This window comes from Glutamicibacter sp. FBE19 (assembly GCF_015524875.1).
GTDB classification, from domain to species: Bacteria; Actinomycetota; Actinomycetes; order Actinomycetales; family Micrococcaceae; genus Glutamicibacter; species Glutamicibacter halophytocola.
In genome coordinates this window covers 483,344-598,686 of record NZ_JACKQN010000001.1, presented here as the reverse complement: position 1 = coordinate 598,686, position 115,343 = coordinate 483,344, and the positions used below count along the sequence as shown (strand labels likewise).

Sequence of the window (115,343 nt, the reverse complement as noted above, 5' to 3'; positions counted from 1 at the left end):
AAGTGCCAACAGGATGAGTAGAACTGCGGGCGCTCCACAACAAATAGCTTGGTGGGATCGGCTGCTCATTCGGTTCCCCGGCTATTCGCTGATCGCTTGGGCAGGGTGCTACGGGCTTCATCAGCAGGGGCTGCCCCTGAAATCAGCGGTGCTGATTTTCTTCCTGCTCGCCATACCGCTGTTGGCTGCATGGCAAATTTTCCACGTTTGGCAAAGCCGCAAACGCCTGCGCGCTTGGCGCAAGGAACAAGTGCTGTCCCAGCGGGAGCTGGGTGTTCCCAATATTCCGCAGATCCGCGGACAACTCGCTCAAATTGCCGCGGAGAAGACGCTGAACCCGGAGCCGAAGAAGCCCCGCTTTGGAGCATGGGGCATCTTCCTCCTGGCAATGCTCGTCGCTGCCATAGCCATCGCTGCCGGAATTCTCCTTGCCAAGGCGGGGGCGCCGAAGATCGCGGCCTTCGCCATCATTACGCTGCTCTTGGGTGGACTGGGCCCCTTGCAGGTCATGGGCGTGCACAACCGCGCCTACCGCGCCATAGCCAGGATGCCAAAGAAACTATCGGAGATTCAGGATTTGGTGACTGCTGAGCGGTATATGCCCAGTTCCCAGCGCTCCACGCAATCCACCGACAGCACCTTGGAGGCCGCGGTGCTGATCATCAATGAAGCGCTCGGCCACGCTCAAGATGGTTGCCAACGGGCCGCCGTCGATTGCGTGGATCTCTTGGCAGTGCTCGCAAGGGACAGCTGGCCGGCATCTAGCAAACCCCGGACCTTGGCCGAGAACCTGCATCGGCGGATCAATGGCGCACTGGCCCAGCTCAGTGTTGAAGAGCGTAAATCGAGGAAACGGGGCATGAGGTTCTGAGGCTGGGAACATTGGTTCTTGCCAAGCACTGGATTTCCTGTTGGAATACCAAAGTATTCTATTTGAAAACATGCCTTCACGCGGAGCCAGAACGCGAGGAGCACGCTCCGGCAACGCCTGGAGCCTTGGCCAAGGAGGACCATGACCACCGCACCGCAATCCCTCGCCACCGCCCATGAGGCGCTGCTCTCCGACCGCGCGTCCGGCATCAAGCAGTCCGCCGTCCGCGATGTCTTCGAGCTCTCCTTGGATCCGTCGCTGGTCTCCTTGGCCGGCGGCAACCCGTACTTGCAATTGCTTCCCCTGGAAAAAATCGGTGAAATCAGCCGGCGCATCATTACCGAGCATGGGCCCGAGGCCTTGCAATACGGTTCCGGCCTGGGCACCGTGGAATTGCGCGAGCAAATCATCGATGTCATGGCAGCCGAGGGAATCAACAACGTCAAGGTAGAAGATGTCGTGGTCACCAACGGATCCCAATCCGCGCAGGACATGGCCTGCAAGGTGTTCTGCAACCCCGGCGATACCGTGCTGTGCGAAGACCCCACCTATGTGGGCGCGCTGAACACTTTCGAAGCCTACCAAGTCACTGCACAGCCAGTGGGCACCGATGAAAACGGGCTTATTCCCGGAGCCTTGCGCGAGCGCATCAGGCAGCTTCGCGCGGCCGGAGAGCGCATCAAATTCCTCTACACCATCCCGAACTTCAATAATCCGTCGGGCATCACGCTGGCGGCGCAGCGACGCCAGGAAATCGTGGATATCTGCCGCGAAGAAGGCATCCTGATCCTGGAAGACAATCCCTACGGAATGCTCCGCTATGAGGGCCAGGCAGCACCGACCCTGCGCAGCCTGGATCCGGAAAATGTCATCTACATGGGCTCCTTCTCCAAGATCTTCGCCCCTGGATTGCGCATCGGCTGGGCGGCTGTACCCACGCATCTCTTCCGCCGTTTCTATTTGGCCGGCGAAGCGGTAGCACTGTGCCCGCCCACCCTGAACCAGATGATCATCAGCGCCTACCTTAACGAGCATGATTGGAAGGGGCAGATCGCCAAGTACAACGACCTCTACCGCTCTCGCCGCGACGCGATGCTCGAAGCGCTGGCGGCGTACCTGCCCGCTGAGGTCAGCTACACGCGGCCCGAAGGCGGCTTCTTCATCTGGCTGACGCTGCCGGCGGGAATCGACACCTACAAGCTGCTGCAGCTCGGGGTGAAGGCTGGGGTCATTTTCATCCCCGGCGCGGCTTTCAGCCCCGGCGGACAGGCCGATAACAAGCTCCGGTTGGCCTTCTGCTCCGTCGACGAGGCAACCGTCGGCGAAGGCGTCCAGCGCCTGTCGGGATTGCTGGCGACCGCAATCGAGTCCAACGGCGCCTAGGTTGCTGCTGGCTGCTTAGCCCAGGCGTCCGCCAAAGTCATCGGCGATGGCTTTGGCGGCGCCTTGGAGCTTGGGCAGGAGCTGATCCTGGATATATGCGGGATTATTCCGGCTGGTCTGCACCGAGATGTTCAAGGCGCCCAGCAGCTTGCCGCCACGGATCACCGGAACTGCCAAGCCGCGCAGCCCTTCGTCCAGTTCCTGGTTGACCAGGGACCATTCCTGCTGGCGCACCGTCGCCAATTCCTTTTTCAGTTCTTCGATGCTCGATACCGTGTGCTCGGTGTACTTCTGCAGTTCAACGCGCTGCAGGAAGGCCTCCTGCTCGGCGGGCTCCAGGTAGGCGATGAGCACACGGCCCATAGAGGTCACCCAGGCCGGAAGCCTGTTGCCAATGGACACATTCAACGCATGCAGTCGTGGGGCGGCGACACGTTCCACGTACAAAATGTCCTGGCCTTCGAGCACGCACAAGGACGCAGTCTCTTCCAGCTCGCGGGCCAATGACTGCAAGTGGCCCACGGCCGCCTGCGGAAGGGTCAGCCCCGACAGGTAGGCAGCACCGACATCTAGGACCCGTGGAGTCATCCGGTAGGCATTGCCATGGGCCTGCAGATACCCGAGGTCAACGAGGGTGAGCAGGAATCGGCGCGCCGAGGCCCTGGTTTGATCCGTCGCCGCAGCAACCTGGGACACCGTCAGCTCGGAATTGCCTGCCGAAAATGCCAGCAGCACGGCCAAGGTCTTTTCCGCTGACTTAACGAAATAATCCGGCCGCTCTGCCACTGTTTGCTCTCCCAGCTTTACAAGTTTCTGCTCCAGCGATTGCTCTCGAATTGAGAGGCAAGCCTGACCGGCGCATTGGGCGCCCCATACCCATCGTAGCCAGAACGCCGTTCAACTACCTCCAAGAACATGTTGCCGAGGGTCTTGGTGTAGAAATGCAAGAACTCTCCGGCCTCATCGCGGTCATACAACAGGTGCAGCTCCTTGAGGGTATCGAGCAATTGCGCGTCAAGGTCGAAGCGGGCCGCCAGGTCCTCGTAATAGTTGTCGGGAACCTGCAGGAACTCCATGCCGCGTGCGCGGGCATTGCGTGCCACCTCGATGATGTCATCGGCCCGCAGCGCCACATGTTCCGGGTACTCGTGATTGCGCTCGATGATGCTTTCCAGTCCCTGCGGCACAATGTTCAGCGCCAGCCGGACAGCGGAATCCGCCGTGGACAGAACCTGTGAACGCACGAGCCCCATCGGGCTGGGGACTTCTGTTCCAGGACGTGCCTTGAGGTTCAGGACGCTGCTGTAGAACAGCACTGATTCGTCGAAGCATTGCCATGGCTGGGCGATGTTGATGTGGTCGATGCCCAGGATTGGCCCGCTGGGCACCGCGGACGCCGCAGGCCCGGCATCTTCGAATTCCAAAACCCAATTCCGGGTATTGGCCGGCGAGCTGAAGAATACTTCGGTGCTATCTGGCGCCACGAAGCCAGGCAGGTCTTGTTCATTGTTGGTTTGCTGGCGGGGCACTCGCGTAGCGAGCAGGGCCCCTCCGCGTTCGCCGCTGGCCACCGGGTCCGGCACCAGCACGCCGAAGCCGGAGACGGCGGCTTCCACTCCTCGGCTTCGCTGCGAATTGATGATGATCTTCGCCTCGCCCGAGCTCCACAGCTGCACCGGCTTGCGGCGGTGCTGCCCGCTGAAGCTGAAACCGAGTTGTGCCAGCATCCCGGCCACGCGCTCTGGGTCCTCGGTCCGGATCTCGGCAAAGTCGAACCCGGTGGCGTCTTGCTCTCCGGGCAGGACCTTGAGGTCCAAGGCGTAGTGCTCCCCTGTCGAGCTCAACAGCTGGGCCGTCGTGGACTGCAGCCACTGCAAGGACCGCAGCCCGTCGATGGCGGTGCGTTCCACGTTGGATTGGCGGAAAACATCATTGAAGATTTCCAAGGAAATGATGCCGTCATAGCCTGAGCGCACGAGTTCTGCCAGGAACTGGTCCAGCGCGAAGCCGCCCTGTCCCGGGAAGAGCCGATAGTGGCGGGACCAGGAAAGGATGTCCATGGAGAGCACCGGCGCATCGGCCAGCTGGACAAAGAAGATCTTCTCTCCGGGAATGGCGGCAATCTCCGAGGGATCATCGCCGCGCGAGAGGATGTGGAAGCTGTCGATGCACAATCCCACGTTGGCGCGGTCTACCCGCTTCACGATCTCCCACGAATGCTGGTAGGTATCAACATACTTGCCCCAAGCCAACGCTTCATAGGCAATGCGCACATCGTACCGGGCGGCAAGATCTGAAAGCTGCCGGATTTGATCCACAAACAGGCCATCGTCGTTGATGGTGGCGGTGCCGACATTGGAGCACAGCAGCATCAGGTCCATGCCCAGCCGCTGCATGAGCTGGAACTTGGCTTCAGCGCGATGCAGATTGGCCTGCAGCTGTTCTTCGGTGACCCCTTCAAAATCGCGGAAGGGCTGGAACAAATCCAGGGTCAGCCCCAGCCGGTGCGCCATGGCCTTGACTTCCTCGGGCGACATCGGGCTCACCAACAGATCCTGCTCAAAGATCTCGATGCCGTCAAAGCCGGCTTTGGCGCAGGCCAGAAGTTTTTCTTCCAGGGTTCCCGACAGGCATACCGTAGCGATAGAGGTGCGCATTACAGTCCTTTTTCCAGCAGTTCCAGCAAGTGGCCACGCACCTGCTGTGTTTCCGGCCTGATGCCGGTGATGATTTCGAAGGCGTCCACCGCTTGGCCAACGGCCATGTATCCGCCGTCCAGGACTTGACATCCGAGGTTGCGGGCGGCAACGATCAGTTCGGTGTCCACCGGGCGGTAGATGCAATCCGCGACCCAGTGCCGCGATTCCAGTGCTGCGATATCCAGCGGAAGACCGGGATGGTGGTGCATGCCGATCGGGGTGGCATTCAATAATCCATCGACCTCGCCCAGAAGCTGCGGAACCTGGGCAGGCGTTGCGGCATGGACCAGTGCTTGCGGGAAGTTCTTGCGCAGCTCTTGGACCCGGTGGTTGACCCGATCCTCGTCGAGATCAACGATGTGCAGCTGCTCGGTCCCGGAAGCCAGCAAGGCGTAGGCCACCGCGGCGCCGGCGCCGCCAGCGCCCAGCTGGAGCACTTTCTGCTTCTTGGCTCCGGGGAGCCCCTCGGCCAGGCCGCGGGAGAATCCGGAAGCGTCGGTGTTGTGCCCGATGAATTTCCCGTCCTGGATCACCACGGTGTTCACCGCGCCAATGGCCCTCGCCGTTGGCGAGATGTCATCCAGATGGCCCAGAACAAGTTGTTTGCAAGGATGGGTTACATTGAAGGCGTTAAATCCCAGCTTGGCTCCTGCTTGGAGCAATTCCCCGATGCCGCTTGCCGGAAGTTCCAGTTCGGTGAGGTCAATCGGCCGATACAGGTAGCGCAGCCCGTGCACCTCGGCGGCGCGTTCGTGCATCGGCGGGGTCAGCGATGGCATGACGCCGTCACCGATCAGGCCGACCAGATAAGACTCAGCACGTGTACTCATGTTCTCCCGCAGCTCTTCTTGATGACGTCAGGTATTGCCTGAGTTGTGATTTACATCTACTGTAATCCAATGAACACATTCCGAACAAGTGTACGCATAGCGAACATCTAGAGCGGATCGTCACCCTCAAAACACTCGACGAGGAGTCACCCGATGCCATCGCCACACCACTCCGACGCATCTGCCGGCACCGGCAGCGCAGGACGAACACCGGTCAAGGCGGCCGTCGCCAGCTTCATGGGCAGCGCTGTTGAATACTACGATTTCTTCATCTTCGGCTCAGCCGCGGCCCTGATCTTTCCGCATATCTTCTTCCCCGACACCGACACCAACGCCGCGGTCATGTCGCTGGCCACCTTCGGCTTCGCCTACGTGGCCCGCCCGGTGGGAGCCATCTTCGTGGGGCACTTTGGCGACCGCATCGGCCGGCAAAAGGTCCTGATGTTCACCCTGATCCTGATGGGCGCATCCACCTTCCTCATCGGCTGCCTGCCGACCTTCGAGCAGGTAGGCTGGCTGGCCCCGATCCTGCTGGTCCTCGCCCGGCTATGCCAGGGACTCTCGGCGGCCGGCGAGCAGGCCGGAGCCTCATCGATGTCGCTGGAGCACGCCCCGGATCACCGCCGCAGCTTCTTCACCTCGTGGACGCTCACCGGCACCCAAGGCGGCCAGATTCTTGCCGCGATGATCTTCATTCCAGTGGTTGCCCTTCCGGATGAGATCAAGTTCGGCATCGGCTGGCGCATCCCGTTCTGGCTCTCGGCAGTCGTCGTGGTTGTCACCTTCTTCATCCGCCGTTCGCTGCACGAAACCCCGGAGTTCGAAGAAGCCAAGAAGAACAATGAGATTGCCAAGCTGCCGCTGGCAGTCCTGCTGCGCTTCCACTGGAAGGACGTGCTGCGCGTAGTGCTGTGCGCATTCATCGCCGCCGTCTCCACGGTGTACGGAACCCTGGCCATCTCCTACGGCAAGGTCATTGGAAACATGGATGAGTCGATCACCCTGTGGCTTGTTGTTGCCGGCAACATCGGCGCATTGATCTCGCAGCCGCTCTTCGGCATGCTGGCTGACAAGATCGGCCGCAAGCCGGTCTTCATCTACGGCGCCCTGGGCTCGGCGGCCATCATGCCGTTCTATCTGCGGTCCATGGAATCGAGCAACGCGCTGCTGCAGTTCACCCTGTCGGTCCTGGTCTTCTCCTGCGCCTACGCCGCGGCGAACGCCGTGTGGCCCAGCTTCTACGCGGAAATGTTCTCCTCGCAGGTGCGCTTCTCCGGCTTGGCCATCGGCACCCAGCTTGGCTTCCTCATGGCCGGTTTTGCCCCGTCCATCGTAGCCGCCCTGGGCGGGCTTGAAGCCAACGGCTGGGTCCAGATCAGCCTGTTCACCGCGGTGATCGCTGTCATTGCTTCGCTCTCGGCACTGACCGCACGCGAAACCTATCGTGTTCCGACCAAGCAGCTGGGCCACGCCGTCGAGAAGGTCTCCTAGCCGCCATCGCAAGCATCCCGGAACGTTTGGCCTGACTTTTTTCAGGGAAAGCCAAACGTGCCGGGATATTGCTTTTAAGTGGACGCAATAGCGCCGCCCGGGACCGCCTGGAGCTCAAGCGCTGGGCGACTGGATGATGGCGATGCCAAGGAGCATCCGCTCATTGGCATTCAGCGCACGCTCTTCACGCCAAATGGCGCGCAGCTCGCGCATTAGCGCCGGGCCGGCAAACGGAACTTCAACCAACGCCCCTTGCTTGAGCTGGTTCTCCACCGCCAGCTGGCTGAGAACTGCCGGTCCCATGCCTCCGGCGACCAGCTGGCAGATGGTCGCATTGCTATTGAATTCCGCAATCGGCTTGGCCCGCTCAACGGTGGACAAGGAGTTCAAAAAGGCCCTGGTCCCCGAGCCTTCCTCGCGCTCGATGAGCGCAGTTTGCTGCAGTTCATCCAAGGTCACCGGGTCCTTCCGACCGGCCCAAGGGTGGGCAGGCGAAACCACGACCAGCATTTCATCGCGGAACACTTCACGGCTCCTGAGAGACGGGGGCAGTTGTGGCGTTTCAACAAATCCAAAGCCGATCTGCTCCTGTTCCACCGCCTGGATCACGTCGTGGGAATTCATGATTCTCATCCGCGGAATGACGCTGGGCAGCTTCTCGTGCAGCTGCCCGATCCATGACGGGGCCAGGTATTCTGCCACCGTCATGCTGGCCCCGAATTCCAGCTCCTTGTTGCCATGCTCGGCCAGCGAGCGCACTCCGGCGGAAAATGCGTTCAACCCGGCGAGCGCCTCGCGTGCCCACTGGACGGTCAAGACTCCTTCTGCGGTCAGGGTTGATCCGCTGGTTTTCCTGGTCACCAGCGCATATCCCAATCGGCGCTCGAGGGTTTTCAGCGCCCGCGAGGCGTTGGATTGCGCCATGCCGGCCGCCCTGGCACCTGCGCTGAGGCTCCCGTGATCGGCAATGCCAACCAGCAACTCCAATGATGAGAATTGCAGCCAATGAGACATGCTCTGCCCTGCTGGCGAATCGCTATCCATATCATGATCATATGCCCGCGATAGCCAGGAGGTGAATACCGCTGGATAGCGCATCGGCGAAGAATGGTGAGCATGAACCACCACTCGGGATCCACCAGCACGGCTTCTGCTTCCGATGCCGGCTTGGCCAGCAGAACGCCGCGGGCCATCCGGCTGCTCTCCGGCCCGGTCCCTGGCGTGCTGTTGTGCCTGGCCGTCGGCGCGCTGTGCATGCTCGCCAGCCATTTCACCCGTTCCGTGAGCGCGTTGCTCATCGCCATTGTGCTTGGCGCCCTGTGGCGCAACCTGGCGCCAGTGCCTCATGTTGTTGATTCCGGAGTAGCCCTTTCGGCAAAGAAGCTGCTGCGGTGGGGAATCGTCTTTCTGGGATTCCAATTGTCCTTGGAATCCATCCTTGCTCTTGGCCCCGGCGTGCTGCTGGTGGTGGTTTCATCGGTGGCCATCACGTTCCTGCTCACCGCCTGGATCGGCAAGCTGATGGGCCTGGACCTTGAACAACGGCTGCTGATCGCCATCGGCTTTTCCATCTGCGGCGCGGCAGCTGTGGCTGGGGCTGAAGGAACAATCAAGGCCAAGGAGCATCAAGTAGCCACAGCAGTTGGCCTGGTGGTGCTTTTCGGAACCCTGATGATTCCGGCCATGCCCGCGCTGGGCCTGCTTTTGGGTTTGGATGAACGCGGCATCGGCATGCTCGTGGGCGCTTCAACCCATGAGGTGGCACAGGTTGTGGCCGGCGCTGGCTCGGTGTCGGCAGCCGCTTTGGCCGTGGCCGTCACCGTGAAACTGGCCAGGGTTCTCCTGCTCGCTCCGGTGGTTGCCGGAGTCGGAATCTATATGCGGCGCAAGCACAGCGTTCGCGGCGACAAGAATCCGCCGCTGGTGCCCTTGTTCATCATTGGTTTCCTGGCCACCATGCTGGTGCGCACCACCATGGATCTCCCCGAGGTGTTCATCGACGGCGCTTCCACCGTGCAAACCCTGCTCTTGTCTGCGGCCATGTTTGCCCTGGGGCTCGGGGTCCACCTGCGCAGCATCTTCACCTCCGGGATCAAGGCATTGCTCTTGGGACTGGTTGCAACGCTGATCATCGCAGCCGTGGCCGCCAGCGGAACAGTTCTTTTCCCTCCTGCATAGTGCCCGGCGGTGGCTACCGCGCGCTCCAGCCTCCATCCATGGTGTACGAGGCACCGGTGACCATGCCCGCCGATGATGAGCTGAGCCAGGCCACGAGGGAGGCGACTTCTTCTGGCTCAACCAGCCGCTTGATAGCAGCCTCGGTCAGCAGGATCTTCTGCACTACCTGCGATTCGGGGATCTGGTGCAGCTTGGCCTGATCGGCAATCTGCTGTTCCACCAATGCCGTACGGACATATCCCGGGTTGATGCAATTGCTTGTGATTCCGTGCTCGGCACCCTCCAGCGCGGTGACCTTGGACAGGCCTTCCAGCCCGTGCTTGGCCGAAACGTAGGCGCTCTTGAAGGCGCTGGCGCGCAAGCCGTGGATCGAGGAGATATTGATGATCCGGCCGAAGCCGCGTTCGCGCATGCCGGGAAGGGCGGCACGGATGAGCAGAAATGGCGCTTCCAGCATGAGCCGGTGGATCAGCCGCCACGCCCCGGGATCAAATTCATCGATGGCTGCCACCCTCTGGATGCCAGCGTTGTTGACCAGGATGTCGGTCTCGACGCTGCACTGCTCAAGGGACTCGGTCTGCGAAAGATCCACCGCCCAGGCGCTCCCTCCCAAACGGGCCGCAGCCTCGCGGGCCGCCTGCTCATCCCTGTCCGCGATGGTGACTGCGGCACCTGCCTGGGCCAGTGCTTGCGCGCAGGCGAATCCAATTCCGCTGGCACCCCCGGTGACCAATGCGCGCCGGCCTCGCAAGCCGTCATTGCTGGTGGCCGGCCGTTCTGTTTCCTGGGTCATGGCCCGTGATATCCCTTCGTGCGCACCGTTGCGGCAAGGGCCCGATTCTCGGAAGCCCACTGCCAAGCTATGGCCAATTTCCAACTCGGGTCAACGATTCGCGCTGTGCAGATTCCGCAGGTCAATGTGCACTAATGCACGGCTTGGCGATCCCAGCCCGTGCCAATCGCGCAAATATTCAAAGACAGTTGCTACAAATGGCAGGGCATGGTCAAAGAATGCCTTGGGACTATCAAATTGCAGATACCCATCGAAATGTGAAAAGGCCACCATGAACCCCCTCAACCAGCAACGTCGAGCGTCCAGACGAATCGCTGCCGCCGTCGCCGCCTCGAGCGTCGCGGTGATCGGCATTGGCGCAGTCCTCACCACGACGCAGGATGAGGCGTCGACGCAATCACCAACGACTGTGTCAACGACGCAAAGCCAGGAGACGACGCAAACTCCGGAAACCGACACGGATTCAAACGCCGGTTCCGGGTCAAGTTCCGAGTCCACTACGGATTCCCTGGACTCAAGCGCCAATGGCTCCTCACCGGTCTCCCCGGGCACCCGTGGCTCAATCAGTGCAAGATCCTCGGGGTCATAGCCATGAGTGGCAAAACTACCTGGAAAATCTGGGGTTTGAGCGCGGCGATGACGGTAGAAACTGCTCATCTGCTCAAGCCCGCCAAGGCAATTGTTGATTCGGTCCTTGCCGAGGTCGAATTGGCCTGCAGCAGGTTCCGTCCCGATTCCGAGGTGATGCAGCTGGCTCGAACTGGCGCCAACAACACCAGCATCTCCCCCACGCTGGCTCTGCTCATTGACGGCGCCCTGGAAGCAGCGCGCGACAGCGACGGAGACGTTGATCCGCTGTTGGGCGGCGAATTGGCCAATCTGGGCTACGATCGCGATTTCGCCCGGCTGCCTTCAATAACCGCCAAGGGCGTGAGCATCACCCAAGGCCCACTGCGCCCGATCTTGTGGCCCCTGATCCAGCTGAACGGCACGAAGCTCACGCTGCCCGCCGGCACCGCGCTGGACTTGGGGGCCACGGCCAAAGCCATGGCCGCTGATCTGGCTGCTGCACGGGTGGCAGAGGAATTGGATACCGCGGCGCTGGTCAGCCTCGGCGGAGACATTGCTACCGCCGGCAACGCCAAGGAACCCTGGCAGGTGCTCGTTCGGGACACCGATGCCGATCCATGGCAACAGGTCTCTTTGCATTCCGGTTTTGCCATGGCCACCTCCAGTACGCGCAAGCGCCGCTGGAGCCACCGGGGACTGGCCATGCACCACATTCTTGATCCGGCCTTCGGGCTGCCAGCGCACCGGGTTCATTCCAGCATCACTGTCGCCGCGTCAACCTGCCTGCAAGCCAATACCTATACGACCGCGGGCATCGTGCGCGGAGCCAAAGCACTGCAATGGCTGGAATCCATGAACCTTCCGGCCCGCCTGGTCGGCCTTGATGGCACGGTGCAGGGCACCTCCCGCTGGCCTGCACCGGCCCGCAAGCCAGGGAGCGTGAGCGAGAATGGATGAGTTATTCTGGTCCATCGCGCGCACCAGCGGCATCATCAGCCTGTGCCTATTGACCGGTTCGCTGCTGCTGGGGATCATGGCCCGTTCGGGAAGGTCCTTCGGTGCCCTATCCCGCTACACCCAAAGCCTGCTCCACCGAAGTTTTTCGCTTCTGTCAGTGCTCTTTGTCGCGCTGCACGTCATTGCCCTTCTCGCTGATTCCTATGCCCGGGTACACCTGATCGACCTGCTCATCCCGTTCTTCGGCGAATACCGGCCATTCTGGCAAGGACTAGGAACTGTCGGGCTGTTGCTGATGCTTGCGGTGTCGCTGACCGGGTTACTGCGCCAGCGCCTGAGCCTGCCGGTGTTTCGAGGCATCCACCTCGCTTCCTACCTGTTGTGGCCGATTGCCGTGGCCCACGGGCTGGGCAACGGTTCAGACGCCGGCGCCGTTTGGTACCGCGTCATCACCGTCGTTTCGATCGCGCTTGTCGCCGCCGCCGGCATCTGGCGGCTGACAGGTAACTATGCGGATCATGCATCCGCCCGCCGACTGGCCCGTGAAGGAGCAAAGCCATGACCACCACCATCCCCACCATGCACAGCGGTGTCCTTGAAGAACCGCGGTTGCTCGCGGCAGGTCCCGACGCGCGGTGGACTGAGCATCTTGAGTGCTTTGGCCCGCTGCCCCCGACCACTTCAGACCAGCAGATCTTGGCCGAATGGGACGCCTCCGGCTTGGCTGGCCGCGGTGGCGGCGCTTTCCCCACCGCGCGCAAGATTGCTGCGGTACAGCGCTCCGCCGCTCGCACCCGGCGAGCGCCCGTTGTCATCGGCAATGGTTCAGAAGGCGAACCGCTGAGCTGCAAGGACCAGCTGCTGCTGGTCCATGCGCCCCATCTGGTGCTCGACGGGCTGCTTCTCACTGCACGAATCCTAGGGGCCAGTCACAGCTGGCTCGCGGCGAAATCCGGCGTGCATCCCCGCTTGCTTGAAGCACTGGCCGAACGCGGCGAGAACTCTGTGGCATTGCACGCCACGGATTCGCATTTCCTGGCAGGGCAAGCCACCGCCGTGATTTCTTCGCTCGAAGGCGGCCCTTCGCTGCCGCGGCATCCTGCAGGGCATTTGAGCGACGCCGGTTTAGCTGGAGCGCCGACCTTGCTGGTCAACGTGGAAACGTTGGCCCATTTGGCTCTGATCGCCAGATATTCCGCGACATGGTTCCAGACTGCGGGCACCGCTGCGGATCCGGGCAGCCGCTTGCTGACTATTCATGACCAGGGCCGCTACCAGGTTCACGAGGTCCACGGTTCGAGCGATATTTCGCTGGTTCTTGAACAACTGCAGATCTCCGCGGCGAATATCCAGGCTGTTCTTGTCGGTGGCTATCACGGTCAATGGGCCAAGGATCCAAGGATCCAACTAGCCGCCGCCAACGATGTTCACCGCCGCCCGGTGGCCCTGGCGGCCGGGGCCGGAGTCATCGAAGTGTTGCGCCACGATGCCTGCCCCTTGGAGCGGACCTCGCAGATCATTGATTATCTGGCACGCTCTTCGGCCCGCCAGTGCGGGCCTTGCCTTCATGGGCTGCCGACCTTGGCCCGCGATTTTCAAGCGCTCGCGCAGCGCCGCGCCAATGCGCAACTGCCCGAACAGATTCGCCGGCTCGGTGCACTCGTGACCGGCCGGGGCTCGTGCCATCATCCAGATGCCTCGGCGCGCTTGGCCATCAGCACATTGCAGGTTTTTGGCGACGAGGTCGCAGCGCACCGCTCTGGCACCTGCCTTCACACCACCCAGGAGCAGCGATGAGCGCAGAACTGAACATCAATTGGACTCGGTGCCAGGGACGGGGGCTGTGCCTTGAGCTGATGGCCGATTCCCTGGACAGCGACCCGTGGGGTTATCCTCTGCCGCGGGAAGGCCAGGGCACCGATCATGGCAAGGTCCGGGTGCAGGCCGACCAGCTGGAGGCTGCTCGCGAGGCGGTGAAAATGTGCCCGCTGTCGGCACTGTCCTTGCAAGAGGCCGACAGCGCCTTGGACGGCCAACGCTGATCACGCCATACTGGTGGACATGAGCGAATCAAGTCCCCAGACCGTGCCCGAGGTTCCCATCCGCCGTGCGGCCAGCGTGCTGATGCTGCGCGAAAACAATGGCGGCTTCGAGGTCTTTATCCAGCATCGGGTGTCCACCATGGACTTCGCGGCGGGCATGGTCGTTTATCCCGGGGGCCGCGTTGACCCCAAGGACAGCGCAACGGCAGCCAGCGGGCATCTTGGCGAGACGATCATCAGCGCACACTGCAAGCAGTGGGCCGGCACTGCCGTGTGGGACGAAGGCGAAGCGTCAGCCCCGCAGAAAGCCGGGGAAATCCTGGCAGCCGCCCTGCGCGAGGTGCATGAGGAAACCGGGCTGTCCCTTGAGCCCGGGCAGCTTTTCCCGTGGGCCAACTGGGTTACTCCCACCGGCTTCCCGCGCCGCTTTGACACCTACTTTTTTGTCGCGGCACTGGCCGCCGGCCAGGAGCCGGCGCACCAAACCACCGAAGCTGTGCGATCCCACTGGGCCAAGCCCGAGGAGCTTTTCGCGGCACTGGAACGCGGCGAGCTGAAGATGATGCGGCCAACCCAGCGCACCTTGCTTGATGCCATGGCGCTGGGCACCATCGAGCAGATAGCCTCCAGCCGACCGGTCATCAAGGCGGTGCACCCCGATCCGCGCGATTCGCACTCGTCGCACCCGGTGCGCTCCACCGAAATCAGCGCTCCGCGATCCTGATCGCCGCTCAGTCTTCCAGCAGGATCCGTCCCACGATCAGCGACATGATCTCGTTGGTTCCTTCCAGGATCTGATGCACCCGCAGGTCGCGGAAGATCTTCTCCATGCCGTAGTCCGCCAGGTAGCCGTAGCCTCCGTGCAGCTGGATGGCGCTGTTGGCGACGTTGAACCCGGCATCGGTGGCGACCTTTTTGGCCATGGCACAAAGCCGCACCGTATCCGGGCTCTTTGCATCCAGGGCACTGGCCGCGCGGCGCAGCAAAGAACGGGCCGCTTCCAGCTCCATATCCATGTCGGCCAGCTTGAACACCAGGGCTTCCTGCTTGGCCAGGGGCCCGCCGAAGGCCTGGCGCTCCTTGAGGTAGGCGGCCGATTTGTCCAAAGCCAGCTGGCCGCCGCCCAGCGAGCAGGCGGCAATATTCAGACGTCCGCCATTGAGCGCTTTCATGGCCATGGAGAATCCCTGGCCTTCCTCGCCCAGCAGGTTTTCGGCAGGAATGCGCACGCCTTCCATGATGACCTGGCGGGTGGGCTGGGCTTTCCACCCCATCTTCTTTTCATTAGCGCCAAAGCCCAGTCCCGGCAGATCGGCGGGGACCAGGAATGCGCTGATCCCCCGGGCTCCGGTATCCGCGGTGCGGGCCATGACGATATACAGTCCCGAGCTTCCGGCCCCGGAGATGAATTGCTTGACGCCGCTGAGCACATATTCGTCGCCATCCCTGCGGGCGCGGGTGCTCAGTGCCGCGGCGTCGGAGCCGATGCCTGGTTCGGTCAGGCAATAGGAGCCCAGCTGTTCCATGCTGATCAATTCCGGCAGCCAGGCGGCCCGCTGCTTTTCATTTCCGAAGCTGTCCACCATCCACACCACCATGTTGTGAATGGATATGTAGGCGGCCAGCGTGGGGTCCGCCTTGGCCAGCTCTTCAAAGACGAGTACCGCGTCGCTGCGGGTGAGCGCCGAGCCGCCGTGCTCCTCCGAGGCGTAGATGCCGCCCATGCCCAGCTGGCCGGCTTGGGCGAGCACATCAATGGGGAAATGCTGTTCTTCATCCCATTTTTGGGCCATCGGTGCGATCTTCGTTTCCGCGAAATCGTGGACCATGCCGATCAGCGACTTCTGGTCTTCGCTTATTTCAAACACCACCGGCTCCTTTGCCCGTTATTGCTCCATGTGAGCACAGTCTATGTGACCCGCGCTACAACACAAGTTCCGCCGCTTGCCCCGCATCATCACCGCCAGCAACTAGGCTGGCCGGTATGCAGATCCGAACAGCCACCGCCGACGATTGGCCGGCCATCTACGCGTTCTACCGCGAAATCATGGCCGATGGGCAGAGCTATGCCTTCCCCGAGGACCAGAGCATGGACGAGGCCGAACCCTGGTGGATGGAATGCCCGCCGGGGCAGAGCGTGGTCGCGGTGGATGGCGGGAGAATTATCGGTTCGGCCAAGATGGGGCCCAATAGGCCCGGGCGTGGGGCGCATCTTGCCACGGCGTCCTTCCTGGTGGACCCTGGCTACCGGAACCTCGGCGCCGGTCGGCTGCTGGGCGAGCATGTGATCGCCTGGGCCAGGGAACAGCAGTATCGCGGCATCCAGTTCAACGCCGTGGTTGAAACGAATTACGCCGCGGTGCACCTGTGGCAATCGCTGGGATTCAGGATCCTGGGCACCGTGCCCGGTGCCTATAACCACCGGGTGCACGGCATGGTGGGCCTGCACTTCATGTTCAAGGAGCTGGGCTAGCCGGCCTCGTGGGTGATGACCTGCCCGGTGGCCGTGGTGTCCGCCCGCAGCATCCATCCCATGCGCTTATGCGTGCGCACCCCCACATCGGAATCGATGATCTGCATCCCCGGTGCCACCTGCTGCAGGACGCGCTCCACCTCGGCGATCTCCCCCGGGTTGCGCAGCCACAGGGCGAAGGTGAAATTCGAATCCCCGGTGATCGTCGCGCACAGCCGCAGGGTGCGCATGGAACGCAGCTGCCGCACCGCGGCCTCAAGCTGCGTCGGGGGAATGCGCGCATGCCAATGGCAGAAGACCGGATGCCCCGAGTAGTTCTGGGCCAGCTCGCAGCGCAGCAGCACCGCCCTGGAGTCCAGCAGCTGGCGCAGGTGGCGGGCCGCGGTGCTCGGGTGGATGCCCAGCTCCGCGGCGATCTGCGCGGCGGGCATCCGCCCGTCCACGGAGAGCAGCCGGCGCAGCTGGTTCTGCTGGGGCACCGGGGAGCCGGCCGGGGCCGCGTTGACCGGATTCAGTTCGCGCAGCCGCTGCTGCTGGGCCGGGGAGAGGACATCGAGGCGCCAGTTGCTGCCGGTGGCGTAGAGCCCGGTCATCACCGAGACATGGAGCCGGGCGATCCCCGGGTCTTCGCGGACCAGCGGCAGGATCTGCCCGGTCAGCTGCGCCCAGTCCCCGGTCAGCACGGTCAGCCGGGCATCCCATGAGCGCGTCGATTCCTCCACATTGCCCACCTCCGGGATGGCGCACATGCGGGCCAAAACCTCGTTGCGGGCCTGCGGATAGCACTGGATGCTGACAAAGGCGACGGTCCCGCTGGCCGCGATGGACCCCTGGTGCCCGGTGACCCAGACCTTGCCTTCGCTGTGCAGGCGCTCCCACCGCGCGGCCAGCGTGGTGGGGTGCTGATCCAGGATGGGGCCGAGCTGGGCCCAGGAAACGCGCGGGAAGATCTGCAGCGCGTGCACCATCTCCAGGTCCGCCTGGGGCAGTTCCATGCACGATCCTTCGGTTTTTGCATGCCAATTAACTATTTTCTAAGTTTACGGCATGCGGTGAATTGGATCACATCACGCTGGGTAGACCACCTCAGCAACGAAGGGACCACGATGACAGGCACCGCCTCATCCGCAGATCTGACCATATCGCTTCGCGATGACGCGAGCGCCTTGGCCCCGGACATCACCGACCTGCGCCACCGCCTCCACCAGGAACCGGAGATCGGGCTCGACCTGCCGCGCACCCAGGAAAAGGTGCTGGCCGCCCTGGAAGGCCTGGGCCTGGAAATCACCACCGGCACCGACACCACCTCGGTGACCGCAGTGCTGCGCGGCACCGCCGCGCAGGGTTCAGGCCCGCGGCCCACCGTGCTGCTGCGCGGGGACATGGATGGCCTGCCGGTGCAGGAGAAGACCGGCGTACCCTTCGCTTCGCAGATCGACGGGGCCATGCATGCCTGTGGCCACGACCTGCACACCGCAATGCTGGTCGGCGGCGCCCAGCTGCTCGCCGCCCGCCGCGACCAGCTGCCCGGCGACGTGCTGTTCATGTTCCAGCCCGGCGAGGAAGGCTTCGACGGAGCCGGCGTGATGCTGCGCGAAGGGGTGCTCCAGGCCTCCGGAAGCCACCCGCAGGCCGCCTACGGACTGCACGTCATGAGCGCCATGGCCCAGGGCGGCACCTTCCTTTCGAGAGCCGGGGCCACCATGAGCTCCTCGGATGCCCTGGTCGTGACCATCCACGGCGCAGGCGGCCACGGCTCGGCCCCCTACGCGGCCAAGGACCCGGTGCCGGTGGCCGCAGAGATCGTCACGGCACTGCAGGCCATGGTGACCCGCCAATTCGATGTCTTCGACCCGGTGGTGCTCACCGTCGGGGTGCTGCGGGCGGGCACCAAGCGCAATGTGATCCCGGAGAGCGCCCATCTGGAGGCCACCATCCGCTCCTTCTCGGCGGCCGCCAAGCGGAAGCTCAAGGCCTCGATCCCCACCCTGGTCGAATCCATCGCCGCCGCCCACGGGCTGTGGGCCACCGCCGAATACATCGAGGAATACCCGCTGACCGTTTCAGATGCCGCCGAGACCTCCTTCGCCCAGTCCAGCGTGCAGGAGCTTTTCGGGCAGCAGCGCCACCAGGTGCTGGCCAACCCGCTGGCCGGTTCCGAGGACTTCTCCCGGGTGCTGGAGCAGGTGCCCGGCTCCTTCCTGTTCCTCTCCGCGGTGCCCGAAGGCTCCGACCACGAGCAGGCCGCCTACAACCACTCCCCCTACGCCATCTTCGACGATGCCGTGCTGCCCGACGGCGCCGCCACCTACGCGCGGCTGGCCATCGACCGCCTGGCCCTCGCCGCTTCGAACTAAGGATCCGCCATGACAACCACCACCAATGCCGCCAAGCCCGCGGCCGGGCGTCGCAGCGTGGCCCGCACCCTCTTCGGCACCGGTGCCGGCAACGCCGTCGAATGGTATGACTGGGCGGTCTATGCGACCTTCGCCTCGTTCATCTCCACGCAGCTATTCAGCCCGGCCGATCCCTCCAGCGCCTTCTTGATGACCCTGGCCATCTTCGCCGTTGGATTCGTCGCCCGCCCGGTCGGCGGTTTCCTCTTCGGCATGATCGGCGACAAGTTCGGACGCAAGGCCTCGATGACCCTGTCGGTGGCACTGGCTTCGCTCGGCTCCCTGGCCATCGCCCTGACCCCGAGCTACGCCACCATCGGCGCCGGCGCCTCGGCCCTGCTGGTGACCGCCCGCCTGGTGCAGGGCCTGGCCCACGGCGGCGAGCTGCCCAGCGCGCAGACCTACCTTTCGGAAATGGCTCCGGCCGAGCGCCGCGGCCTGTGGTCCTCGCTGATCTACGTTTCGGGCACCACCGGCATCCTGTTCGGAACGCTGCTCGGCGCGGTGCTCTCCACCGTGCTCACGGTGGAGCAGATGCAGGGCTTCGGCTGGCGCATCCCCTTCGCCCTCGGCGCGCTGTTCGGCTTTGTCGCCCTGCTCATGCGCTCGCGCATGGAGGAATCGGCCGTCTTTGAAAGCGGCCAGAAGAACCCGGGAAGCACGCAGGCCGGCAAGCCGCGGCTGCTGGCGGACATGGCCCGGCATTGGCGCCAGGCATTGCAGGTTATCGGCCTGACCGTGGGCCTGACCGTGGTCTACTACGTCTGGGGCGTCTCCACCCCGGCCTATGCCATCAACGTGCTGGGAGTGGATGCCAAGGGCGCCCTGTGGGCCGGTGTGGCCGCAAATATCGTCTTCCTGCTGGTGTTGCCGCTGTGGGGCCGGCTCTCGGATAAGATCGGGCGGCGCCCGGTGCTGCTGATCAGCTCCGCCGGTGCGATCGCCTGCTACTTCCCGGCCAGCGCCCTGCTGCAGGATTCGGCCCTCCAGCTGGCGGTGTCCATGTCGCTGATGCTGGTGTTCATCGGCGGATTCGCTTCCATCGGCCCGGCGGTCTACGCCGAGCTCTTCCCCACCTCGGTGCGCACCATTGGCGTCGCGGTGCCGTACGCGATCTGCGTTGCGGCCTTCGGCGGCACGGCGGCCTACCTGCAGGCCGGGTTCGAAACCTGGTTCGGCGATGCCGGCCGCAGCTACTTCGGGTTCTACGCCATCGCCATGCTGCTGTTCACGGTGATCACCATCCTGACCCTGAAGGAAACCCGCGGCAAGGACCTGTCCAGCTAGGAAAATCCCCGCAGCTGGCTCACCAGCGCTGAACCAGCCGCGCAACGGCCGAGCGGAACCGCATCCGCTCGGCCGTTGCGCTGCGTTCCCCGCCCGTGCAGCTGGCCGCTAGTCGCGGGCGTCGAACTCGTCGCGGGCTTTGAGCACCTTGGATGCATGGTTCTCGGACCACTTGCGCAGCGTTTCCATGGGGCCCAGCAGGCTGTGGCCAACCTCGGTGAGCTCATAGTCCACGCGGACCGGGACCTGGGCGAAGACGGTGCGCTGCACCAGCCCGTCGCGCTCAAGTGTGCGCAGGGTGCTGGTAAGCACTTTTGGAGTGACGCTGCCGATGCGCTGGCGTAACTCGGAGAAACGTTGCGGCCCGCCAGCTAGGCCAAGCAGGACCAGCGGTGTCCATTTATCCCCGAGGCGCTGCATAATTTCACGTGAAGGACAGTTCTGCACGAAGACATTGAATGACTCATGGCTATCCATTAGGAAACCTAGTTTCGTTGTAGTAGTCAGTATCTAAAGGATATCATCATGTTGTACGACAACCAATCAACAGGAGAATCACCATGAAGATCGCAGTCTACGGAGCCACCGGCATGGTCGGCACTGAAGTTGTTGCCGAAGCCATTTACCGCGGCCACGAAGTCACCGCGGTAACCCGCTCCGGCACCGAAGTCGCCGGCACCACCGCCGTCGCAGCCGAACTGGACGACGCCGCAACCTACCGCGAGCTCGGCAAGAACAATGACGTCATCGTCATCTCCGTTCCGCCATCGCGCACCGGCGGAGACCACCAGGAATACCTGGACGCTTTCGAGGAAATCACCGAAACCCTCACCCCAGCGCGCCTGATCGTCGTTGGCGGCGCAGGCGCCACCGAAATCAACGGTGTCCGCCTGGTCGACAGCCCGGATTTCCCCGAGGCGTACAAAGCCGAAGCGCTTACCGCAGCTGCCGTCTACGACATGTTCACCTCCGTCTCCGGAATCACCTGGACCGTCGTTGCACCAGCTCCGGTCATCGCACCGGGCCGCCGCACCGGAAGCTACGCCAAGGGCACCGATTCGCCAGCCGGCGACTTCGTTTCCAGCCAGGACTTCGCGGTGGCAATCCTCGACGAAATCGAAACCCCGGCACACGAAAACCGCCGGCTGACCGTAGCCAGCGAAAAGTAGATACCCGACGCCCGAAGCCGTGCCGTGCATTCGTCGGATCCGCGCCGCAGGGCGCCGATCTGACGAATGCAACGTACATGGCTAAAGTTGGAGTGGTCATTCCACTAGCACCCCGAGGTAAGTTACTTCCCATGCAACGCAACTCGCGCTCTTCGCGTATTCTGGCCGGCGCCTTCGCACTGCCATTAATCGGCGCCCTCTTGGCCGGCTGCTCTTCAACGGGCAGCTCCGATTCCACGGCACAAGGCAAAGAACCGGTCACCGGCGGCACCATGGTCTATGCCTCGGGCGACGCAGAGCCAAGCTGCCTGGACCCGCACGTTGGCGGCAACTACCCGCAGGCGCTGGTGGCCAGCCAATATCTGGAATCCCTGTTCACCAAGGATGCCAACGGCGAGATCATCCCATGGCTGGCCGAGAGCACGGAAGTCTCCAAGGACGGATTGACCCGCACCATCAAGCTGCGCGAGGGCATCAAGTTCACCGATGGGACCAAGCTCACCGCGAACGCCATCAAGGCCAACGTCAAGCACCTCAAGGACCCCAATACCGCTTCCTCCACCGGATACCTCGCCGTGGGCAAAGTGGTCAGTGTTGAGGTCAAAGATGAGCTGACCGCAGTCCTCAAGCTGTCCGCTCCCGATAACGCGCTGCTCGAATCCCTGGCGATGCCGTGGACCGCCATCGAATCCCCCAAGGCCCTGGAACGCGACCAGGCCACGAACTGCGCTGCCCCGGTGGGCACCGGACCGTTCAAGGTCGAATCCTGGGAGCATCAGAAGGCCGTGAACCTGGTCCGCAACGATGGCTATGTCCTGCCGGTCGCTGATGAAAAGCGCACCAGCAGCACCGCCTACCTGGATGGCATTACCTGGCGTTTCATCCCGGAAGCCGCCACCCGCTATGCGGCGTTGCAATCCGGCGAAGTCGACGTGATCGATAACGCCCAGCCTGACACCATTGCCTCGGCCTCCGATGCCGGATTGGGCCACCTCGATGCGCCGCGCCCCGGTGCCTCGAACCGCATCGAGCTCAACAGCTCCAAGGCGCCATTTGACGACCAGCGAGTCCGCGAAGCCTTCATCCGCGCGGTCGATGCGAACACCGGGGTCTCCGCGTTGTTCTTCGGCACCGCCCAGCGCAGCAATTCGCTGCTATCCTCCGTGGAGCCACTGGGATACTCGGACGAATCGCTGTTCACCACCGATACCGCCAAGGCCAACCAGCTGCTCGATGATGCCGGCTGGAGCGAACGCGATGCCCAGGGCTACCGCGTGAAGAATGGAAAGCGCTTGAGCTTGGCCTTCCCGGTCTCCACTAACCAGTCGGTCCCGGCCGAGCAGTCCCTCTTCGAGCAGTTCCAGGCCCAGGCCAAGGCCGTGGGCTTCGAGGTGAAGATCGACCTGCTGGATCTGTCCAGCTGGTATGGAGCGCTAGCCAAGCACGAGTACAACCTGGTCTCCGCTCCATACACCAAGGTCGGCCCCTCGGTGCTGCGCGTGCTCTACCACTCCGACTCCACGGTTCCTGCCCCTTCGGGCTACTTCGCCAATAACGCCCAGGTGAAGAACAAGAAGCTCGACCAGCTGCTGAACAAGGCCGAAGAGACCGAGGATGGCGCGCAGCGCGCCTCGCTCTACGAGCAGGCGCAGAAGATCGTGTTCGAGGGCTACTACGTGCTGCCGCTGTATGACCAGCAGAATCATTTCCTCTACGGCAAGAACGTGCACGGCGTCGGAACCACCACGGCGGTGTCCTCCCCGATCTACTTCGACACCTTCCTGGACCAGTAGCCCCTGATGGGCACGGTTGCTTGGGCTGGGCGCAAGATCGGCGGCACCCTGGTGGTGCTATGGCTGGTGGCCACGGCCATCTTCATCGCCATCCGGCTGATCCCCGGCGACCCGGCCGAAGCAATCATGGGCGGACCGGGCTCCCAGGCTTCGGCCGAAGCCCTGGCCGCTGCCCGGGCAGAGTACGCGTTGGACCAGCCGCTCTTCGCGCAATACCTGCTGTATCTGGGCAAGCTGCTGGTGCTGGACTTCGGCACCTCCTACTCCCTGAAACAGCCGGTCGCCCAGGTCATGGGCGAGGTTCTGCCCAATACCCTGTGGCTCTCGCTGCTGGCCCTGGCCGCCGCCTGGCTGATGGCCCTGTGCTTCGCCGCGGCAGCCACCCGGTCCAGCCGCTTTGCCAGCCAGCTGGGCAGCCTGATGGAAATCATCGCCGCCGCCGTCCCGCATTTCTGGCTCGGCGCGGTGCTGATCATGCTCTTCTCTTCCGCATTGGGCTGGCTGCCTGCCGTGGACAACGGCTCCGCCCAAGGCCTGGTGCTCCCGGTGCTGACCCTGGCGCTGCCGCTGGCTGGATTCCTCACCCAATTGATGCGCGATTCCCTGGGCGAGGCGATGGGCAGCCAGTTCGCCCTGGCCGCCCGGGCCCGCGGCGAAAGCCGGCTCAAGCTCTTCTGGCGCCATGGCCTGCGCCATGCGGCCCTGCCTGCGCTGGGCCTGACCGGCTGGGCGTTTTCTTCGCTGCTCTCCGGAGCCGTGGTGGTCGAAGCAATTTTCGCCCGCCCGGGCCTTGGCCGCTCCCTGCTCTCCGCGGTCTTGGCCCGCGATATTCCGATGGTTACCGGCATCGCCTTGTTCTCCGCGCTGGTCTACATCGTGGTCATGGCCTTGGCCGAAGGGCTCGAACGGCTGATCAACCCGGCGGGTGATCAGCGATGAGCCGCACCGCAAAAATCCTCTCCGCCATCGTCATCGGCCTCTGGCTGCTGATGGCCCTGGCGCCCTCGGTCCTGGCTCCCGGGGATCCGCTGGCCATCAACCCGGTGCAAGCCTTCCAGAAACCAGGGGCGGCGCACTTCTTCGGCACCGACGAATCGGGCCGCGATATCTACACCCGCGTCATCCATGGCGCCTCGGACTCGCTATCCATCGGCCTGGCCGCCACGGCCCTGGGCATGGGGCTGGCCATCATCCTGGGCACCGTTGCCGCGCTCTCCCCGCGCTGGATCGATGACATCATCCTGCGCGTGCTCGAAGCGCTCTATGCCATTCCCTCCTTGCTGATGGCACTGCTGATCATTGCCTTCACCGGTCCGGGCGTGGGCCCGGCCATCGTGGCCGTCGGCCTATCCACGGCTCCCGGCTATGCCCGGCTGGTGCGCAGCCAAATCCGCAGCCTGAAGAACTCCGAAATGCTGGAGGCCGCCACCGTGCTCGGCCGCAGCAGCTGGCTCAAGGTCCGCAACCATCTGGTGCCCAATGCGCTCAAGCCGCTGCTGGCGCTGGTGACCCTGGGCATCGGCCAGGCCGTCATTTGGGCCGCGGCCCTCTCCTTCCTCGGCCTGGGCGCCGCCCCGCCCGCTCCGGAATGGGGTGCCATGCTCTCGGCCGGCCGCACCTACCTGCACCTTGCCTGGTGGATGAGCCTCTTCCCAGGCCTTGCCATCGTGGCCGTCGCGGTGTCCGCAACCCTGATCGGCCGCGCCCTGGGCGGAAAGGTGAAGTCGCTATGAGTGAACAGGAGCTCATCACCGTCAAGGACCTGTCGGTCAGCTTCAACGGAGCACCCGCGGTGAAGAACATCTCCCTGGCTATCCGCGCTGGCCGGGTGCTGGCGCTGGTCGGCGAATCCGGATCCGGCAAATCCGTGACAGCGCGCAGCCTTTTGGGCCTTTCCGGCGGGAGTGTCAGCGCCGGCGAGCTTACCATTTGCGGGCGGGACGCGCTGGGCCTGGATGACCGGGCGTGGCAGAAGATCCGCGGCAATTCGATTTCGATGATTCTGCAAGATGCGCTGATGGCCTTGGACCCGCTGCGACCCGTGGGCCGGGAAATCGCTGACGGGCTCAAGGATCATGGCTCGCTGTCCAAGCCAGAGCGTGAGCAGCGGGTGCACGAGGTGCTCACGTCGGTAGGCATGCCCGAGCCCGGGCTGCGCGCCAAGCAGCGCTCCCCCGAGCTTTCCGGCGGCATGCGCCAGCGCGCCCTCATTGCCCAGGCGCTGGCCGGCAACCCGCAGGTGGTGATCGCCGATGAGGCAACCACCGCGCTGGATTCGGCACTGACGGCACTGGTCCTTTCGCAGCTGCGCAAGCTCAAGGAGCAGGGCCGCGGCGTGCTGATGATCAGCCACGATCTGGCGCAGGTGGCCCACCTGGCCGATGACATCGCGGTGATGCGCCACGGCGAAATCGTCGAAGCTGGACCGGCCGAACGGGTCTTGAATCACCCACAGCACGACTACACCCGCAAGCTCCTGCAAGCGGTGCCCTCGGGAGTCCCGCGCTTCGCGCCGCTTTCGGCAGCTGGCGCTGTGCCGTTGCCTGCCCCTGCCCCTACCCCGAGAATTGTTGCTGGCCCGCCGGCCCTTTCGGCCAATAACCTGTCGAAGAGCTTTGGAAAGCACGCGGCTGTGGACGCGGTGAGCTTCGAATTGCCGCGGGGGAAAACCCTAGGCATAGTGGGTGAATCCGGGTCCGGGAAAACCACCACCGCGCGCATGGTGCTGGGTTTGCAGAAACCGGATTCCGGCACCGTTGACCTGCTCGGCGAGCGCTTCGCGCCCCTGGCCGAGGGGCAACGCCGAAAGCTGCGCGAGCAGATGGGCGCGATCTACCAGAATCCCTTGGGCTCCTTTGATCCGCGCTATTCCGTCGGCCAGCTGCTGGCCGATGCGCTCAGCGGCGGCAAGACCAAGCGGACCGCTGGCTACCGCAACGAGGTGGCTGGATTGCTGGAACAAGTGGAACTTTCCACCAGCCTGCTCCCGCGCTCTCCTCGCGAGCTCTCCGGCGGACAGCGCCAGCGCCTGGCCATCGCGCGCGCCCTCGCGCCAAGGCCCTCGGTGCTGGTTTTGGACGAGCCAGTGTCGGCATTGGATGTTTCCATCCAGGCCACCGTTTTGGATCTGCTGGATCGGATCCAGCGCGAGACCGGAACCAGCTACCTGTTCATCAGCCACGATCTGTCGGTCATCGAGCATATGAGCGATACCGTGGCGGTCATGCACCAGGGCAAAATCATCGAGCAGGGCGACACTGCGTCGATCTTCGCCTCGCCGCAGCAGGAATACACCTGGATGCTGCTCTCGGCGATGCCCCGGCTGCGCTGAGTCCTAAAGTTCCCGCTGGCACAGTTGACAAAATTTATGAGTTTCGCGGGGCTGGATCATCAACGATGTCAGCCGGCAATTTTGGCGCCATGCTGGTTTTCATGCGATTCATCAATGGTCACCCTGGATTCGATTCGCGCGCCGACTGCATTGGCGTATCGCCTGATCGTTTCCAGGCGCGGATTTGAATCGTACTGTTCCATTCTCGATACCCTTTGGCGTGTCACTCCAAGTATTATGGCGACTTCATCCTGCGTCATGCCACGCTCAACACGGATGTCAACGAGATCAGAAATCATCTGCCGATGAGACTGGGACAAGCTCTTCGCACGTTGTCGTATTGCTTCGGAATTCGACAAATGGGGCCAGCTGGTTTTATTTGCCATGGCCGAAATGATAATTCCGCTCCTAACGCTGCGCAACTTTTAAGTTGCTTCTTCAGGTGAACCGGTACCTTGAGACCGCAAAGCCCACTTGCTCTTCCTGATCCCGCCGCGAGACCGCCAGCGATGCCTGCCCGTCGTGCCAGGTCCGCTTGATGTGCTTGTGCAATCTAACTAGAACTGAGGGGTAGCTTGAAGGTTCACCGTGATAGAAACGTAGATTTCTTTGCAGAACCTGCAACCGAAGTTCATATAGATCAGGGTCCATCCGCACCGGCTTCAGTGGTGTTTTAGCATTTCCAACATGTAGTAATTTCCCAGCTGCTGCGTCCTCGAATAGCCCATCAATTTCTCCGAGACAATGGTTTCGGGCGAAGAAATCGAGGCTATTGAGCCAGCCATCCAGCTCCATGACGCGTTTATTTGCGGCGTCGTAACTGAAGACCCACCTGTATGGCGCATTTTCTGGGTGGCTGCATCGCGAGTCCGCACCGCTTCGAGATTTCATGAAACCGAAGCTAGCTAATAGTTTCCCCTACGAGCAGCTCCCCTACGCGAGTTCTGGAAATCCCTCTTGGCGCACGTCAAAAGTCGACGACTGAAAACGGCAAATGCCCCGACGCCCAGCACGAATTGCGCGGACGCCGGGGCATGACACCGGAGTCGACTGAACCCTAGATCTTTTCGATCAGCTCGTCCTTGACCTGCTTGCGCAGGATCTTGCCGAGCAATGAACGCGGCAGCTCTTCGACCTGGACCACGCGCTTGGGCACCTTGTAGGCGGCGAGCAGCTCGCGGCAATGGGCACGCAGCCCGTCCTCGTTGAGTTCAACGCCCGGTTCCAGCTGCACCGCGGCAACCACCATCTCTCCGCCGCGGGCCAGCGGCTTGCCGAAGGCCGCGGCGTCAACCACGTCGGCGTGCTGGCGCAACGCGATTTCCACTTCGGTCGGCGAGACGTTGAAACCGCCGGTGATGATCAGTTCCTTGGCCCGGTCCACGACCTGGGTGAATCCGTCCTCGTCAACGGTGACCACATCGCCCGAACGCAACCAGCCATCGCCGGTTTTCACCTTGGCGGTCTCTTCGGGGTTGTTCCAATAGCCCTGGAACACCTGGGGACCCTTGATCAGCAGTTCACCGGCCTCGCCTTGGGCTACCTCCTTGGACGGATCATCCACCTCGACAACCTTCATCAAGGTCGAGGGGAAAGGCACGCCGATGGTTCCGGTGCGCCGGCTGGGGTGGAAGGGATTGCCCAGCGCCACCGGGGAGGATTCGGTCATGCCATACCCTTCGACCAGCAGCCCGCCGGACATGGATTCCCACAGTTCCACGACATGCTCTGGCAGGTTCATGGCCCCGGAAATGCAGTACTTGGCGCTCTTGAGCGACATGCCGCGTTCCTTGGCGGCCAGCGCGGTGCGTTCGTAGATCGGCGGGACGGCGCAGTACACCGTGGCGGGCGACTTTCTCCACGCGTCCAGGATCATCTGGGCATCGAACTTCGGGAACAGCACCAGCAGGCCCTGCTTCTTCACGCCGAAGGTCAGGTAAAGGGTCATGCCGAAGGCATGGAACATCGGCAGGATCGCGTAGAGGATTTCCTCGCGTTCCTTGGCCCCGAGCATCCAGGCCTCGCCCTGCAGGGCATTGGAATACAGGTTGAAGTGGGTGAGCATGGCGCCCTTGGGGTGGCCCGTGGTGCCGGAGGTGTACTGGATGACGGCCAAGTCATCCACACCCGGATGCGGGTGGTTGGCATCAAGCCGGCCGCCGGAAAGCAGTTCCTTCCACGAAGTGGTTCCCGAGGTGCGGGCGGTCAACGAGGCCTTGGTTTCGCGCAGCTTCTTCACCGGAAGGTTCAGCGCCATCTTCTTCAGTGGCGGGAAGGCATCCAGCAGGTTGACTGCTATGACTGCGTCCAGCTGCACGTCCTTGGGGAATTCCTGCAAGGTGCCCACGACCTTGTCCCAGGCAATGGCCACGCGCGCTTGGTGGTCTTCGAATTGGTGGCGCAGCTCTCGGGCGGTGTACAGCGGATTGTGCTCCACCACCACAGCCCCCAGCCGCAGGACAGCGTAGAAAGCCACCACATGCTGCGGGCAGTTGGGCAGGATCAGGGCCACCCGGTCCCCGGCACGCACCCCGAGCTTGCGCAGCCCTTCGGCCGCCTGCTCCACCTGTTCGCCGAGCTGCGCATAGCTGGTGCGCCGCCCAAAGAATTCTGTAGCCGGGCTCTGGCCTGCTTCAGCCACCGAGCGTTCGAACATGCGGCTGAGCGCTTCGGTAGGCAGGTCAATACTTGCAGGGACGCCGGGCTGGTAATTGGCCACCCAGGCGGGCGCAGCGCTGTTCTCCATAGCTCCCATCATGCCCTACGCGCCGGTAGCAAAGCGATTCTACTGGGCGCCAAGGACATGCCCCCGGCCAAGGACAGCAAAATTGTCCGGTGCACCAACTAGACTGCGAGCCAAGTAGAGTAGCACCCGCGCTCACGCCCCGGAGGCATCCATGGCACGCTGTTATCCGCAAGACCCTGAATTTACCGAGAAGACTGCAGCAGAACAGAAAGTCTTCGAAATCCTTCGCCACGCCTTGCCCGATCAGGTGCTGCTCTTCCATTCAGTACAGTTGCGCAATCAGCGTGCGGAACATGAGATTGACCTTCTGGTGTTGTGGCCGCACGTTGGCATTGCGGTCATCGAAGTCAAGGGCGGGCGGCTCACGGTGGAAGAGGGCACCTGGTACCAATCCGATGGCAAGGGCAAGCATCGCATCCAAAGCCCCATGGCCCAGGTGCAAAGCGCCGCCCATGCGTTCAAGCAGGCCCTCGCCCCCTTGATGGGAACCCCGATCACCAGCAAGATGGCCGATGTGGTGTGCTTTCCCTATACCGATTGGCCGAGCCATTACAGCTCTGTAGGCGTGCCGCGTGAACTCATCATCGACCGTGCCCAGCTGGCGGATCTGGATTCATTGCTGCGCCGCGCCATCGAGGACCACGGCGGCGGTCTAGCTGGGCTGAGTCCCGAGTTTGCCCAGCGCATGGTCAAGCACCTCACAGGGGACACCGGCCCATTGGGCGAGACCAATGATTCCTTCGGTCATGGCGATGCACTGAGCAACGAAGACCTGCAAGAAACCCTCACCAGCAGGCAAGCGATCTTGCTCTCTTCAACCCGCTCCTTGAATCGCGTGAGTTTTATCGGCGGTGCAGGCAGCGGAAAAACGTGGATGGCCCTGGAGAAGGCACGGCAGCTGGCTAAAGAGGGGCTGCGCGTCGGCTTGTTCTGCTACAACAAGGGCCTGGGCCATTATCTCAAGTCGCAGGTGGATCTGTGGCGGCAGAACAAGCCCTCGCATACCGGCGAATTCCATGAGTACGCCCGCTCGGTCGGGGTCCCGGACGGCACCGGCCAGGAGTATTTCGATGTCGCCATGCCCCAGCTGCTCAGGGAGCTGGGACCATCATTGCCGCAGTCGCAGAAGTTTGACGCCGTGATCGTTGATGAAGCCCAGGATTTTGCTCCGGGCTGGTGGGAAGCGCTGCTTTCCTGCACCAAGGATCCGCTTAACGGCCAGGTCTATGCGTTCATGGACAACCGGCAAGACGTTTATCAGCGGTGGAGTGGTGAAAACATCGGCGATGGCACTCCGCTGGTGCCCATCCATGTCGATGACAACCTGCGCAACACCCGGAGCATCGCCCGGACATTCAAGGAAATCATCGGCAGCAACGTCAAGCTGCGCGGCGGCGAAGGACTGCCCGTTCGGTTTGTGCACTGCCCAACCCAAGACGCCGTGGACATCGCATCGGATTGTGTTGACCGGTTGATCGATGAAGGCTGGGCCAACAACCAGATTGCCTTGCTGACCACCAATCGGCGGCACCCCATCCACCAGGACCACTATGAGAACGGAACGATCGATACGGAGTATTGGCCAGCGTTCCATGCTCGCGAGGAGGAATTCTACGGCCATGTGCTCGGGTTCAAGGGGCTGGAGAGAAGCGTGGTCATTCTTTGCGTTAATGGCTTCAAGGACATGAACCGGGCCACCGAGCAGCTATATGTCGGATTCTCCCGGGCGCGCAGCCTCCTAGTGGTGGTTGGCGACCGCCAGCTGGTGGACGAAGCTAGCGGAGCGAACCTGCAGATTTCCCTGAAGGATGCCACCGACTGGACCGCGCCAGAAGCCCTGGCAGGCTAGAAATTCAGCCCGCGAGCAGCCACATCCCACAGCTCAGAACTTCCATCGGGATGCACCGCTAGCACCGAATCAACCAGGTTCACCGCCTGGCACACGTGATTCGGGATCACCTGCAGCTGCGTGCCGTGCGCTGGCAGCTCGAGGTTTTCAGGCCACAGCACCGTGGCGTGATGTTCCGAGAGCGCGCTGATCCGCGCGTCAAGGCACTGGGCAATGCGGCCATAGCCGGTAGCCCATACGGGACGATCGCTGCCAAGTATTTTGCTTCCGGCATCCAGCACAACGCGGCGCGGAATCTGCTCATTGCCTTCATGGCGGCTGACCACGGTCGCGGCCACGGTCAAGGCGATCTCGTCGAAGCCGGTGCGGCCGAGCTCATACTGCTGCGCGTCGCCGAAAACATAGACCCCCGGGCGCACCTCGGTCAGCACCGAATTATCACTGAGCGCCGCGGTGGGAGTTGATCCGCCGCTGATCCGCTTGATGGTGAACCCGGCCTCGCGCAGAATCCTGGTCGCTTCGGCCAGCGCCTTGTGCTCGTCGTTGACGGCGCAGTCGATGCCGTCAGGGTTGTAGCTGTGCCCCGGGAAGGTGAAGACTCCATGCACGCGCATGCCGGCGGCCCGCGCGGCCTCGGCGATAGCCAGCGCATCGTGCGGGCTGACGCCACTGCGATGATGGCCGCTGTCGATTTCGATCATGAGGCGGATCTTTGCTGCTTGCGGCCCGAGCATCCGCGCCATTTGTTCCACGGCCTGCACCGAATCGGTGCCAATGCTGAGCTTGGCGCGCTTCATCAATTCCTGGATCCGTTGCGCCTGGGACTCATCGACCCATAGCGGATAGGCGATGAAGATCTTGGCCACGCCTTGCAGGGCAAAACTCAGTGCTTCGCCCACGGTGGCCACGGTGAGCCCGACCGCCCCTGCCTCCAGCTGGCGTCCGGCGACTTCGAGCATCTTGTGCGTTTTAGCATGAGGACGCAATTTCAGGCCTTGGCTGGCGACCCGATGGGCCATTTTTTCGATGTTCTTCTCCAGCTGCTCCACATCGATCATGATGTGCGGCGTACTGGTTCCAGCCGGGATTGTGGCCACGTCTACCGTTCCTTAGTGCTTGTTGTGCATCGCGGTGACGGTCCTGCCCGAAGTTGAATCCGCCGAACAGAGAGATTACCGCAGGTACCTATCAACACGCCAAGTGCTCACTGGCGCTGGGCTGGACCGGTACGCGCAGCCAGCTTGGTGGACAGCTCATGGGCATGATGCAGCAACAGCTCACCGAGTTCTTTTCTCCGTTCGGCCTCGAATCGCGTATGGATGCCGGTCAGGCTCAAGGCCCAGGCCGGCTGCCCTGAGCTGTCGAAGACCGCCGCGCCCATTCCCCAGCTTCCCTCGACGATCAGTCCCGGATTGACCGAATAGCCGAGTTTCCTGGTTTCAGCGATCTTCTTGCGCAGTTCCCTGGCGCTGTGGGCTGGCCCGTATTCGGCTTCCAGGCTGCTGCCGGCCAGGTAGCGCTTCATGCTTTCTTCGGGCAGGAAAGCCAAAATTGCCATCCCCGCTGAAGCCACTCCCAGCGGGAAGCGCCGGCCTTCATAGAGCACAAAGGACCGGATCGGGAAGGCTCCGTCCTGGCGGAGCAGGCAGACGGTTTCATCGGAGCGCCGCGCGGAGAGGAAGGCGCTCTCTCCGGTCTGTTCGGCCAGCGCCGTGACGTGCTCGCGCGCCAGCTCGCTGATGTCGTAGCGTTCGGCGGCTACGGCTCCCATGAGGTACAGCTCCGGTCCCAGCAGCCATTTGCCGGTGCGATGATCGTGATCGCAGAATCCTTCGGTAACCAATGCCGAGAGCAGCCGGTGCACGGTGGGCCGGGCCAATGAGGTGGCGCGGGCCGCCTCGGTGGTCGTAATGCCAGCGGGCATCGAGGTGCTCACGGTTCGCAGCACGGCAGCCAGCCGGCCGACAACCTGCGCACCTGCCGGTAAATTGCTCATGGCCATATTATGGACGATGTTTGTCCATTGCCCTGTATTTGCCGGAGCAGGGGCGCATACTGTGGGGCATGGAGAATTCATGGCAACTAGTCATTGACTGCACCGACCCGCGGACCATGGTGGAATTCTGGTCCCAGGCAATGCGCTACATTCCCGAGGCGCCTCCGGAGCCCCACGCAACCTGGCGCGAGCATTGGCAAGCCATGGGCGTTCCGGACGATGAATTGGGCCCCGGGGTTGGCGACCTGCCCGAGTCGCTGGTCGACCCGCAAGGCAACGGTCCGCGCTGGTGGTTCCAGCAGGTGCCCGAGGCCAAAAGCATCAAGAACCGGCTGCATGTTGATCTCCTCGTCGGCGGCGGACGCAGCGTCGAATTCGAGACGCGCAAGGAGCGGGTAACCCACGAGGCGCAGCGGTTGGCGGACCTCGGCGCCACCATCCGAGAGGTGATGGACCTGCCCGAAATGGACCATTTTGCAGTGTGCATGGCTGATCCCGAAGGCAACGAATTCGATGTCGTCTAGCTCCCAGCACAAGCGTTCATATTATGGACAGAGAATCCATTTTTCCTCACCATCCGATCAATAAGCAGGCAATGTCCTGATCGCTATTGAATGCTCATCTGGGACTACGTAACTTTGGAAGTAGACACAACCGCACTCCACATAGTGGACGCAGGGAGATATCGATGACAACGAAGTTTCGAGAAGACGCGGCCGCTGAACTAGCCGCCGTCGTCAAGGATGGCATGACCATCGCCGTGGGAGGCTTCGGCCTCTCGGGAATACCCAACAGGCTGATCACCGCCTTGCGGGACTCCAAAGCCACCAACTTGACCATCGTGTCCAACAATATGGGCGTGGATGGAAAGGGCCTGGGCATCCTCTTGGAAAACCGGCAGGTCTCCAAGGTCCTAGCCTCCTACGTGGGCGAAAACAAGCTATTCGCCCAGCAGTTCCTCGACGGGGATCTTGACGTGGAATTCTGCCCCCAAGGCACCCTCGCGGAACGCTTGCGAGCTGGCGGTGTAGGCATTCCAGCCTTCTTCACGCCCACCGGCGTGGGCACTCCAGTGGCCGAAGGCAAGGAAGTCATGGAGTTCAATGGCAAGCCAGCGATCCTGGAACGCGGAATCTTCGCGGACATCGCGCTGGTCAAGGCCTACCAATCCGACTCCGAGGGCAACCTGCGCTATCGGATGACCTCCAGGAACTTCAACCCATTGGTTGCCATGTCCGGACGCCACACCTTCGCCGAAGCCGAGCACATCCTCGATGACTATCTTGATCCATCCCTGGTCGAGACCCCGGGCATTTTCGTGCAGACCCTGGTGCAGGCCGATCAGGTCAAGGACATTGAACAGCGCACCGTGCGCAGCAGGCAGGAGGCCTAGGCATGTGGACTCGTGATGAAATGGCGGCGATTGCCGCCAGCGAACTGACCGACGGGCAATACGTCAACCTCGGCATCGGCATCCCCACCCTGGTGGCCAATCACCTTCCCGAGGGCGTCTCGGTGAAGCTCCAAAGCGAGAACGGCCTGCTTGGCATGGGCCCCTTCCCCTATGAGGGCGAAGAAGATGCCGACCTGATCAACGCCGGCAAGCAGACAGTCACCATCCTGCCCGGTGGAAGCTTCTTCGACTCGGCAACATCCTTCGGCATGATTCGAGGCGGCCACGTGCAAACAGCCATCCTCGGTGCATTGCAGGTAGCCGCAAACGGCGACCTCGCCAACTGGACCATCCCGGGCAAGCTCGTCAAGGGCATGGGCGGTGCCATGGACCTGGTTGCCGGCACGCCCCGTGTCATTGTCTTGACCGACCACACCGCCAAAGATGGAACGAGCAAGATTGTGGAATCCTGCGACTTGCCCCTGACCGGTGTTGGCGTGGTAGACCGCATCATCACCGACCGCGCGGTTTTCGACATCGAGCAAGGGCGAATGACCTTGCGCGCCGTAGCCCCGGGCGAAAGCCCAGAAACCATTAAAGAGATCACGGCAGCAGAATTTGCCGTCGGCATCCTGGAGGACCCGAAAGCATGAGCGTCAAAATCGTGGGCTACGCCCGCACCCCCTTTGTGAAATTCAATGGCGTCTTCGCCAGCGTTCCAGCCACCGAGCTGGGCGCCCACGCCGCCAAGTCGGCGCTGGAGCGTGCCGGTGTTGACCCCAGCGAAGTCGAGCAGGTCATCGTTGGACAGGTGCTTCAAGGCGGAGCAGGCCAGAACCCCGCTCGCCAGTCGGCCGTCGGCGCGGGCATTCCGCTGAATGTTCCGGCCATCGCGGTCAACGCAGTCTGCCTTTCCGGAGCCGAAGCTGTGGTTGCCGGCACTCGCCTCATCAACAATGGCGAAGCCGATATCGTTCTGGCCATCGGCCAGGAATCCATGTCCCTGGCACCTCACGTTCAGCGAGCCCGTGCAGGAACCAAGTACGGTGCCATTGAATTGATCGACACCCTGGAATACGACGGCTTGACCGATGCCGCAGAAAAGCGCTCGATGGGCGCTTCCACCGAAGAGCACAACGCCAACCTGTCATTAACCCGTGAAGAGCAGGACAAGGTGGCCGCCGCGTCGCATCAGCGCGCCGCCGCCTCCCGGGACTTCGCCGCCGGGGAGATCGCCCCGTTCACCATCACTACGCGCAAGGGCGAAACCACCTATTCCGAGGATGACGGCATTCGCGAATCAACCACAGTTGAAACGCTGTCCACCTTGCGCCCGGCGTTCTCGAAAGACGGCAGCATTACCGCAGGCAACTCCTCGCAAATCACCGACGGCGCGGCGGCCGTGGTGCTGGCCAGCGACGCTGCCATTGCGCGGCTGGGCCTGAGCCCGATGGCTGAAGTCGTTTCGCACGCTTTTGTCGCCGGACCGGACCGCACCTTGCACGAACAGCCATCAAACGCCATCGCCGCCGCGCTGCAGAAGGCTGGCGCCCAAGCTGCAGACTTGAAGGCCGTTGAAATCAACGAGGCTTTCGCCGCGGTGGTAGTCCAGTCGGCCAAGGTTCTGGGCTTGGACGAAAAGATCGTGAACCAGCATGGCGGGGCCACCGCCTTGGGCCACCCTATCGGCGCTTCAGGCGCACGCATTATCGGAACGCTGGCCCGCCAACTGCAGGAATTGCCGGCAGGCTCGCTGGGCGCCATCGGCATCTGCGGTGGCGGCGGACAGGGCACCGCCGTGGTGCTTCGCTCGCTGTAGCTCGAACAACCCAGAAGGCTGCCGGCGAATTATCGCCGGCAGCCTTCTGTTCGCAGCTGGGCTTCTAGTGCCAGAGCGGTTCGCGGGACACGTAGGTGGTCAGCAACCGCGCGTCCAGTTCACGGCAGGTCCCGTTGGCCACCCGCGGATCGGCTTCCGAGGTCAATGCGCTGAGCACCGAGCTGATCAGCGCTCCATGGCTCACCACCAGCACGTTTTCCCCTGGGTGCTGCTGGCTGATCTTGAACAGGGCGTTGATCGCGCGTTCAACGAGGTGCTGCTCGGTTTCGCCAGATCCAATGTGCACTTGGCGCTGTTCATCGGCCGGGTGTCCTACCAGCTTGCCTTCCCAATCGCCGAAGTCCTGTTCCATGAGCTCCGGGTTTTCGTGCAGGGCACGGGTGCCGACGCCGTTGGCGATAATTTGCGCAGTCTGCAGCGCCCGGAACAGCGGGGAGGAATAGACCGCAGCCCACGGCCCCTGCATCGCGAGGTCGGCTGCCAGCTGCCGCGCTTGGCGCACTCCGGTGTCGTTCATCGGCAGGTCGCTGCGTCCGTGCAGCCTCCCTGCCTTGTTCCACTCGGTCTGGCCATGGCGGATCAATACAATTTTCTGTTCACTCATCGTCTTCTTCTTTCTTGCGTGCACTTCCAGATCCTGATCTTGAGTGCGAAGTTCTTGCCAATATCAGTTGGCGGCCCGCTGGCCGCCCGCCGACGGGGTTGGCGCCGCGTCCTGCGGCCCGGTCATAAGGTGGTCGCTGTAGGCAACGAACCAATTCACTGCTTCTTGTCCTATTTGAAGTACCCCAAATCCTGATCCGGATTCCGCGAGAATTTCATCTGGGGCAAAAGGATTCATGTTGTAGGAAACTGCTGGCGCCATGAACACCGGGGTATTGATCAGCTGGCTCGTTGCCGCCTGGTGGTAATGCCCGCAGAGGATGGCCTTGATATCGGTGCCGGCGGTGATCGCGGCCAAAGCCATCGGATCCTTTAATCCACGCCCGGCTCTCGCTGGACTCGTGGCTGCCACCGGCGGGTGGTGCAATAGCAGCACCGAACCAAGTGGTGCCGGCGCGGTGAGCAATGACTGCAACCACGACAGCTGGGCCTGGTCCACTTCGCCTTGCGCCAGCTGGAATCCGCCGCTGTCCAACCCGATAATCCGCAATCCCAGCACTTCATGCACGGTATTGGCCGGGTAGGGGCCGGTCGATAACCGCTGGGTATTGAATTCCGTGCCGACGCTTCCTAGTGGATCGTGATTGCCCGGAACACTGATCACCGGGCAGCCAAGCTCCTCTTGGATGTCATTGAGCATCGCCGCGGCCGCCGGGTGGATCGGAGCGCCTCGGTCGGCGATGTCTCCGGTCACGACGATTGCGTCTGGCGAAAAGTGCTGCGTGGCCCGCAGGGCATGGCGAGTTCGCCGCCAGGAATCAATGTTTCCATGAAGCAACCGGCCTTCAGGGCACAGATGGGTGTCGCTCATATGAATGATTGTCAGTGGCTTCATCGATCCCTCCCCCGCGTCCTGCTGCCGTTCACTCCATTGAACTTTTCGGTTCTGACGATTAGGTGAACAAGGAACCGACGAGATGTGAAGTCCTAGCGAATCCCTGTTTTTCGATTACCGAACGAAAATTGCCGAAATCATGGGATATTGCCCGCAATACATGCGATCTGCGGTATATGAACAGCGAGTAGCACCCAAAACGACTACCCTTAGAAGAGCAGATTTGAATCCACCTAGGAGCTACATCCATGACGGGCAGCAAAGTCGTCGCCTTTGGCCACTTCCAGCCAGAGCGCATCGTCCCAAACACCGAGCTGGAAAAGCTGGTGGAAACCAGCGACGAATGGATTACTCGCCGCGTCGGCATCGAGGAACGCCGCTGGGGCACCGGTGTTGAGACCGTGGACTCCATGGCCATCAAAGCCGCAGAGATGGCTTTGGGCAATTCGGCGGACATCGAGGCAGCAGATATCGATCTGATTGTTGTTGCTACCTGCACCGCAACTGACCGCTCGCCTAATATGGCTGCCCGCGTTGCCAGCGCACTGAATATGGAGCAGGGTCCTGCCACCATGGATGTCAACGTGGCTTGCTCGGGCTTCGCCCATGCAGTCGGCATCGCCCAGGGAGCCATCGCCGCAGGCTCCGCGAAGACTGCACTGGTCATCGGCTCGGAAATGCTCACCGATTACACCGACTTCAGCGATCGCACCACGTGCGTTTTGACCGCTGATGGGGCTGGAGCGTTTGTCATCACCGCTTCGGAGGATAACGGAATCTCGCCGGTCGTGTGGGGCTCGGTTCCATCGCTGTCAGACGCTGTTCGCATTGAAACTGAAAACAACATGAAGTTCGCGCAGAATGGCCAAAGCGTTTACCGCTGGACCGTTACGCAGCTTCCAAAGATTGCTTCGCAAATTATCGACCGCGCAGGCATGAAGCCAGAAGAGCTGGACGCGATTGTCCTGCACCAGGCCAACCTTCGCATCATCGAGCCGCTGGCTGAGAAGATCGGCGCTCCGAACGCACGCGTGGCCACCGACGTGGTCTATTCGGGCAACACCTCGGCAGCATCGGTTCCGCTGGCCCTGTCGAAGATGATGGCCTCGGATGAGCCACTGCCTTCAGGTTCCAAGGCGTTGCTCTTTGCCTTCGGTGGCGGCCTGGCTTACGCTGGCCAGATCATCACCATCCCGTAAGCATTGACCACCATTAGTGGGCGCCCCGGCATTCTTGCCAGGGCGCCCACTAGTGCTTTAACAGCGTTTCGCGGGAGATCCAAAATCATTCCCGCAACCCCCTTGCCCAAATGCGTTAGTCACTGCTAACGTATCTTTTATGCTTGATCTGCTGGAAGTCGCTTCCGAACCAACGCGAAGGCGCTTGATTCAGTTGCTGGGTTCCGGAGAACGCACGGTGACGGAACTGGCGGCAAATTTCACGGTCTCCCGTTCCGCCATCTCACAACACCTGCTGCTTTTGATTGACGTGGGACTGCTGCAAGCGCGCAAGGATGGACGCAGCCGCTACTACTCGCTGAACCCGGCAGGCATCGCGAAGCTCAAGGTCCACCTTGACTCGTTTTGGAACACCGAACTTGATCTGCTTGTCGCCGAAGCCGCCGATTTGGCAGCGCTCGGCACACTGCCGAATTCGCCACAGAACCCACCAGGAGAAACGCCATGAGCTTTGAACGAACCGTCCTCCTCCCCGTTGACGCCGACACCGCCTTTGACCTTGTCACCAACCCCGAACGCCTTCGCCGCTGGCAAACCGTGGCCAACCGCGTTGATCTTCGAATGGGCGGGAGCTTCCGCTTCACCATGGGACCAGGCCATCAGGCCACGGGCACCTTCACCGAAATCGAGCCTGGCAAGCGCCTGGTGTTCACATGGGGCTGGGAAGGCTCCGACGCCGTTCCGCCGGGCGACTCAACGGTCTTCATCACCTTGGAACCCTGGGAGAATGGCACCGCAGTCACCTTGCGCCATGAAGGCCTGAACGCAGAACAGTCTTCGGGCCATGCAGAGGGATGGAACCACTTCCTGGATCGCCTCACGAGCTTTGCCCAGTCCGGCGAGGCAGTGATCGACGAGTGGAACGCCGTTCCCGAACCCCAGGACCCGTTCATTTCTGCCGAGGGATCATTGGCGGCATTGCAATTTGCCCTGAACAGCATTTCAGAAGCAGACCTTGGCAACCCCACCCCCTGCGCCGAGTTCTCAGTGAGCAAGCTGCTGGATCACCTTGCAGGTTCGATCTCCTCGATCGGCAAGGGCCTGGGCGCAACGATTTCTGACGACCCTGCGCTCGCTGCCGAAGTTCGCATCGCCAACTTGGCACAGCCGACCCTGGAAGCCTTCGCGGCTCATGGCCTGGAAGGCGAAATCGATCTCGGTTTCGCTGCAATGCCGGCAAAAGTTGTCGCCAGCATCCTGAATCTCGAATTGATGGTTCACGGGTGGGACTTCGCCCAGGCCACGGGGCAGGGCTTTGAGATCCATCCGGGCCATGCCGAGTACGTTCTCGGCCTGGCCCGCAAGACCATCGGTCCAGAACAGCGTGCTTCAGGCTCCTTCGCGGAAGAAGCCGTCATTGCCGAATCCGCCAGCAGCCTGGATCGCTTGATCGCCTTCACCGGCCGCGTTCCAGCAGGGGCCTGAGGACCACTGATGGTTGATGTCTCCACCAGCATCGTGATCGACCGGCCGCCGGCCATGGTGGCCGGCTACACGATGAATCCGTTGTACGCACCGGCGTGGTATCGGAATATCCGCTCGGTGCGCCGGCTGGACCAGATCGATTTTGGGGTCGGTTCCCGCACCGCCTTTGAAGCCCGCTTCCTCGGCCGGGACCTTTCTTACACCTATGAAGTCACGTCGATGCTGGAGGACGAGGAACTGGTCATGGCCACCGCCCAGGGCCCGTTCCCCATGCGCACCACTTATCGATTCGAAGCAATGGGCCCAACGGCAACCCGGGTCCAGCTGCGCAATGATGGACAACCCGCGGGTTTCAGCAAGCTCGTCGCCCCGCTGATGCAACCCATGATGCGCCGTGCCACTATGGCTGATCTGCGATCCCTGAAGAAGATCCTGGAGCAGGCCTAGCAAAGATGTTCAGGTGCAGTGGAAGCGATGCAGCCAGCATGGCGTCCACGGCACCCGTGCGCCACTGACCTGAGTGTTCCCACTCACTAGGATTTTCGACTTGACGTTGGGTGCATCACACCCGCACACTTGTACTCGTGAACCTGTCAGACAGCTGGACACCCGGACAGCAGCCGATCGAGCGACGCTCCGCTGCCGAAGCCGTATTCCACGCACTCCGCCTTGCCATTGAAGCCCAGGAAATCCCGGTCGGGAGCAAGCTGGGCTCCGAAGCGGCCCTCGCCGCCGACTACCAGGTCAGCCGCTCGGTGGTCCGCGAAGCATTGCGCTCCTGTGCAGCGCTGGGGTTGACCCGCACCGAAACCGGGCGCGGCACCTTTGTCATTTCGCACCGCCCCACCCGCGAATTGAAGCTGGGCATCTTCTCCTCCGACGACCTGCTCGAAGCCCGCCCGCATATCGAGATTCCGGCCGCCACGCTCGCGGCCACCCGGCGCACCGCCGAGGATCTGGAACGCATCAGCGGGCTGATCGAGCAGATGGACCAGGAAGACGATGCTGCCGCCTGGGTGGAATTGGATGCCGCCTTCCACGCCGCCATCGCCCAAGCCAGCGGCAACTCGGTGTTCACCAAGGTGGTCTCCGATATCCGCGAGGCCATGGCCCGCCAATCCGAAACCGTGAACCTCGTCGCCGGGCGGCGCAGCCCTTCCAGGGACGAGCACCTGGCCATCTACCGGGCCATCCAAGCACAAGATCCCCAGGCCGCCAACCAGGCAATGGGCGATCACCTAGCAGCCGTACAACATGCAGTGTCCACCATCGTCAGGAGCAATAAGTGATCCCCGCCCACCCGCAGTCGCAGACCGACCCGCTGGCCAACCCGGTTTTGCCACAGCACGCGCCATTGGTAGCCGCCACCCGCGGCCACGCAGTGGAATCCATCCACTACGGCTCGGCCGTGCTGCTGGATGCGCAGGGGGAAGTGCTCGCCGCCGTGGGCGAGCCGCAGGCAGCCTACTACCCCCGCTCGGCGCTCAAGCCGCTGTTCGCCGTGGGCATGCTCCGCGCCGGCCTGCAGCTGGACGACCAGCAGCTGGCCCTGGCCTCGGCCAGCCACTCCGGCGCCCCGATCCACCAGCAGGTAGCCAGCTCCACCCTGGCAGCGGCCAAGCTGGATGAAACCGCGCTGCGCAACTCCACCGACCTGCCCTACGGCGTGGCCGAGCAGCAGGAGTACCTGGCCGCTGGCGGCACCGCCACCCAGCTGGCGCAGAACTGCTCGGGCAAGCACGCGGCCCTGGCCGCGCTGAGCGAGCTGAAGGGCTGGGACACCGCCGACTACCTCCACGACGAGCGCCTGCTGCAGATGCTGCAGGAGACCGTCGAAGAGCTCACCGGCGAGAAGATCAGCGGCGAAAGCACCGATGGCTGCGGCACCCCGGTCTACCTGATCAGCCTCATCGGCCTGGCCCGCGGATTCGCCCGCCTGGCCTCCGCCGAAGCAGGCACCCCCGAGGCCCGGGTGGCCGCGGCGATGTCCAAATACCCGGAACTGGTGGCCGGCGATGGCCGCGATGTCACCGAGCTGATGCGCGCCATCCCCGGTGCGGTAGCCAAGGACGGCTTCGAGGGCATCCAGGCCGTGGCCTTGCCCGATGGCACCGCCCTGGCCGTGAAGATCGCCGATGGCTCGGACCGCGCGCGCATGCCGATCACCGTCAAGCTCCTGGCCGGGCACCTCGGTGATGCCGCTCCTGCGGCCCTGGCCGAGCTGGCCAGCTCCCCTGCCATGGGCGGCGGTGCGCCGGTGGGCGTACTGGCTGCCCTCTAGATCCTTCTTTACTCGAACCACTACCTTTTTGGAGATACATCCACCATGTCTGAAACCTTGCTCAGCGGCGAAACGCGTAGCGAGCATGATCTGATTGGCGACCTCGACATCCCAGTGGAAGCCTACTGGGGCGTGCACACCCTGCGCGCAAAAAATAACTTCAACATCACCGGCACTACCCTGGCTGGCAACCCGCACCTGATCCGCGCACTGGCGCGCGTGAAGCAGGCCGCGGCCCGTGCCAACCACGAGCTGGGGCTGCTGGATGCGGACCGCGCCCGCGCCATCGACCAGGCCTGCGAGTCCATCGCGCACGGCTCGCTGCACGACCAGTTCATCCTGGATCCGATCCAGGGCGGGGCCGGCACCAGCACCAACATGAACGCCAACGAGGTCATCGCCAACCTGGCGCTGGAAATCCTGGGCCACCAAAAGGGCGAGTACCAGTACCTGCACCCGAACGACCACGTGAACCTGTCGCAGTCCACCAACGACGCGTACCCGACCGCGGTCAACATCGCCACCCACTTCGCGACCCAGCCGCTGCTGTCAGCCATCGAGGTGCTCCAGGGTTCCTGCAATGCCAAGGCCGCTGAATTCCGCACCGTGGTGAAGATGGGCCGCACCCAGCTGCAGGACGCCGTGCCGATGACCGTGGGCCAGGAGTTCCGCGGCTGGGCTGTGACCCTGGGCGAGGACCGGGCCCGCTTGGCCGAGTCGCTGTCGCTGGTCACCGAGATCAACCTCGGCGCCACCGCCATCGGAACCGGCCTGAATGCCCCGGCCGGCTACGCCGAAGCCGCCTGCCGCCACCTGCGCGAGCTGACCGGGCTGCCGCTGACCACCAGCCCGGATCTGATCGAAGCCACCAGCGATGTGGGCGCCTTTGTGCACCTCTCCGGCGTGCTCAAGCGCGTGGCCCTGAAGATTTCGAAGATCTGCAATGACTTGCGCCTGCTCTCCTCCGGTCCGCGGGCGGGGCTGAACGACATCCAGCTGCCTGCCGTGCAGTCCGGTTCCTCGATCATGCCTGGCAAGGTCAACCCGGTGATCCCGGAAGTTGTCAACCAGATCGCCTACCAGGTGGTCGGCCACGATTTGACCGTCACCATGGCGGCCGAAGGCGGCCAGCTGCAGCTGAACGCCTTCGAGCCGGTGATCGCCCACTCCATCGGCCTGTCCCTGAAGCACCTGACCAATGGCTGCTTGACCCTGGCCGAAAAGTGCATCGACGGCATCACCGTTGACGAGCAAGCGCTGCGCCGCGAGGTGGAGAACTCCATCGGCTTGGTGACCGCGCTGAACCCGCGCTTGGGCTACTCCGCCTCCACCTCGGTGGCCCTCGAAGCGCTGCACACCGGACGCGGCGTGGCCGAGCTGGTGCTCGAACGCGGCCTGCTCTCCGCCGATGACCTCAATGAGCTGCTCTCCCCCGAGCGCCTCGCCAACCTCTCCGACTAAAACAAGGATCCCGATGGACAATTCCACCCCGCACGCCACTGCGGCGCACGTGCCTGACGCCGCGCTGACCGTCGGCGACAACGATTACCACAAGGGCCTTTCCTCCCGGCAGATGCAGATGATCGCCATTGGCGGCGCCATCGGCACCGGCCTGTTCATGGGCGCCGGAGGCCGACTGGCTGATGCCGGCCCCGGCATTGTCATCAGTTACGCAGTCTGCGGCTTCTTCGCCTTCCTGATCCTGCGTGCGCTGGGCGAACTGGTCATGCACCGCCCATCCACCGGCTCGTTCGTCTCCTACGCCCGCGAGTTCTACGGCGAGAAGGCCGCTTTCGCCACCGGCTGGCTGTACTGGCTGAACTGGGTGATGACTGCGATTGTGGACATCACCGCGGTGGCCCTGTACATGGGCTTCTTCGGCAAGTACGTCGCCTGGATCGGTTCGGTGCCACAGTGGGTCTGGGCGCTGCTGGCCCTGGCCGTAGTGCTGACCATGAACCTGATCTCGGTCAAGGCCTTTGGCGAGATGGAATTCTGGTTCGCACTGATCAAGGTAATCGCACTGGTCGCCTTCCTGATTATCGGCTGCTACTTCGTCATCTTCGGCACCCCGGTAGAAGGCCACGATGTCGGCTTCTCGCTAATCACCGATAACGGCGGGCTATTGCCCAACGGCTTCATGCCGGTGCTGGTACTCATGCAGGGCGTGGTCTTCTCCTACGCTTCCATCGAGCTGATCGGCACCGCTGCAGGCGAGGCCAAGAACCCTGAAAAGGTCATGCCCAAGGCCATCAACACCGTGATCATCCGCATCGCCGTGTTCTATGTCGGCTCCTTGGTCCTGCTTTCTCTGCTGCTGCCCTACACCGCCTACAGCTCCGGGGAATCGCCCTTCGTGACCTTCTTCGGTTCCATCGGCATCAAGGGCATGGACGTGATCATGAACCTGGTGGTTCTCACCGCTGCGCTATCTTCGCTGAATGCCGGCCTGTACTCCACCGGCCGCATCATGCGCTCGATGTCCCTGAACGGCTCGGCTCCGCGCTTCGCCGGACGCATGAACAAGGCCGGCGTCCCGTACGGCGGCATCGTGATCACCGCTGTGGTGGCCGTGCTCGGTGTTGTCCTGAACGCCATCGTTCCTGCTGCAGCGTTCGAGATCGTGCTGAACTTTGCCGCCATCGGCATCATCGCTTCGTGGGCCATGATCGTGCTGTGCCAGATGGCCTTGGTGAAGTCGGCCAAGCGCGGCGAGCAGGATCGCCCGAGCTTCCGCATGCCTCTGGCGCCGATTTCCGGTTGGGTCACCTTGGCCTTCCTGGTCATGGTGCTGATCATGATGGCCTTTGACAACCCGGTAGGCACCTGGACCATCGCCTCGCTGGTCATCATCATTCCGATGATCATTGGCGGCTGGTACCTGTGCCGCGGCCGTATCAATGAATTGGCCCAGGCTCGCATGAACGCCAAGGCGTCAGTGGACTAACCCTGGAACACTAGAATCGCCTAGTCTCGGAAGCGGCGCGGAAGACAAGACCGATCCTGTCCTCTGCGCCGCTACCGCTTTAAGCAGTCTAGGTAAGCTGAACCAATTATTCCGCTTTTACCTTGTGCCTCAGAATCACAGAATGTGTAACTCAAACCGACCTGATCAATCTGAACAATATGATGGCGCTCATGGCGAATCGGACAAAAGCGAATTGAAGACTGCAGCCCAGATTCTGCAACTGGTCTCAAGATTTCTGGTCTCAAGATTTCGCGTTCACTTCTAATCTGGTATTGACAGTACACACCTCACTGAGACGAGATACCTCAGACACGGTATGCCAATCGACTTCGTTGAACCCTACTTCCTCGTTAGCCTAAAGACCTCTTACTGTCACCTATAACGTCATTACTATCAGCACCCCAAGAGCCAAATAAAAGCCTTACGCCCCGTCGCCATCGTCTAACCCCGTATATTTGCTACTTGTAACAATTTTCGACTTGAAGTCATATTATCTCCGTGATTTAGCAGTTCTGGGATAAACAGATAATTTTAACTCTACGAAAAGGATGAACCACGTTGGCCGAGTCACTTGTGCCATAGTTGCGACCTTGTTTATGACGTGCATAGTCGCACCACTTTCGCACGCTGAAGAAGTTGACAGCACAAATTCAGCGCTTGCGACCGCTGGGGAAATGGTCACTGACCAAAATTTCGCGGTCACCAAGACTAGCGCTGTATTTGTTGCCGATTCAGAAGAATCCTCTGTAGTGATTACCACCGACCCCGAAAAGCCGGTAGTTTACGAGGATTCCGCGACTACGATGAAGCTTCACGTCAGGCTCCCGAATGCAGATAAGGCATCTCAAGGAAAAAGGTCTGAGCTGGGCGGCGTCACCTTTGACAACTTCGACGACAGCACGAGCACCGTCCTCCCAAAAACCGATGGCTCTCTGCAAATCGCGACCGTCATTGAATCGAGCGAAGCTCCAAACGAGTACGAGTACACAGTTACCAGTAAATCGGGAGGAGAAATGGTACTGGAGCGTGATGGGAGCGTCTCCATTCTTGATGAGAACGGAGAATGGGAAGCTGGAGTCGCGCGCCCATGGGCAAAAGATGCCAACGGCAATGAAATTCCGACAGAATACCGGATTGATGGCGACAAACTGATACAGCACGTTGCTTTTGATAACGACACGGACTTTCCCGTTGTTGCCGATCCTTGGCTGGGATATAACTTGATTAGCAAAACCTCATGGGCCATGGACCTTTGACAATACAGTCCCACGTTAAAGGTATATCCAACTTCGTTTGGCCGGTACCACGCCGGGCTGGCTGCCAGGTGGGCTGCTTGGTCTGAAACTCTTTCTAAGACGACACGAAAAGGTTGGCCCAACCCGGACACAACTTCGATGAAAAATCAGTTTCTTTGCCATTTCGATGTTGTTCGTCTTCGAGCCCCGAATAAAGAATACTGGGGTCTGGACTCACGACTTCCGAATCGCGGATACTGGGGACACGTGAAGAAGAACTGTAACTAGGAGCAATAATGTCAAGGAACGCAGTGAAAGCCTTCCGAATTCTTTATGCATTGGCATTGACCGGACTGAATGCAGCAGTCATCGCCTTCTACACGCTGTGGCAAATTGCAGATACTGCTGCAATCAATCGAATGGAGACGGGCAGTGGCATGGATGTCGTCCAAATGCTCCCTAACTCCAACCTGATGTGGGCGGCGGCGCATGGATCGCTCATCATGCTGATAATTGTCGACATCATGGCATTCTTCCAAGTCATGACGGCATTTTCTTCTCATGGCAAGGTAGTCTACAACGGAAAATTAGGACCAGCTATTCAAACTACAAAAGTCTAACCTCGCATCTGATCAGGTGTGTTTACTCAACATGAGTAGACACACCTCGGGAGAACGCAGCTCACGGGCAATTACTCGAGGACACAACTACTTGGAGAATTGGTTTGTCCCAGACTTTTCGCCGGTTCACAGACGGGCGATTACTCCGAGAGAAATAGCTCATAATTTGAGAATGCGCTCATCAGCCCAGTTCTTCTGTCGTCAACAACGTAGGTATCACGCTTAGTATCATCCAGCCGCTACAACCGGATGCCACTCAAAGACACCAATTCTGTTCGACGATCATAAATTTACGTCATCAAGTGCGAGTACGGCGCTTTTCGACCGATGGTCCGCAATGCTGAAGACCAGAATCAATATCGCATGACCCATAATTACGCGGGCACCGTACCATAAGTCAGTTCAGTATCCGACAAGACCGGATCTTAAAGAGCAGCCGTGCTGATCTGCTTCCCATGGCAGTCGGTGACAGAGAACGGATCACTAATCAGGCACGTTCCGGCATGAGCGGCATGCTCCCACGGCAATAATGGGATATTTGGTTCCGATGGAAAAATCGCGTGGATTCCACGACCGTCATCGTTTACCTTGCGTTGTGTGTTAACCCAGAAATACCTGCGTATTCCACATGCACAGCAGCCAAGGCGGTACGGCCACCACAGAACTGAGGGACCTCCACGAAAATTTTCTTGGACCACTATACAACCTAGTACTGCTCCGCCGAGAGGCGCATTCCAATCCAATCGATCGTCGAACCGGCCATACCAATCAGTTACGAAATCATCGCTGCGACGATGCCTTGATTTTTCCGGTTTGTCATTCACAGCGAATCATCCGATGCTCTCATAGTCCGCCAACTTACTGAAATTCGTATATCCCCGCGACCTGTATATTTCGCACCCGCCCAATATTTAGGCCCCTCGTAAATGCGCCACAACAAGAGCACTAATTGCGGAGAGTACATCAGTCAATCTCTGGAGTTGAGCTTCAAAGCGTGGCAAGATGAGTGAGATGGAACACTCTAAGCATTCATTTCATAAATTGGATTCGTACATCTCTATGCCCCGGCTCGGCGGCCTAGCTCTCTCCCCTGATGGAACGCGCCTGGTCACGACCATGAGCACCCTATCCGAGGACGAAACCAGCTACGACAGCGCCTTGTGGGCCATCGATCCCAAAGGCCAAGCCCCGGCACGCAGGCTCACCTTCGGAGAACAGGGCGAATCGCAGCCCCAGTTCACCGCCAGTGGCGATCTGCTTTTCGTGGCCAAGCGCTCCAGCAAGGACGACGCCAAGCCCGAAGGCTGGTTGCTCCCGTCCGAAGGCGGTGAAGCCCGCCCGGTCATCTCCCACCCGGCCGGCGTCCACTCTCTGCAGGCCTGCGAGCAATCCCCACAAACCATCGTCCTGCGCACCAGCGCTCATAGCCGCGTCAAGGACCTTGAAGCCGAAGAGAAACTGCGCACGGCCCGCAAGGACAAGAAGGTCTCTGCGATTTTGCACACCGGTTATCCGGTGCGCTACTGGGACCATGACCTCGGCCCATCCACCCCGCACCTCTACACCGGCACACTTCCAGAGAATCAGGATTCTGCCCGTACCGAGCTCACGGATCTAACCCCGGGCATCGGCGCGAACCTCCAGGAGGCCGCCTTTGATGTGGCACCCAATGGCGAATTCCTGATCACCGAGTGGCAGGTGAACGAAGGACGGGCCTCCCTGGCCCCGGGCCTCATGCGCATCGACATGCACAGCGGCGCCCAGGATCTGCTCCTGGCCCCAGATGACACTTTTGAGTACACGCTGGGCAAGATCAGCCCAGATTCCAAAGAGCTGGTCTACGCTCGCTGGCACCGCTCAACAGCAGATACTGCACCGGTCTTCGAACTGTGGCTGATGCACTTGGCCGATGGATCCACCCACCAGATTGCTGCCGGTTGGGACCGTTGGGTCAATGACATTCAATGGGTTCCCAATGGGCGTTCGCTGCTGCTGATCGCGGATGACAACGGGCACAGCCCGATCTTCCACCTGAGCCTGTACAACGACAAGATCACCCGGCTGACCGACGAAGGCAGCTTCACAGACGTGGCCATCAGTCGTGATTCCCGCACCGCCTACGCACTGCGTTCCAGCTACCTGTACCCTGCCGAGCCGGTGGCGGTGGACCTGACCCATGTCCACGAGCTTGAAGCCGGCGACTTCGCCGATCTGACCCAGCTGCTCTCCCCTGCGCCCCGCCCGCAGCTTCCTGGAACACTGGCTGAGGTCACCACCACCGCGGAAGACGGTTCCACGGTGCGCGCCTGGCTGGCGTTGCCAGAGTCGGCATCGGCACAAAACAAGGCACCGCTGCTGCTGTGGATCCACGGCGGGCCGCTGGGTTCGTGGAACGCATGGAGCTGGCGCTGGAGCCCCTGGCTGTTGGTGGCCCAGGGCTACGCAGTATTGCTGCCCGACCCTGCCCTGTCTACCGGCTACGGCCAGGAATTCATCCAGCGCGGCTGGGGCCGCTGGGGCCAAGAACCATTCACGGACCTGATGGCCATCACCGATGCGGCCGAGGCCCGCGAAGACATCGACGAAGCCCGCACGGCTGCGATGGGTGGTTCCTTTGGCGGCTACATGGCCAACTGGGTGGCCGGACATACCGACCGCTTCAAAGCCATCGTCACCCACGCAAGCTTGTGGGCACTGGAGGGCTTCGGCAAAACCACCGATGCAGCCTTCTACTGGACCCGCGAGATGAGCCCGGAAATGCGCGAGCTGAATTCTCCGCATCATTCGGTAGGCAATATTGTCACGCCGATGCTGGTGATCCACGGCGACAAGGATTACCGAGTGCCCATCGGCGAAGGACTTCGCTTGTGGTACGAGTTGCTGGCAGATTCCGGTTTGCCGCAAAAGGAAGACGGCAGCACCGAGCACCAGTTCCTGTACTTCCCGGATGAGAACCACTGGATCCTCTCCCCGCAGCACGCCAAGATCTGGTACGAAGTAGTGACCGAATTCCTGTCCCAGAAGGTCTTGGACAACGCGCCTGGCGAACTGCCCGAGCTCCTGGGCTAGCCACATCACGCACCGGCTGCCGGGGTAGCGCTTACTGCTGCCCCGGCAATACCACCGGCTGCGGCGCATCCCCGCCGGCCCCGCGGCTGGCCAGAACCAGGTCGCGGGCACGCTTGGCCACGTCTGCATCGCGTTCATCGAGCAGGGCGACCAGGCGTTGCAAATGATCAGCCCGTGCGGCATAACCCGAGCCAAGACGCTCGGACAGGCTCATGGTGGACAGTTCCTCGGCTTCGCGCCAAGCCATCATCAGCGCGCGTTCGAAGAGACGCTGCCCCGCTTCATCAGCATGCCCCGACTCCGAGGCACCCAAAACAGCTACGGCGTTGATCTGCGAATCGTCCAGGCCCAGGGCCAAGCGCTCCAACCGCCGCCGTGCCTGTTGCAGCGAGCGCGAACCGCGGGAGAACCGGTTGAAGCGCGAGGTGGCACCCAACAGGTACTGAACCAGTTGGATCAGGTTGAGCACCGTGAAGAAGAACATGAACGTGAGGATCCAGAACAACAACGTCGCGTTGTAGTCAGGTTCTTCATATCCAGCGCGTTTGAGCACCGTCGCGAAGTCCTCGGCCGCATGGGCCACTTCCATCGACGGGTATCGGGATTCATAGATGCTTCCGTACTCCCAACCGCTAGTTGATCCCCACGAGGCAGTCCCGCTGATGACAGCACCTGATATCAGGCCGGGCATGATCCCCTTGCCTTCGTCGGTGATCAGCAACGGAATAATTGTCAGGTTTTCGGGCAGTTCCTGGCTTACTGGATCCATCCGATCCTTGTATTCGTTCTTGATCCTCCAAATGGCCTGCCGCACGCTTTGAGGCGTTGACTCGCGATATTCCGAGCCATCCCTGTTGTGCAGCTCCAGATAGGATTCCGCGTCGCGAACGGCTACCAACAGGTGCTGTTCTACCTCGAAGTCTTCTTCCATGTACCGGCGGATCTCGGCCTCGTCAATCAAACCGGCCTTGTCATCGAATTCCAAGAACATGCCTTGGCCCGACCCATCGTAGGTTGCCTGCGGTTTTTTGGTCACCGAGTACACGATGCTTCCCGCAGCAATGAGGCTGGCGCATAGCAGCACCGCGAGCAAGCCAATGATTTTGGCCCGGCCAAGTTTCCCGGGTTCATCTTTGCCATGGGGCCGTGCCTGAGCCAGCTTGGCCAGCAGCCGCGCTGGCAAGGAGGCCTGTTGCGCGTTCGGCTTCTGCTTCTGGTCGGCGCTGAGCGTATCGCCGAGAATTGAACGAGCCACGCTGTTGGCGACATGCAGCTGATGCAGGGCGCCGTGCTGCGAGACGGGTGCCAAGCCCAAGGTCGAGCGCAGCTGGTTATGCTCCGCGCCCACTTCCGGGATGGGCGGCCGCTTCCCATGTGGGTAGCGGCGCAGCTGCCGGATCAGCCGATGGGCAATACGTGAAAGCTGTTCTTCGGCGGCAGACCACGCCTGTACCGCATCGAGCTGCTCGATATCGCCTTGGGCGGCATCGAGAAGTGTTCCTAAAGCCTCGCGAAGTGCTGCCAGATCCGCGCCGGCAACCATCTTTCCCGGTGCGCCTTCGAGGCGAATCAGCAACGCTGTCGCCGCATCGTTGATCGGACTGCTCAGCTTGTCGAAAGTGGAACCGGTACCGGCCAGGCGCGCATGCACCGATCCGGCACCCATGAGGCTGTCAGCCAAGCCGGTCAGCTTGCGCGTGGTGGCTTCAAAGGCCGCAAGCTTCTCGCCGGTTTCCTTGCTCAGGCATTGCTCGCGGTCAAAGAGTGCACCGACCAATGGGTCCTCATTGCGGGCGGCATTCAGCGACAGCTTCTGCAGCTGCATCCATGCTGAGGTGAAACCTTCGGGACGCCTCGAGGCCTCGGTGGCGGCGTATGTGGCCTCCAATGCTTCCAAGTCCAGTACCACGCGGGCCAGCTTGCGCTGGGCCACCGCCAGGCGACGGTGCCTCGATTCCCACCGGGAACGGAAGCGCAACGCAGGAACAAGAAACGCCGCCGTGAGCATGGCACTAAGTCCGACCACGGAGAACCAGAAAATGACCGAGCTCGTCGCCGATCTATCCAGCACCACCGACGCGGTATGCGCGGCGGCGACCACTGCCTTGGATCCATGGCCTACGGAAACATTCTTGGTGAAGGCCTTCTCGATGTCGTAGCTCAAGTCGGTATGCGCATCATCGCTGCCAGCAAGATTCCTGGCCAGCGCTACTCCGCTAAAGCGTTCCTCGACATCCGTATCCTTGGTTTCAAGGTTATCCAGCTTGGAAGAGATGATGATCTGGTTATCTGGAATCTCGCCGCGCAGCTTTTCGTCACCGGTCAGCCAACGGTCCACCAGGATCAGGGTCAGCGGTTGCGAAGAACGCACTGGGTGCGCAGCCAGTTCCGCATCGACGTGTTCCTGGGTGATATTGAAATCTTGTTTTCCCTTGATCTGGACGGTGACTTCATAGGGCAGCGGCACGCTGGCGGCGTGCACTGCGAACCCGGCGCGAACCCCCAGCAAGGTGGTCACCAGAGCAAGAAAAATCGCTGCAAAAGCCGTCCAATGATAGGGACGGCGCAAGCGTCGGCCCATCGAATCGTGCATCAATCGTGCGGCCATCAGTGCTTCCCGCCATCCTGCCAGAAGGTCCTGAGCACCGAAATCGGATCGTTGGTTTTGGCTGCCGAGCTGGGCAGGAAGGAGCGCATTTGCTCAACCAGCTTTGCCTCGGCCTTCACCTGGGCTGCTTCTGCTTGAGCCAAGGCACCATCCATCAATGAATCCAGTTCGTCGCGCAGCACCCACAGGTCTTCCAGCAATTCGGCGGCCTGCTGCACGGTGGGCTTGGACTTTGCTCGTTCGTGGAACTGGTCGAGTGCATCGGTGTGGGTGACAATTGCCGTGCGAACCTGCGGGGCAATATCCAATTGGGCGGCCCCGTCGCCGTCGAGGAACCGCACCAACAGCTCCAGCCCGCCTCGGTGCTGTTCAATGATCTGGTTCCACGACTTCACAGAGCTGCTGGCCGGTCCCTGCAGGCTGCGAGCTAGCTCAACTGCCCGGCGCAACAGGGAAAGGCGTTCGGACTGCTGTTCAAGTTGCTGTGCCTGGGCTTCAGAAATTCCAGCACCAGCGCTGGTGTCGACGAGGCTGGTTGTGTGTGAATCATGGCTGGCAAGGGCCTGCTCTCGCTGCACCTGGATTTCGTGCAAGGTCAGGGCGCTGCGATTTCCTGGCTGCACGTCAAAACGCGTGGCCGGAATGCGCCGAAGCGCATTAAGATCCTGCTGAATAGAGGATTCCCAGCGTTCGGCCTGTTTGGTTCGCTTTTGGGCAGCCGCTTGCAGCAAATTGCGGCGCTTCTTGCGCAACCCGAAGGACACGAGCACGGCAACGATGAGAGCCAGCACTCCGAAGACGATCGACAAGGCGATCTTCTGATCCAGCGGGGCACGAAGGTTTTCAGTGGCAGACATCGCGACAGCGCTGATTCCATCGGTGTAGTCGCCAGCTTCAAAGTCCGCCTTGCCAGCTTCCAGGATCTTGTCTTGGCTGCCTGGTTCGGTTTCCCTGACGTTGCGCCCGGGATCAACAAAAACCTCGACTTCCCCATCGGCCGATTCCGGAAGCATCACGCCCACCGCAATCCAGCCCTCGCCTACGTAGCCTTTGGTTTTTCCGTTCTCCAGCCAGTCATCGCTGAGCGCGTCGCTGTCCCCGAACATCAGCATGCCACGGACGAGTTGGCTCGCGCCTTTGAGGTTATTGGGCTTTTTATCTACACCGAGAAGAATCTTGGCGTTTTGCCCATCCACTGCCTCACGGACTGCGTCCATGATTTTTTGTGAATCGATGTCATCGATCGCTGCATCCGTCACGGCCAGGTAGAACTTGCCTTCTTGGGAAGTGACCGAGGGGATCAAGATGGTGTCTTTGTCGTCTGACTCGCTGCTTGGCGACGACGACGGGTATACCGGTTCAGAAGAATCAGTGGAAGCTGCCCAGACGGCGCCCTGCACCGGAGCACTGACCGCGCCAATGCCCAGGGTGCCCGCCATGGCCACCGCACTGGCCAGCAAAACAGTGTAGCGAAGTGGTCGTCCACGGCTGAAGCGAGTCATGAAATCTACTGTATCAACAGTGCGTTGACTAACTATTGCGGTTCGCCGCGGGGTACTCCTAGGTTTGCAACTCAGTCCAGTTGCGCCCGGCCCTGCCTAATTTATCGGGGTTCGAAACTTGCATGATGCGCTGGATGGATCCCGAGACAACATCAATGACCAACACGTCTTCCCTGCCCTCCATGGCGAACAGCAAAGCCGGCTCGCCATTGATGTGGCCGGTGCAGATACGGCGCCCAGGGTTCTTTCGATCCACCCCAATCATGAATCGAGCGATCTTTTGCGCGCCATAGACCGGATTAAGCGCGGCACGCACCTTCCCGCCGCCGTCGGAGTAGAGCACCGCGTCCTGGGCCAGCAACCTGACCAGCCCGTTGATGTCGGCACGATGGATGGCTTGTACGATCTCGGTCAGCAGCGACGCGACACGGGAGACTTCAAGTTGCGGGGCTTGGGCTTGGCCGAGCTTCTTGGCGGCGCGGCTGAGCAATTGCCTCACTGCTGCCGGCGAGGTTTCCAAGACCGGGGCGATTTCGGCAGCGGTATATCCCAGGGCATGGTGAAGCACGTAGGCAGCCCGGGACTGGGCTGAGAGCTCCTCGAGCAGAAACAGGACGCCGAGCCGCAGCATCGAATCGTTGATCGCGGCCTCTTCGGGCAGCGCATTCTGGTCGATCGGCTCGGGAAGCCAGGAGCCGACATACTCGGTGCGCTGATGCTGGGCCGAGCGCAGCACATCAATGGATCGGCGGGTCGTCAGCGTGGTGAGGAACCCTGGCCAGTTCTCCACTGCGGCGACCTGATGGGGCTCAAGCTTGAAAACCTGTTCACCGACTGCGGCAACCACGTCTTCCGCTTGAGCCCACACGCCGAGCATGTTGTAGGCCAGCATCGTCAGCCGGGGCTTGGCCTCTTGCCATTGCTCCAGCGCCATGCGGGCTTCGCGTTGTTCCACGCGCCCGATCGTATCAGCAGGTCCTGCCATTAACCGCGTACTGGTGGTTCGAGCTGAGTGGTGATGGCGATGCGGTTCCAAACGTTGATCGTGGCAATGGCCAAGATCAGGTTTCCGATTTCTTCTTCGCTGAATTCTTCGGCCGCGTCGTTGAATACCTCGTCGCTCACACCGTGCATTGCATCCAGTCGAGTGACCTCGTCGGTCAATCGCAGGGCAGCACGCTCTGCGTCGCTGAATAGTGGCGAATCGTTATACGCGGCCACGGCGAAGAGCTTGGCTGCAGGGATGCCCATGTTCATCGCATCATGCGAGTGCATGTCCGTGCAGAAAGAACAGCCGTTGAGGATTGATGCACGGAGCTTGACCAGTTCATAGAGTTCCTTGGGCACCGCGGAACTGGCATAGGATTCCAGTCCCAAGACAGCTGCGTAGCCCTTCTTGTGGGTCTTGCTCAAGTTCATGCGCATGGCATTGCTCCCGTTCTTTCGGCGTTCACGGCAATTTTTATGCCCTCAATAGATACGTCGTTTCAGGAGCTTTAACTGTGACACCCCCGGGGAAAAACTTTTCAAAGTTTTTCCCCGGGGGTGCCAGTGCGGTTTGCTAGTCGAGCAGCATTGCCGGTTCCTGCAGGATGGAAGCAACGTCAGCCATGAAGCGGGCCGAAAGGTCGCCATCGACTACGCGGTGGTCGAAAGACCCGCCCAGTGTGGTGATCCAGCGCGGAACCACCTCGCCGTCTACAACCCATGGCTTTTGGCGGATGGTGCCGAAGGCAACGATGGCCACCTCGCCCGGGTTGATGATCGGGGTGCCGGTATCAATGCCCAGCGCGCCGATGTTGGTGATGCTCAGCGAGCCGTCGCGCATATCCTCTGGACGAGTCTTGCCAGCACGGGCCGTGGTGGCCAACTCGTTCAGGGCAATGGCCAGTTCCTTCATGTTCAGGTTCTGGGCGTCCTTGATATTCGGGACCAGCAGGCCACGCGGCGTGGCCGCGGCGATGCCCAGGTTCATGAATCGCTTCTGGTGGATTTCGGCCCCGTTTGGCGTTTCCACCCAGCTGGCGTTCACCGATGGGTTTCGCGCCGCGGCCCAGATGACTGCACGAGCCAGCACCAGCAGCGGCGAAACCTTGATGCCTTCGAAGTCGCGGGACTTCTTCAGGCGCTGCACGTATTCCATGGTGCGGCTTGCATCCACGTCAACGAAGATCGAAACATGCGGGGCGGTGAAGGCCGAATCCACCATGGCCTTGGCCGTGGCCTTGCGGACGCCGCGCACCGGAGTGCGCTCCACCCGGGCGTCGGCCAGCTGGCCGTGCGCCCAGTAGGTTGGCGCTGCCGCATGCTCGGCCTCGCGCTGGGCTTGGTAGCTGTTCACATCTTCGCGAGTAATCTCGCCCTGGGTACCGGTGCCGACAACATCATTGATATCGATGCCCAGTTCCTTGGCCAGGCGACGCACCGGGGGCTTGGCCAGCACGCGGTCGACAAAGCTCGCCACCGCAGGCTTGCGGCGGTCCACTTCTTCGCGTACGACGCTGCCCAGCGACTGGGCACGTCGGGAGATGGTATCCGCCAGTGCCGAACCGGAAGTGCGCACCGCTGCGGCACGGGTGCCTGCGGCCGAGGGGGCCGGACGGCTGGTGCGCTGGCGGCGTACCGACGAGTCCGCGGTGGGCCCGGAGCCGACCAGCGGGCCAGGTTCTTCCGAAGCCTGCGGGGTTGCAGTGTTCAGTGCTTCCGCCGGTTCAGGCACACCGGTTGGAGGTGCGGCGTTGCCGTCCTGGTCGATGCTGATCAGCGGGTGATCCACCAAGACGGTGTCGCCTTCGGCGGCATGCAGCTCGGTGACGACACCTGCGAAAGGGCACGGCAGCTCAACGAGCGACTTTGCGGTTTCGATCTCGACGAAGATTTGGTTGACCTCGACGGTATCGCCCACCTTGACTTTCCACGAGGCGATATCTGCTTCGGTCAGACCTTCGCCCACATCGGGGAGGTTAAAAACTGTCATTTCTACTCCTTGGGTCCCGCTTTAGTAAGCGAATGACCGGTCGAGGGCTTCGAGCAACTTGTCGATGTCAGGCAGGTACTGCGACTCGACCTTGGATACCGGGTAGGGCATGTGGAATCCGCCGACGCGCAGCACCGGTGCTTCCAGGGAAAGGAAGGCGCGCTCGGTGATCCGGGCTGCGATTTCGCCGCCGATTCCACCGAAAGTCGGGGCTTCGTGTGTGACGATCAGCCGTCCGGTCTTCTGCACCGATTCGGTGATGGTGTCAAAGTCGATTGGGGAAATCGACCGCAAGTCGATCACCTCGATGCTTCGGCCATCTTCCAACGCCGCATCTGCGGTGGCCAGGGCAATAGGAACCAGGGGCCCGTAGGCCACGATGGTTGCATCAGTGCCGGGGCGAACCACCTGTGCTTTGAAGGCGTCCAAGGCCGGCGTTTCGGTATCCACCTCGCCCTTGAGCCAGTAGCGGCGCTTTGGCTCGAAGAAGATCACCGGGTCCTGGCAGGCTGCTGCCTGCTGGATCATCCAATAGGCGTCATGGGCGTTGGACGGGGTGATAATGCGCAGACCTGCGGTGTGGGCAAAGAGCGCTTCCGGGGATTCGGAGTGGTGCTCGATGGAGCCGATGCCGCCGCCGTAGGGGATGCGGATGACCACTGGGGCGGTCAGGCGTCCTTCTGAGCGGGCATGCATTTTGGCCAGCTGGGTGGTGATCTGGCTGAAGGCCGGGAAGACGAATCCATCAAATTGGATCTCCACCAGCGGGTTGAAGCCCCGCAGGGCCATGCCCACGGCGGTGCCGACGATGCCGGCCTCTCCCAATGGCGAGTCGATGACCCGGTGGGCTCCGTACTTGTCGATCAGCCCATCGGTGATGCGGTAGACGCCACCGAGGCGTCCGATGTCTTCGCCCATGAGCAAAGCTTTGTCATCGGATTCCAGGATCTTGTCCAGGCCAGTGGTGATGGCCTTGGCCAGGGTCATTGTGGTGGTCATTTACTGCTCTCCCTCGGCCGCATCTGCGAATCCGGCTTCATATTCCAGGTGCCACGCCAGTTCTTCCTTGATCAACGGGTGCGCTTCCGCGTACACCTGCTCAAAGGACTTCGCCAATGGCGGGACAGGGAATGCCATGGCGTCCTCGCGGACCTTGGCGGCCATCGCGTCAGCATCTTCAGCGAGCTGTTCAAAGAATGCGTCATCAACCAGGTTGTTGTCGCGCAGGTAGGTTTCCAGGCGGATCAGCGGATCCTTCGGCGCCCACTGCTTCTCTTCTTCGCTCATGCGGTACTTGGTGGGATCATCCGCGGTGGTGTGCGCGCCCAGGCGGTAGGTCACAGCTTCAATAAGCACCGGTCCCTTGCCGCTGCGGGCGTGCTCCAGGGCCCAGCGGGTCACAGCGAGCACTGCCAAGACGTCATTGCCGTCTACGCGGACGCCGGGCATGCCGTAGCCGGCCGCGCGGTTTACCAGGGGAACCTTGGACTGCACTTCGAAGGGAACCGAGATGGCCCACTGGTTGTTCTGGCAGAAATACACCACTGGCGCGTCGAAGGAACTGGCGAACACCATCGACTCGTGGGTTTCGCCTTCCGTCGATGACCCGTCACCGAAATAGGCCACGACGGCGTTGCCCTCGGCTGCGCGCCGTTCTTCGTCCCAGCCCTGCTGTTCCATGTTCAAGGCCATGGCGTATCCGGCCGCATGAGGCATCTGCGCGGCAAGAACCATGGTGTACATGTGGAAGTTATTTTCCCGAGGGTCCCACCCTCCACCGGAAATACCGCGGAAGAGGCGAAGCATCTCCGAGAAAGACACGTCGCGAGTCAGGGCGACTCCGTGCTCTCGATAGGTCGGAAAGATGTAGTCGTTCGGACGGGTAGCACGGCCCGAGCCGATCTGCGCGGCTTCCTGGCCACGCAGTGGAACCCAGAGGCACAACTGGCCCTGACGCTGCAGTGCTGTGGCTTCCTGGTCGAACCGGCGGGTCAATGCCATGTCCCGGTAGAAACCGCGGAGCATTTGATCGTCAACGTCACCCAGATACGCATCGTACGTTTCGTGGGAGTGACGCTGGCCGTCCGGGGTCAAGATCTGAATCAGATCCGTCTCCGTCGCCTCAGTCGCAGCACGCGTCATATATCTTCCTTTGATCTTAAATATGCCCCACAAGGAATACATTCCGCATGGGACATATACGGCTTGTCTAACTCCTAAGCCTATAGCCATTGACTGCTAAAACGCGAGACAACAGCACCAATCAGCTATGCGCCAAGTACAGTGATTCCTTGCACAGCTCGATGAATCGATTGTTCGCTTCCACTTCACCAATCGATACCCGCACGCCTTCATTGGCAAAACCGCGCACCGAAAGCGCCACCGCATTCGCCCGCTCAACGAACTGGCCAGTATTCTCCCCCAAAGGCAGCCAGACGAAGTTCGCCTGGGTTGAAGGAATCTTCCAGCCCTGTTCTTTTAGCGCTGCCACCACGCGCTCACGCTCTTGAACCAAGGAATCAACGCGTTCGAGCACCCGGTCAATCTGCGACAGCGATGCGACCGCCGCGTCCTCGGCAACACTGGATACGGCAAAAGGCGTGGCCATCACACGAAGATTGTTGGTGATTTCCGGGTGGGCCACCGAGTACCCTACGCGGAGGTTCGCCAGGCCGTGAGCCTTGGAGAAGGTGCGGAGCAACACAACGTTCTCATGTTCGTTGTAGGTATGAAGTCCATCCACCGACTTCTCATCGCGCACGAACTCGATATACGCCTCGTCCAGGACCACCAGGACGTTTTTGGGTACTCGTGCCAAGAAGTCATCAACTTCGGCCTGAGTCAGGATGGGTCCGGTCGGGTTATTCGGCGTGCACAGCAAAATGATCGACGTGTTTTCGTTGACGGCGGCAATCATCGCTTCAAGATCGTGGCGTCCATCTTCCAGCAGCGGAATCTCCACGGGAAGCGCGCCAGCAGACTGAACGAGGATCGGGTAAGCCTCGAAAGATCTCCAGGCGTAGATCACCTCATCTTGAATGCCGTCTTCGTTCTGCCCTGCGAAGGTGCTCAGAATCTGGGTCAAGGCTCCGAGCGACCCGGCACCCGTGACAATATCCTCGGCGGGAACGTCCAGATACTCTGAAAGGGCCTCGCGCAGCTTGGTCGACAACGGGTCTGGATAGCGATTCAAGCTGCTTTGCTCAATCACTGCCTGTTGCACGGTATCCAGTGGACCAAACGGGATCTCGTTCGATGACAATTTGAAGGCGGCCATGCCTTCTACAGATGCTGGCGGCTTACCCGCAGCGTATTTTGGCAAACGTGCAACGACGGGGCGTGGCTGCACCTGGTCCTGGGTCACCGGATTCTCAGTCATAGCTAAAGCGTATCCTCCATCTGGGGCCTGATTACATCCGATCCACATACCTGTCTCAGCTTTTTATGACAGAGTTAAAGCATGAGCTTCCTCATTCGAGTCATCATCAATGCTTTGGCCCTCGCGGCCGCTGTCTGGATCGTTCCCGGCCTGCAGATTCACGCTGTCGGTGACGGAGCAGTCAACACCGCAGTCGCGTATCTGGTTGTTGCAGTCATCTTTGGCCTGGTCAACGCCCTGGTCCGCCCCATCGTCAAGTTCTTCTCCTTGCCGATCACCTGCCTGACGCTGGGCTTGTTCACCATCGTGATCAACGCGCTGATGCTCCTGCTGACATCGTGGCTGACCAGCTTCACTCCCATCGAGCTGCTTATTGAAAATTTCTGGTGGGATGCCATTGCAGGCACCATCATCATTGCCATTGTCTCGGCGGTCCTGGGACTGTTCGTCAAGAGCGACAGGGACTAGCAACGGCGGTACGCCCCGTGAGCCAAAGGAGTGCGGTTTCCGTATCGGAAACCACACTCCTTTTTTGTGTTCGGAAAGAGTCAGTGAGGCGGAGCCATAGTCTTGAGCTTTTGCACCGTTTCTTGCTGGTCCCGCTTAGCCTTTGGACGCCGAACGCGTTCTATCTTGAATTTCCTGGCTTTCAATGGCGCCCGTGGCAGGTGAAACTGCCGGAGCTGCTCTTGGATTTCAGGTTTCGGCTTTTCATCCAATTCGCGCAGGTGATCGCCGTAGTTCTTGAGCTGATGCGGTGTGCCGAACAAAGAATGCTCCTCGAGCTGCGGCTTGATCGTCTCCTTCGGTCCATCAAAGATCGTCGTGAAATGGTTCCGGCCCCGATTCTTATTCGGTGTTCCATCGGTTCCAGGGACCATATCCCTCGAATCCTCGATCGACAGGCTGCGTACATGATCGGGAATGTCGATATTTCCAATCGGCGATCCCAGCGTGATCATCTTGTTCATCTTGTACTTGCGATTCAAGAATATGTTCCTCATCAGTTGGGCCACGTGAATCCCGCCCTGCGAGTAGCCAGAAAGGATGATCTCATCTCCTTCCCTGGCGCCGCTGGCTTCGATGGCCTCATCGATGACTCCTACGTAGTTCTCCGATTCACGACCTAATCCGTCGACAATTCCCCACTCATCAAAGCCATTCTTGAATCCATCCCTTTCTTGAGTTCCTGGAAGGATCACCACATAGGTATTCTCGTCGGCCTCCACCACCATGAATTTCCCGTTTTCTTCGGGACCCTGGCCTTCGAGCATGCTGTGTAATTCGAAGTAGCTTTCCATCCCTCCGCTCACTTGCACTAATTGCACAGGGTCTTGCTCCGTAATGACTATGTCGGTATCCCGGTGTGAACTGAAGTAGCGGATGAACTCGGCAAGTTCCTTGGTCTGGTGTTCAACCTGATCCCCAAAGCTCTTGTCCCACCCCAGCGCCAGGTCAGGGCGGCTGATCATCAGCAAACGCAGAATGGTCTCCATATGAACGGTGGGAGGACGCATATTGTTGTTCCGGATATCTTGAATGACCTCGCCAACTTTTTGCACGAAGGTAGCAGCAAGAATCTGGTGTTCTACCCGGTTCTCGGCGGACTCGTAATTCTGCCCGGCCTGCCCCATGGCCTCGGTCAGCTCTTGGCTCTCGATAGCCAAGGAACCTGCCTGCATCATTCCAACGCGCAGTTGCAGATCCAGCGCATCCAAGCTGGGGCTTCGCACCATCGTGCCGGCAGCCATGCCGACCGCGGCCAGTTCATTTTGGCATCTGGCCGCGATGCGCAGCGCGGCCAGAACTTGCTCGCGAACCCCCGCAAGTTCTCGAGTTACCTGCCGGCAGATTTCATGCGCTTGCGCGTAATCGAGCTGGTTGTAATTGACGTCATATCCCATGGTCAGGATGCCAATTTCTGCTGCAAGATCTGCAACTCCAGTTCTTGGATTTCCCGGGTTGCGGCACCCACATACGATTCGGCTTCCGCCAGCTCCCGGTTCAGCTGCTCCAACCAGGTGCTTAGCTCCAAGACCCGGTCATAAAAGGCCCGGCCCGCCGCAGATTTCCAAGTCAACGAACCAATGGAATCAAGCTGCGTAATGGCAAAACGGGTGGTTTTCTGGGCATCATCCAACTGAAAAGCCATCGAGTCCAATGTTGCTGAGAACATCATTTTCCTGCTCCTCGTCATTCGAATTCTGTTGCCCATCATGGCCGTGGACGCCACGAATCAGAGCGGGAATGGCCCTCGATGTGGAAACCTGCATGAAGTAAAAGATGTGAAGGCGGGCAAGGAATGGAAGAATATGGGTATGGCTGAGATTGCGCGCACTTCCCTTGCTAATGAACCACTGGCACTGACTGCCCTCGACGGACGCTACCGCAGCGCCGTGGCACCGCTGGTTGACTACCTTTCCGAAGCGGCTTTGAACCGCGATCGCGTTCACGTTGAAGTTGAATGGCTGATCCACTTGACCGACAACTCCGTTCTTCCAGGCACCTCGCCGCTCTCCGATGAGCAGAAGGCTGCGCTGCGCAAGATCGTCACCGACTTCAATGCTGATTCCGTGAAGGAACTGGCAGAGATCGAAGCGGTGACCGTTCACGACGTGAAGGCAGTGGAGTACTACATCGCCAACCGCCTCGAAGCTATCGGCATTGGCAACCTCAAGCCGCTGGTCCACTTCGGCTGCACCTCCGAAGACATCAACAACCTCTCCTACGCTCTGGGCGTCCAGGGCGGCGTGACCAGCGTTTGGCTTCCAGCAGCCCGCGACCTTGTCGCACAGCTGGCCAAGATGGCTGAAGATTCCCGCGAAGTCCCGATGCTCTCGCGCACCCACGGCCAGCCAGCTACCCCAACCACCCTGGGCAAGGAACTGGCAGTGCTGGCATGGCGTCTGACTCGCCAGCTGGACCGCATCGAGAAGACCGAGTACCTGGGCAAGATCAACGGCGCTACAGGCACCTATGCAGCCCACTACGCTTCGGTTCCAAGCGCCGACTGGCAGCAGATTTCCAAGAGCTTCGTCGAGCACCTGGGCCTGACGTGGAACCCGCTGACCACCCAGATCGAATCCCACGACTGGCAGGCCGAGGTCTACGCAGACATCGCCCGCTTCAACCGCATCCTGCACAACCTGTGCACCGATGTCTGGAGCTACATCTCCATCGGCTACTTCGCACAGATCCCAGTGGCAGGTGCCACCGGTTCCTCGACCATGCCGCACAAGGTAAACCCGATCCGCTTCGAGAACGCGGAAGCCAACCTGGAGATCTCCAACGGCCTGCTCGACACCCTGGGATCCACCCTGGTGACCAGCCGCTGGCAGCGCGATTTGACCGATTCCTCTTCGCAGCGCAACATCGGCACCGCCATCGGCCACTCGGTGCTGGCGATCTCCAACGTTGCCAAGGGCCTGGACCGCCTGTCCGTGGCCGAGGCAGTGCTGGCTGACGACCTGGACCACAACTGGGAGGTCCTCGCCGAGGCCATCCAGATGGTCATGCGCGCCGAGGCCATTGCCGGCGTCGAAGGCATGGACAACCCCTACGAGCGCCTGAAGGACCTGACCCGCGGTCACCGCGTAGACGCAGCTCGCCTGAAGGAATTCGTCGGCGAGCTCGGATTGTCCGCTGAAGCCGAGCAGCGCCTGCAGTCGCTGACCCCGGGCACCTACAACGGCATTGCTTCCCAGCTGGTTGACCACCTGAAGAAGTAGCCTCACGCCATGGGAAAAGCCCGGCGCATCTTGGAGGTCTCCAAGATGCGCCGGGCTTTTCCCATGCACCGCGTGTCAGGCAGCTATCACGTTTGCATCCACTTCGTCTTGTGTTCCACGGCGATGCCATGGAGCGGGAATTGGCCCATGGCCATTTTGAAGTACTTCGAATAGTCTGCCTCGGGGTATCGCACCAAAGCGATCTTGACCTTATGACCGCCATCTGCGGTTTGCCGTCCGGGCAGGCCTGCGTCGCCCGCGACTTTCAGCAGCAGCGAACGATGAAGCTGGGACGGGTCCCACAGGAGCTTGACCTTCGCCTCATTTTTATACTGGATGCTGGTGACTGATTCGATGGACTCCCACGGGATCCGTCGTTCTCCGCGCACCACAATTCCGGATTTCTCGACGATCATGTCGATAGCTTCAGCTCCAGTGCGCTTGAGGCCGGCCAAGGCAGTCGCCGTGCCGATAGCTCCAAAGATCAGTAGCGCTCCGCCGAGTGCGGCTGGAATACCTTGCAGGCCGATTTGAGCTCGGCGGGAGGAGGATTCGGGGAGGTCGTTGCTGATCAGGTAGTAACCGAGGTAGGCAAGTACAGCTCCGATAGCCAGAAGGACCAGGCTTTTCCGCAGCCTCGGCAGGTGGTGGGACGGTTGTGTCACGAACCCGGTGACTTTTGGCGCACCGGATTTCCCTTTGCCCATCAGGACTCCTCTCCCTCATCGTCTTCTGCGAATGAGACCGACTCGAAGAATTCGACCATTGGTTCCATCATGAATCCCAAGGTGGTCAGGTCCGCGTCATAGGCTTCCAGCACGAAAATCATTCCATGGCTGCGTCCAACGGTCCTGATATGTCCAATGGCGGCTGATGCCTGAATTTGGTCGAAGGCGATTTCCTCCGAAGCGATGGTCGATGCAGTTTGCACCACCTTGCCGAAAACCCCGGATTTGAAGGATTCCAGGTGCAAGGGAGTCACCGACTCGTACTCCGGCCTGGCGATTTCCTCCAGGCTCGACTCCGGATCATCCTCGAAGATCGCCAGATGCGCCGTGCCCAAGGCGTGTCCGTCTTCCGGCGAATACCAGAAGGTATGCGAGGATTCCTCGAATTGGTTCACCGCGACGTCAACGGCCAGCTGCCGATAGGTCTCGCGCAAGCCTGCATCATCGGGAATTGCGCATTGGGACAGGTCCTCGGCCCATTCTTCGGGAGTCTGGAAACCATCTCCGGGAAATTCACGTGGCACCGGCAGCCAAAATTCCAGATCCGGCTCGATTTCATAGGCGGTCATTTAACCGGCACCCACTTGAAGCTTCCCAATATCGCATATCCCAGCTGCCGCAGCCCCTCATTCATTTCTTCCTGTTTCAACTGATCTAACTCAGCATAGGTGTACAACAGCCAAAGCCCTGCCTTGGGATCAGGATCGACACCGCCATCTGGCAACGGGCGGGGCACCACCATATTTATGCCATGGCTTCGGAGTTCCGGGGCGTCCTTCGCCCTGGTACTGGTGTTCCAATGGTACCAATCAGCACCTTCGACGGATTCCGTCTCTACCGCAATTCCCCGAGCTGCGCTGCGAACGGCTTCGTCCAACGTGCCGCTCGGGCCGGTTTTCAGCGGTGTCACGATTAGCGAAACCGGCCAGACACCTGCCTTGCCGCGTTCGGCTGGTATCGCGAAGCTAAGCGATCCACGCCGACGCAAGTCCTCGAACATCTCGTGGACCTTTTGGCGGAGCATGAGCACGACATCGGCACGGCCACTCGCCCTGGACTCAGCCGTGACCAGCTTCACCAGGGCCTCTTCGAACTCTGCGTTGGTTCGGAATTCACGCCAACCAGGAGGAAAAACCATATGGTACCGGATCCCGGCAGGCGCTGGGCTAGCTTGCATTTGCTCTTGGGCCATGACTTCTCTCCGCCACCACTCGATATTTGCAGCCTGGAACCAGTCCAGGGAAATCAGCCATTATTTTTTGTTGATCTCGTTCTGGAGCTTAAAGAGGCCCGCCGAGATCACCCACTGGCCAAATTCTTCTCGTTTCGCGATGACGCTCATCTTTTCCGCCCACTGTTCAGCACGTCGTGTCACTTGATGCGGATTGTTTGTCACATATTCTGCCAGAGCGCGTTGCTTCGCCGCTCCTCCATCCAATGCGTAGGTGACGAACATCTTGAACTTGTTCTTTGAGAAGGAATCCTCAAACCCCTCCATGTACGCATCTTTTCGCCGATTGTGGGCGTCGGTGAATCTTTGCTTCTTCACGTCGTTTTGCCGACGGATTTGCTGGCGCCTTGGTCCTTTGCCTTTCACCCGGGTCATGCGTGGGCGTCGTCCAACGGACTTGACCGACGACCTGACGATACCTTTAGCGCTGCTCGTGCGTGTCTTCGTCAGGGCCTTGAAGAAGCCCTTTGAGCCCTTGCCAAAACTGGAAAATACCTTGCCAAAGACACGGCCAAAAGGCACCAATCCAATAATGGCAAATGCCAGATCCGACCAAGACCCATCGCCAACGGCCATCTTGTAGATCTCCATGCCCAAAACAATCACGGAAGCCACCAGCGCAATGGCACCAAGTACCAAGGCGAACGGCCCGGTGACGAAGATCGCCAAAATCGCGGCGCCTAACGCGACGTAGTTGAGGATATCGCCAATGAGCTGCATGGTCGTATCGTCATTTCCCGCGGCCTCAAAAGCATCCTCGATCTTTCCTACGGCCTCGTCGTAGGCATCCTCCCAGTAGGAGACCCGGCCGTCGAATTTACCCCAGAGCTCCTCGAGTTCATCTTCGGCATTCTGGCGCGCGGTCTGGGCATCCTTCAGGCCCTCTGCGGCATCTTCCTTCTGCTCGTCAGTTCCTTCTCCCATGCCGAGGAACCCGTCATGCTCATTGACAAGGCCTTGTGCATCGTCTTCGAGATTCCGCTTTGACTCCGCAGTCGTATTGGCTTCCTGGATATCTTCAATCAAGGTGCTCAATGAGGCATAAGTATCAGCCCCGCCCTGAGCAGTGCACCGGGCAAATGCACCTTGGACGCTGGCCAGCTCTGAGGCATAATTCTTCAGCGCTTCACCCGTGCCGTTATAGCGGATCGCGGCCTTGCGCAGGTCTGGAAAAACCTCTTCGGCTGATTCCCGAACCTTGGTGATGGCTTCGGAGATTAAATCCGTGGTTCCGTTGCTGATGTCTTCCAGTCGATTGGCAGCACGGTCCATGGCCTCGCTAGAGCGAATCAGCTCCATGGCATGGCGATGAATGTCTTCTGCATCTCCGTCAATCAGTTCAAGGCTCTCGCCGGTGATCGGTGATTGCAGGGTCATGACTGCGTTCCTTCTGTTGGTCTGCCGTGTTTACTTAGGAGTATCGCTTTTTCGCGAATTCAGGAATGCTTGTTGGGTTTTCGTATCCCATTCCTTGAATCCGTCGCGGATATTTTTCAACTGCTTATGCACGCCGTCCAGCTTCCCCACCAGTTCGTCGCGCGTGTCATTCCAGTCATTCTCGAAATCTTCAACGCGATCCTTGAGATCCCCTTTGCCCTTGGGGTTACCAACCGATCGCGCGATATCCTTTGCAACCTCCGAAGCATCTTTAAAGTCTGTGATGCTTGCCCCTAGATCGGCAACGATCTCGTCAAGTCGGGCCAAGTAGATGGTATCGCCCACTGGTCAACGGCTCCTTTTTCGATAAATCACGACTACATGAATTGCTTGAACGACCAGCGAAGTGGCCGCCTTTGCACTTGCCAGGCGGCCACCTCATGTCGCACTAGCAGCAGGTACTACTGGCCAGCCATTCCGCGGTCAGTGTCCTGGATCTGTGACATCATGTCGCGCAGTGCCGTCGCCATGTCGTTGATGCCTTCGAAAGCCTTCTTCAGGCCCTGGTCCAATTCCTTGTAGCCCTCGCCGAACTGGCCCGAAGCGTGCTCGGTGGTGAAATCCTCGCCCAGCAGCTTGTCGATGCCGGAGTGCAGCTGGTCCAGAATGCCGTCCAGGTCATCGCGGCCGGTATCCAGCTTCGACGCCATGGCTTCCATTTCACCGTAATTGGCCTTGAAATCAGTCATAACTATTCTCCTCAAGAATTCAGCAAGCCCGTTGTTCGGACCGCAATGGCAGGTAACGGAATCTACGCTAATGTGGCAAATGGCTTTAATACAATGGGGAGAAGTCCCCGTGGCGGACCAATATCCCATTGAAGTAGAAAGATCCTATGGACGTCGTCGCAGCAACCCTCGCCAAATCCCGCATACTCGGAATGCGGCCGGCCGATGCTCGCTTGCGCATCTGGTCCTACCTGATTGACTACGCCGTGGCGTTGGCCGCGTTGCTGCCTGCAGGCATCGGCTTGGTGATCTTCCTGGTCAGCGGCGCCTTCTCAACGGTTCCTCTGGTACTGAGTGCAGTCAGCGCCCTGCTCATGCTGGTTTATGCAATCGTGCTGATCTCGATGAACAGCCGCAAGGGCAGTTCCCCGGGCAAATCCGCCATGCGCCTGCGCTCGGCGCACCTGGGCACGTTCCAGGCCCCTGGATTCGCCCGCGTACTGGTCGCCGGCCTGGTCTTCCTGCTCAGCCATCTGCTCCCGGTCATCGGCCCGGCATTGCTGCTGCTCTCCTGCCTGTTCGACAAGGAGCACGGCCGCAGCTGGCTGGACAAGATCGCCCAAACCTTCGTGGTGGATGTCCGCAATGGGCTGGACCCCACCAATCCGCGGGCGCTGGCCCGGGCAGAGTATCTGCTCGCCCGGCCCGAACGCGATGTCTCCGAGCATCTGCCCTCTCTGGGCACGGTGGATGGCGGGGCCGAGCTGGACGAGCTTTCGCTGCCCTCCCGCCCAAGGTCCACTGCGGGCATCATCGGCGCGCAGAACAGCGATTGGCATGCGGCGCCGGAGAATTTCGGCGGAGTCATCCGGCGCGCGGCCTTCGCATTCGATGACGGCTCATATATCCCGGTGCCCGAATCCGGGCTCATCGGCCGGGCTCCGCAAGCCCAGGGCAGTGCCGGCAACGAGCTGCTGATCGCGTTGAAGGATCCCCAGCGCCTGTTGTCCAAAACCCATCTGGCCTTCGGCTGCGACGGGATGAGCGTGTGGGTCATGGATCTGGACTCCGGCAACGGAACCCAGATCACCGTGGCTTCTGGCGCTCCCTATAACATCTCGTCCCGGACCCGGGTGAACCTCAACGACGGCGACATCGTCCACGTTGGCAGCCGATCCTTCCGCATCACTTTCCAGGAGACCGACCAGTGAAAATCAAGGCCACGCTCAGGCGCCAGGACCACAGCACCGTCGATATCGTGATGACCTGCGATGCCACCGCCACGGTGGGCGACGCGGCGCGGGCCCTGGCTGGCGAACAGGCCCCGGAGCGCCCCACCTTGCTGGCAACGGCCGCCGGCACCGCGCCGGTGCAGCTGGACCCGCAGACCCTGCTGGCCGAGGCCGAGCTCGGCTCCGGATTCGCCATCGAGGTCGTGCCGACCACCGATGCCTTCGTCTCGGGCGGTTCGGCCGCCGCGGTGCTGCGCATCGCCAACGGGCCGGATGCCGGCATGGCGTTTGCGCTGCCCGCGGGCACCTCAACGGTGGGGCGCTCGGAAAAATCCACCGTGGTGCTCAACGACCGGCTGGTCTCCACCAAGCATGCCCGCATCGAGGTGGGAAGCAAGATCGAGCTCGTGGACCTGAACTCCGCCAACGGCATCCTGGTCGATGGCGGGCTGGTGCAGCGGGTGGCCGTGATCCCCGGGCAGCTCATTACCCTCGGCGCCACCGATGTCTACTTCGAGCTGCTGCCCCGGCATACCACCGGGCAGTCCCCGGTGCACGAAAAGGGCGGCTCGATCATCTTCAACCGCTCCCCCCGCGTGGAAATCCGCCATCCGGGCCAGGAGCTGCCCCGCCCCGCGATTCCGCAGGAAGCCACCCCCAAGCTCTTCCCCTGGCCGATGATCTTCGCCCCGATGATCATGGGCCTGACCATCTTCTCGCTGACCCAGCGCGTGCTCTCGCTGATCGTGGTCCTGATTTCCCCGCTGATGATGCTGGGCAACCTGATCGGCCAGCGCACCCAGAACAACAACAAGCTGCGGCTGGAAATCGAGACCTTCGAACGGCAATTCGAGCAGCTCGAAGATGCCCTGCTGGACGGGGAGGAAGCCGAGCGGGCGCACCGGCGCAGCGAGGCCCCGGCCACCGCCACGGTGTTCGAGCAGGCCGAGTCGCTCGGCCCGCTGCTGTGGACCCGGCGCCCCGAGCATTGGAATTACCTCTCGCTGAGATTGGGCTCCGGCTCTGCGCGCAGCCGCACCACCGTCGCCGAGCTCTCGGACCGGTCCGGGCTGCAGGATTATGTGGAACGGGTGGAGCAGCTCACCGAGAAATACCGGATGATCGACGATGTCCCGATCATCGAGCTGCTGCCCGCCGCCGGGGCCATCGGCATCGCCGGGCCGCGCATCGAGGCCGCCGACGCCCTGCGCGCGCTGGCCGTGCAGCTCTTCGGCCTGCATGCGCCCAATGACCTGTGCACCGCGGCGATCATCGACCCGGCCTGGACCGAGGACCTGGAATGGTTCAAGTGGCTGCCGCACACCACCGGCCCGCGCTCCCCGCTGGCCAATATCGCGATGGCCGACACCCAGCCCTCGGGCACGGTGCTGCTCAACGCCCTCGAAGAGCTGATCGCCCGGCGCAACGACCCGTCCTCCTACCGCTTGGGCCCGCTGGCCACCAATGATTCCTCCATGGAAATGGGCAAGGAGGTCGGCGAGCAGAATTCCAAGATTCCGCCGGCCAAGGACCTCTCGCTGGTGCTCTTTGTCAGCAATGACGCCCCGGTGGACCGCGCCCGGCTCTCGCAGATCATCGAGCGCGGCCCGGCCGTGGGCATCTACACGATCTTCGTGGCCCCCACCGTCGAGTCCCTGCCCGCGGCCTGCCGCACATTCCTCGATGTCACCGATGGATTGGACGCTGCACGGGTCGGGTGGGTCCGGGCCGGCGAGGAAGCGAGAAGGGTCACCGTGGAAGGAGTCTCGCGCGAGCATGCCGAGCACTTCGCCCGCCGGCTGGCTCCGGTGGTGGACTCCAGCTCGCTGATCCCCGACTCCTCGGATATCCCCGACTCGGTGTCGCTGCTGCGGGTTCTGGGCACCGAGCTGGCCGAGTCCCCCGAGGCGGTGCTCGAGCGCTGGAAGCAGAACAATTCGGTGATCGACCGCGCCGCCACCGGTTCCAGGCCGCGGCTCAAGCGCGCCGGCACGCTGCGCGCCTACATCGGCCAGGGCACACCGGATGCGATGAGCCTGGACCTGCGCACCCAGGGGCCGCACGCGCTGGTGGGCGGAACCACCGGCTCGGGCAAGTCCGAATTCCTGCAGGCCTGGGTGCTGGCCATGGCCGCCGAGTACAGCCCGGACCGGGTCACCTTCCTGTTCGTGGACTACAAGGGCGGTTCGGCCTTCGCCGACTGCGTGGAGCTGCCGCACTGCGTCGGGCTGGTCACCGACCTCTCCCCGCACCTGGTCCGCCGCGCGCTGATGAGCCTGCGTGCCGAGCTGCACCACCGCGAGAAGCTCTTCCACCGCAAGAAGGCCAAGGACCTGCTGGAGCTGGAAAAGCGCCAGGACCCGGAAACCCCGCCGGCCCTGGTGCTGGTGGTGGACGAGTTCGCCGCCCTGGCCGGCGAGGTGCCCGAGTTCGTGGACGGCGTGGTGGACATCGCCCAGCGCGGCCGTTCCCTGGGCATCCACCTGATCCTGGCCACCCAGCGCCCGGCCGGTGTCATCAAGGACAACCTGCGCGCCAATACCAACCTGCGCGTGGCCCTGCGCATGGCCGACGCCGCGGACTCCAACGACGTGGTGGAGGACCCGATCGCCGCGGGCTTCGACCCCTCGCTGCCCGGGCGCGGCATCGCCAAGACCGGTCCCGGCCGGCTGGTGCCCTTCCAGTCCGGCTATGCCGGCGGCTGGACCACCGATGAGCCCGAGGCCGCCGAGGTGCGCGTTGAAGACCTGCGCTTTGGTGGCGCCCGCGTCTGGGAGCAGCCCGAATCCGCCAGCGAGCATATCGAGGAGAACAGCGGGCCGAACGACCAGAAGCGCCTGGTTTCCAGCTTCATCGCCGCCTCCCATGGCGCCGGCATTCCGGCCCCGCGCCGGCCTTGGCTCGATGACCTGGCGGCCACCGTGGACCTGCGCGAGCTGGCCCCGGACTCGGACAGCAAGATCCCGCTGGCCCTGGCCGACATCCCCGAGCACCAGGCCCAGCAGACCGCCTGGTTCGAACCGGATACCGACGGCCACCTGCTGATCTACGGCACCTCCGGCGCCGGCAAGTCCGCGGCTCTGCGCAGCATCGCGCTCGCGGCCGGTGCCAACCCATCGGCCGGCACCGCCGCGGTGTACGCCTTGGAATTCGGCACCAGCTCGCTGCGCTCGCTGGATCCGCTGCCGCAGGTCGGCGCGGTGATCGGCGGCGATGACGTGGAGCGCATCCAGCGCGTCTTCCGCATCCTCTCCGAGCACCTCGATGAGCGCTCCGCCCGCTATGCGGCTGCGAACGCCGCGAACTTGAGCGAATACCGCCAGGTCACCGGCAACATCTCCGAGCCGCGCATCTTCCTGCTGATCGATGGCTTCGGCCAGTTCCGCAGCGACTGGGAACTGGGCCACGGCCGCGGCGAGTTCTACCAGGTGTTCATGCGGATCGTGGGCGAAGGCCGCCCGCTGGGCGTGCACGTGGTCACCACCGCCGACCGCTTCGGCGCCGTGCCCACCGCGATCAGCGCGAACATCACCCAGCGCGTGGTGCTGCGCATGGCCGACGAGCAGGCCTACAACGTGCTGGGGGTGGCCAAGGATGTGCTCAGCGAACGCAGCGTCCCGGGACGCGCCATCGTCAAGGGCCACGAGGCGCAGATCGCGGTGCTCGGCGGCACCGCCAACGTGGCCGAGCAAACGGCTTTGACCACCAGCTGGGCGCAGGAGTTGCGCGCTTCCGGGGCCCCGCAGGCCGCCGGCGTCGAAGCCCTGCCCCAGGAGTTTTCCGCCGAACTGCTTCCGGACTCGTTCCAGGGGCAACCGGTCATCGGCCTCTCGGATGCGACACTGGGCCCGTGCGGTTTCGAGCCGATCGGATCCTTTGTCATCGCCGGCCCTCCGCAGAGCGGCAAGACCACCGCGCTGCGCGCCATGGTCACCGCCCTGGAGCGGGCCAACCCGGCCACCCAGTTCTTCCACATCGGCGGGCGTCGCGCCGAGCTGCGCACCTGGCGGATGTGGAACGGCACGGCTTCGGGCCCGGCGGAAGCCCGCCAGTTCGCCAAGGACATGGTGGACATGGTCGCCGATGAGTCCATGCCCGGCAAGATGGTCTTTGTGATCGAGAACTTCAGCGAATTCGGCGACTCGGATGCCGAGCGTCCGCTCAAGGAGCTGCTCAAGGCCATCAACCGCTCCGACCATTTCCTGGTGGCCGACGGCGACATCAACCAGTTCTCCTCCAGCTTCGGCTTGCTCGGCGAGCTGAAGTCCAGCCGGCACGGCATCGCGCTCAAGCCCGACGCCTACGACGGGGACTCGCTGTTCAAGGTGCCCTTCCCGCGGGTCAAGCGCCACGAATTCCCGCCGGGCCGAGGCTTCATGGTCCAAAACGGCCAGCGGACGCTGGTCCATCTGCCACTCGTGGAGCAGTAGGCCAGCGGCCCGGGCGCAAAGAAAGGTGGATTCGCAACCATGCGAATCCACCTTTGTTTTGGCAAATGCCCCTTATGCGGCTTGGACCAAGGCTTCGCGCAGTTCGCGCGCTGCGAAAGCTGGATCCGCGGCACAGTAAATGGCTCCGCCAGCTACCGCCACTTGAGCTCCAGCTTTTTGGACATCGCCAATCGTCTTGATACTGACCCCGCCAGCCACAGAGAACGGGACTTCGGCAACGATTCCGGCGTTGAGCAGGCCGTTAAGGTCGTAGCCAGGCTGCGCCTGCTCATCGAGCCCAGCGTGGAACTCCACGAATTGCGCCCCCAGGGCAATGACTTCCCTGGCCCGCTTGGCCTTGTCCGGGATGCCGATCAGGTCGACAACAATTCCCTTGTTGCGTTCCTTCGCTGCTTTCACCGCACCTGCCACGGTGGAGTCATCTGCACTGCCCAGCACGGAGACCAAGTCGGCTCCGGCAGCGAAGGCAATGTCGGCTTCCAGCTCGCCGGCGTCCATGGTCTTCATATCGGCAAAGACGATCTTGTCCGGGTGGGCGCTCTTGATCGCGGCGATTGCCGAGAGGCCCTCGGCCTTGATCAGCGGCGTCCCCAGCTCGATGATATCGACGTAGGGTGCAACCTTGGCAGCCAGCTCCAAGGCGTCCTGCGTGGTCAGCAAATCGATGGCAACTTGAATCTTCATAGCTCTCTTCTTTCTCTCTAGATTCCCGTCCTGATTGGCCAGGGCGGCTTATTCCAAATTTGCGTGTCTCGTCCAAAGTTCTTCCGCCGCACAATCCGTGTTCTTCCAGAGGATGTGGAAGATGGTTTCGGTGAGGACAAATAGCGACTGCTCGAACAAGCTGCCCGAATACTGCTGGGACAGCGAAGACCCGTGATCTGTTTTCCGCACGGCCGGAACCAGCACGGTCGCCGTAGCCAGGTTCGCCAGTGGCGACGTGCCGTCGGTGGTCACAGCCAGGATCTGGGCGCCGATGCTTGCTGCCTTTTCGGCGCTCTTCACCACGCCGGAGGTGGTTCCCGAACCCGAGGCAACTACCAGGAGGTCATCCGCCCCGATCGCCGGGGTGGTGGTCTCTCCCACCACATGCACTCTCAGCCCCAGATGCATCAAGCGCATGGCAGCCATGCGCAGCACAAGTCCGCTGCGGCCAGCTCCGGTGAGGAAAACCCGCGGTGCCCCGCCGATCATCCGCGCTGCCTGGGCAGCTTGGGATGCTTCCACGGTCCGCGCACTGGCGGCAAGTTCAGCGAGAATAACATCCCTGGCGGAAAGCACGGACTCGTCCGCCACTGTTGTCGCTGATACGGCCGGCGCTGCGCTCATGCTTTTCCCTTCGCTGGTTGCTGCGGGCTTGCTGAGCTCGCACGGGTGAATACCTTCAATCCTCGCGAATCCTCCGGGTAGGTAATACACCGTCTTCTAGCAGTTTTTCCTACCCGAAAGGGTGGGCCGGTGGCCGGCACCTGGATTAGAATCTCCCCATGGCAATGACGCACACCACCACTTCTGCCGGGCCAGGCGATCGGCTCGCACCATGGGATCTGCTGGAGAAAGTTTCGTTGCTGGCCACGTCCCCGCTGCTGGAAATTGCGCCGCGGCTGCAGTCAGCGTTGTTGCCGGCCATCCGTTGTTCAGCCCTGCTGATTTTCACCGAGGATTGCACGGGCAGGCCGCAAAAGAAGGCCGGGGATGAGTCGATCACGTCAAAAGCGAGCGTTGAGGAATTGGAGCGCATACGGCGTTCCCATCCCGAACAGGTGCGCTGGCGCGCCACGGATCTGATCGCTGGCTCGCAGCGCGAAATACTTGTTCTGCGCTACCTGCCAAGCAATGCGCTTCTTGTTCTGGTGGACCCGGCCTTCGGCGAAGTACCCGTCAACCATGCCGATTCACGGGATCTGCTTGACTACCTGTGGGACCTGACGGCCGCTCGAATCCGGGAAAAAGTTGCTGATGCGCCGCCGTCCTACCTGCGCGAATCCAGAGCGGTATCTGCCGAGCGCACGCGGGTCACCACCGAGCTGGTGGATCAATTCTCTGCGAGCCTGGACGCACTGCTGGCTACCCTGCGCAGCGGGCAAATCGCCGATGCCCCCGCGCGCCAGAAAGCCACCGAGTGGGCAGCGCACACCCTTGTGGGCCTGCGCACGCTCGATGACCGAACCAATGGACTGGTTGAAGAACCGGTAGGCACCGCATTCAGCCGCTTGCGCGATGATTTGCGCCCCCTGAGCGAGGCAGGTGAAGTGGAATTGCAGTTCATCGAGCCGCCTGCCGATGGGCGGGCTTTGCCGGGCGAGGTTGCCCACGCGGCTCGCTCGATCATCCGCGGGCTGGCCATGGCCATGATGGAGCAGCCGCAGATCCAAAGGATTCGCACGCAATGGGACTGCGACGGGAAAAACCTGTTGATCAATGTCCGCGATGACGGCTTTGGCACGCTGGATCACCAGGCACCGGTCATCCAAAGGCTCCAGCGCCAAGTGCAGGCGCTGAAGGGAACGCTGAATCTGTCGGCCATCGCGGGGTGGGGTACCGAAGTTGCGGTAGCGCTCCCGCTAGATGCGCCGCGAAGCTCCGCGGTTGATGTTGCCCACTGGAAATTGGCCACCCGCGAATTCGAGGTATTGAAGCTTCTGGCTTCCGGGCAGGGCAACCGCGCCATCGCAGCAGAGCTGCGAATCAGCGAAAATACGGTGAAGTTCCACATCCGGAACTTGTTCAAGAAGCTGGATGTCCACTCCCGCGCCGAAGCGGCCGCGCTGGCTCATAGCCGCGGCCTGATGGACGCCTCCTGAGGTTGGCCCAGGACGCCGTGCTCCAACCTGGCTCATCTCAAGTTGGCTGGAGCCGGCGCCTGGTACCGGCTGCCGGGTCATTCCATAAGGCAGGAAGCACCCCGGCTAGAATTCGAAGTCGCCGAAATCCCCGCCGGCGCCACCGAGGAAGTCGCCGAATGCGCCTTCTCCAGCCGAGGAGATCTGCTCTCCGGCACCCGAGATGGTGTCCCCCAGTCCTTCAGCCATGGATCCGAATTCCTCGCCGATTCCGGAAAAGCCTTCCAGCAATGGGCCAGCAATCGCGGTGCCGATAAATGCACCGGCCACTCCGCCAAGCAGGCCAACGCCGAGTCCCCCGGCACCGGCAGCCAGGCCGCCTGCCATTCGCGAGCGTCCCGACCCCGAACCGAGGATCTTCTCCATGAAGCCAGGGCGTGACACCTCGGCACGCGTCGCTGCCCGGGCCAGGTCTTGCGGCCGGTCGCTGGCCGGGCGTTCTGCCGCCGGCAATTGCTCGGAAAGCTCGGACTGCAACAGCGCACGCTGCTGCGGAGTCAATCGCGAGAAGGCCTCGGCGTGCGCGCGCTCCATCTCCTGTGGCGGAGCGGTACGCAGCATGTACTTGTACTTCTCGATAGCCGCCTGGTCTTCGCGGGAAACCCCGGCAGCAGCTGGACGCTGGTTGGAATATCCCTGGTTTCCATAGGATGGACGCTGCTGATGCTGGGAATACGCGGGAGCAGCACCGCGCGATTTCTGCGACCCCTGCGAGCTGCGCTCGGTGAGCTGCTCGCGCACATACTCGCCGGCCATCTGCTTGCCCTTGCGGATCAACTTGTTGAACATGGACACGACTATCACTCCTTGTTGAGAGGTCGGCGGATCGCTCTGCGACCGCGTCTACCTTCTTAAACTCCTAGGCCGTGGACTTAGTTCCCACCACTTCTGCTTCACGCTGCGGGCTGAACACCCCAGAACCGTGGCGCCAGCGGTAATAGGCCAGGCAGGCGAGGGTGAACGGAACACCGAAGTACAAGGCCGGCCGCTGCACCGGATCAAACCCCACGCCGATCAGTGACGCGCCAAGCAGCACCAGGGCAATGATCGGAAGAATCGGGAACAGCGGCGCCCGGTACGGCAAGGAATCGGTGGATCCGTGCACGGCGACGTAGTGGCGGCGGAAGGACAGGTGCGATGCGCAAATCACGATCCACACCGCCACCACCGCGAACCCGGCAATGGAAACCAGCGCGAGGAAGAGCGACTGCGCGGCAATGAAGCTGGAGAACAGCGAGACCAGTCCGCCGAGCATCGACAGGCCCAGGGCCAGCATCGGGATGCCACGGCTATTGGTCTGGGACAGGGCCTTGGGCGCCTGGCCTGCCGCACCCATGGAATGCAGCATGCGGGCGCAGGAATACAGCCCGGAATTTCCGGCCGAGAGCAAGGCCGTGATGATCACGAAGTTCATGATGTCGGCCCCGGCTGGCAGGCCGGCCACATCCAGCACGGTCACAAAGGGACTCTCATTCGCACCGGCTTCGGCAAAGGGAATGATCGCGGCAACGACCACGATGGCGCCAATGAAGAACACCGTCAGGCGCACCACGGCGGTGCGGATCGCGCGGGGAATGCTCAGCTGGGGATTCTTCGCCTCGCCGGCGGCGACGCCAATCAGCTCGGTGCCGCTGAATGCGTAGAACACCGACAGGATGGTGACCAGCACACCGGTGATCCCGGTGGGGAACAATCCTTCTGCGGTATGGAAGTTGGACAGGCCGATGACCCCGACATCGCTGGCCGGATTGATGCCGATGATCGTGGCGGCGCCAACAACAATGACCAGCAGCACCGCGGCCACCTTGATCAGCGCAAACCAGAATTCCGTTTCGCCAAAGACCCGCGAGCTCGTCGCATTCAAGGCATACAGGAGGGCAGCAAAAATCAATGAGAAGACCCAGACCGGGATTTCGGGGAACCAGCGCTGCATCAGCAATCCGGCCGCCGTGAATTCACTAGCCAGGGCTACCACCCAGCACAGCCAATAGAGCCAGGCCGTGGCAAAGCCCCATGCCGGGCCGAGATCACGGGTGGCGTGGGCGTGGAAACCGCCTGCCACCGGATGCCGCGCCGAGAGCTCGCCCAATCCGCTCATCACCATGTAGGCCACCAGGGCACCCACCGCGTAGGCGAGCACCGCGCCGAGCGGTCCTGCCTGGGAAATGGTGTAGCCCGAGGACACAAACAGGCCCGATCCGATGACGCCGCCCAAGGCGATCATCACCAGGTGGCGCGAGGTCATGGTTCTTCGCAGGCCGGACTCTGATTCTGGAGTCTCGTGGGTGCTGGTGGTGCTCTGAATCATGGGGCTCCTTCTGAAATGAATGCGCTTCAGGATATCGAGATTGGCCAGCCGTTTCGGCCGGGCGTGTCATGCGTGGTCACACAGCGTCAAGATCGGTCATTCAGGCCTTCTCCGTGTACCCTCGATGACGTGCCTACCCCAAAACACCCCAGTAATTTCCGTGACGCCCTGAACGACCAGAGCACCCCAGCGATCATTCTCGATGGCGGCCTCGGCACGCATCTGGCCGATCGAGGCAATGACGTCACCGGGGAACTTTGGTCCGCGCAGATCCTCATGGACCGTCCCGACGAAGTCCGTGCGGCGCACCAGGACTTTTTTGCAGCCGGCGCCCAGGTGGCCACCACCTGCTCCTACCAGGTCAGCCGTGACGGCCTGGCCCACGCGGGCTCTTCCGATCAGTTCGAAACGATGCTGCGCACCAGTGTGCGCCTGGCCCGGGAAGCCGCCACTGCAGATGGAGATGCCCCAGCGCGTTGGGTCGCCGCCTCGGTGGGGCCCTACGGTGCGGGGCCGGGTGCCGGCACCGAATACGACGGCGCCTATGGCCTGGACGCGGGCGAATTGGCCCAGTGGCACCGCGAGCGCCTGGCCATTCTTGCTTCGGCCGGAGCCGACGTTGTCATCTTTGAAACCGTGCCAAGCCTTGCCGAGGTAGAAGCCCTCACTTCCCTGGCCAAGGACCTGGACCTGCCTGCAGTGCTCAGCCTCGCGGTCCGTGCCAACGAGCAAGGACAGGTAGTGCTCGGCGATGGCTCGGATCTTCGAGCTGCTGCCAAGATCGTCCGGGACTCTGGCGTCTGGGCTGGGGTTGGCGTGAATTGCTGCCCGGTGCCGCAAGCAGTCGCCGCGTTGAAAATCCTTGGCGAAGAAACCGGGCTGCCACTCTCGGCCTACCCGAACAGCGGCGAAATCTGGGATCACGAGGCCCGTGTCTGGGTTCCAGGAACTGAAGGCAATGACCTGCCATCTGCGGTGCCCGAATTGATCGCCGCCGGCGCTCGCCTGATCGGTGGTTGCTGCCAGGTCAGCCCGGAACAGATCACCCGGGTGCGTGAAGCCGCCCAGCTGGGCTAGATTCTGGAAAGTTTTTCAACCGTGACCCGGCTCCCTGAAAGTTAACCTGACCAGTTCAGTTCCATACTTTCAGGGAGCTTTTCGTCCCTCAGAATAATTCGTTGCCTGCCAAAAAACGTCTTGTTGCTGTCCGTCTCTTGGGATTGGGTTCGGTCATGTCTCGATATCCTCAAGATCAGGTATAAATCTGAAGTCCGTTGAAGGTGTAGAAGCACGATTTAAGCTTTGAGGCAGTGCAGCGTTGGACCGAAAGCCAACTAAGCGGGCGTATTCCTTCGAATTCAAACGCGCGATCGTTCGCCAGTTCCCTGGCAGCGACGGCCCAGTCGGAGCCTGCCCAATTACACTAGCGCCGTTCCCCCAAGGTCCTTGGGCAAGTGGGCCCAGTTCTATCATGAACAGTGCGACGGTGGCTTGCGTCCCAAGGCCAAAGGACGAGCGACTTCTGCGCCAAGAATTCACCTGGTTAGAAGCCCTGACCACTGAACTGGTTGCCTGCGCGCTAGATACAACTATCAACGCATTACATTAATGCTCTAATGCCAGGACCCATGCATATCGGGCATAGGAACTCATGCCAAAGTCCCTTACCTATCGAATTAAAGCATTGAGGTCCGCTTCAGTAGCCCGACAGAATGTCCAGCCCAATAGAGGGCCAGCTGCAGTCTGCGATTGAGCAACCGGCAGCACTAACGCAAAACCTACTGGTCTTTGTTTTTCTGATCATGGCGGTATCGCCCGTACGAAGCACACGCTGCTATGAATGCTATTCCGAAAAGGAGTGCTAGTAAAAACTCAGTTCCCATTGCTCTCTCAATCATGAATAAAAATTCCAGAAGACTAATAATGAAACTTCGTTACAGATCCACTGAAATTCTTGCCGTCTCAACGCTATTCCTAAGTCGTACCGTAGCAAAGGGTGCTGAGAATTCAGTGAAGGTTGCAAGCCTCCTCGTGTCCGTCCCGGGACAAAGTCTTGTCCTCACCTCAGCAGACAATGGAACGCATCTCACTGCCCAATGAAAATGCTGGACAGATCAAGCTGTGGCATTCTGATGGTCGCTGGCTATCCGTTTGCCTGCCCCGGAATGCGCAGCTGAGCAGCCCGACCAATCGGATAAGTGCCCGCCACAGGTGCACTAGTCAACACTGAGCCCCTGAGAACATACAACAGAGCACTAGATCCTGACTCCAACACCGACCGTCAGCCCGGCCACCGCCTCGAGAATCAACAACTCCGCAACGCCACAGCCTCTAATGTCCGTCTTGAATATCTCGCCTTCCCGATTCACTCTTTCCAACAAATAGTCAGCTGTCCCTATCCCCGCGACAAGCGCTTTGCCCACGACTCTTATTTGCCAAGTCCAAGTTTCAGGGTCCAGTTCAGACCGGACTCCTCTTGGACAGGCACAGCCACTACCGTGGCGCCGGGTGCATTATCAAGCTCGGTTCATTGCTGGGTGGATTCGATCCGGAGTTGTCGGCAGTTCCACAATGTTGCCAGGTGCGCTCCTCTCGGCGTGATCCCCCAATAATTGCATCAGCTGCGCCGCAACGCTGACCGCGATGACAGCGGGCTGCTTGCCGGCGACCTCCGGGATCCCAATGGGACATTGGATCCTCGAAATCTCCTGCTCGCTATGCCCGCTGTCGCGCAGATTCTTGCGGAAGCGGGCCCATTTGGCCTTGGACCCGATCAACCCGATGGAGCCCAGCGACCGGTAGCGCAGCGCCGCGTCGCTCAGGTGGAAATCCTCAGCGTGATCATGGGTCATGATCAGCACGTGGCTGCCTTCGGGAAGGGTGCCGAGCACCTGCTCGCCCATAACCGCGACCTGGGCATGGATCGTAGCGACGCTGGGCTGCAAGAGCGCCGCAGCCTCGATGGCTTCGGGGCGCGAATCGGTGAGATACAAGTCGATGGGGTGGCGGGAGAGGATGCGGGCCAATTCCATGCCCACATGCCCCAACCCGAAAATTGCCACCGTTTCCGGGACCGGCAACGGTTCAAGCAAGAGCTTGATTTCCCCGCCACAGCATTGCCGGCCATAGGTGGCCGGTGCCTTGTCATTTAGCCGCAGCTCCATGGTTTCCGGGGCGCTGCTCCCCTGACCGATCAGCTGGCGGGCACGGGCGATGGCAGCCATTTCCAGGTTGCCGCCGCCCACCGACCCAAAGGTTTCATCCGCGGAAATCACCATCTTGGCACCGGCTTCACGTGGAGCATGCCCGCGCACCGCGGTGACGGTCAGCAGCACCGCAGCCCGCCGCTGGCTGCGCAAGGTGCTGACCGCGTCAATCCACGTTTCCATGATTACCCACGCACCGAGTCGATAGCCCAGAACACCGCTTCAGGAGTTGCCGGCGATGCCAGCTGAACTGAAGATCCTTCCGGGCCGAAGGCGGCCACTGCCTGGCGCAAGGCCTCGCGGACGGAGAACGCCAGCATCAACGGCGGCTCGCCTACCGCCTTGGATCCGTATACCGCGCCCTCTTCGTGGGCCTTGTCCAGCAGGGCCACGTTGAAGACTTCGGGCATCTCGGAGAAGCTCGGGATCTTGTAGGTGCTGGCCGCCTGGGTGGCCACGCGTCCACGTCCCGGACCGTCGGAGGTATCCCACCGCAGGTCCTCCAAGGTCAGCCAGCCGGTGCCCTGGACAAAACCGCCTTCAATCTGCCCCAGGTCAATCAGCGGCGAGAGCGAGTCGCCCACATCATGGACGATGTCCACCCGGCGCAGCACATAGGAGCCGTCAAAACTGCTGACCTCCACCTCGCTGGCGGCCACCCCATAGGCAAAGTACTTGAACGGGCTGCCGGTCATGCGCGACAAATCCCAATGCAGCCCCTCGGTCCGGTAGTACCCGGCCGCCGACAATTGAATGCGCTGCATGTAGGCTTCGCGCACCACGTCGTTGAACTCAAGCACTTCGGCCTTGCCCAGCCCGGTGATCTTGCCGTGGGCAAAACGGATATCCGCGGCGGGGACCCCCAGTTTCCCGGCGGCCACCTGGGCCAGCCGGCCCTGGATCTGCTCGCACGCATCCTTGACCGCGCCACCATTCAGATCGCTGCCCGAACTTGCCGCCGTCGCCGAGGTATTGGGCACCTTGTCGGTTCGCGTGGGGGCAATGCGCACACTCGAGAGCGGGACGCCCAGGCTGGTGGCGGCCACCTGCAGCATCTTGGTGTGCAGGCCCTGGCCCATTTCGGTGCCACCGTGGTTGACCAGCACCGAGCCGTCCTTGTACACCAGCACCAGTGCGCCGCCCTGGTTGAAGGCGGTGAGGTTGAAGGAGATTCCGAACTTCACCGGAGTAATCGCCAGCGCCCGCTTGCTGTAGCGGCTATTGGCGTTGAACTCGGCAATCTCCGCTTCGCGCCGGGCCACGTCGGCGCCGTCGAGCACCTGCTGCCAGGCAGCTTCGATCCGTTCCGGATGGCGCACCGGCTGGTAGTACGGGGTGTCCTGGCCTTCGGTGTAGAAGTTGAGCCGGCGCAATTGACTGGCATTGATGCCCAGCTGCGGAGCAACCCGGCCGAGGATGTCTTCGATCACCAGCATGCCCTGTGGCCCGCCAAATCCACGGAACGCGGTCTGCGAGGTCTTATGGCATTTGGCCACGCGGCCGGCCACCCGGATGTTGGGAATCCAGTAGGAATTATCGATATGGCACATGGCCCGGGTCAGCACCGGCTCGGACAAATCCAGGCTCCAACCGCCATCTGCGGTCAGCTGGGCGTCCAGGGCAAGGATCCGGCCCTGCGCGTCGAAGCCGATCTTCCAGGTGGCATAAAAACCATGGCGCTTGCCGGTCATCGTCATGTCCAGGGTGCGATCCAGGCGCACGCGCACCGGATGCCCGGTCAGCTTGGCGCCCAGGGCCGCGATGGCCGCATAGCCGTGGGGCTGCATTTCCTTGCCGCCAAAACCGCCGCCCATGCGCAAAACCTGCACCGAGATTTCGTGGGCCGGCACGCCAAGCACATGCGAAACGATGTCCTGGGTTTCGGTGGGATGCTGGGTGGAGCAGTGGATCAGGAGCTGCCCGTTCTCATCGATCAGCGCCAGCGAGTTCTGCGTTTCCAGGTAGAAGTGCTCCTGCCCGGCAAAGTCGAAGTCGCCCTCGAAGACGTGGGCGGCCTGCTCGAAACCTGCTTCCCAGTCGCCTTTCTGGATAACCGGCTGGATTCCGTGGAAGCTGCTGGCCTTGATGGCATCCTGCACCGTGATCAAGGATTCCAACGGCTCATAGTCCACCGAAACCGCCCTGGCTCCGGCCTTGGCTGCCTCAAGGTCTTCGCCGAGCACCCACGCCACCGGCTGGCCGTAGAACATGACCTCGTCCACCGGAAGCAGCGGCTCGTCATGCTTGGCGCCCTGGTCGTTGACCCCGGGAATATCGGCCGCGGTGATCACCTGCACCACGCCGGGAACCGCTAGCGCAGCACTGGCATCGAGGCCCAGGATTCTTGCGTGGGCGAGAGTGGATTGCACCGGATAGGCGTGCAGCACTCCGGCCAGCCGGTGGGCCAGATCCTCGGTGTACAGCGCGGTGCCGGTGACATGCGCGGCCGCCGATTCGTGGCGGTGGCGCTGGCCGGCAATGGCTGCTTCGGGACGTTGGGACAGCTGGCTCATGGCTGCACCTCCTTGCTTTGAGCTGGCACCGCTAGTTGCTGCGCGTAGAAGCGCTCAAGGGAGGAAGCAAGCATGGCGGTGCGGTACTTGGCGCTGGCGCGGTGGTCATCCATGGGGGTGCCCTCGCCAGCCATCACGGCCGCCGCCTCGCGAATGGTCTCGATAGTCCACGGCTTGCCTTCCAGCATGGCCTCGGTGGCCCGTGCACGCAGCGGCGTCGCAGCCACGCCGCCCAGGCCAATGCGCGCCGTGGCGATCACGCCGTCCTCCACCTCCACTGCATAGCCCACGGCCACCGAGGAAATATCGTCAAAGCGCCGCTTGGAAATCTTCTGGAAGCTGGTAAGGGCAGCCAGCGGCAAGGGGATGCGCACCGCGGTAATCAGCTCCCCGGCAGCCCGGATGGTCTGCCGGTACCCGGTGAAATACTGCGCCAAGTCCACCACGCGTTGGCCTTGGACGCTGGCCAGCACCAATTTTGCGTCCAGGGCCAGCAGCGCCGGCGGGGTATCGCCGATCGGCGACCCGGTGCCAAGGTTTCCGCCCAGGGTAGCGGAGTTCCGGATCAGCCGGGAGGCAAACTGCCCGAAAAGCTGGCCCAGCAGCGGCACCTTGCCGGCGAGGTGCCGTTCCAGCTCGCTGAGCGACAAGCCCGCGCCGAGCTCCAAGAAGTCCTTCTCCCAGCGGATCTGGCGCAATTCCTCGAGCCGGTCGATGGCCAGGACGCTGCGGGCGCGAGCGCCTTTGATATTGACCTCGACACCCCAGTCGGTGCTGCCGGCCACCACGGTGGCCGCCAGCTCATCGGCCAGGATCTGCAGGGTTTCGGCCAGTGTGGCCGGCCGGCGGAAGCGCCCGAGCTGACCGCTGGGAGTATCGGCGGCAAAAAGGTCGGTGGCCACCGGCGCCGGTGCGCTGCCTTCCTGCCGTGCGGCCAGCGGATCGCCGGCTTCGGGCTCGCCCAGCGCGTAGGCGGCATCGCGAATCGGGCGATAGCCGGTGCAGCGGCACAGGTTGCCGGACAGCGCGTGCAGGTCAAAGCCGTTCGGCCCGCACTCGTGCTGTGCCGGATCCCCGGTCGCGCCCTGGGCCGAGCGCTCCGGCCGGTAGTACTCGGCCGCCATGGAGCAGATGAAGCCCGGGGTGCAGTACCCGCATTGCGAGCCGCCGCGATCGGCCATCTCCTGCTGGACCGGGTGCAGCTTCTCCACCGTGCCCAGCCCTTCGGCGGTGATCACCTCCTGCCCATCGAGCGCAGCGGCGGGAACCAGGCAGGCGTTGACCGAGGTCCAGCGGCTGCCCTGGGCATCGGTGCGCGCCAGCAGAATTGCGCAGGCCCCGCACTCGCCTTCGGCGCAGCCTTCCTTGCTGCCCACCAGGCCCTGGTTGCGCAGAAAGTCCAGCGCGTTGGAATGCGGCGGACCGGCAAAGTCCAGCTCGTTGCCGTTGACTGTGATTCGGCAACCGGTTTTCAGGGAATTTTCGGCACTCATGCCGTTGACACCTCCTGCACCCTGTTGTCCGGGTGCACCATGAATGATTGGGATACTGTGCGGGGCAGACCGCGCCTAGTGTCCGTGCGCGATCTGGCCCCTGGACCAGGCGATGCTTTCAGCCATGGGAAGTTTCTCCTTCAAACCCGTGTGGAACTCAAATATAACCCCGATCACATCAACCCAGCAGGAGCGTCAGCGGTCCCCTGGCGAAGTAGACCAGGAAGCCGAGGGCGACGATCCACATCAGCGGATGCACCTTCTTGTGGCGTCCGGCCGCGGTATTGACCACAACCCAGGCGATGAAGCCCGCGCCGATGCCGTTGGCGATCGAATAGGTCAACGGCATGGTGATCAGGGTGAGGAACGCGGGCATGGCCGAGGAGAACCGCTTGAAATTGATCTCGCGGATCTGCGAGCACATCATGGTGCCCACCAGGACCAGGGCCGCCGCGGCCACTTCCATCGGCACCACCGAGGTCAGCGGCGTGAAGAACATCGAGCCCAGGAACAGCAGGCCGGTGATGACCGAGGCCAGCCCGGTGCGCGCTCCTTCGCCAATGCCGGCCGCCGAATCCACGTAGACGGTGTTGGAGGAGCTGGATCCGGCCCCGCCGGCCACCGCGCCCAGGCCCTCGATCACGAAGGCCGCCTTCAGCCGCGGGAAGGTTCCGTCCTTGCTGGCCAGCCCGGCATTTTTGGCCAGCCCGGTCATGGTGCCCATGGCGTCGAAGAAGTTCGTGAAGACCAGGGTGAAGACCAGCATGGTGGCCGCCAGCACCCCGATCCTGCTGAACGATCCGAACAGGTCGAAATCCCCGGCCAGCGACAAATCCGGCAGCGACACGATCTGTCCCTGCAGCACCGGCATGTTCAGGTGCCAGCCGTGCGGGTTCGACTCGCTGCCCGGCCCGATCTTGAACACCTGCTCGGCGATCACCGCCAGCACCGTGGAGGCGACAATGCCGATGAGGATCCCGCCTTGGACCCCGCGGGCCACCAGCGCGCCCATGATCAGCAAGCCCACCACGAAGATCATGGTCGGTATCGAAACGATCGATCCGCTCTCCCCCAGCTGCACCGGCGGGCCGGCCGGGGTGCGGGTCACAAAGCCGGAGTCCACAAAGCCGATGAAGGTGATGAACAGGCCAATGCCCACCGTGATGGCGGCTTTCAGGTCCTTCGGGATGGCGCGGAAGATGGCGGTGCGGATGCCGCTCATGCCAAAGAGCACGATCAGCACGCCGTTGATCACCACCAGGCCCATGGCCTCGGGCCAGGTGACTTCCTGGACCACCGAGACGGCCAGGAAGGAGTTCATTCCCAGTCCTGCGGCCAGGGCAAAGGGAAGGTTGGCGATGAGGCCGAAGAGGATGGTCATCACCGCCGCGGTCAGCGAGGTCATCGCCCCGACCTGGGCGGCGGGCAGCCACTGGCCGGCCACGTCAACCGGTGCCGCGCCGGTGCCGAAGCCGCCGATGATCAGCGGGTTCAGGATGACGATATAGGCCATTGTGAAGAAGGTGACCAGTCCGCCGCGCACTTCGCGGCCCAGGGTGGACCCGCGCTGGCTGATGCTGAACAGGGAGTCCAGCAGTTTCCTTGCTCCGCCCGGTGAAGGAGCGGAGTTGGCAACGTCGTGCTGTTCGCTGAGCGTTGTCATGGCCGGCGCCTAGTAGTCGGTACGGGTTTCCAGGGCGTCCCAGGCCTCAAAGGGCTTGAGGTGTTCGACCGCGTCGTTGTCGAAGTGCTGCACCGGCATCAGTGCCCGGTCGGAATCCGCTTCGAAGTATTCGTAGAACACTGCGTCATCGAATCCCGCCTTGGCGGCATCGTGGCGGTCGGCGGCGTAGCAGACCTTGGAGATGCGGGCCCAGAGCGAGGTGGCCAGGCACATGGGGCACGGTTCGCAGCTGGTGTAGAGCACGCAGCCGGACAGATCGAAGTTTTCCAAGGCCGCGGCGGCGGTGCGGATGGCGACGACTTCGGCGTGGGCCGAGGGGTCGTTGCTTGCGGTGACCCGGTTGACCCCCTCGAAGACCTGTCCATCCGGGGTGACGACGATGGCGCCAAAGGGGCCTCCGGCGTTGTGGACATTCTGGGTGGCAATCTCGATGGCCATCGAAAGATAGTCTTGGCCAGTGGTATTAACGCTCATCGCGCGTCTCCTCATGCTTTAGACAAGCACGGCGCATCATCCGGTTGCCCGCCATGACCCGGCCGTACTCGGCTGCTGAATTGATCAGTTGCACGCCCGGTAGATAGCGACCCTTTGATGGGTGCCCGCCATAGACACGTATGAGATTATCAGCGTGATCCAGACCACGCAATATATTTTTGAGATTGTTTTTTCGCATGATGAATATGCGGTCTTTTCCCGGTTTCCAACGGATTACAAACCTCTATCGGCCTCGAAACGGCGCCCGTGAGTTTAAATTCCCTTCGGTGCAACAACCACTGCACCTTCGCGAAATACCGCTTTGCCATGCTCTAAGCATCAGTCATCTGCGAAGGGAACAAATGCCGTGAGCTCACAAGTAGACCCAGCAGCGCAACTGCGCACCGACACCGCATCCTCCCTGGATATCAGCCCCGGACGCTGGATCAACAACTGGACCCCCGAGGACCCGAAGTTCTGGAACAGCGTCGGGCAAGACACCGCCGGGCGCAACCTCAAATGGTCGATCTTCGCCGAATTCCTCGGCTTCAGCGTCTGGCAGCTTTTTGCCATCGTGGTCGTCTACCTCCCGGCCGCTGGCTTCAGCTACAGCACCTCCCAGCTCTTCTGGCTGATCTCCATGCCCAGCCTGGTCGGTGCCACCCTGCGCATCCCCTACACCTTCATGGTCGCCCGCTTCGGCGGACGCAACTGGACCATCGTCTCGGCCCTGCTGCTGCTCATCCCGGCCGCCGGCCTCTCGCTGGCGCTGTCCAACACCAGCACCCCCTTCGGCGTGATGCTGCTGCTCGCGGCCTTGACCGGATTTGGCGGCGGCAACTTCGCATCCTCGATGGCCAACATCACCCACTTCTACCCGGCCTCCCGCAAGGGCTGGGCCCTGGGGCTGAACGCTGCCGGCGGAAACCTCGGCGCCGCGGTGGCCCAGCTGCTGGTTCCGATCGCCATCACGATTTTCGCCGCCGGCGCCCTGCAGCTGCCACTGGCCGGGATCATCTGGATCCCGTTGATCCTCGTTTCGGCCTGGGGCGCATGGCGCTACATGCACAACCTGTCCTCGGCCAAGTCCGATGTCCGCGGGGCGATCGCCTGCCTGCGCGAAAAGCACCTGTGGATCATCGCCTGCCTGTACGTGGGAACCTTCGGCTCCTTCATCGGATTCGCCGCGGTCTTCCCCAAGCTGATCGTTGACACCTTCCCCGCCTTCTCCCACCTGCCGCTGGGCACCGCCACCATCACGCTGGCCTTCCTCGGCCCCCTGGTCGGCTCGCTCTCCCGCCCCTACGGCGGCAAGATGGCCGACCGCCACGGCGGCGCAAGAATCACCGTGCTCGCCCTGGCCACCATGGCGCTGATCACCGCACTGGTGGTCCTGACCCTGCCGCTGGCCAACTTCTGGCTCTTCCTGCTGCTGTTCCTGCTGCTGTTCGCGGCCACCGGCATCGGCAATGGCTCCACCTACCGCATGATCCCGGCGGTCTTCGCCCTGGGCGTGGGCTCGCAGGGGGCCGAAGCATCACGCAAGTCCGCCGCGGCCCTGGGGCTGATCTCCGCGATCGGCGCCTACGGCGGCTTCCTGATCCCGCAGGCGTTGGGCTTGTCCATGTCCGGCGCGGGATCCTACACCCCGGCCTTCATCGTGTTCATCGGCGCCTACCTCGCGCTGATGCTGATGACCTGGTACAACTACGCACGCTCCGGGACCCGATTCGCCCAGCATGGAGTCTAGAATGACCGCCACCCACTGTCCCTACTGCGCCCTGCAGTGCGGCATCACCCTGGATCCGGCCGACTCGGGAACCACCCTGAGCGGCCGGGACTTCGAAACCAACGGCGGGGCCCTGTGCCGCAAGGGCTTCAGCGCCGCCAAGCTGCTCGAGCACCCGCAGCGCCTGGACACCCCGATGCTGCGCCAGGCCGACGGCAGTTTTGCCCCGGCCAGCTGGGATGACGCGCTGGATCTGGTGGCCGAGAAGGCCCGCAGCATCCGCGCCGAGTCCGGGGCCGATGCGGTCGCGATGTTCGGCTCCGGCTCGCTGACCAACGAAAAGGCCTACCAGCTGGGCAAGTTCGCCCGGCTGGCCCTGGGCACCTCGCGGATCGACTACAACGGGCGTTTTTGCATGTCCTCGGCAGCGGCCGGCAGCAACAGGGCCTTCGGGCTGGATCGCGGCCTGCCCTTCCCGCTGGCCGACCTGGATACCGCCTCGATGATCCTGATGCTCGGCTCCAACGTCGCCGACACCATGCCGCCCTTTGTCCGGCACCTGGAAACCGTGCGGAAACGCGGCGGGCTGATCGTGGTTGACCCGCGCCGCTCGGCCACCGCCAAGCTCAGCGCCGAGGGGGCCGGCTGGCACCTGCAGCCCACCCCGTCCACCGATCTGCAGCTGCTGCTGGGGCTGGCCCATGTGGTGCTCGCCGAATCCCTGGCCGATACCGGCTACTTGAAGGCGCGCACCACCGGCCTTGAAGCGCTGCGTTCCTCGGTGGCCGCCTGGTGGCCAGAGCGCACCGCCAAAGTCACCGGCGTGCCCGCCGAGGCGATCCGCCGCACCGCCCGAGCGCTGGCCGCCGCGGCCCGCGCTGCGAAAAACGGCGGCCACCCGGTCTACATCCTCACCGGGCGAGGCATCGAACAGCACGCCAACGGCACCGATACCGTCACCGCCGCCATCAACCTCGCCCTGCTTTTGGGCCTGCCCGGCACCCTGGCCGGCGGCTATGGCACCATCACCGGCCAGGGCAATGGCCAAGGCGGGCGCGAGCACGGTCAAAAATGCGACCAGCTGCCCGGCTACCGCAAGATCGCCGACCCCGCACACCGCGCGCACGTCGCCAAAGCCTGGGGCGTGGATCCTGGCATCATTCCCGGCCCCGGCATCCCCGCCGTGGAGCTGCTCAACGCCCTGGGCACCGAGGGCGGGCCGCGCATGCTCATGGTCCACGGCGCCAATCCGGTGATTTCCGCGCCGGATGCCACCCGGATTTTCAGCGCGCTGCGCCGCCTGGACTTCCTGGTGGTCTGCGATTTTTTCCTCTCCGAAACCGCCGCCGAAGCGGACCTGGTTCTCCCGGTCTTGCAGTGGGCCGAGGAGGAAGGGACCATGACCAATCTGGAGGGCCGGATCCTGCGCCGGCGCGCCGCGGTGGCAGCACCCGGCCAGGCCAAAAGCGAATTGTGGATCCTCTCCCAGCTGGCCGATCGGCTCGATGCCCCGGGCACCTTCTCCCCCGACGCCGCCGAGGTTTTCGAGGAGCTCAAGCGCGCCTCGGCCGGCGGGATCGCCGACTACTCCGGGGTGAACTGGCAAGACGTTGACCAGGGCGCCGCCATCTACTGGCCCTGCCCCGAAGGCAGCGCAATCAGCACCGAGCCCGGGACCCGCAATGGCACCCCGCGGCTCTTCCTCGAAAACTTCGCCCACCCCGACGGCAAGGCGAAAATCGTTGCCGTCCACGCACCATCCACCCTGCCGGCCCAGCAGATTTCGCTGGTCACCGGCCGGTTGCTGGAGCACTACCAGTCCGGCGCGCAGACCCGCCGGGTGGATGAGCTGGCCGCCACGGCCCCGGAAGCGGCACTGGAAATCCACCCGAGCACCGCGCTGGCCCACCAGATCAGCGACGGCCAGCGGGTCGAGATTTCCAACCAGCGCGGCACCACGATCGCCCGCGCCAAGCTGAGCAGCGACATGCGCCTGGACACCGTGTTCCTGCCCTTCCACTTCCCGGGCACCGGCACCGCCAACCTGCTGACCGACCCGCGGGTGGACCCGGTCAGCTCGATGCCCGAATTCAAGCATGCCCAGGTGAGCCTGAACCCGATCAAGGGGGAAAATTGAAGCATCCCGAACAGATTGTCATCATCGGATTCGGCCCGGTAGCCGCCTCGCTGGTCGAGGGCCTGCTGCCCGCGGTGGCCGCCGGCCGCTGCCAGCTGACCGTGATCAGCGCCGAGGAGCACCTGGCCTACAACCGCGTGCTGCTGGCCGAGCTGGCCATCGGCGCCGCGCAGTTCGAGCACCTGCTCATGGTCGACGAACAGCGCCTGGCCGACGCCGGGGTCCGGCTCGTGCTTGGCGCGCAGGCCACCGGAGTGGACCGCGCCCGGCGCCGGGTGCTGATTCGCGGCAAGGAAGCGGTGCCCTACGACCGGCTGGTTTTTGCCACCGGCGCCCGCGCCATGATCCCGAGCCTGAACGGCCTGAACTTCGATCCGCACTCCGACACCGCGCTGCCCGAACGCGTTTTTGCCCTGCGCACGGTGGATGACGCCCAGCAATTGCAGCAGTCGCTGGCCGATGGCCGGCGGATCCTGATCCTCGGTGGCGGCATCCTGGGCATCGAAGCGGCCCTGGCCATTGCCGCTGCTGGCGGCCACCCCACGCTTGTGCACCACGGCCCTGCTCCGCTGGGCCGCGTGGTGGATTCCGACGGCGGCGCGCTGCTCACCCGCTGCCTTCTCCAGGCCGGTGTTGAGGTGATCTCCGAGGTCAAGGCCACCGGCGTCGTCAAGGACGAGCACGGCTTCACCGCCCTGGCCACCTCAACCCACGGCGAGATTCCCGGTGGCGCACTGCTGATTTCCACCGGCGTGCGCGCCCGCACCGAATTGGCCGAAGGCTGCGGGCTGGCCGTGGGCCGAGGCATCCAAACCAATAGCTACCTGTGCGCAGATACCGAACAGCGCATCTACGCCCTGGGCGATTGCGCCGAAGTGGACGGAACGCCCCCGGTCGGCCTGCTCGCCCCGGGCTGGGCCCAGGCCAGCTGGCTGGCCCAGCACTTGACCTCCGAGGCCGAGATCCCGGCCCCCGATTTTTCCGCCTCCGATGTGCTGATGCTCAAGGGCCAGGGTATCGAGGTGGCCGCCGCCGGCGATATCAGCGCCGGCTTCTGGGACAACCCGGAACTGCAGGCCACCGTTTTTGCCGACCCCTCCGCCGGCCGCTACCTGAAGGTGGTCACCCTCGACGGCGCGGTCACCGGTTTCCTGTCCATCGGCCTGCCGCAAACCAGCGCGGAGCTGGTCCTCGCCTACGAGCGCGGCAGCGCATTGCCGCAGGATCGTTCCACGCTCTTGCGCCTGGACGATCCGGCCGTGGATCCCAGCTCGGCGATCCCCAGCGATGACGATCAGCTGTGCCGCTGCTCCGGCGCCACCTACGGCCAGGTCGCGCATGCGGTGGCCGAAGGCTGCACCACCGTGGCGCAGGTCGGCGAATCCTGCCGCGCCGGCACCGGCTGCGGTGGCTGCAAGTCCAAGATCGAGGAACTGCTGAACAAAGCTCCCGCACTGGCCTAGGCACTAAGCAACGCAGGGACGAGATATCTCGTCCCTGCGTTGTTTCATGTGATTCAGTTGCTGGTGATGCAGTTGCTTGGTGCTGGTCTCAGGCTGCAAGCATCCCGCCCTGATCGTGGACTTCGAACCAGCCCTGCCAAGCGCTGTGTTCTACCTTGATGCCTTGCTCCGCTTTGCTGCTGCGCTCCATATTGGCGCTGCTTTCTGCGCTGTTCATTTGATCTGCTCCATCCACAGCTGGCCTTCAACTTCCATCATCTTGTGCACTGGCAGCGCCGGCGAATCGGCGTTCAAGCAGGCACCGGTATCCAGCCGGTAGACCTCCTTGTGCAGCGGGCAGGCCACGGTGGCCACCGCTTGGCCCTCCACCACGGTGTCGCCCAGGATGCCGCGGGCCATCACCTTGGCGCTGCTGGTTGGGCAGTGGTGCGAGGTGGCATAAAAGGTGTCGGCGTCGGTGCGGAACAGCGCCAGCTGGGCGCCTTCGAGCAGCAGGGCTTCGCCCCAGCCTGGCTCAAGTTCTTCGCTACGGCATACCGGCGCAAAACTCAGGGTTTCTTCGAGGGTCTCTTCGGCAAATTGCGTGCTCATGAACAGGTTCCTTTGGTGGTTGGTGTTCGCTGATATACCGAGCTTAGGATCCGCGTGTTTCGCCCAAGGCCGTGGGCGATTGCTAGGCGGTAAACCCTGGCTAACAGCAGATCAAGGGAGCGTGAGTCCGCATTTGCACCGGAATTTCCTGCAATTCTCCGCCCCCGCACCCGCGCGGGAACCAGCTTTCCGCGGGCAATAAGTCCACCATGTTTCGCAGCTTTAACCGCCACCTGCGGGGCTGGGGAAGAGATTTACGTCGGCCGAAACACAAGGGAAATTGCACGGCAAAAACGGCTTCCTACAGTGGTGTCAACAGCCTGAAACTCCCCGTTTCCCAGCGAAAGTCGAATCTGATCATGGGTACTACACACACCGAACGCCGCGTCCTGGTAATTGGCGGCGGTCCCGCAGCACACCGATTCACCGAATCGCTGGCCAGCCGCGCGCCGCAGAACCTTCACATCACGGTACTGACCGAAGAAGCCCACCTGCCCTACGATCGCGTGGCCCTGTCCAAGGCACTGACTGATCGCGACGTGGACCTGACCCTGGGCGATGCAACGCTCTGGGAAGCCGAGCACGTCACCCTGGAAACCGGCGCCAAGGCCGTAGCCATCAACAGCGAACAGCGCACCGTCACGACCGCCGATGGACGCAGCTTCGGCTACGACGAACTGGTCCTGGCCACCGGCTCCAACGCCGCCACGCTGCCCATCCCGGGCAACGAGCACACCTTCGTCTACCGCACCCTGGAAGATGTCTGGTCCATCGCCGAGAAGGTCGAGGAACTGAAGACCACCCTGGGCCGCGCCCCGGTAGTTGCCACCATCGGTGGCGGCCTGCTCGGCCTGGAAGCCGCCGCCGGCGCCCAGGCACTGGGCGCGCAGGCAGTGGTGATCGACGGCGGAAAATGGCTGATGGGCACCCAGCTGGACGAGGGAGCAGGCCAGGCCATGGGCCGGTTGATCGAGCAGACCGGCTTCACCGTGCACGGCGGAGTTTTCCCCAAGGAAGTCCTCGCCGAGGGCTCAACCGTCACCGGCGTGCTGATGGCCGACGACCGGGTGATCGAGGCCGACATGGTCGTGGTTTCCATCGGCGTGCGCCCGCGCGATGAGCTGATCCGCAACTACAACCAGGCCCTGGAAGACTCGGGCAGCGAGGCTGACCGCTTCGCCATGGGCCCGCGCGGCGGCGTGGTCATCAACGCGAAGTGCGCCACCGACATCGAGCACATCTGGGCCGTGGGCGAGGTCGCGAACTTCGAGGGCCTGTGCATTGGCCTGGTCGCCCCGGCGAACTCCATGGCCGAGATCGTTGCCGAACAGCTTGCCGGCGGAGAGGCCGAATTCGCCGGTTTCGATACCGCCACCAAGCTCAAGCTCTCCGGTGTGGATGTGGCCAGCTTCGGTGATGCCTTTGCCCGCACCGACGGCGCCCTGGAAGTGGTCTACGCCGACGCGCCCCGCGGCCTGTACCAGAAGCTGGTGGTCTCCGCCGATGCGAAGACCCTGCTCGGCGGCATCTTTGTCGGCGACGCCACCCCGTATCAGTCGCTGCGCCCGATGCTCGGACGCGAGCTTCCCGGCGAACCCGGCGCCTACCTCAGCGCGCTGGGCGGCGAAGCTCCAGAGAGCGAATTGCCCGATGACGCGGTGCTGTGCTCATGCAACAACGTCTCCGCCGGCGCCATCCGCGATGCCGTTTCGGGGTGTGGCAGCTGCGAGGGCAAGGACCCGGTCACCACGGTTTCGGGCCTCAAGGGCTGCACCCGCGCCGGAACCCAGTGCGGTTCCTGCGTGCCGATGCTCAAGAAGCTGATGGAATCCCAGATGAAAAAGGACGGGGCCGAAGTTTCCACCGCCCTGTGCGAGCACATCTCCTTCTCCCGCCCCGAGCTCTATGAAGCCATCCAAGTGGCCGACCTGCACACCTACAGCGAGGTCATGGAGCGTTTTGGCTCCGGATCGGGCTGTGATATCTGCAAGCCGGTGATCGCCAACATCCTCTCCTCGCAGACCGCGGTCCACCCGATGGATGCCGGTTTGGCCGGAGCCCAGGACACCAACGACCGCGTGCTGGCCAATATGCAGAAGGACGGCACCTACTCGGTGGTTCCGCGTATTCCAGGTGGCGAAATCACCCCGGAGAAGCTCGGCGTGATCGCCGCCGTCGCCCAGAAGTACGGCCTGTACACCAAGCTCACCGGTGGCCTGCGCATCGACATGTTCGGCGCCCGGCTGGAGCAGCTGCCGGATATCTGGCGTGAACTGGTGGACGCCGGGTTCGAATCGGGCCAGGCCTACGGCAAGTCGCTGCGCAATGTGAAAACCTGCGTCGGTTCCTCGTGGTGCCGTTACGGCATGCTCGATTCCACCGCCCTGGGCATCGAGATGGAGCTGCGCTACCGCGGCCTGCGTGCCCCGCACAAGCTGAAGATGGGCGTTTCGGGGTGTGCCCGCGAATGCGCCGAGGCCCGCGCCAAGGACATTGGCGTGATCGCCACCTCCGAAGGCTGGAACCTCTATGTCGGCGGAAACGGCGGCGCCAACCCGGCCCATGCCCAGCTGCTGGCTGGCGGACTGGATGATGAGACGCTGTTCAAGTACATCGACCGCTACCTGATGTACTACATCCGCACCGCGGACAAGCTGCAGCGCACCGCGCACTGGCTGCAGGATCTGGAAGGCGGCCTGGATCATGCCAAGCAGGTGGTCGTGGAGGATTCGCTGGGCCTGGCCGAAGCGCTGGAAGCAGCCATGGAATCCCACGTGGCCAACTACGAGGACGAATGGGCTGCCACCTTGGCCGACCCGGTCAAGCTCAAGCGTTTCCGCTCCTTCGTGAACACTGCCGAACCGGATACTGCCCTGGAGTACGTGTCCGAACGCGGCCAGCGGCGCCCCGCCGAGCCGGTGGCACTAGGTGCCAGCATCCCGGTCGGAGCGCCGCAGCACTAATCGGCCTGATCCACCCGCGCTGCTACCAGCGCGGGTGGATTTGTGCGCGCAGCGAGGAATCGTAGAGATCGCGTACTGACTTCTTGAAGCCCTCGCTGATCTCCAGTGACCCGGCCGCCGCGTTGGCTCGCGCCTGTTCCGGGTTGCGCGCGCCGGGAATGATGGTGCTGATTCCCTCTTGCACAGCCAGCCAAGCCAGCGCTACCTGCGCGCTGGTGGCCCCGGGAGCTTCTGCGGAGGCCAACTGCGCAAACTGCCCGGCGGCTTGGACTCCGGTTGCGTAGTCGACACCGGAGAAGGTCTCCCCCACGTCGAACGCTGAGCCGTCGCGGTTGTAATTGCGGTGATCGTCCTTCGCGAACTCGGTTTGCAGGGTGTAGCGGTTGGCCAGCAGGCCGCTGGCCAGCGGGACGCGCGCGATGATTCCGACGCCCGCCTTGCGCGCTGCAGGAAGAACGAGTTCCAGCGGCTTGTGCCGGAAGGCATTGATGATGATCTGCACGGTGGCAATATTTGGCCGGGCAATGGCGGCCAAGGCTTCCTCTGCAGTTTCCACCGAGACACCGTAATTTGCCATGCGTCCTTCCTCCACCATGGCATCCAGCGCATCGTAGGTGGCCTCGGTGGTGTACACCGGGGTTGGCGGGCAATGCAGCTGAACCAGGTCCAGCGTATCCACCCCGAGATTGGCGCGCGACCGGTCATTCCATGCGCGGAATGCGTCGAGATTGTAGTTTTCCGGCAGCTGGTCGACGCGGCGCCCCATCTTGGTGGCTACGGTGATGTCGGCATCGGAATTATTTTTCAGCCATGTGCCGATCAGTTGTTCGCTGCGGCCATCTCCATACACGTCGGCGGTATCGAAGAAGTTCACGCCCGATTCATAGGCTGCATCGAGCACGGCCAAGGCATCGGACTCTTCTACCGACCCCCAGTCGGCGCCAAGTTGCCAGGTTCCCAAGCCGATGACAGAAACATTGCGTTGCGTACGTCCAAGTTCTCGTTGTTGCATGGTTTCGAGTGTAGTGCGTCACCTCCATTTCACGCATGGAAGACGAGGCGTTGCTGCCCAATCGGCGTTTCAACCAAATTCTTTATGATCCATTCGATAGAATATTCACTGTCATCACAACATCGAGGAGATCATGTTTCCCACCATTTTTGCGCTGTTCTGCGCGCTCATCGGCCTGGTCGTCATGCTGGCCGGCAAAACGATGAAACCTGAGAACAAGAACCGTTCCGCAACGCGTGCCACCGGCATTGGCGTTTTTGCCGTCTCGCTGGTCGTTCTTGGCATCATGTCCACCACCATCGTCCAGCCTCGCACCGTTGGCGTGAAGGTCGCGCTGGGAAAGCCGACATCCGTGGTGAGCAACGGCTTCCACCTGAAGTGGCCGTGGGAAAAGGTCGAGAAGCTGGATGGCTCCGTGCAGAACGACGTCTATTCCGGCGACAGCGGCATTCCCGTTCGCCTGGGAAACAACGGCCGTGCCAATGTTGATGCTTCGATCCAGTGGCAGCTGAAGACCGACGATGCCATGGACGTGTTCCTGGACTACCGAACCTTTGAGGGCATCCAGTCGAACCTGGTGGATCGAAATTTCCGAGCCACGTTGAATGAAGTCATGGCTACCTATGACCCTTTGGCCTACACCGAGCCATCGAAGGGCGGCCAGGATCTTGAGGGGCTGGCCAAGGCAGTGCAGGAAAAGATGCAGGGCAAGGTGAAGACCCAGATAGAAATCCGTTCTGTCACCCTGCCAATCATCAACTTCGATGAGCCGACGCAGAACCGCATCAATGAGCTTCAAGCCGAAGCGGCCAAGACGCGCGTGGCTGAACAGCGCAAGCAGACCAGCACCGCTGAAGCCGAAGCCAACAAGATCCTGGAACGTTCCCTGACGCCGGAAACGTTGACATCCAAGTGCTTGGACATTGTGGCGGAATCAAACCAGAGCCCGATTGGATGTTTCCCGAATTCTGGAGTTCAGCCAATTACCATGACTGGCGACAAGAACAACAAGTAGCATTCACCGCCAGGCACAACTCGCCCCAGTTCGTATGGACTGGGGCGATTGCTGTTTCCAGCTCGCGTTCTACTCCCCGTGCGGGCAGGTAGCCCCGATCAGGCAGAGATATCCTCGATATCCGGCGGACTGCTCCCGGTGTCCGGCGGCCGGTTCAGCCAGTCCTCGAAGGAACGCACCCAGTCAGCTTCGCTCATGCACTGCGGATAGGGCTGATGCGCAAAACCTGTCGCCGGCGGAGCGGTGGAATGGTACGTCGGCCCCATTCCGGTAGCGATCTTCATCCGGTGCGGCCCCCGGGAGATGACAATTTCCTGCCTTCCGGGGGTTTCCTTGGCCTGGTTGCAGAACTTGCACCTTCCATCGGCGTTGACCACGCAGGTGCGCCCGCCCAGGCAGGCCTGGGTGACGTGGTCGATTTCCTCGATCATCCCGTCGCAGAAGGGGGTGCGGCAGCGCCGGTCGCGGGTTCTGATGAACTTCTTCATTTTCTCCGGGAAGATCCGTGCGGTGGAGTCCATCGCGATCAGCTCCCGGTCCCCGGGGGCGGTATAGAGGCGGATCAGCTCGATGCTCGCTTCCAGGGTGTCGATGAAGGCCGGGGGCCGGGTGGTGGCCATTTCCGCGAGGGTCATGTTGTTCAGGATTTCCTTGCCGGCGACCAGCTCGCGCGCGTATTGCGGGGCGATGACCCCGTAGCCGTCGAGGTAGGCTGGCTGCCGGTCGCCGAGGAAGAGGGTCTTGTCGGTCATGACCAGTGCGACGTTCATGTTCACGGGCACTGTCGCGTCCGGGCTGGTGCAGAAGCTGGAGAGGTAGTCGGCTTCGATTTGCGCGCGGGTGCGCGGGTCGCCGTGGGCTTTGAGGCTTGTGGATTTTGCCTTGATGTCGTTTTTCAGGGCCAGGCCGGCGATGATGGGCAGTTCGGCGTGGAGGCTCATCATGCCGGTGTCCGGGTGCGCGGTGAATTTGATGCGGCGTTGCTCTTCAGCGCTTTTTTGTTCTTTGCACTGGTCGTCCGAGGCGTAGGCGTAGGTGAAGTCCTTGACGGTGTCGCTGATTTTCCTGGTGCCCTGGTTGGCGAACAGTCGGGGGTTCTTGGCGTACAGGTGATCGAATTCGGTGCGGCGTTCGGCTTTGAGGATGCGCAGCGGGGTGAGGATGGCGCGCATTTGGGCTTCGGTGAATTCGCCGCGGCTGTAGGCGGCGGCCAGGTGCGGGGTGTCGTTGAAGAGGATGCGGCAGTTTTCGAGGTATTCGCGGTAGCCGTGGGGGTCTGCTTTGCGGGCGAGGGCTATGGTGGCGGCGGTGCCGCGGTTCAGCTGCTTGAGGTTGCCGCGGGTGGCGTTCTGGTGGACGACGTTGATTTCGGTTTGGTGGGCGAGGGCTGCTTGGTGGTAGCGCAGGGAGGAGATGGCGCGTTCCAGGCGGGCGATGCTGGTGAGGCATTCCTCGGTGGTTCCGTGTTCCTCGATGTGTGCCAGGCTGGTTTCCAGTCCTTTGACCACGGCGGTGAATCCGTCGTGGTTCTCGGGGTTGGGGGTTTGCGCTGGGGGGATCGTGGTTTCGGACATGTTCTTATTTTACGCTGGTTAGTCGAATATGTCTTCGATGGTTTGGTTGCGGGTGGATAACTTTTAGAACACGGTAAAGTTACCAGTCAGCGATGGTATTTCAAGTTCAGAGCGGATAGGCCCGAGGTGGCATGGGCGTGCACGTGGTCGTGGTGTTCGAACGGGCGCGCCACAAATCTAGCCCTGGGGCATCGGCCGATCGCCGGCCTGGCCGGGCTGCTCGGCGATGATTTGCACTTCCAGTCCCTGCTGGTCGTAGAGCTTGCCGTCCACGAGGTGATCGCCGTCGGCCAGCCCCTCAAGCTGGTGCTTGTAGATGGAACGCTGCGAGGTTTCCTTCTTGCCCCAGTTCAGCTCGTTGAAGATGATGTTCAGCAGCACGGCCATGATCGTCGCCGAGGAAATGCTCGATTGGAAAATCGTGCCCACCCAGGCGGGGAAGGCGGCATAGAAGTCGGGCTTGACCATCGGGATGCAGCCAAAGGCCAGCGAGGTCGCGATGATCAGCATGTTCATGTTGTCCTCCTTGGCCTTGGCCAGGGTGCGGATGCCGGCAGCGGCGACCGAGCCGAAGAGCACCACGCCGGCGCCGCCGAGCACCGGCTGCGGGATCGAGGCGATGACGCGGCCAAGCACCGGCAGCAGGCCCAGGACCACGAGGATGCCGCCACCGGCAGCGACCACAAAGCGGCTTTTCACCCCGGTGATCGCGACCAGGCCGACATTCTGCGCGAAGGCCGACTGGGTGAAGGTATTGAAGATCGGGCCGACCGCCGAGGAGAGCATGTCGGCGCGCAGGCCGTTGGCGATGCGGCGCGAATCCACCTTGGAGCCGGTGATTTCGGCGACCGCGAGCATGTCGGCGGTGGTCTCGGTGTAGGTCACCAGGATGACGATCATCATCGAGATGATGGCGCTGACTTCGAAGACCGGTGCGCCAAAGGCGAAGGGCGCCGGCACCGCGAAGATCTCGCCGGCGAGCGCCTGCGAGAAGTCGGCCATGCCCATGAGAACGGCCACCAGGGTGCCCAGGGCGATGGAGAGCAGGATCGAGAGGCGCGAGAAGGCGGCCACCCCGGACTTGGACAAGGCCAGCAGGATCAGCAGGGTGATCGCGGCCAGGGCGATGTTTTTCATCGACCCGTAGCTATCGCCGGCGGCCGACCCGCCCATGGCCCAATCCGCGGTGACCGGGAAGAGCGAGACGCCGATGATGGTGATGACCACGCCGGTGACCACCGGCGGGAAGAAGCGCAGCAGCTTGGCGAAGAACGGGGCGATCAGGATGCCGATCGCGCCCGAGGCGAGCACCGCGCCAAAAACCGCGGGCATCCCCCCCGCCGCCATTGAGGATGGCGATCATGGTGGCCACCCCGGAGAAGGACGTGCCCTGCACCAGCGGCAGCTGGGCGCCGAAGAACGGGATGCCCAGGGTCTGCAGGATCGTGGCCAGGCCGCCGATGAACAGGCAGCAGGCCACCAGCACGCCCATCTGCGCGGTGTCCATGCCGGCCGCCCCGCCCATGACCAGCGGCGGGGCGATGATTCCGCCGTACATGGTCAGCACGTGCTGGAAGCCGTAGGCCACGGTGCGGCCGGGGCTCAGGCGTTCGTCTTCGGGTCTGGTGCTCATGGGGAAAATCCTCTGCGGTGGACTGCAAATTGGCGCATCCCGCGTTGCCGGGATGCGCCCCGCCCTCAATTCTCCCGCATGAGCCCGATAGATCAGCTATCCAGCGTGCGCCCGGGCTGCTGGGTGTGCTCCACGAAGCGCACCATCATGGCCTTGAAGCCCGGGGTGTTCGATTCGCGGGCCACCAGATCGCGGTGCACCAGCGCGTTCGCCTCCGGGTAGTAGGCCGCCACGCAGCCCTTGGCCGTCGGGTAGGAGACCAGCCGGAAGCGGTTGGCGCGGCGCTCGGTGCCGGCGAAGGTGGAGATCACGTCGACCAGGTCGCGGTCCTTGAACCCGGTCTGCTCCAGGTCTTCCGGGTTGACCAGGATGACCCGGCGGCCGTCCTTGATGCCGCGATAGCGGTCATCGAGCCCGTAGAAGGTGGTGTTGTACTGGTCGTGGCTGCGCATGGTCTGCAGGATCAGGTGTCCCTCGGGGGCTTTCAGCGCCTCGAAGTCCGAGACGGTGAACCGGCCCTTGCCGATGTCGGTGGCGAAGGAGCGGGTGTCGCGCGGCGGGTTGGGCAGCACGAAGCCGTTCTTTTCGCGCACCCGGGCGTTGAAGTTCTCGAAGCCGGGCAGCACCTTCTCGATGTGGTCGCGGATCACGTCGTAGTCCTCGGCCATGGCGCGCCAGTTGACCGGGTGGTCCTCGCCCAGGATCGCCTGGGCCATGCGGGCGACGATCACCGGTTCGGCCAGCAGGTGCTCGGAGACCGGGGTGAGCCGTCCGCGGGTGGACTTGATGACCGACATGGAGTCCTCCACCGAGAGGAACTGCGCCCCGCCCGGGTGCTTGTCGTCCTTGTCGGTGCGGCCCAGGGTGGGCAGGATCAGCGAGGTCTTGCCGTGCACCACATGCGAGCGGTTGGGCTTGGTGGAGATGTGCACGGTCAGCTTGGCCCGCTGCATGCCCGCTTCCAGCGCTTCGGTGTCCGAGTTGGCCAGCGCGAAGTTGCCGCCCATGGAGACGAACACGTCTACCTCGTCCTTTTCGAAGGCGTGCAGGGTTTCGGTGGAGTCGTAGCCGTGGGCGCGCGGGGAGCTGATGCCGAATTCGGCGTCGATCGAGGCCAGCAGCTTCTCGGTGGGCTTCTCCCAGATGCCCATGGTGCGATCACCCTGGACGTTGGAGTGGCCGCGCACCGGGCAGGCGCCGGCGCCGGGCTTGCCGAAGTTGCCCTGCATCAGCAGCAGGTTGATGATTTCCTTCAGCGTCGGCACCGAGTGCGGCTGCTGGGTCAACCCCAGCGCCCAGCAGATGATGGTGGCCTTGGACTTGATCAGCAGCTGCGCGATCTCGGTGATCTGCTCGCGACTCAGGCCCGTGGCCTCTTCGGTGGCTTCCCAGTCCACGGTGGCACGCGCTGCGCGGTAGGCGTCGAATCCGTCGGTCACCTGGGCGATGAACTCGTGGTCCACCACGCTGCCCGGGTTCTTCTTCTCCTCTTCGAGCAGCAGGTGGCCGAAGGCCTGGAACAGGGCCAGATCCCCGCCGACCTTGATCTGCAGGAAGTCGCTGGCCACCGGCTCGGCCTTGCCCAGCATGCCGCCCACGGTCTGCGGATCCTTGAAGCCGAAGAAGCCGGCTTCGGGCAGCGGGTTGATCGCGACCACGCGGGCCCCGCGCTTGCGCGCGTCGGACAGCGCGGAGAGCATGCGCGGGTGGTTGGTGCCCGGGTTCTGGCCAACCACAAAAATCAGCTCGGTGTGCTCGAAGTCCTCCAGCGAGACGGTGCCCTTGCCGATGCCGATCGTCGGATTCAGCGCGGTGCCCGAGGATTCGTGGCACATGTTCGAGCAGTCCGGAAGGTTGTTGGTGCCCAGCGAACGGGCGAGCAGCTGGTACATGAACGCGGTCTCGTTGGCGGTGCGCCCGGAGGTGTAGAACACGCAGCGATCGGAGGTGGTGGCGTTCACGTGCTCCGCGATGGTGGAAAAGGCCTGCGCCCAGCTGATCGGCTGGTAGTGGCTCTCGCCCTCGTGGATGATCATCGGGGTGGTGATCCGGCCCTGGGAGCCCAGCCAGTATTCGGTCTTGTCGCGCAGGTCCTCGATGGAGTGCTGGGCAAACCATTCGGGGGTGACGGTGCGGGCGCTGGCTTCCTCGGCGATGGCCTTGGCGCCGTTTTCGCAGAATTCGGCCGGCTTGCGGCGTTCGGTGATGGATTCGGGCCAGGCGCAGCCCGGGCAGTCGAAGCCGCCATGCTGGTTCACCCGCAGCATCGAGCGCAGGGTGCGCGATGCTCCGGCCTGGCTGAAGCCGCGCTCCATGGAGACCATGACCGCTTTGAGGCCCGCGGCGGCATGGGCAGGTTCGCTGACTTTCAGATCATCCTCGTTGATGTCTTTTTTAGGTGCCGAACGATGCATGAAACCCTCCTGGTGGTGACGCGACCGGTACTGATATCCAGCTCACATATTACAAGGCTACGCCTTATTGATCCGATGCGCATGTGTATAAATGTTCACGCTGTGCTTGCGCGAAAAAGCCGCCAGCGTCAGACCCGTCTCATCGGCCAGATCCACGGCCAGGGAGGAAGGCGCGCTGACCGCGGTGAGCAGCGGAATTCCGGCCATCGCCGCCTTCTGCACCAGTTCGAAGGAGGCGCGTCCGGAAACCTGCAGCACCGTATCCTTCAGCGGCAGCATTCCGGAGCGCAGCGCCGCCCCGATCACCTTGTCCACCGCATTATGCCGCCCCACGTCCTCGCGCAGGATCAGCAATTCGCCGGCGGTGGAAAACAGCCCCGCCGCGTGCACTCCCCCGGTGGAAGAGAACAGCTTCTGCGACTCGCGCAGGGTGTCGGGTAAATCCAGCAAGGTCTCCAGTTCGATCGACCCGGCCGAGGCATCCAGCTCGAACCCGGCCTTCTTGCGCACCTCGTCGATCGAGTTGGTGCCGCAGATCCCGCAGGCCGAACTGGTCACCACATTGCGCGCCTTCGCCGCATCCGGGGGCGTGGCCCCGGGACCCAGCTGCACCTCGATGACGTTGAAGGTCTGGTTGCCTTCCTCATCGGTGCCCGCGCAGTAGCGCAGGGAAAGCAGCTGCTCGGAGGCCCGGATCACGCCCTCGCCCACGAGGAACCCGGCGACCATGTCGAAATCGTCGCCCGGGGTGCGCATCGAGGTGGTGTACGAGGTATGCCCGAAACGGATTTCCAGCGGTTCCTCGCCGGCCAGTTTCTCCTCGCGCGGGCGCCAGCCGCCCTCTCGCGTGGCGCGAATAACCCGGCGGCGAACGATCTTACGGCCCATCTTGGCTGCTCCTTGCGGTGCTTCTTGTTGCTCTGGCCAATACTCGCACACCACAGGCGAAAACGCAGTGCCCGATGTCCCTGGAGGCCGCAAATCAGCCCGGCAACTGCTCACTGGCCGCTGCGAACTCCCGTTGCCGTTTTTTCCTTGTAGGCCGCCAGCGGCAGCCGGGTGTCGTTCCTCAGCTCCTTGACCAGCGACATGCCCAGCAGCGTCACAATGACCGTAAACGGAACGGCCGACAAGATGGCCGCTTGCTGCAGCGCTTCCAGGCCACCGACCAGGAGGAGCACGATTGCGCAGACTCCGGTCAGCAGCCCCCAGATGGTCAGGATCGGGCGCTTCGGGTACATATTTCCGCCTGATGTCAGGGTCCCCAGCACGTAGGTATTGGAATCTGCACCGGTGATGAAGAAGAGCACCACGAGGATCACCGTGAATGCAGAGGTCACTGCCGGCAAGGGCAGCTCGGCCAGCATCGCGAAGAAGGTGCTATTGGTATCGGCGAGGGTGGCCTGGCCGATGCCGGAGGAACCGTGCATTTCCTGGTGCATCGAGGTTCCGCCGAAGATGCTGAACCAGATGCTGAAGACCAGCGATGGAACACCCATCACGGCAATCACGAACTCGCGGATGGTGCGGCCCTTGGAAATGCGCGCCAAGAAAATGCCGACGAAGGCTCCCCAGCTCAGCCACCAGGCCATCATGAAGTAGGTCCACCACTGCATCCACTGCAGGTCCTCGGCGTTTGACGGCGTCAGCAGCGCCACCGCAGGGAATTCCGCCAGGAACTGGCCCATGGACCGGAAATAGATATTGCTGATGAATCCGGATGGACCGGAGATGAAGACGAAGATCCCGATCAGGGCGGCACCAATCATGGTGCCCTGGCTAAGCCACTTGATGCCCTTGCCCACTCCGGACAGGGCGGAGAGGGTGAAGATGATCGTCACGCCAGCGATGATGACGATCTTGACGAAGATGTCCGTGGGAATGCCGAACAACCGGTTGAATCCCTCGGCGATTTGCGATGCGCCCAGCCCCAGGGACGTCGTCGTGCCAAAGAGCGTTGCCAGAACAGTGAAAACGTCGATGGTCTTGCCCAGCACGCCATCCATTGACTTGCCCAGGATCGGGCGCAGCATCACCGAGACCAGCCCCGAGTTTCCGCGGCGGTGGGTTGAGTAGGCAATGGCCAGGCCGAAGACCCCGAAGAGCGCCCACGCGTTCGGTCCCCAATCGAAGTAGGAGAATTGCAGCGCAAGAACCGCCGCATCCATGGTCCCTGGCTCGGCCCGGTTGTGCGGCGGATCCATGAAGTGGCTCATGGGTTCTGCCGCGCCATAGCTGATCAATCCAATCCCCATGACCGCCCCGAGGATCATGGCGATCCACGCCCAGGTGGAGAATTCGGGACGATCATGGTCTTTGCCCAGCCGGATTCCACCGTAGCGCGAGAAGCCCAGGAACAGCATCAAGAAGATGCATCCGAGCGTGACCACCAGGTAGCTCCAGCCGATGTATTGCGCAAACCACGAGGAAGCGCCGGACATCAGTCCGTTGAGCTGTTCCGGGGCAATCGCTGCCCACAACACGAACGCAACAACTAGCAGCAGCGAAATAGCCAATACGCTGCCCGGGCCATGGAGTTTCTGATAGACCTTCTTGGAGTCGGCCGAACTCGAAGCATGGTGCAATTCGCCACCGGTGAGGGTTGGCCCGCCCACCGGCCCCTGATTGCGGTTCGTGTCGATATTCATTTCCTTGAATTCCTTAGCAATAGTGGAGCCTGCTCACGGCTGGCTTAGAGTGCTTGCAATTCTGCGCCGTCGAAGAATCGGCCGGCCTTGTAGATCATCGGTTCGATGTCTGCGACTTCCGAGTGCTTGACCTTCGCAATGAATACGGTGTGGGTCTTGGCCTGGAAGCGCTCCTTGATTTCGGCCTCGATCGACGCAGCGGAACCGTCGAGCATCGGAGTGCCGTTCGGTCCTTCGTGCCAGGCCAGGTTCGCGAATTTGTCGTCCGCCTTGGAGGCGAAGGTGCCCACGGTTTCACGCTGTTCGTTGCTCATGATGTTGATGCCCAGGTGCGTTGACTTGAAGAGCGAAGCGTAGGTGCTCGTCGTCTTCTGGACGCATACCAGTACCAGTGGCGGCTCCAGGGAGACCGAGACGTAGGAATTCGCGGCCAGCCCTCGCGGTGCGCCGTTCTCATCTTTTGTGGTCACCACGGTGACGCCGGTGATGAACTGCCGGTTGAAGCCCTTGAGCTCCTCCAAGTTCGGAACCCCGCTCAGATCGTCAACGACGATTCCGTCGTCCGGCGTTTCAAAAGCCGATTTGAGCGATGGGACTCCCACGTCTTCCAGCAATTCGCTCTGGTCCCACGTGACTTGCTCGGAAATGACCTTCCCGTCCTGGACTTTCAAGAGATTCGAACCCCGCGTTTCCACGCTATGGCCGGTGGCCGGCACGCCCTGCAAGGCCCTGGTGAAGGTTCCGTTCGTCCGCCAGAATACGGCGATGGACTGTTCCGCGTCATCAACAAGCAAGTGGTCGATCGTCGTAACCAGGTCGGGGAAGGCCTCGCGCACTGCCAAAATGTCTTCTTTCAAGGACTGGGCAGTCGAGACTTTCTTGGATTTGTTGCTGACTCGCTGGTAATCGGCGTGGAGGATCTCATCGAGTGAATCCACGTTGCCGTGGTCCCATGCTGCTTCCCATGAGGCGACGAGGGCATTCTTGACTTGCTGGAGCGAAAGTTGTGTTTGTTGCATGCAAGAAATGCTAGCAAAGCATGTGACATAGTCAACAGATTTCCAGAAATCTTTAAAAATTCGTGAATTGTCAGGAATCTCTTGCATACATGATCATCTGTGGATATGGTTCTTGTATGCAAGAGAGTTCAGTGATTGAAACCAGCCAAGACAATGCAGTTGACCTGCCGCTGCTAAGCAGGTTGCGCCAAATGATCGTCACCGGCGCAGTATTGCCTGGCGACCTGCTGGCAGAGACGGCCCTGGCCCAGGAGTTCTCGGTCAGTCGAACTCCGATTCGCGAGGCCCTGAAACAGCTGGAACGCGAAGGCCTCGTGGAAGTGCGCTCCAGGGTCGGAACATTCGTCAGAAAACCCACTCAACGGGAAATCAACGAAATGTTTGCCTTGAAGGAGTCTTTTGAAGGACTCGCCGCCGGGCTGATGGCCCGGCGCGGCCCGGTGCCTGAACTCGAGCATCTCAAAGACAACGTCGAGCAAAGCCAGCTCGCGGTCAAGCGGGGAGACACTGAGGCGTACTCGCGCCTCGTACACGATTTCCACAGCACCCTGGTGGCTGGAGCCGACAACAGGAAGCTTTCCGAGCACTACGACCTGCTGATGAATCAGCTGGCCTATCAGCGCATTGTCTCGCAGACCCTGAGCCAGCCGGGGCGTCTGCAGAATTCTGCCAGCGAGCATCAGGCAATCATTGATGCCATCTGCTCAAAAGACCCGTTGGCCGCTGAACTCGTCATGCGCCGCCATGTGGCCGCCTCAAGCCAATTAGCAACCATCGCCGCCTTCAAAGACGACAAGGCCCCCAAGGGCTAGCGGCCGACGCCGATCTCCAGACGAAAGAAGATCCAGATGAACCCTCCCTTGATCGTTTCCAGCGACCTGAGCACCCGTTCGACACTCGCTGGCTACTCGGATTTTGCCGCAGCGACCGGACTGCGCAAATTATCGAGCACCGTTGAAGAAGTGCCGCACGAAAATTTGGGGACCATCACCCGGGCCACCGCCATGGCGGTCATTGCGAACCCATGGCTGGGCACCGGTCCGGATCACGATCTGTCCGAGCGCACCGAAGCCATCGCACCGCTGCTGGCCAAGCTGATTTCCGACCGTCTGCTGGAGGCCCTGGGCGGGGTGGAGAGTGTCGAGGCCTTCGGCAAGGCCGCCCTGGTCGGCAGCGACGGCGAACTGGAGCATGCCGGAGCGCTGATCCACACCCCGTACTTCGGCAACCTGCTGCGCGAAGCCCTGGGCGGAACCTCCATCATCTGCTTCGCCGACGGACGCGGCGTCCCCGGGGAAACGCTGCGCGTGCCGATGTGGCACAAGAACGCTGCGGCCACCCGCACCCACTACCAGACCATGGACCTGTACCTGCCCGATGCCCCGCACGCCGGGGAAATCGCGGTGATTGCCGCAGCCTCCAGCGGACCGCGGCCCCATGCCCGCATCGGAGATCGAACCACCGATCGCCCGGTAACATCCGAAATCCTGAAGGGAATCCAACTATGAACTACCGCAAGCTAGTGACCATCGTCGAGGAAATCGCCACCGAAGGCGGACGCCCGGTTGATCCCGTGGCCAAGGTGGCCATTGTCGCCGCCGTGTTCGATAACCCCTGGGCCGGACAGGGCTTCGTCGAGGACCTGAACGAAGGCATCGATGCGGTCGCTTCAGAACTCGGCGCGCTGCTGGCCCCACGGGTAATCGAAGCCCTGGGCGCACCGCTCGAGGCCTACGGCAAGGCCGCCATTGTGGGCCTGGAGGGCGAAATCGAGCACGGTTCGGCGCTGATCCACACCCTGAAGTTCGGCAACCACTTCCGCGACGCGGCCAAGGCCACCACCCTGCTTCCGGCAGTGGAGAAGCGCGGGCCAGCCGGGGTGCAGTTCGACATCCCGCTCAAGCACTTCACCGATGCGACCATCCGCTCGCACCACCAGAGCGTGGAAGTGAAGGTCTCCGATGCCCCGCATCCGGGCGAGATCCTGATCGCGCTGGCGGCCGCCACCCGTGGCCGTCCGCAACAACGCCTGGCCCCGCTGTCCACCGAACAGTAGCCCCCAGCAGCACTCGAAACGGAGCGAAGCACCCATGACAAGCACCGAGCGCCCGCAGGTAGTCCTGCTGCACGGAGTGGGCCTGGACCACACCATGTGGCAGCCCCTGCGCGAGCACCTGTCGCACCAGACCGTGGCCCTGGATCTTCCGGGGCACGGCGGACAGCCGCCCCTGCGCACCGCGCAGGACCTGGCGAGCCTGGCGGCCGATGTGCTGGCGCGCCTGGACACCCGGGACCCGGTGCACCTGGTCGGCTTCTCGCTCGGCGCGCTGATCGTCCAGCATCTGGCACGCTTCGCTCCGCACCGGGTGCGCACCCTGACCGCGGTCAACTCGGTCTGCCGGCGCACCGCCGACGAGGCCGCCGCCGTGGAACAGCGCCTGGCCACCGCCGGCACGGACTTCGCCCAGGGCATCGACCGCGCCATCCAGCGCTGGTTCCCGGCAGGGGAAACCGCGGTGGACCAGCGGATCATCGAGGCCACGCGGCAGACCCTGGCCGGCAATGACGTCGAATCCTATGTGCATGCCTATGCGGTCTTCGCCCGCAGCGACCGCGAGATCGCAGGCGAGTTGTCCGGCATTATCCAGCCGGCCCTGGCCATCACCGGGGAACTGGATCCCGGATCCACCCCGCAGATGTCCCGCCGGCTCGCCGAGTCCATCCCCGACTGCCGGCTGCGCATCATCCCCGGGGCCAGGCACATGCTCCCGGTGGAGAATCCGGTGGCACTGGCCGGCGAATTGAACAAATTTTTCAGCGACAATGAAGGGAATCAGGCATGAGCGAGCGCTACCTGCATTTCATCAACGGCGAGCACGTTGCTCCCAGCGAAGATCGTTTCTTCACCAGCACCAATCCGGCCACCCTTGAAGAACTCTACGAGGCCGCCCGCGGCACGGCCGAAGACGTGGATCGGGCCGTCAAGGCCGCCCACCGCGCCTTCACCTCCCGCGCCTGGAGCTCGCTGAGCGCGACCGCACGCGGCCACCTGCTGCGCCGGCTGGGCGATCTGGTCGGGCAGAATGCCGAGCAGCTGGCCCGCTTCGAGTCGCTGGACAACGGCAAGCTGCTGCGCGAGATGCGCGGCCAGCTGGCCACCCTGCCCGAATACCTCTACTACTACGCCGGACTGGCCGACAAGGTGCAGGGCTCGCAGATCCCGAGCATGAACCCGGCCATCTTGAACTACACCCAGCGCGAGGCACTGGGCGTGGTCGGGGCCATCACCCCGTGGAACTCGCCGCTGACCCTGACCATCTCCAAGATCGCCCCGGCCCTGGCCGCCGGCAACACCGTGGTCATCAAGCCCAGCGAGTACACCTCGCGCACCGTTCTGCTGCTGGCCGAACTGGCCGACCAGGCAGGCTTCCCGGCCGGGGTCATCAACGTGGTCACCGGCTTCGGCGCCGAGGCCGGCGCCGCGCTGGTCGCCCACCCGCTGCTGGCCAAGATCTCCTTCACCGGGTCCACCGCCACCGGCTCCTCCATCGCCGCGCAGGCCGCCAGCCGCTTCATCGGCTGCACCCTGGAGCTGGGCGGGAAGTCGCCGAATATCGTCTTCGACGACGCCAACGTGGACAACGCCGCCATGGGCGTGGTGGCCGGCATCTATGCCGCCGCGGGCCAGACCTGCATCGCCGGCTCCCGGGTCTTCGCCCACAAGTCGGTCTACGACGAACTGCTGGAAAAGGTCGTCAACCGCGCCAAGTCCATCATCATCGGCGACCCGCTGGCCGAGGCCACCGAGCTGGGCCCGCTGGCCTTCGCCGATCAGCTGGCCAAGGTCTCCTCCTATGTCCAGATCGGCGCCGGGGAAGGCGCCACCGTGCTGGCTGGCGGCTCGCGGCCCGGCGGATTAGATCTGCCCGGCTATTTCTTCTCCCCCACCGTGCTCACCGACGTCACCAACGACATGCGCGTGGTGCGCGAGGAGATCTTCGGCCCGGTGGCCGCGATCATGCCCTTCGAGCATGAAGACGAGCTGCTGGCCGCGGCCAACGACACCGAGTACGGGCTGGCCGCCGGCGTCTGGACACAGAACCTGGCCCGCGCCCACCGCATGGCCCGCCGGCTGGAGGCGGGCACAATCTGGGTGAACACCTACCGGGCGATGTCCCCGATGTCCCCGCGCCAGGGCTTCAAGAGCTCCGGGGTGGGCATCGAGCACGGCCTGGAGTCGATGAACGAGTACACCCGGCTGAAGTCGGTCTGGATCAACACCGACGAATCCCCGGTCGCCGACCCCTTCGTCATGCGCGCCTAAGGAGCCACCCATGCCACTGATCGATATTTCCATCGCCAAGGGCCGCAGCGAACAGCAGCTGCGCAGCTTCATCGCCGCGGTGCACCAGGCCGCGGTGGACACCGTCGACGCCGCCGACGAGAACATCACCGTGATCGTGCGCGAAGTCGAGCACGAGCACTGGTCCCGCGGCAACCAAACCATCGCCGAACGCCGCTAAACCGCAACGCCTAACCCACGAAGGAAGCATGACATGCGCTTTTCCCTCTTCCTCCACATGGAACGCTACGATAATTCGCTGAGCCACGAGGAGCATTTCCAGAACCTGGTCGAACTGGCCCAGATGGCTGAAGCCGGCGGCTTCAGCACCGTCTGGATCGGCGAGCACCACAGCATGGAATACACCGCCTCGCCGAGCCCGATCGCGCAGCTGGCCTATCTGGCGGCCAAGACTTCCACCATTCGGCTGGGCTCGGGCACCATCATCGCCCCGTTCTGGAACCCGATCCGCGCGGCCGGCGAGCTGGCCCTGCTGGATGTGATTTCCGGCGGCCGCGCCGAGGTGGGCGTGGCCCGCGGCGCCTACCAGTTCGAATTCGACCGCGTGGCCGGCGGCATGCCGGCCACCGACGGCGGCAAGGCCATGCAGGAGCTGATCCCGGCCATGCAAAAGCTGTGGGAAGGCGATTACGCGCACGACGGCGAGGTCTGGAAGTTCCCGACCTCCACCTCCGTGCCCAAGCCGGTGCAGAAGAAGCTTCCGGTCTGGGTGGCCGCGCGCAGCCCGGAATCCCACGACTACGCGGTCGCCAACGGCTGCCATGTCATGGTCACCCCGCTGATGAAGGGCGATGAGGAGGTCGAGGACCTGATGCGCAAGTACGAGACCGCCATCGCCAACCATCCAGAACGCACCGACCGCCCGGACATCATGGTGCTGCGCCACACCTACGTGCACAGTGCCGATCAGCCCGAGGCCTGGCGCCCGGCCGCCGAAGCCATCTCCAAGTTCTACCGCACCTTCGACGCGGTCTTCGGCAACAAGGCGCCGGCCGTGGACGGCTTCTTCGAGCCAAGCCCGGAACAGAAGTTCGAGGGCCGGCCGGAATTCGCCGCGGAATCGCTGCACCAGACCGCGATGATCGGCACCCCGGCCGAGATCATTGAGCGCCTGCACCACTACGCCGGCCTGGGTGTCACCGAGTACAGCTTCTGGAACGACAACTCCATGAGCCACGAGGAGAAGAAGCGCTCGCTGCAGCTGTTCATCGACGAGGTTGTCCCGAACTTCGCCAAGAACTAACCCGCACAGCAAAGGGGGCCCGCGCTAAAGCGGGCCCCTTTTTGCTGCGCCGGCTATGGCGCGGCGACCTCCAGCACCCCGGCACCGGTGGCGGTCTTGGCATGGTGCTTCACGCCGCTGGCGGTATCCATCGCGGTGAAGCCGTAGGGCGGGGTCCAGTCAAGCTGGTTGCTGAAGCCCTTTGTCGCCCAGTCAGGCAGCGGGTCGCCGCTGGCCTGGGCTGCGCGCTGCTCGTACTGCCCGGCGGCGATCGCATCCAGGTCGGCCGGCTGCTGGTTGAACCAGGATCCCTCGTCGTGGAAGTTGTTGGCGTTCCAGACGTAGACCGCTACCGAGGCGTCGGCCCCCGGGCCGGTGTAGTCGAAGGCGTTGCGCTCGGAGAAGACCTGCGACTGGTAGCCCAGGCCCAGGAAGTAGTGGTAGCCGCCGGCCGCGGTGCTGGTGACCGGGGAGTCCGGGTCGTTCACCCGGCCCTGGAAGTAGTTGTTGGCCACGTGCACCTGGCCGTAGCGCACGCGCGGGGCGCGTTCCTGGATGCCTTCGAAGTAGTTGCCGATGATGCTCACGCGCAGCCGGCCGGCGTCGGTGTCCGCGTTGTCATCCCCGGAGCCGATCAGCATGGTCTTGTCGTGGTTGAGCAGGTGGGAATTGCTCAG

Annotated in this window: 102 protein-coding genes and 1 pseudogene (2 of these 103 running past the window's edge); 52 read left to right on the top strand and 51 right to left on the bottom strand. The window is 62.4% G+C overall.

What is annotated here, in order from left to right:
• The 3 genes from H6F58_RS02690 to H6F58_RS02680 form a co-directional block, all read left to right on the top strand.
• A protein-coding gene (locus H6F58_RS02690) for a helix-turn-helix domain-containing protein (protein WP_060702643.1) crosses the window boundary here: on the top strand, positions 1–2 show a 2-nt sliver of it. It extends 385 nt beyond the left edge of the window; a 2-nt sliver of its 387-nt coding sequence is all that appears in the window; the start codon falls outside the window, past its left edge; its stop codon straddles the left edge of the window (only 2 of its three bases are visible, at positions 1–2).
• Positions 3–13: 11 nt separating this feature from the next.
• Positions 14–871, top strand: coding sequence for a hypothetical protein (locus tag H6F58_RS02685; protein WP_060702644.1), 858 nt, complete (start codon positions 14–16; stop codon positions 869–871).
• Between the two features lie 141 nt (positions 872–1,012).
• Positions 1,013–2,254, top strand: a complete 1,242-nt coding sequence (locus H6F58_RS02680) for a PLP-dependent aminotransferase family protein (RefSeq protein ID WP_195181044.1) — start codon at positions 1,013–1,015, stop codon at positions 2,252–2,254.
• Positions 2,255–2,269: 15 nt separating this feature from the next.
• On the opposite strand, the gene H6F58_RS02675 is transcribed toward H6F58_RS02680, so the two are convergent.
• Genes H6F58_RS02675 through H6F58_RS02665 form a run of 3 tightly spaced genes read right to left on the bottom strand, consistent with a single transcriptional unit; the run spans position 2,270 to position 5,783 of the window.
• Positions 2,270–3,040, bottom strand: a complete 771-nt coding sequence (locus tag H6F58_RS02675) for an IclR family transcriptional regulator C-terminal domain-containing protein (RefSeq protein ID WP_060702646.1) — start codon at positions 3,038–3,040, stop codon at positions 2,270–2,272.
• Positions 3,041–3,057: 17 nt separating this feature from the next.
• Entirely contained in the window at positions 3,058–4,911 is a 1,854-nt protein-coding gene (locus H6F58_RS02670; protein WP_146276335.1) for a sugar phosphate isomerase/epimerase and 4-hydroxyphenylpyruvate domain-containing protein, read from the bottom strand.
• A complete protein-coding gene (locus tag H6F58_RS02665) occupies positions 4,911–5,783 on the bottom strand; it encodes a shikimate dehydrogenase (RefSeq protein WP_195181043.1) in 873 nt (290 codons plus the stop codon). Before H6F58_RS02665 ends, H6F58_RS02670 begins: the two co-directional genes overlap by 1 nt.
• Positions 5,784–5,936: 153 nt before the next feature.
• Here H6F58_RS02665 and H6F58_RS02660 point away from each other — a divergent pair, with 153 nt between their 5' ends.
• Positions 5,937–7,274, top strand: coding sequence for an MFS transporter (locus tag H6F58_RS02660; protein WP_195181042.1), 1,338 nt, complete (start codon positions 5,937–5,939; stop codon positions 7,272–7,274).
• A 114-nt stretch (positions 7,275–7,388) separates the two neighbouring features.
• Here the strand turns inward: H6F58_RS02660 and H6F58_RS02655 are convergent, their stop codons facing one another.
• Positions 7,389–8,318, bottom strand: a complete 930-nt coding sequence (locus H6F58_RS02655) for a LysR family transcriptional regulator (protein WP_146276341.1) — start codon at positions 8,316–8,318, stop codon at positions 7,389–7,391.
• 72 nt (positions 8,319–8,390) lie between these two features.
• Here H6F58_RS02655 and H6F58_RS02650 point away from each other — a divergent pair, with 72 nt between their 5' ends.
• Positions 8,391–9,452, top strand: a complete 1,062-nt coding sequence (locus tag H6F58_RS02650) for a putative sulfate exporter family transporter (RefSeq protein WP_195181041.1) — start codon at positions 8,391–8,393, stop codon at positions 9,450–9,452.
• A 13-nt stretch (positions 9,453–9,465) separates the two neighbouring features.
• On the opposite strand, the gene H6F58_RS02645 is transcribed toward H6F58_RS02650, so the two are convergent.
• Together H6F58_RS02645 and H6F58_RS17920 are read right to left on the bottom strand one after the other, a co-directional pair.
• Complete coding sequence (locus tag H6F58_RS02645; RefSeq protein WP_195181040.1) at positions 9,466–10,245, bottom strand: 3-hydroxybutyrate dehydrogenase; 780 nt, start codon at positions 10,243–10,245, stop codon at positions 9,466–9,468.
• Positions 10,246–10,335: 90 nt separating this feature from the next.
• Positions 10,336–10,599 (bottom strand): hypothetical protein, encoded by a 264-nt coding sequence (locus tag H6F58_RS17920; RefSeq protein ID WP_206693399.1) that lies wholly within the window; start codon positions 10,597–10,599, stop codon positions 10,336–10,338.
• 237 nt (positions 10,600–10,836) lie between these two features.
• On the opposite strand from H6F58_RS17920, the gene H6F58_RS02635 reads away from it, so the two are divergent.
• Genes H6F58_RS02635 through H6F58_RS02615 form a run of 5 tightly spaced genes read left to right on the top strand, consistent with a single transcriptional unit; the run spans position 10,837 to position 14,538 of the window.
• Complete coding sequence (locus tag H6F58_RS02635) at positions 10,837–11,772, top strand: FAD:protein FMN transferase (RefSeq protein ID WP_206693398.1); 936 nt, start codon at positions 10,837–10,839, stop codon at positions 11,770–11,772.
• A complete protein-coding gene (locus tag H6F58_RS02630) occupies positions 11,765–12,334 on the top strand; it encodes a ferric reductase-like transmembrane domain-containing protein (protein ID WP_195181037.1) in 570 nt (189 codons plus the stop codon). The genes H6F58_RS02635 and H6F58_RS02630 overlap by 8 nt, the downstream gene beginning before the upstream one ends.
• Positions 12,331–13,569, top strand: coding sequence for an NADH-ubiquinone oxidoreductase-F iron-sulfur binding region domain-containing protein (locus H6F58_RS02625; RefSeq protein ID WP_195181036.1), 1,239 nt, complete (start codon positions 12,331–12,333; stop codon positions 13,567–13,569). Before H6F58_RS02630 ends, H6F58_RS02625 begins: the two co-directional genes overlap by 4 nt.
• Entirely contained in the window at positions 13,566–13,814 is a 249-nt protein-coding gene (locus H6F58_RS02620) for a ferredoxin (RefSeq protein WP_195181035.1), read from the top strand. The genes H6F58_RS02625 and H6F58_RS02620 overlap by 4 nt, the downstream gene beginning before the upstream one ends.
• 19 nt (positions 13,815–13,833) lie before the next feature.
• Entirely contained in the window at positions 13,834–14,538 is a 705-nt protein-coding gene (locus H6F58_RS02615; RefSeq protein ID WP_146276355.1) for an NUDIX hydrolase, read from the top strand.
• A 7-nt stretch (positions 14,539–14,545) separates the two neighbouring features.
• On the opposite strand, the gene H6F58_RS02610 is transcribed toward H6F58_RS02615, so the two are convergent.
• Positions 14,546–15,682, bottom strand: coding sequence for an acyl-CoA dehydrogenase family protein (locus H6F58_RS02610; RefSeq protein WP_060702658.1), 1,137 nt, complete (start codon positions 15,680–15,682; stop codon positions 14,546–14,548).
• A gap of 116 nt (positions 15,683–15,798) precedes the next feature.
• Here H6F58_RS02610 and H6F58_RS02605 point away from each other — a divergent pair, with 116 nt between their 5' ends.
• Entirely contained in the window at positions 15,799–16,287 is a 489-nt protein-coding gene (locus H6F58_RS02605) for a GNAT family N-acetyltransferase (RefSeq protein ID WP_195181034.1), read from the top strand.
• Here H6F58_RS02605 and H6F58_RS02600 read toward each other — a convergent pair.
• On the bottom strand, positions 16,284–17,282 hold the full coding sequence (locus tag H6F58_RS02600; protein ID WP_195181033.1) for an Lrp/AsnC family transcriptional regulator: 999 nt from the start codon (positions 17,280–17,282) through the stop codon (positions 16,284–16,286). The genes H6F58_RS02605 and H6F58_RS02600 overlap by 4 nt on opposite strands.
• Before the next feature lie 111 nt (positions 17,283–17,393).
• On the opposite strand from H6F58_RS02600, the gene H6F58_RS02595 reads away from it, so the two are divergent.
• The gene (locus tag H6F58_RS02595; protein ID WP_206693397.1) at positions 17,394–18,644 is read left to right on the top strand and encodes a M20 family metallopeptidase; all 1,251 of its coding nucleotides are present in this window, start codon (positions 17,394–17,396) and stop codon (positions 18,642–18,644) included.
• 9 nt (positions 18,645–18,653) lie between these two features.
• On the top strand, positions 18,654–19,970 hold the full coding sequence (locus H6F58_RS02590; protein WP_195181032.1) for an MFS transporter: 1,317 nt from the start codon (positions 18,654–18,656) through the stop codon (positions 19,968–19,970).
• Between the two features lie 108 nt (positions 19,971–20,078).
• On the opposite strand, the gene H6F58_RS02585 is transcribed toward H6F58_RS02590, so the two are convergent.
• Complete coding sequence (locus tag H6F58_RS02585) at positions 20,079–20,447, bottom strand: helix-turn-helix domain-containing protein (protein ID WP_195181031.1); 369 nt, start codon at positions 20,445–20,447, stop codon at positions 20,079–20,081.
• Between the two features lie 83 nt (positions 20,448–20,530).
• On the opposite strand from H6F58_RS02585, the gene H6F58_RS02580 reads away from it, so the two are divergent.
• The 5 genes from H6F58_RS02580 (at position 20,531) to H6F58_RS02560 (ending at position 26,263) form a co-directional block, all read left to right on the top strand.
• Positions 20,531–21,139: an NAD(P)H-binding protein gene (locus H6F58_RS02580; RefSeq protein ID WP_195181030.1), complete on the top strand. Its 609-nt coding sequence runs from the start codon at positions 20,531–20,533 to the stop codon at positions 21,137–21,139.
• 131 nt (positions 21,140–21,270) lie between these two features.
• Positions 21,271–22,932 (top strand): ABC transporter substrate-binding protein, encoded by a 1,662-nt coding sequence (locus H6F58_RS02575; RefSeq protein WP_195181029.1) that lies wholly within the window; start codon positions 21,271–21,273, stop codon positions 22,930–22,932.
• 6 nt (positions 22,933–22,938) lie between these two features.
• Positions 22,939–23,871, top strand: coding sequence for an ABC transporter permease (locus H6F58_RS02570; protein ID WP_195181028.1), 933 nt, complete (start codon positions 22,939–22,941; stop codon positions 23,869–23,871).
• The gene (locus H6F58_RS02565; RefSeq protein WP_195181027.1) at positions 23,868–24,665 is read left to right on the top strand and encodes an ABC transporter permease; all 798 of its coding nucleotides are present in this window, start codon (positions 23,868–23,870) and stop codon (positions 24,663–24,665) included. The genes H6F58_RS02570 and H6F58_RS02565 overlap by 4 nt, the downstream gene beginning before the upstream one ends.
• Positions 24,662–26,263 (top strand): ABC transporter ATP-binding protein, encoded by a 1,602-nt coding sequence (locus H6F58_RS02560; RefSeq protein WP_195181026.1) that lies wholly within the window; start codon positions 24,662–24,664, stop codon positions 26,261–26,263. The genes H6F58_RS02565 and H6F58_RS02560 overlap by 4 nt, the downstream gene beginning before the upstream one ends.
• Positions 26,264–26,331: 68 nt before the next feature.
• Here H6F58_RS02560 and H6F58_RS02555 read toward each other — a convergent pair whose 3' ends face one another.
• From H6F58_RS02555 to H6F58_RS02545, 3 genes are all read right to left on the bottom strand, one after another.
• Positions 26,332–26,649: a helix-turn-helix transcriptional regulator gene (locus H6F58_RS02555; RefSeq protein WP_084793287.1), complete on the bottom strand. Its 318-nt coding sequence runs from the start codon at positions 26,647–26,649 to the stop codon at positions 26,332–26,334.
• Between the two features lie 52 nt (positions 26,650–26,701).
• On the bottom strand, positions 26,702–27,058 hold the full coding sequence (locus H6F58_RS02550) for a hypothetical protein (protein WP_146276374.1): 357 nt from the start codon (positions 27,056–27,058) through the stop codon (positions 26,702–26,704).
• Between the two features lie 262 nt (positions 27,059–27,320).
• Positions 27,321–29,009: a long-chain-fatty-acid--CoA ligase gene (locus H6F58_RS02545; protein ID WP_195181025.1), complete on the bottom strand. Its 1,689-nt coding sequence runs from the start codon at positions 29,007–29,009 to the stop codon at positions 27,321–27,323.
• Between the two features lie 151 nt (positions 29,010–29,160).
• Between H6F58_RS02545 and H6F58_RS02540 the strand changes: the two genes are divergently transcribed.
• Positions 29,161–30,858, top strand: a complete 1,698-nt coding sequence (locus tag H6F58_RS02540) for an NERD domain-containing protein (protein WP_195181024.1) — start codon at positions 29,161–29,163, stop codon at positions 30,856–30,858.
• Here H6F58_RS02540 and H6F58_RS02535 read toward each other — a convergent pair.
• Together H6F58_RS02535 and H6F58_RS02530 are read right to left on the bottom strand one after the other, a co-directional pair.
• Positions 30,855–31,955: an alanine racemase gene (locus H6F58_RS02535; protein WP_146276380.1), complete on the bottom strand. Its 1,101-nt coding sequence runs from the start codon at positions 31,953–31,955 to the stop codon at positions 30,855–30,857. The two genes, H6F58_RS02540 and H6F58_RS02535, sit on opposite strands and share 4 nt — an antisense overlap.
• A 107-nt stretch (positions 31,956–32,062) precedes the next feature.
• Positions 32,063–32,854, bottom strand: a complete 792-nt coding sequence (locus H6F58_RS02530; protein WP_060703499.1) for an IclR family transcriptional regulator — start codon at positions 32,852–32,854, stop codon at positions 32,063–32,065.
• A 68-nt stretch (positions 32,855–32,922) separates the two neighbouring features.
• Between H6F58_RS02530 and H6F58_RS02525 the strand changes: the two genes are divergently transcribed.
• The 4 genes from H6F58_RS02525 (at position 32,923) to H6F58_RS02510 (ending at position 36,066) form a co-directional block, all read left to right on the top strand.
• Positions 32,923–33,378 carry a VOC family protein gene (locus H6F58_RS02525; protein ID WP_060703500.1) on the top strand — a complete coding sequence of 152 codons (456 nt, stop codon included), beginning with the start codon at positions 32,923–32,925 and terminating at the stop codon, positions 33,376–33,378.
• A gap of 164 nt (positions 33,379–33,542) precedes the next feature.
• On the top strand, positions 33,543–34,247 hold the full coding sequence (locus H6F58_RS02520; protein ID WP_146276382.1) for a CoA transferase subunit A: 705 nt from the start codon (positions 33,543–33,545) through the stop codon (positions 34,245–34,247).
• Positions 34,248–34,249: 2 nt separating this feature from the next.
• A complete protein-coding gene (locus H6F58_RS02515) occupies positions 34,250–34,900 on the top strand; it encodes a CoA transferase subunit B (RefSeq protein WP_060702671.1) in 651 nt (216 codons plus the stop codon).
• Positions 34,897–36,066, top strand: coding sequence for an acetyl-CoA C-acyltransferase (locus tag H6F58_RS02510; protein ID WP_060702672.1), 1,170 nt, complete (start codon positions 34,897–34,899; stop codon positions 36,064–36,066). The genes H6F58_RS02515 and H6F58_RS02510 overlap by 4 nt, the downstream gene beginning before the upstream one ends.
• Positions 36,067–36,130: 64 nt before the next feature.
• Here the strand turns inward: H6F58_RS02510 and H6F58_RS02505 are convergent, their stop codons facing one another.
• Together H6F58_RS02505 and H6F58_RS02500 are read right to left on the bottom strand one after the other, a co-directional pair.
• Positions 36,131–36,691: a histidine phosphatase family protein gene (locus H6F58_RS02505; RefSeq protein WP_060702673.1), complete on the bottom strand. Its 561-nt coding sequence runs from the start codon at positions 36,689–36,691 to the stop codon at positions 36,131–36,133.
• A gap of 63 nt (positions 36,692–36,754) precedes the next feature.
• On the bottom strand, positions 36,755–37,561 hold the full coding sequence (locus H6F58_RS02500) for a metallophosphoesterase (protein WP_244652228.1): 807 nt from the start codon (positions 37,559–37,561) through the stop codon (positions 36,755–36,757).
• A 272-nt stretch (positions 37,562–37,833) separates the two neighbouring features.
• Between H6F58_RS02500 and H6F58_RS02495 the strand changes: the two genes are divergently transcribed.
• The 11 genes from H6F58_RS02495 to H6F58_RS02445 all read left to right on the top strand — a co-directional run bounded on the left by H6F58_RS02495 (position 37,834) and on the right by H6F58_RS02445 (position 50,421).
• The gene (locus H6F58_RS02495) at positions 37,834–38,784 is read left to right on the top strand and encodes a beta-ketoacyl-ACP synthase III (RefSeq protein WP_195181023.1); all 951 of its coding nucleotides are present in this window, start codon (positions 37,834–37,836) and stop codon (positions 38,782–38,784) included.
• A gap of 139 nt (positions 38,785–38,923) precedes the next feature.
• Positions 38,924–39,271 (top strand): metalloregulator ArsR/SmtB family transcription factor, encoded by a 348-nt coding sequence (locus tag H6F58_RS17915; RefSeq protein WP_146276394.1) that lies wholly within the window; start codon positions 38,924–38,926, stop codon positions 39,269–39,271.
• A complete protein-coding gene (locus H6F58_RS02490) occupies positions 39,268–40,248 on the top strand; it encodes a TIGR03086 family metal-binding protein (RefSeq protein WP_206693395.1) in 981 nt (326 codons plus the stop codon). The genes H6F58_RS17915 and H6F58_RS02490 overlap by 4 nt, the downstream gene beginning before the upstream one ends.
• A 9-nt stretch (positions 40,249–40,257) precedes the next feature.
• Entirely contained in the window at positions 40,258–40,695 is a 438-nt protein-coding gene (locus tag H6F58_RS02485) for an SRPBCC family protein (RefSeq protein ID WP_195181022.1), read from the top strand.
• 137 nt (positions 40,696–40,832) lie between these two features.
• On the top strand, positions 40,833–41,537 hold the full coding sequence (locus tag H6F58_RS02480; protein WP_146278199.1) for a FadR/GntR family transcriptional regulator: 705 nt from the start codon (positions 40,833–40,835) through the stop codon (positions 41,535–41,537).
• A complete protein-coding gene (locus H6F58_RS02475; protein WP_195181021.1) occupies positions 41,534–42,529 on the top strand; it encodes an asparaginase in 996 nt (331 codons plus the stop codon). Before H6F58_RS02480 ends, H6F58_RS02475 begins: the two co-directional genes overlap by 4 nt.
• A gap of 45 nt (positions 42,530–42,574) precedes the next feature.
• The gene (locus H6F58_RS02470) at positions 42,575–43,990 is read left to right on the top strand and encodes an aspartate ammonia-lyase (protein WP_060702686.1); all 1,416 of its coding nucleotides are present in this window, start codon (positions 42,575–42,577) and stop codon (positions 43,988–43,990) included.
• Positions 43,991–44,003: 13 nt separating this feature from the next.
• Positions 44,004–45,476: an amino acid permease gene (locus H6F58_RS02465; RefSeq protein WP_060702687.1), complete on the top strand. Its 1,473-nt coding sequence runs from the start codon at positions 44,004–44,006 to the stop codon at positions 45,474–45,476.
• A gap of 770 nt (positions 45,477–46,246) precedes the next feature.
• Positions 46,247–46,753, top strand: a complete 507-nt coding sequence (locus H6F58_RS02460) for a hypothetical protein (protein WP_195181020.1) — start codon at positions 46,247–46,249, stop codon at positions 46,751–46,753.
• Between the two features lie 275 nt (positions 46,754–47,028).
• Entirely contained in the window at positions 47,029–47,352 is a 324-nt protein-coding gene (locus tag H6F58_RS02450) for a cell surface protein (protein WP_195181019.1), read from the top strand.
• A 1,116-nt stretch (positions 47,353–48,468) separates the two neighbouring features.
• Positions 48,469–50,421 (top strand): alpha/beta fold hydrolase, encoded by a 1,953-nt coding sequence (locus H6F58_RS02445; RefSeq protein ID WP_348536361.1) that lies wholly within the window; start codon positions 48,469–48,471, stop codon positions 50,419–50,421.
• A gap of 31 nt (positions 50,422–50,452) precedes the next feature.
• Here the strand turns inward: H6F58_RS02445 and H6F58_RS02440 are convergent, their stop codons facing one another.
• The 8 genes from H6F58_RS02440 to H6F58_RS02405 form a co-directional block, all read right to left on the bottom strand.
• Positions 50,453–53,029 carry a hypothetical protein gene (locus tag H6F58_RS02440; RefSeq protein WP_195181017.1) on the bottom strand — a complete coding sequence of 859 codons (2,577 nt, stop codon included), beginning with the start codon at positions 53,027–53,029 and terminating at the stop codon, positions 50,453–50,455.
• Positions 53,029–54,531 (bottom strand): hypothetical protein, encoded by a 1,503-nt coding sequence (locus tag H6F58_RS02435; protein ID WP_195181016.1) that lies wholly within the window; start codon positions 54,529–54,531, stop codon positions 53,029–53,031. The genes H6F58_RS02440 and H6F58_RS02435 overlap by 1 nt, the downstream gene beginning before the upstream one ends.
• A gap of 58 nt (positions 54,532–54,589) precedes the next feature.
• Positions 54,590–55,486 carry a sigma factor-like helix-turn-helix DNA-binding protein gene (locus H6F58_RS18365; protein ID WP_206693394.1) on the bottom strand — a complete coding sequence of 299 codons (897 nt, stop codon included), beginning with the start codon at positions 55,484–55,486 and terminating at the stop codon, positions 54,590–54,592.
• 29 nt (positions 55,487–55,515) lie between these two features.
• Entirely contained in the window at positions 55,516–55,956 is a 441-nt protein-coding gene (locus H6F58_RS02425; RefSeq protein ID WP_146276415.1) for a carboxymuconolactone decarboxylase family protein, read from the bottom strand.
• Positions 55,957–56,092: 136 nt separating this feature from the next.
• Positions 56,093–57,508, bottom strand: coding sequence for a dihydrolipoamide acetyltransferase family protein (locus H6F58_RS02420; RefSeq protein WP_195181014.1), 1,416 nt, complete (start codon positions 57,506–57,508; stop codon positions 56,093–56,095).
• Between the two features lie 21 nt (positions 57,509–57,529).
• On the bottom strand, positions 57,530–58,507 hold the full coding sequence (locus H6F58_RS02415) for an alpha-ketoacid dehydrogenase subunit beta (RefSeq protein WP_195181013.1): 978 nt from the start codon (positions 58,505–58,507) through the stop codon (positions 57,530–57,532).
• Positions 58,508–59,650, bottom strand: a complete 1,143-nt coding sequence (gene pdhA / locus H6F58_RS02410; RefSeq protein WP_195181012.1) for a pyruvate dehydrogenase (acetyl-transferring) E1 component subunit alpha — start codon at positions 59,648–59,650, stop codon at positions 58,508–58,510.
• 121 nt (positions 59,651–59,771) lie between these two features.
• Positions 59,772–60,887: a histidinol-phosphate transaminase gene (locus tag H6F58_RS02405; RefSeq protein WP_146276419.1), complete on the bottom strand. Its 1,116-nt coding sequence runs from the start codon at positions 60,885–60,887 to the stop codon at positions 59,772–59,774.
• A gap of 81 nt (positions 60,888–60,968) precedes the next feature.
• On the opposite strand from H6F58_RS02405, the gene H6F58_RS02400 reads away from it, so the two are divergent.
• Positions 60,969–61,355 carry a phage holin family protein gene (locus H6F58_RS02400; protein ID WP_060702699.1) on the top strand — a complete coding sequence of 129 codons (387 nt, stop codon included), beginning with the start codon at positions 60,969–60,971 and terminating at the stop codon, positions 61,353–61,355.
• Positions 61,356–61,435: 80 nt separating this feature from the next.
• Here H6F58_RS02400 and H6F58_RS02395 read toward each other — a convergent pair whose 3' ends face one another.
• Entirely contained in the window at positions 61,436–62,791 is a 1,356-nt protein-coding gene (locus H6F58_RS02395; protein WP_206693393.1) for a hypothetical protein, read from the bottom strand.
• 2 nt (positions 62,792–62,793) lie between these two features.
• Positions 62,794–63,066 carry a hypothetical protein gene (locus H6F58_RS02390; RefSeq protein ID WP_146276423.1) on the bottom strand — a complete coding sequence of 91 codons (273 nt, stop codon included), beginning with the start codon at positions 63,064–63,066 and terminating at the stop codon, positions 62,794–62,796.
• Between the two features lie 139 nt (positions 63,067–63,205).
• Between H6F58_RS02390 and purB the strand changes: the two genes are divergently transcribed.
• Complete coding sequence (purB, locus tag H6F58_RS02385; protein WP_060703501.1) at positions 63,206–64,615, top strand: adenylosuccinate lyase; 1,410 nt, start codon at positions 63,206–63,208, stop codon at positions 64,613–64,615.
• A gap of 86 nt (positions 64,616–64,701) precedes the next feature.
• Here purB and H6F58_RS02380 read toward each other — a convergent pair whose 3' ends face one another.
• From H6F58_RS02380 to H6F58_RS02355, 6 genes are all read right to left on the bottom strand, one after another.
• Positions 64,702–65,322 carry a hypothetical protein gene (locus H6F58_RS02380; protein WP_146276425.1) on the bottom strand — a complete coding sequence of 207 codons (621 nt, stop codon included), beginning with the start codon at positions 65,320–65,322 and terminating at the stop codon, positions 64,702–64,704.
• Positions 65,322–65,912, bottom strand: a complete 591-nt coding sequence (locus H6F58_RS02375; RefSeq protein ID WP_146276427.1) for a hypothetical protein — start codon at positions 65,910–65,912, stop codon at positions 65,322–65,324. Before H6F58_RS02375 ends, H6F58_RS02380 begins: the two co-directional genes overlap by 1 nt.
• Entirely contained in the window at positions 65,909–66,535 is a 627-nt protein-coding gene (locus H6F58_RS02370) for a hypothetical protein (RefSeq protein WP_146276429.1), read from the bottom strand. Before H6F58_RS02370 ends, H6F58_RS02375 begins: the two co-directional genes overlap by 4 nt.
• A 60-nt stretch (positions 66,536–66,595) precedes the next feature.
• Complete coding sequence (locus tag H6F58_RS02365; protein ID WP_146276431.1) at positions 66,596–67,951, bottom strand: TrbC/VirB2 family protein; 1,356 nt, start codon at positions 67,949–67,951, stop codon at positions 66,596–66,598.
• A 30-nt stretch (positions 67,952–67,981) separates the two neighbouring features.
• Entirely contained in the window at positions 67,982–68,296 is a 315-nt protein-coding gene (locus tag H6F58_RS02360) for a hypothetical protein (RefSeq protein WP_146276433.1), read from the bottom strand.
• A 116-nt stretch (positions 68,297–68,412) separates the two neighbouring features.
• Complete coding sequence (locus tag H6F58_RS02355) at positions 68,413–68,700, bottom strand: WXG100 family type VII secretion target (protein ID WP_060702708.1); 288 nt, start codon at positions 68,698–68,700, stop codon at positions 68,413–68,415.
• A gap of 146 nt (positions 68,701–68,846) precedes the next feature.
• Between H6F58_RS02355 and H6F58_RS02350 the strand changes: the two genes are divergently transcribed.
• Both H6F58_RS02350 and H6F58_RS02345 read left to right on the top strand, forming a co-directional pair.
• Positions 68,847–69,890 (top strand): RDD family protein, encoded by a 1,044-nt coding sequence (locus H6F58_RS02350; protein ID WP_060702709.1) that lies wholly within the window; start codon positions 68,847–68,849, stop codon positions 69,888–69,890.
• Positions 69,887–74,341 (top strand): FtsK/SpoIIIE domain-containing protein, encoded by a 4,455-nt coding sequence (locus H6F58_RS02345; protein WP_195181011.1) that lies wholly within the window; start codon positions 69,887–69,889, stop codon positions 74,339–74,341. The genes H6F58_RS02350 and H6F58_RS02345 overlap by 4 nt, the downstream gene beginning before the upstream one ends.
• 72 nt (positions 74,342–74,413) lie before the next feature.
• Here H6F58_RS02345 and hxlA read toward each other — a convergent pair whose 3' ends face one another.
• On the bottom strand, positions 74,414–75,046 hold the full coding sequence (gene hxlA, locus H6F58_RS02340; RefSeq protein WP_195181010.1) for a 3-hexulose-6-phosphate synthase: 633 nt from the start codon (positions 75,044–75,046) through the stop codon (positions 74,414–74,416).
• Positions 75,047–75,094: 48 nt separating this feature from the next.
• Positions 75,095–75,691, bottom strand: a complete 597-nt coding sequence (gene hxlB / locus H6F58_RS02335) for a 6-phospho-3-hexuloisomerase (RefSeq protein WP_060702712.1) — start codon at positions 75,689–75,691, stop codon at positions 75,095–75,097.
• A gap of 158 nt (positions 75,692–75,849) precedes the next feature.
• Between hxlB and H6F58_RS02330 the strand changes: the two genes are divergently transcribed.
• Positions 75,850–77,166: a response regulator transcription factor gene (locus tag H6F58_RS02330; RefSeq protein ID WP_348536360.1), complete on the top strand. Its 1,317-nt coding sequence runs from the start codon at positions 75,850–75,852 to the stop codon at positions 77,164–77,166.
• Between the two features lie 105 nt (positions 77,167–77,271).
• Here the strand turns inward: H6F58_RS02330 and H6F58_RS02325 are convergent, their stop codons facing one another.
• The gene (locus H6F58_RS02325; RefSeq protein WP_195181122.1) at positions 77,272–77,994 is read right to left on the bottom strand and encodes a hypothetical protein; all 723 of its coding nucleotides are present in this window, start codon (positions 77,992–77,994) and stop codon (positions 77,272–77,274) included.
• Between the two features lie 70 nt (positions 77,995–78,064).
• Positions 78,065–79,513, bottom strand: a complete 1,449-nt coding sequence (locus tag H6F58_RS02320; RefSeq protein WP_195181009.1) for an amino acid permease — start codon at positions 79,511–79,513, stop codon at positions 78,065–78,067.
• A 129-nt stretch (positions 79,514–79,642) separates the two neighbouring features.
• On the opposite strand from H6F58_RS02320, the gene mmuM reads away from it, so the two are divergent.
• The gene (mmuM, locus tag H6F58_RS02315) at positions 79,643–80,590 is read left to right on the top strand and encodes a homocysteine S-methyltransferase (RefSeq protein ID WP_348536359.1); all 948 of its coding nucleotides are present in this window, start codon (positions 79,643–79,645) and stop codon (positions 80,588–80,590) included.
• Between the two features lie 1,439 nt (positions 80,591–82,029).
• Here mmuM and xdhC read toward each other — a convergent pair.
• The 5 genes from xdhC to H6F58_RS02290 form a co-directional block, all read right to left on the bottom strand.
• Positions 82,030–82,902 (bottom strand): xanthine dehydrogenase accessory protein XdhC, encoded by an 873-nt coding sequence (xdhC, locus tag H6F58_RS02310; protein ID WP_146276440.1) that lies wholly within the window; start codon positions 82,900–82,902, stop codon positions 82,030–82,032.
• Between the two features lie 2 nt (positions 82,903–82,904).
• Entirely contained in the window at positions 82,905–85,232 is a 2,328-nt protein-coding gene (xdhB, locus tag H6F58_RS02305) for a xanthine dehydrogenase molybdopterin binding subunit (protein ID WP_195181007.1), read from the bottom strand.
• Positions 85,229–86,725 (bottom strand): FAD binding domain-containing protein, encoded by a 1,497-nt coding sequence (locus tag H6F58_RS02300; protein WP_195181006.1) that lies wholly within the window; start codon positions 86,723–86,725, stop codon positions 85,229–85,231. Before H6F58_RS02300 ends, xdhB begins: the two co-directional genes overlap by 4 nt.
• A gap of 178 nt (positions 86,726–86,903) precedes the next feature.
• Positions 86,904–88,388 (bottom strand): NCS2 family permease, encoded by a 1,485-nt coding sequence (locus H6F58_RS02295; RefSeq protein WP_171919205.1) that lies wholly within the window; start codon positions 88,386–88,388, stop codon positions 86,904–86,906.
• Between the two features lie 9 nt (positions 88,389–88,397).
• On the bottom strand, positions 88,398–88,883 hold the full coding sequence (locus H6F58_RS02290; protein ID WP_060702720.1) for a nucleoside deaminase: 486 nt from the start codon (positions 88,881–88,883) through the stop codon (positions 88,398–88,400).
• Positions 88,884–89,250: 367 nt separating this feature from the next.
• Here H6F58_RS02290 and H6F58_RS02285 point away from each other — a divergent pair, with 367 nt between their 5' ends.
• The 3 genes from H6F58_RS02285 to H6F58_RS02275 are packed head-to-tail and all read left to right on the top strand — an operon-like array spanning position 89,251 to position 94,212.
• Positions 89,251–90,633, top strand: coding sequence for an MFS transporter (locus tag H6F58_RS02285; RefSeq protein ID WP_060702721.1), 1,383 nt, complete (start codon positions 89,251–89,253; stop codon positions 90,631–90,633).
• 1 nt (position 90,634) lies between these two features.
• The gene (locus H6F58_RS02280) at positions 90,635–92,749 is read left to right on the top strand and encodes a molybdopterin oxidoreductase family protein (protein WP_195181005.1); all 2,115 of its coding nucleotides are present in this window, start codon (positions 90,635–90,637) and stop codon (positions 92,747–92,749) included.
• Positions 92,746–94,212 (top strand): FAD-dependent oxidoreductase, encoded by a 1,467-nt coding sequence (locus H6F58_RS02275; protein ID WP_195181004.1) that lies wholly within the window; start codon positions 92,746–92,748, stop codon positions 94,210–94,212. Before H6F58_RS02280 ends, H6F58_RS02275 begins: the two co-directional genes overlap by 4 nt.
• 88 nt (positions 94,213–94,300) lie before the next feature.
• Here the strand turns inward: H6F58_RS02275 and H6F58_RS18280 are convergent, their stop codons facing one another.
• Entirely contained in the window at positions 94,301–94,429 is a 129-nt protein-coding gene (locus tag H6F58_RS18280) for a hypothetical protein (RefSeq protein ID WP_280521007.1), read from the bottom strand.
• The gene (gene nirD / locus H6F58_RS02270) at positions 94,426–94,803 is read right to left on the bottom strand and encodes a nitrite reductase small subunit NirD (protein ID WP_060702724.1); all 378 of its coding nucleotides are present in this window, start codon (positions 94,801–94,803) and stop codon (positions 94,426–94,428) included. The genes H6F58_RS18280 and nirD overlap by 4 nt, the downstream gene beginning before the upstream one ends.
• Positions 94,804–95,162: 359 nt before the next feature.
• Between nirD and nirB the strand changes: the two genes are divergently transcribed.
• Complete coding sequence (nirB, locus tag H6F58_RS02265; protein WP_195181003.1) at positions 95,163–97,766, top strand: nitrite reductase large subunit NirB; 2,604 nt, start codon at positions 95,163–95,165, stop codon at positions 97,764–97,766.
• Positions 97,767–97,788: 22 nt separating this feature from the next.
• Here the strand turns inward: nirB and H6F58_RS02260 are convergent, their stop codons facing one another.
• Positions 97,789–98,778: an aldo/keto reductase gene (locus H6F58_RS02260; RefSeq protein WP_195181002.1), complete on the bottom strand. Its 990-nt coding sequence runs from the start codon at positions 98,776–98,778 to the stop codon at positions 97,789–97,791.
• Positions 98,779–98,911: 133 nt separating this feature from the next.
• On the opposite strand from H6F58_RS02260, the gene H6F58_RS02255 reads away from it, so the two are divergent.
• Positions 98,912–99,793 carry an SPFH domain-containing protein gene (locus tag H6F58_RS02255; RefSeq protein WP_060702727.1) on the top strand — a complete coding sequence of 294 codons (882 nt, stop codon included), beginning with the start codon at positions 98,912–98,914 and terminating at the stop codon, positions 99,791–99,793.
• A gap of 98 nt (positions 99,794–99,891) precedes the next feature.
• On the opposite strand, the gene H6F58_RS02250 is transcribed toward H6F58_RS02255, so the two are convergent.
• The 6 genes and pseudogenes from H6F58_RS02250 to H6F58_RS02225 all read right to left on the bottom strand — a co-directional run bounded on the left by H6F58_RS02250 (position 99,892) and on the right by H6F58_RS02225 (position 109,081).
• Complete coding sequence (locus tag H6F58_RS02250) at positions 99,892–101,367, bottom strand: DUF222 domain-containing protein (RefSeq protein WP_195181001.1); 1,476 nt, start codon at positions 101,365–101,367, stop codon at positions 99,892–99,894.
• Between the two features lie 177 nt (positions 101,368–101,544).
• Positions 101,545–103,000, bottom strand: a pseudogene (locus H6F58_RS02245) (nucleobase:cation symporter-2 family protein).
• Between the two features lie 92 nt (positions 103,001–103,092).
• Positions 103,093–105,414: an FdhF/YdeP family oxidoreductase gene (locus H6F58_RS02240; RefSeq protein WP_146276464.1), complete on the bottom strand. Its 2,322-nt coding sequence runs from the start codon at positions 105,412–105,414 to the stop codon at positions 103,093–103,095.
• Positions 105,415–105,471: 57 nt separating this feature from the next.
• The gene (gene fdhD / locus H6F58_RS02235) at positions 105,472–106,302 is read right to left on the bottom strand and encodes a formate dehydrogenase accessory sulfurtransferase FdhD (RefSeq protein WP_060702731.1); all 831 of its coding nucleotides are present in this window, start codon (positions 106,300–106,302) and stop codon (positions 105,472–105,474) included.
• 110 nt (positions 106,303–106,412) lie between these two features.
• Complete coding sequence (locus H6F58_RS02230) at positions 106,413–108,062, bottom strand: BCCT family transporter (RefSeq protein WP_146276466.1); 1,650 nt, start codon at positions 108,060–108,062, stop codon at positions 106,413–106,415.
• 44 nt (positions 108,063–108,106) lie between these two features.
• Positions 108,107–109,081, bottom strand: a complete 975-nt coding sequence (locus tag H6F58_RS02225) for a flavin reductase (protein ID WP_146276468.1) — start codon at positions 109,079–109,081, stop codon at positions 108,107–108,109.
• A 116-nt stretch (positions 109,082–109,197) separates the two neighbouring features.
• Between H6F58_RS02225 and H6F58_RS02220 the strand changes: the two genes are divergently transcribed.
• Genes H6F58_RS02220 through H6F58_RS02190 form a run of 7 tightly spaced genes read left to right on the top strand, consistent with a single transcriptional unit; the run spans position 109,198 to position 114,687 of the window.
• Positions 109,198–109,893: a GntR family transcriptional regulator gene (locus H6F58_RS02220; RefSeq protein ID WP_171919289.1), complete on the top strand. Its 696-nt coding sequence runs from the start codon at positions 109,198–109,200 to the stop codon at positions 109,891–109,893.
• A gap of 36 nt (positions 109,894–109,929) precedes the next feature.
• Entirely contained in the window at positions 109,930–110,589 is a 660-nt protein-coding gene (locus H6F58_RS02215) for an amino acid synthesis family protein (RefSeq protein WP_171919288.1), read from the top strand.
• Positions 110,586–111,137 (top strand): amino acid synthesis family protein, encoded by a 552-nt coding sequence (locus H6F58_RS02210; protein WP_171919287.1) that lies wholly within the window; start codon positions 110,586–110,588, stop codon positions 111,135–111,137. The genes H6F58_RS02215 and H6F58_RS02210 overlap by 4 nt, the downstream gene beginning before the upstream one ends.
• 34 nt (positions 111,138–111,171) lie before the next feature.
• Positions 111,172–111,924, top strand: a complete 753-nt coding sequence (locus H6F58_RS02205) for an alpha/beta hydrolase (RefSeq protein ID WP_195181000.1) — start codon at positions 111,172–111,174, stop codon at positions 111,922–111,924.
• Complete coding sequence (locus H6F58_RS02200; RefSeq protein WP_146276478.1) at positions 111,921–113,405, top strand: aldehyde dehydrogenase; 1,485 nt, start codon at positions 111,921–111,923, stop codon at positions 113,403–113,405. Before H6F58_RS02205 ends, H6F58_RS02200 begins: the two co-directional genes overlap by 4 nt.
• A gap of 10 nt (positions 113,406–113,415) precedes the next feature.
• The gene (locus H6F58_RS02195) at positions 113,416–113,604 is read left to right on the top strand and encodes a tautomerase family protein (RefSeq protein ID WP_060702738.1); all 189 of its coding nucleotides are present in this window, start codon (positions 113,416–113,418) and stop codon (positions 113,602–113,604) included.
• Between the two features lie 33 nt (positions 113,605–113,637).
• On the top strand, positions 113,638–114,687 hold the full coding sequence (locus H6F58_RS02190) for an LLM class flavin-dependent oxidoreductase (protein WP_060702739.1): 1,050 nt from the start codon (positions 113,638–113,640) through the stop codon (positions 114,685–114,687).
• A 53-nt stretch (positions 114,688–114,740) separates the two neighbouring features.
• Here the strand turns inward: H6F58_RS02190 and H6F58_RS02185 are convergent, their stop codons facing one another.
• Positions 114,741–115,343, bottom strand: the final stretch of a protein-coding gene (locus H6F58_RS02185) for a polysaccharide lyase family 1 protein (RefSeq protein WP_348536358.1). It continues 831 nt past the right edge of the window; 603 of the gene's 1,434 nt are visible here — the last part of the coding sequence; the start codon falls outside the window, past its right edge; the stop codon is at positions 114,741–114,743.

Coding starts and splice junctions, on each gene's coding strand:
- H6F58_RS02685 (WP_060702644.1), top strand. CDS start 14: ATGAGTAGAACTGCGGGCGCTCCACAACAAATAGCTTGGTGGGATCGG.
- H6F58_RS02680 (WP_195181044.1), top strand. CDS start 1,013: ATGACCACCGCACCGCAATCCCTCGCCACCGCCCATGAGGCGCTGCTC.
- H6F58_RS02670 (WP_146276335.1), bottom strand. CDS start 4,911: ATGCGCACCTCTATCGCTACGGTATGCCTGTCGGGAACCCTGGAAGAA.
- H6F58_RS02665 (WP_195181043.1), bottom strand. CDS start 5,783: ATGAGTACACGTGCTGAGTCTTATCTGGTCGGCCTGATCGGTGACGGC.
- H6F58_RS02660 (WP_195181042.1), top strand. CDS start 5,937: ATGCCATCGCCACACCACTCCGACGCATCTGCCGGCACCGGCAGCGCA.
- H6F58_RS02655 (WP_146276341.1), bottom strand. CDS start 8,318: ATGGATAGCGATTCGCCAGCAGGGCAGAGCATGTCTCATTGGCTGCAA.
- H6F58_RS02650 (WP_195181041.1), top strand. CDS start 8,391: ATGAACCACCACTCGGGATCCACCAGCACGGCTTCTGCTTCCGATGCC.
- H6F58_RS02645 (WP_195181040.1), bottom strand. CDS start 10,245: ATGACCCAGGAAACAGAACGGCCGGCCACCAGCAATGACGGCTTGCGA.
- H6F58_RS17920 (WP_206693399.1), bottom strand. CDS start 10,599: ATGCCGATCACCGCGACGCTCGAGGCGGCGACGGCGGCAGCGATTCGT.
- H6F58_RS02635 (WP_206693398.1), top strand. CDS start 10,837: ATGAGTGGCAAAACTACCTGGAAAATCTGGGGTTTGAGCGCGGCGATG.
- H6F58_RS02630 (WP_195181037.1), top strand. CDS start 11,765: ATGGATGAGTTATTCTGGTCCATCGCGCGCACCAGCGGCATCATCAGC.
- H6F58_RS02625 (WP_195181036.1), top strand. CDS start 12,331: ATGACCACCACCATCCCCACCATGCACAGCGGTGTCCTTGAAGAACCG.
- H6F58_RS02620 (WP_195181035.1), top strand. CDS start 13,566: ATGAGCGCAGAACTGAACATCAATTGGACTCGGTGCCAGGGACGGGGG.
- H6F58_RS02615 (WP_146276355.1), top strand. CDS start 13,834: ATGAGCGAATCAAGTCCCCAGACCGTGCCCGAGGTTCCCATCCGCCGT.
- H6F58_RS02605 (WP_195181034.1), top strand. CDS start 15,799: ATGCAGATCCGAACAGCCACCGCCGACGATTGGCCGGCCATCTACGCG.
- H6F58_RS02600 (WP_195181033.1), bottom strand. CDS start 17,282: ATGGAACTGCCCCAGGCGGACCTGGAGATGGTGCACGCGCTGCAGATC.
- H6F58_RS02595 (WP_206693397.1), top strand. CDS start 17,394: ATGACAGGCACCGCCTCATCCGCAGATCTGACCATATCGCTTCGCGAT.
- H6F58_RS02590 (WP_195181032.1), top strand. CDS start 18,654: ATGACAACCACCACCAATGCCGCCAAGCCCGCGGCCGGGCGTCGCAGC.
- H6F58_RS02585 (WP_195181031.1), bottom strand. CDS start 20,447: ATGGATAGCCATGAGTCATTCAATGTCTTCGTGCAGAACTGTCCTTCA.
- H6F58_RS02580 (WP_195181030.1), top strand. CDS start 20,531: ATGAAGATCGCAGTCTACGGAGCCACCGGCATGGTCGGCACTGAAGTT.
- H6F58_RS02575 (WP_195181029.1), top strand. CDS start 21,271: ATGCAACGCAACTCGCGCTCTTCGCGTATTCTGGCCGGCGCCTTCGCA.
- H6F58_RS02570 (WP_195181028.1), top strand. CDS start 22,939: ATGGGCACGGTTGCTTGGGCTGGGCGCAAGATCGGCGGCACCCTGGTG.
- H6F58_RS02565 (WP_195181027.1), top strand. CDS start 23,868: ATGAGCCGCACCGCAAAAATCCTCTCCGCCATCGTCATCGGCCTCTGG.
- H6F58_RS02560 (WP_195181026.1), top strand. CDS start 24,662: ATGAGTGAACAGGAGCTCATCACCGTCAAGGACCTGTCGGTCAGCTTC.
- H6F58_RS02555 (WP_084793287.1), bottom strand. CDS start 26,649: ATGGCAAATAAAACCAGCTGGCCCCATTTGTCGAATTCCGAAGCAATA.
- H6F58_RS02550 (WP_146276374.1), bottom strand. CDS start 27,058: ATGGAGCTGGATGGCTGGCTCAATAGCCTCGATTTCTTCGCCCGAAAC.
- H6F58_RS02545 (WP_195181025.1), bottom strand. CDS start 29,009: ATGGAGAACAGCGCTGCGCCCGCCTGGGTGGCCAATTACCAGCCCGGC.
- H6F58_RS02540 (WP_195181024.1), top strand. CDS start 29,161: ATGGCACGCTGTTATCCGCAAGACCCTGAATTTACCGAGAAGACTGCA.
- H6F58_RS02530 (WP_060703499.1), bottom strand. CDS start 32,854: ATGAGCAATTTACCGGCAGGTGCGCAGGTTGTCGGCCGGCTGGCTGCC.
- H6F58_RS02525 (WP_060703500.1), top strand. CDS start 32,923: ATGGAGAATTCATGGCAACTAGTCATTGACTGCACCGACCCGCGGACC.
- H6F58_RS02520 (WP_146276382.1), top strand. CDS start 33,543: ATGACAACGAAGTTTCGAGAAGACGCGGCCGCTGAACTAGCCGCCGTC.
- H6F58_RS02515 (WP_060702671.1), top strand. CDS start 34,250: ATGTGGACTCGTGATGAAATGGCGGCGATTGCCGCCAGCGAACTGACC.
- H6F58_RS02510 (WP_060702672.1), top strand. CDS start 34,897: ATGAGCGTCAAAATCGTGGGCTACGCCCGCACCCCCTTTGTGAAATTC.
- H6F58_RS02505 (WP_060702673.1), bottom strand. CDS start 36,691: ATGAGTGAACAGAAAATTGTATTGATCCGCCATGGCCAGACCGAGTGG.
- H6F58_RS02500 (WP_244652228.1), bottom strand. CDS start 37,561: ATGAGCGACACCCATCTGTGCCCTGAAGGCCGGTTGCTTCATGGAAAC.
- H6F58_RS02495 (WP_195181023.1), top strand. CDS start 37,834: ATGACGGGCAGCAAAGTCGTCGCCTTTGGCCACTTCCAGCCAGAGCGC.
- H6F58_RS17915 (WP_146276394.1), top strand. CDS start 38,924: ATGCTTGATCTGCTGGAAGTCGCTTCCGAACCAACGCGAAGGCGCTTG.
- H6F58_RS02490 (WP_206693395.1), top strand. CDS start 39,268: ATGAGCTTTGAACGAACCGTCCTCCTCCCCGTTGACGCCGACACCGCC.
- H6F58_RS02485 (WP_195181022.1), top strand. CDS start 40,258: ATGGTTGATGTCTCCACCAGCATCGTGATCGACCGGCCGCCGGCCATG.
- H6F58_RS02470 (WP_060702686.1), top strand. CDS start 42,575: ATGTCTGAAACCTTGCTCAGCGGCGAAACGCGTAGCGAGCATGATCTG.
- H6F58_RS02465 (WP_060702687.1), top strand. CDS start 44,004: ATGGACAATTCCACCCCGCACGCCACTGCGGCGCACGTGCCTGACGCC.
- H6F58_RS02450 (WP_195181019.1), top strand. CDS start 47,029: ATGTCAAGGAACGCAGTGAAAGCCTTCCGAATTCTTTATGCATTGGCA.
- H6F58_RS02445 (WP_348536361.1), top strand. CDS start 48,469: ATGAGCACCCTATCCGAGGACGAAACCAGCTACGACAGCGCCTTGTGG.
- H6F58_RS02440 (WP_195181017.1), bottom strand. CDS start 53,029: ATGGCCGCACGATTGATGCACGATTCGATGGGCCGACGCTTGCGCCGT.
- H6F58_RS02435 (WP_195181016.1), bottom strand. CDS start 54,531: ATGACTCGCTTCAGCCGTGGACGACCACTTCGCTACACTGTTTTGCTG.
- H6F58_RS02425 (WP_146276415.1), bottom strand. CDS start 55,956: ATGCGCATGAACTTGAGCAAGACCCACAAGAAGGGCTACGCAGCTGTC.
- H6F58_RS02420 (WP_195181014.1), bottom strand. CDS start 57,508: ATGACAGTTTTTAACCTCCCCGATGTGGGCGAAGGTCTGACCGAAGCA.
- H6F58_RS02415 (WP_195181013.1), bottom strand. CDS start 58,507: ATGACCACCACAATGACCCTGGCCAAGGCCATCACCACTGGCCTGGAC.
- pdhA (WP_195181012.1), bottom strand. CDS start 59,650: ATGACGCGTGCTGCGACTGAGGCGACGGAGACGGATCTGATTCAGATC.
- H6F58_RS02405 (WP_146276419.1), bottom strand. CDS start 60,887: ATGACTGAGAATCCGGTGACCCAGGACCAGGTGCAGCCACGCCCCGTC.
- H6F58_RS02400 (WP_060702699.1), top strand. CDS start 60,969: ATGAGCTTCCTCATTCGAGTCATCATCAATGCTTTGGCCCTCGCGGCC.
- H6F58_RS02395 (WP_206693393.1), bottom strand. CDS start 62,791: ATGGGATATGACGTCAATTACAACCAGCTCGATTACGCGCAAGCGCAT.
- H6F58_RS02390 (WP_146276423.1), bottom strand. CDS start 63,066: ATGATGTTCTCAGCAACATTGGACTCGATGGCTTTTCAGTTGGATGAT.
- purB (WP_060703501.1), top strand. CDS start 63,206: ATGGCTGAGATTGCGCGCACTTCCCTTGCTAATGAACCACTGGCACTG.
- H6F58_RS02380 (WP_146276425.1), bottom strand. CDS start 65,322: ATGGGCAAAGGGAAATCCGGTGCGCCAAAAGTCACCGGGTTCGTGACA.
- H6F58_RS02375 (WP_146276427.1), bottom strand. CDS start 65,912: ATGACCGCCTATGAAATCGAGCCGGATCTGGAATTTTGGCTGCCGGTG.
- H6F58_RS02370 (WP_146276429.1), bottom strand. CDS start 66,535: ATGGCCCAAGAGCAAATGCAAGCTAGCCCAGCGCCTGCCGGGATCCGG.
- H6F58_RS02365 (WP_146276431.1), bottom strand. CDS start 67,951: ATGACCCTGCAATCACCGATCACCGGCGAGAGCCTTGAACTGATTGAC.
- H6F58_RS02355 (WP_060702708.1), bottom strand. CDS start 68,700: ATGACTGATTTCAAGGCCAATTACGGTGAAATGGAAGCCATGGCGTCG.
- H6F58_RS02350 (WP_060702709.1), top strand. CDS start 68,847: ATGGACGTCGTCGCAGCAACCCTCGCCAAATCCCGCATACTCGGAATG.
- hxlA (WP_195181010.1), bottom strand. CDS start 75,046: ATGAAGATTCAAGTTGCCATCGATTTGCTGACCACGCAGGACGCCTTG.
- hxlB (WP_060702712.1), bottom strand. CDS start 75,691: ATGAGCGCAGCGCCGGCCGTATCAGCGACAACAGTGGCGGACGAGTCC.
- H6F58_RS02330 (WP_348536360.1), top strand. CDS start 75,850: ATGGCAATGACGCACACCACCACTTCTGCCGGGCCAGGCGATCGGCTC.
- H6F58_RS02325 (WP_195181122.1), bottom strand. CDS start 77,994: ATGTTCAACAAGTTGATCCGCAAGGGCAAGCAGATGGCCGGCGAGTAT.
- H6F58_RS02320 (WP_195181009.1), bottom strand. CDS start 79,513: ATGATTCAGAGCACCACCAGCACCCACGAGACTCCAGAATCAGAGTCC.
- xdhC (WP_146276440.1), bottom strand. CDS start 82,902: ATGGAAACGTGGATTGACGCGGTCAGCACCTTGCGCAGCCAGCGGCGG.
- xdhB (WP_195181007.1), bottom strand. CDS start 85,232: ATGAGCCAGCTGTCCCAACGTCCCGAAGCAGCCATTGCCGGCCAGCGC.
- H6F58_RS02300 (WP_195181006.1), bottom strand. CDS start 86,725: ATGAGTGCCGAAAATTCCCTGAAAACCGGTTGCCGAATCACAGTCAAC.
- H6F58_RS02295 (WP_171919205.1), bottom strand. CDS start 88,388: ATGACAACGCTCAGCGAACAGCACGACGTTGCCAACTCCGCTCCTTCA.
- H6F58_RS02290 (WP_060702720.1), bottom strand. CDS start 88,883: ATGAGCGTTAATACCACTGGCCAAGACTATCTTTCGATGGCCATCGAG.
- H6F58_RS02280 (WP_195181005.1), top strand. CDS start 90,635: ATGACCGCCACCCACTGTCCCTACTGCGCCCTGCAGTGCGGCATCACC.
- H6F58_RS18280 (WP_280521007.1), bottom strand. CDS start 94,429: ATGAACAGCGCAGAAAGCAGCGCCAATATGGAGCGCAGCAGCAAAGCG.
- nirD (WP_060702724.1), bottom strand. CDS start 94,803: ATGAGCACGCAATTTGCCGAAGAGACCCTCGAAGAAACCCTGAGTTTT.
- nirB (WP_195181003.1), top strand. CDS start 95,163: ATGGGTACTACACACACCGAACGCCGCGTCCTGGTAATTGGCGGCGGT.
- H6F58_RS02260 (WP_195181002.1), bottom strand. CDS start 98,778: ATGCAACAACGAGAACTTGGACGTACGCAACGCAATGTTTCTGTCATC.
- H6F58_RS02255 (WP_060702727.1), top strand. CDS start 98,912: ATGTTTCCCACCATTTTTGCGCTGTTCTGCGCGCTCATCGGCCTGGTC.
- H6F58_RS02250 (WP_195181001.1), bottom strand. CDS start 101,367: ATGTCCGAAACCACGATCCCCCCAGCGCAAACCCCCAACCCCGAGAAC.
- H6F58_RS02240 (WP_146276464.1), bottom strand. CDS start 105,414: ATGCATCGTTCGGCACCTAAAAAAGACATCAACGAGGATGATCTGAAA.
- fdhD (WP_060702731.1), bottom strand. CDS start 106,302: ATGGGCCGTAAGATCGTTCGCCGCCGGGTTATTCGCGCCACGCGAGAG.
- H6F58_RS02230 (WP_146276466.1), bottom strand. CDS start 108,062: ATGAATATCGACACGAACCGCAATCAGGGGCCGGTGGGCGGGCCAACC.
- H6F58_RS02225 (WP_146276468.1), bottom strand. CDS start 109,081: ATGCAACAAACACAACTTTCGCTCCAGCAAGTCAAGAATGCCCTCGTC.
- H6F58_RS02220 (WP_171919289.1), top strand. CDS start 109,198: ATGCAAGAGAGTTCAGTGATTGAAACCAGCCAAGACAATGCAGTTGAC.
- H6F58_RS02215 (WP_171919288.1), top strand. CDS start 109,930: ATGAACCCTCCCTTGATCGTTTCCAGCGACCTGAGCACCCGTTCGACA.
- H6F58_RS02210 (WP_171919287.1), top strand. CDS start 110,586: ATGAACTACCGCAAGCTAGTGACCATCGTCGAGGAAATCGCCACCGAA.
- H6F58_RS02205 (WP_195181000.1), top strand. CDS start 111,172: ATGACAAGCACCGAGCGCCCGCAGGTAGTCCTGCTGCACGGAGTGGGC.
- H6F58_RS02200 (WP_146276478.1), top strand. CDS start 111,921: ATGAGCGAGCGCTACCTGCATTTCATCAACGGCGAGCACGTTGCTCCC.
- H6F58_RS02195 (WP_060702738.1), top strand. CDS start 113,416: ATGCCACTGATCGATATTTCCATCGCCAAGGGCCGCAGCGAACAGCAG.
- H6F58_RS02190 (WP_060702739.1), top strand. CDS start 113,638: ATGCGCTTTTCCCTCTTCCTCCACATGGAACGCTACGATAATTCGCTG.